Source organism: Streptomyces sp. NPDC050164 (assembly GCF_044459945.1).
In the GTDB taxonomy this organism is placed as follows: Bacteria; Actinomycetota; Actinomycetes; order Streptomycetales; family Streptomycetaceae; genus Streptomyces; species Streptomyces coeruleorubidus_A.
Genome location: NZ_JBITJK010000041.1, coordinates 1 through 86,284, shown reverse-complemented (window position 1 = coordinate 86,284; position 86,284 = coordinate 1). Strand labels below are relative to the sequence as shown.

Annotated in this window: 65 protein-coding genes and 1 pseudogene; 44 read left to right on the top strand and 22 right to left on the bottom strand. The window is 71.2% G+C overall.

Annotated features, from left to right (window positions below; translation table 11 throughout):
• Positions 1–89: 89 nt before the first annotated feature.
• Positions 90–659, bottom strand: coding sequence for an NADAR family protein (locus tag ACIBNA_RS37080; RefSeq protein WP_399169611.1), 570 nt, complete (start codon positions 657–659; stop codon positions 90–92).
• 200 nt (positions 660–859) lie between these two features.
• Here ACIBNA_RS37080 and ACIBNA_RS37075 point away from each other — a divergent pair, with 200 nt between their 5' ends.
• The 7 genes from ACIBNA_RS37075 to ACIBNA_RS37045 all read left to right on the top strand — a co-directional run bounded on the left by ACIBNA_RS37075 (position 860) and on the right by ACIBNA_RS37045 (position 8,629).
• A complete protein-coding gene (locus tag ACIBNA_RS37075; protein ID WP_399169610.1) occupies positions 860–2,395 on the top strand; it encodes a gamma-aminobutyraldehyde dehydrogenase in 1,536 nt (511 codons plus the stop codon).
• 56 nt (positions 2,396–2,451) lie between these two features.
• Positions 2,452–3,699, top strand: a complete 1,248-nt coding sequence (locus tag ACIBNA_RS37070; RefSeq protein WP_399169608.1) for a spermidine/putrescine ABC transporter substrate-binding protein — start codon at positions 2,452–2,454, stop codon at positions 3,697–3,699.
• A 6-nt stretch (positions 3,700–3,705) separates the two neighbouring features.
• On the top strand, positions 3,706–4,851 hold the full coding sequence (locus ACIBNA_RS37065) for an ABC transporter ATP-binding protein (RefSeq protein WP_399169607.1): 1,146 nt from the start codon (positions 3,706–3,708) through the stop codon (positions 4,849–4,851).
• Positions 4,851–5,780 carry an ABC transporter permease gene (locus ACIBNA_RS37060; RefSeq protein WP_399169606.1) on the top strand — a complete coding sequence of 310 codons (930 nt, stop codon included), beginning with the start codon at positions 4,851–4,853 and terminating at the stop codon, positions 5,778–5,780. The genes ACIBNA_RS37065 and ACIBNA_RS37060 overlap by 1 nt, the downstream gene beginning before the upstream one ends.
• Positions 5,781–6,581, top strand: coding sequence for an ABC transporter permease (locus ACIBNA_RS37055; protein ID WP_399169605.1), 801 nt, complete (start codon positions 5,781–5,783; stop codon positions 6,579–6,581).
• Positions 6,582–6,594: 13 nt separating this feature from the next.
• Entirely contained in the window at positions 6,595–8,022 is a 1,428-nt protein-coding gene (locus ACIBNA_RS37050) for an NAD(P)/FAD-dependent oxidoreductase (protein WP_399169604.1), read from the top strand.
• Between the two features lie 151 nt (positions 8,023–8,173).
• A complete protein-coding gene (locus tag ACIBNA_RS37045) occupies positions 8,174–8,629 on the top strand; it encodes a hypothetical protein (RefSeq protein WP_399169603.1) in 456 nt (151 codons plus the stop codon).
• Here the strand turns inward: ACIBNA_RS37045 and ACIBNA_RS37040 are convergent.
• The gene (locus tag ACIBNA_RS37040; protein WP_399169602.1) at positions 8,626–9,300 is read right to left on the bottom strand and encodes a phosphatase PAP2 family protein; all 675 of its coding nucleotides are present in this window, start codon (positions 9,298–9,300) and stop codon (positions 8,626–8,628) included. The two genes, ACIBNA_RS37045 and ACIBNA_RS37040, sit on opposite strands and share 4 nt — an antisense overlap.
• A 64-nt stretch (positions 9,301–9,364) precedes the next feature.
• Between ACIBNA_RS37040 and ACIBNA_RS37035 the strand changes: the two genes are divergently transcribed.
• Positions 9,365–11,092 (top strand): acyltransferase, encoded by a 1,728-nt coding sequence (locus tag ACIBNA_RS37035; protein WP_399169601.1) that lies wholly within the window; start codon positions 9,365–9,367, stop codon positions 11,090–11,092.
• Positions 11,093–11,099: 7 nt separating this feature from the next.
• Here ACIBNA_RS37035 and ACIBNA_RS37030 read toward each other — a convergent pair whose 3' ends face one another.
• Complete coding sequence (locus tag ACIBNA_RS37030) at positions 11,100–11,429, bottom strand: winged helix-turn-helix transcriptional regulator (RefSeq protein ID WP_399169600.1); 330 nt, start codon at positions 11,427–11,429, stop codon at positions 11,100–11,102.
• Between the two features lie 112 nt (positions 11,430–11,541).
• Between ACIBNA_RS37030 and ACIBNA_RS37025 the strand changes: the two genes are divergently transcribed.
• A complete protein-coding gene (locus ACIBNA_RS37025) occupies positions 11,542–12,435 on the top strand; it encodes an NAD(P)-dependent oxidoreductase (protein WP_399169599.1) in 894 nt (297 codons plus the stop codon).
• A gap of 5 nt (positions 12,436–12,440) precedes the next feature.
• On the opposite strand, the pseudogene ACIBNA_RS37020 reads toward ACIBNA_RS37025, so the two are convergent.
• Together ACIBNA_RS37020 and gabT are read right to left on the bottom strand one after the other, a co-directional pair.
• Positions 12,441–12,658: pseudogene (locus ACIBNA_RS37020) on the bottom strand (phosphoesterase); the annotation flags it as partial.
• A gap of 186 nt (positions 12,659–12,844) precedes the next feature.
• Entirely contained in the window at positions 12,845–14,179 is a 1,335-nt protein-coding gene (gene gabT, locus ACIBNA_RS37015; protein WP_399169597.1) for a 4-aminobutyrate--2-oxoglutarate transaminase, read from the bottom strand.
• A 280-nt stretch (positions 14,180–14,459) separates the two neighbouring features.
• On the opposite strand from gabT, the gene ACIBNA_RS37010 reads away from it, so the two are divergent.
• The 3 genes from ACIBNA_RS37010 (at position 14,460) to ACIBNA_RS37000 (ending at position 20,028) form a co-directional block, all read left to right on the top strand.
• Entirely contained in the window at positions 14,460–16,649 is a 2,190-nt protein-coding gene (locus ACIBNA_RS37010) for an ATP-binding protein (protein ID WP_399169596.1), read from the top strand.
• A 125-nt stretch (positions 16,650–16,774) separates the two neighbouring features.
• Positions 16,775–18,448 carry a PucR family transcriptional regulator gene (locus ACIBNA_RS37005; RefSeq protein ID WP_399169595.1) on the top strand — a complete coding sequence of 558 codons (1,674 nt, stop codon included), beginning with the start codon at positions 16,775–16,777 and terminating at the stop codon, positions 18,446–18,448.
• A 134-nt stretch (positions 18,449–18,582) separates the two neighbouring features.
• Positions 18,583–20,028, top strand: coding sequence for an aldehyde dehydrogenase family protein (locus ACIBNA_RS37000; RefSeq protein ID WP_399169594.1), 1,446 nt, complete (start codon positions 18,583–18,585; stop codon positions 20,026–20,028).
• Between the two features lie 98 nt (positions 20,029–20,126).
• Here the strand turns inward: ACIBNA_RS37000 and ACIBNA_RS36995 are convergent, their stop codons facing one another.
• On the bottom strand, positions 20,127–22,964 hold the full coding sequence (locus ACIBNA_RS36995) for a glycoside hydrolase family 3 C-terminal domain-containing protein (protein ID WP_399169593.1): 2,838 nt from the start codon (positions 22,962–22,964) through the stop codon (positions 20,127–20,129).
• Positions 22,965–23,335: 371 nt separating this feature from the next.
• Between ACIBNA_RS36995 and ACIBNA_RS36990 the strand changes: the two genes are divergently transcribed.
• The 7 genes from ACIBNA_RS36990 (at position 23,336) to ACIBNA_RS36960 (ending at position 34,285) form a co-directional block, all read left to right on the top strand.
• On the top strand, positions 23,336–25,021 hold the full coding sequence (locus ACIBNA_RS36990) for an extracellular solute-binding protein (RefSeq protein WP_399169591.1): 1,686 nt from the start codon (positions 23,336–23,338) through the stop codon (positions 25,019–25,021).
• A 26-nt stretch (positions 25,022–25,047) separates the two neighbouring features.
• Positions 25,048–26,082 (top strand): ABC transporter permease, encoded by a 1,035-nt coding sequence (locus ACIBNA_RS36985; protein ID WP_399169590.1) that lies wholly within the window; start codon positions 25,048–25,050, stop codon positions 26,080–26,082.
• A gap of 8 nt (positions 26,083–26,090) precedes the next feature.
• Positions 26,091–27,029, top strand: coding sequence for a carbohydrate ABC transporter permease (locus ACIBNA_RS36980; protein WP_399169613.1), 939 nt, complete (start codon positions 26,091–26,093; stop codon positions 27,027–27,029).
• Positions 27,030–27,160: 131 nt separating this feature from the next.
• Positions 27,161–29,374, top strand: coding sequence for a WD40/YVTN/BNR-like repeat-containing protein (locus ACIBNA_RS36975; RefSeq protein WP_399169589.1), 2,214 nt, complete (start codon positions 27,161–27,163; stop codon positions 29,372–29,374).
• Entirely contained in the window at positions 29,371–31,350 is a 1,980-nt protein-coding gene (locus ACIBNA_RS36970; RefSeq protein WP_399169588.1) for a beta-galactosidase, read from the top strand. The genes ACIBNA_RS36975 and ACIBNA_RS36970 overlap by 4 nt, the downstream gene beginning before the upstream one ends.
• On the top strand, positions 31,347–33,536 hold the full coding sequence (locus ACIBNA_RS36965; RefSeq protein ID WP_399169586.1) for a glycosyl hydrolase family 95 catalytic domain-containing protein: 2,190 nt from the start codon (positions 31,347–31,349) through the stop codon (positions 33,534–33,536). Before ACIBNA_RS36970 ends, ACIBNA_RS36965 begins: the two co-directional genes overlap by 4 nt.
• A gap of 35 nt (positions 33,537–33,571) precedes the next feature.
• Positions 33,572–34,285 (top strand): hypothetical protein, encoded by a 714-nt coding sequence (locus ACIBNA_RS36960; RefSeq protein WP_399169585.1) that lies wholly within the window; start codon positions 33,572–33,574, stop codon positions 34,283–34,285.
• Positions 34,286–34,318: 33 nt separating this feature from the next.
• Here ACIBNA_RS36960 and ACIBNA_RS36955 read toward each other — a convergent pair whose 3' ends face one another.
• The 3 genes from ACIBNA_RS36955 to ACIBNA_RS36945 all read right to left on the bottom strand — a co-directional run bounded on the left by ACIBNA_RS36955 (position 34,319) and on the right by ACIBNA_RS36945 (position 38,779).
• Entirely contained in the window at positions 34,319–35,506 is a 1,188-nt protein-coding gene (locus tag ACIBNA_RS36955) for a sulfotransferase family protein (RefSeq protein WP_399169584.1), read from the bottom strand.
• 109 nt (positions 35,507–35,615) lie between these two features.
• Entirely contained in the window at positions 35,616–37,658 is a 2,043-nt protein-coding gene (locus ACIBNA_RS36950) for a TIM-barrel domain-containing protein (protein WP_399169583.1), read from the bottom strand.
• Positions 37,659–37,765: 107 nt separating this feature from the next.
• Entirely contained in the window at positions 37,766–38,779 is a 1,014-nt protein-coding gene (locus ACIBNA_RS36945) for a LacI family DNA-binding transcriptional regulator (protein WP_399169582.1), read from the bottom strand.
• A gap of 333 nt (positions 38,780–39,112) precedes the next feature.
• On the opposite strand from ACIBNA_RS36945, the gene ACIBNA_RS36940 reads away from it, so the two are divergent.
• The 7 genes from ACIBNA_RS36940 to ACIBNA_RS36910 all read left to right on the top strand — a co-directional run bounded on the left by ACIBNA_RS36940 (position 39,113) and on the right by ACIBNA_RS36910 (position 48,443).
• Positions 39,113–41,053, top strand: coding sequence for an acyl-CoA dehydrogenase family protein (locus tag ACIBNA_RS36940; RefSeq protein WP_399169581.1), 1,941 nt, complete (start codon positions 39,113–39,115; stop codon positions 41,051–41,053).
• A gap of 94 nt (positions 41,054–41,147) precedes the next feature.
• Complete coding sequence (gene dxr / locus ACIBNA_RS36935; RefSeq protein ID WP_399169580.1) at positions 41,148–42,404, top strand: 1-deoxy-D-xylulose-5-phosphate reductoisomerase; 1,257 nt, start codon at positions 41,148–41,150, stop codon at positions 42,402–42,404.
• Positions 42,405–42,412: 8 nt separating this feature from the next.
• Positions 42,413–43,705, top strand: coding sequence for a M50 family metallopeptidase (locus tag ACIBNA_RS36930; RefSeq protein WP_399169612.1), 1,293 nt, complete (start codon positions 42,413–42,415; stop codon positions 43,703–43,705).
• 168 nt (positions 43,706–43,873) lie between these two features.
• A complete protein-coding gene (gene ispG / locus ACIBNA_RS36925; protein ID WP_030853172.1) occupies positions 43,874–45,031 on the top strand; it encodes a flavodoxin-dependent (E)-4-hydroxy-3-methylbut-2-enyl-diphosphate synthase in 1,158 nt (385 codons plus the stop codon).
• 203 nt (positions 45,032–45,234) lie between these two features.
• The gene (locus ACIBNA_RS36920) at positions 45,235–46,083 is read left to right on the top strand and encodes a GNAT family N-acetyltransferase (protein ID WP_399169579.1); all 849 of its coding nucleotides are present in this window, start codon (positions 45,235–45,237) and stop codon (positions 46,081–46,083) included.
• Positions 46,084–46,104: 21 nt separating this feature from the next.
• Positions 46,105–46,635 (top strand): GNAT family N-acetyltransferase, encoded by a 531-nt coding sequence (locus ACIBNA_RS36915; protein ID WP_399169578.1) that lies wholly within the window; start codon positions 46,105–46,107, stop codon positions 46,633–46,635.
• Between the two features lie 107 nt (positions 46,636–46,742).
• Entirely contained in the window at positions 46,743–48,443 is a 1,701-nt protein-coding gene (locus tag ACIBNA_RS36910; protein WP_399169577.1) for a proline--tRNA ligase, read from the top strand.
• Between the two features lie 39 nt (positions 48,444–48,482).
• Here ACIBNA_RS36910 and ACIBNA_RS36905 read toward each other — a convergent pair whose 3' ends face one another.
• Genes ACIBNA_RS36905 through ACIBNA_RS36895 form a run of 3 tightly spaced genes read right to left on the bottom strand, consistent with a single transcriptional unit; the run spans position 48,483 to position 50,422 of the window.
• Positions 48,483–49,382, bottom strand: coding sequence for an aminoglycoside phosphotransferase family protein (locus ACIBNA_RS36905; RefSeq protein WP_399169576.1), 900 nt, complete (start codon positions 49,380–49,382; stop codon positions 48,483–48,485).
• Positions 49,383–49,430: 48 nt separating this feature from the next.
• Positions 49,431–49,895, bottom strand: coding sequence for a ferritin-like domain-containing protein (locus ACIBNA_RS36900; RefSeq protein ID WP_274820152.1), 465 nt, complete (start codon positions 49,893–49,895; stop codon positions 49,431–49,433).
• The gene (locus tag ACIBNA_RS36895; protein ID WP_399169574.1) at positions 49,892–50,422 is read right to left on the bottom strand and encodes a hypothetical protein; all 531 of its coding nucleotides are present in this window, start codon (positions 50,420–50,422) and stop codon (positions 49,892–49,894) included. Before ACIBNA_RS36895 ends, ACIBNA_RS36900 begins: the two co-directional genes overlap by 4 nt.
• Positions 50,423–50,627: 205 nt before the next feature.
• On the opposite strand from ACIBNA_RS36895, the gene rimP reads away from it, so the two are divergent.
• The 9 genes from rimP to ACIBNA_RS36850 all read left to right on the top strand — a co-directional run bounded on the left by rimP (position 50,628) and on the right by ACIBNA_RS36850 (position 62,628).
• Positions 50,628–51,128, top strand: coding sequence for a ribosome maturation factor RimP (rimP, locus tag ACIBNA_RS36890; RefSeq protein ID WP_399169573.1), 501 nt, complete (start codon positions 50,628–50,630; stop codon positions 51,126–51,128).
• Positions 51,129–51,130: 2 nt separating this feature from the next.
• Complete coding sequence (nusA, locus tag ACIBNA_RS36885) at positions 51,131–52,129, top strand: transcription termination factor NusA (protein ID WP_399169572.1); 999 nt, start codon at positions 51,131–51,133, stop codon at positions 52,127–52,129.
• A 102-nt stretch (positions 52,130–52,231) separates the two neighbouring features.
• Positions 52,232–52,528 (top strand): YlxR family protein, encoded by a 297-nt coding sequence (locus tag ACIBNA_RS36880; protein ID WP_399169571.1) that lies wholly within the window; start codon positions 52,232–52,234, stop codon positions 52,526–52,528.
• A gap of 146 nt (positions 52,529–52,674) precedes the next feature.
• Complete coding sequence (gene infB, locus ACIBNA_RS36875; RefSeq protein ID WP_399169570.1) at positions 52,675–55,794, top strand: translation initiation factor IF-2; 3,120 nt, start codon at positions 52,675–52,677, stop codon at positions 55,792–55,794.
• 263 nt (positions 55,795–56,057) lie between these two features.
• Positions 56,058–56,351 (top strand): DUF503 domain-containing protein, encoded by a 294-nt coding sequence (locus ACIBNA_RS36870; RefSeq protein ID WP_399169569.1) that lies wholly within the window; start codon positions 56,058–56,060, stop codon positions 56,349–56,351.
• A 44-nt stretch (positions 56,352–56,395) separates the two neighbouring features.
• Positions 56,396–56,848 (top strand): 30S ribosome-binding factor RbfA, encoded by a 453-nt coding sequence (gene rbfA, locus ACIBNA_RS36865; protein ID WP_274820165.1) that lies wholly within the window; start codon positions 56,396–56,398, stop codon positions 56,846–56,848.
• Positions 56,845–57,750 carry a tRNA pseudouridine(55) synthase TruB gene (gene truB / locus ACIBNA_RS36860; protein ID WP_399169568.1) on the top strand — a complete coding sequence of 302 codons (906 nt, stop codon included), beginning with the start codon at positions 56,845–56,847 and terminating at the stop codon, positions 57,748–57,750. The genes rbfA and truB overlap by 4 nt, the downstream gene beginning before the upstream one ends.
• Before the next feature lie 255 nt (positions 57,751–58,005).
• Positions 58,006–61,506 (top strand): trypsin-like peptidase domain-containing protein, encoded by a 3,501-nt coding sequence (locus tag ACIBNA_RS36855; protein ID WP_399169567.1) that lies wholly within the window; start codon positions 58,006–58,008, stop codon positions 61,504–61,506.
• A gap of 168 nt (positions 61,507–61,674) precedes the next feature.
• On the top strand, positions 61,675–62,628 hold the full coding sequence (locus ACIBNA_RS36850; protein WP_399169566.1) for a bifunctional riboflavin kinase/FAD synthetase: 954 nt from the start codon (positions 61,675–61,677) through the stop codon (positions 62,626–62,628).
• A 210-nt stretch (positions 62,629–62,838) separates the two neighbouring features.
• Here the strand turns inward: ACIBNA_RS36850 and ACIBNA_RS36845 are convergent, their stop codons facing one another.
• Positions 62,839–63,522: a TetR/AcrR family transcriptional regulator gene (locus ACIBNA_RS36845; RefSeq protein ID WP_399169565.1), complete on the bottom strand. Its 684-nt coding sequence runs from the start codon at positions 63,520–63,522 to the stop codon at positions 62,839–62,841.
• A 107-nt stretch (positions 63,523–63,629) separates the two neighbouring features.
• Here ACIBNA_RS36845 and ACIBNA_RS36840 point away from each other — a divergent pair, with 107 nt between their 5' ends.
• Complete coding sequence (locus ACIBNA_RS36840; RefSeq protein ID WP_399169564.1) at positions 63,630–64,340, top strand: NAD(P)-dependent oxidoreductase; 711 nt, start codon at positions 63,630–63,632, stop codon at positions 64,338–64,340.
• Positions 64,341–64,608: 268 nt separating this feature from the next.
• Here the strand turns inward: ACIBNA_RS36840 and ACIBNA_RS36835 are convergent, their stop codons facing one another.
• The 7 genes from ACIBNA_RS36835 to ACIBNA_RS36805 all read right to left on the bottom strand — a co-directional run bounded on the left by ACIBNA_RS36835 (position 64,609) and on the right by ACIBNA_RS36805 (position 75,351).
• Positions 64,609–65,610: an oligopeptide/dipeptide ABC transporter ATP-binding protein gene (locus ACIBNA_RS36835; RefSeq protein WP_399169563.1), complete on the bottom strand. Its 1,002-nt coding sequence runs from the start codon at positions 65,608–65,610 to the stop codon at positions 64,609–64,611.
• Positions 65,607–66,632 carry an ABC transporter ATP-binding protein gene (locus ACIBNA_RS36830; RefSeq protein ID WP_399169562.1) on the bottom strand — a complete coding sequence of 342 codons (1,026 nt, stop codon included), beginning with the start codon at positions 66,630–66,632 and terminating at the stop codon, positions 65,607–65,609. Before ACIBNA_RS36830 ends, ACIBNA_RS36835 begins: the two co-directional genes overlap by 4 nt.
• Entirely contained in the window at positions 66,629–67,540 is a 912-nt protein-coding gene (locus ACIBNA_RS36825) for an ABC transporter permease (protein WP_399169561.1), read from the bottom strand. The genes ACIBNA_RS36830 and ACIBNA_RS36825 overlap by 4 nt, the downstream gene beginning before the upstream one ends.
• Positions 67,537–68,583, bottom strand: a complete 1,047-nt coding sequence (locus tag ACIBNA_RS36820; protein WP_399169560.1) for an ABC transporter permease — start codon at positions 68,581–68,583, stop codon at positions 67,537–67,539. Before ACIBNA_RS36820 ends, ACIBNA_RS36825 begins: the two co-directional genes overlap by 4 nt.
• 19 nt (positions 68,584–68,602) lie before the next feature.
• A complete protein-coding gene (locus ACIBNA_RS36815) occupies positions 68,603–70,456 on the bottom strand; it encodes an ABC transporter substrate-binding protein (RefSeq protein WP_399169559.1) in 1,854 nt (617 codons plus the stop codon).
• 298 nt (positions 70,457–70,754) lie between these two features.
• Positions 70,755–74,654, bottom strand: coding sequence for an SCO5717 family growth-regulating ATPase (locus ACIBNA_RS36810; RefSeq protein WP_399169557.1), 3,900 nt, complete (start codon positions 74,652–74,654; stop codon positions 70,755–70,757).
• Positions 74,655–75,048: 394 nt separating this feature from the next.
• Complete coding sequence (locus ACIBNA_RS36805) at positions 75,049–75,351, bottom strand: DUF397 domain-containing protein (protein WP_274820183.1); 303 nt, start codon at positions 75,349–75,351, stop codon at positions 75,049–75,051.
• Positions 75,352–75,662: 311 nt separating this feature from the next.
• Here ACIBNA_RS36805 and rpsO point away from each other — a divergent pair, with 311 nt between their 5' ends.
• The 5 genes from rpsO (at position 75,663) to ACIBNA_RS36780 (ending at position 81,093) form a co-directional block, all read left to right on the top strand.
• Positions 75,663–75,950, top strand: coding sequence for a 30S ribosomal protein S15 (gene rpsO, locus ACIBNA_RS36800; RefSeq protein WP_010042739.1), 288 nt, complete (start codon positions 75,663–75,665; stop codon positions 75,948–75,950).
• 300 nt (positions 75,951–76,250) lie between these two features.
• Entirely contained in the window at positions 76,251–78,467 is a 2,217-nt protein-coding gene (locus tag ACIBNA_RS36795) for a polyribonucleotide nucleotidyltransferase (RefSeq protein WP_399169556.1), read from the top strand.
• Positions 78,464–79,843, top strand: coding sequence for a M16 family metallopeptidase (locus ACIBNA_RS36790; RefSeq protein ID WP_399169555.1), 1,380 nt, complete (start codon positions 78,464–78,466; stop codon positions 79,841–79,843). Before ACIBNA_RS36795 ends, ACIBNA_RS36790 begins: the two co-directional genes overlap by 4 nt.
• Before the next feature lie 28 nt (positions 79,844–79,871).
• Positions 79,872–80,624, top strand: coding sequence for a 4-hydroxy-tetrahydrodipicolinate reductase (gene dapB, locus ACIBNA_RS36785; RefSeq protein WP_274820191.1), 753 nt, complete (start codon positions 79,872–79,874; stop codon positions 80,622–80,624).
• Between the two features lie 13 nt (positions 80,625–80,637).
• Positions 80,638–81,093, top strand: coding sequence for a hypothetical protein (locus ACIBNA_RS36780; protein WP_274820193.1), 456 nt, complete (start codon positions 80,638–80,640; stop codon positions 81,091–81,093).
• An 83-nt stretch (positions 81,094–81,176) separates the two neighbouring features.
• On the opposite strand, the gene ACIBNA_RS36775 is transcribed toward ACIBNA_RS36780, so the two are convergent.
• Positions 81,177–81,731 (bottom strand): hypothetical protein, encoded by a 555-nt coding sequence (locus tag ACIBNA_RS36775; RefSeq protein WP_399169554.1) that lies wholly within the window; start codon positions 81,729–81,731, stop codon positions 81,177–81,179.
• Positions 81,732–81,843: 112 nt separating this feature from the next.
• The gene (locus ACIBNA_RS36770; protein ID WP_399169553.1) at positions 81,844–82,083 is read right to left on the bottom strand and encodes a hypothetical protein; all 240 of its coding nucleotides are present in this window, start codon (positions 82,081–82,083) and stop codon (positions 81,844–81,846) included.
• A 172-nt stretch (positions 82,084–82,255) separates the two neighbouring features.
• On the opposite strand from ACIBNA_RS36770, the gene thyX reads away from it, so the two are divergent.
• The 3 genes from thyX to ACIBNA_RS36755 all read left to right on the top strand — a co-directional run bounded on the left by thyX (position 82,256) and on the right by ACIBNA_RS36755 (position 85,949).
• Positions 82,256–82,996 (top strand): FAD-dependent thymidylate synthase, encoded by a 741-nt coding sequence (gene thyX / locus ACIBNA_RS36765; protein WP_274820198.1) that lies wholly within the window; start codon positions 82,256–82,258, stop codon positions 82,994–82,996.
• A gap of 211 nt (positions 82,997–83,207) precedes the next feature.
• Positions 83,208–84,107, top strand: a complete 900-nt coding sequence (dapA, locus tag ACIBNA_RS36760; protein ID WP_274820200.1) for a 4-hydroxy-tetrahydrodipicolinate synthase — start codon at positions 83,208–83,210, stop codon at positions 84,105–84,107.
• A 156-nt stretch (positions 84,108–84,263) separates the two neighbouring features.
• Positions 84,264–85,949, top strand: coding sequence for a ribonuclease J (locus ACIBNA_RS36755; RefSeq protein WP_274820202.1), 1,686 nt, complete (start codon positions 84,264–84,266; stop codon positions 85,947–85,949).
• Positions 85,950–86,284: the final 335 nt, after the last annotated feature.

Genomic DNA, 86,284 nt, shown 5'->3' with positions numbered 1-86,284 from the left:
CTGCACACCTACAACCACCACCGCTGCCACACCGCACTCGAAGGTCAACCACCCATCACCCGCGTGAACAACCCTGCGGGTCAATACACCTAGGTCTCGCGCAGCCGCTCCCGCGCCTCCATCAGCGCGAATCCCAGCAGGTTCGCTCCCCGCCACCGCTCCGGATCCGCCGCCGCCTCGTCGTCCGCGGCCAGCCCGATGCCCCACACCCGGTCTTCGGGACTCGCCTCGACCAGCACCCGGTCACCGGTGTTCAGCAGAAACTCCCGCAGCTCCGGATGCGCGCCGAACTTGTGGACGCTGCCCTCCACGACGATCCGGAACCGCTCCCGCTGCCATATCGCCTCGTCGAAACCGCGCACCAGCCGCCCGGCCTTCTTCGCCCCGGCGGGATGTCCGGCGGCAAGCACGGCACGCTCCGCCGCCGCGTCCCCGAACAGCCGGGCCTTGCCCGCCATCATCCAGTGCTCGGCGGTCGCGCACTCCACGCCGTCCACCGTGAAAGGCGCCGGCCACCACTGGCTCAGACAGCTCGCGCCGATGCGGCCGTCCGGCCGCGGCCGGTGCCCCCAGAAGTGCAGATACCTGATCCTCGCGCCGCCCCGGACCGCCCTGATCAGGGCGTCCCGGGAGCCGACCGCCCCCGTGATCTCCTCCATGCCCGCGAGTCTGGCACGCACCACTGACACAGCGTCCTGCCGTTTCCTGGCGGACTCGACACCTGGTCGACAGATTCCGTCGCGTAACCAAAAATCAACAACGGAATCCCTTGTTGCAGTGGCATCCCTCTGTCAGGATCGGCACTCAAATCGAGCCTGAGCCACGCCGGCCCCACCACGGGGACACGGAGGAGAGCGACATGCACAACCCGGGCAACGCCACCCCGGACCGATTCCCGGCCGAGGAGCGCTTCGAGGGGGGCGCGCAGTACATCGCCGGTCGCCTGACCAGGGGCACCTCGGGCCGCACGCACGCGGTCGTCGACCCGGCGTCGGGCGAGGAGGTGCTCCGCTACGAACTGGCCGGCACGGCCGACGTCGACCGCGCCGTCGCCGCCGCCCGCGAGGCCTTCCCGGGCTGGGCGGGAGCCACTCCCGGCGAGCGTTCCGACGCCCTGCACCGGTTCGCCGCGGTCCTGGCCGACCGTGCCGAGGACTTCGCCCGTGCCGAGTCGCTCCAGTGCGGCAAGCCGCTGAAGCTGAGCAGGGAGTTCGACGTCCCGGGGACGATCGACAACACCGCCTTCTTCGCCGGTGCGGCACGGCTTCTCCAGGGCCAGTCCGCCGGTGAGTACTCCGGCGACCACACGTCGTACATCCGGCGCGAGCCCATCGGGGTCGTCGGCTCCATCGCGCCCTGGAACTACCCCCTCCAGATGGCCGCCTGGAAGATCCTTCCGGCGATCGCGGCGGGCAACACCATCGTCCTCAAACCCGCCGAGCTCACCCCGCTGACCTCGCTGCTCTTCGCCCAGGCGGCCACGGACGCCGGGATCCCGGACGGTGTGATCAACATCGTCACCGGCACCGGCAGTAAGGCCGGTGAGCACCTCGTCGGCCACCCCGACGTGGCCATGACCTCCTTCACCGGCTCCACCGCCGTCGGCAGGCGCGTCGCCGAGATCGCCACCGCCACCGTCAAGCGCCTCCACCTGGAGCTCGGCGGCAAGGCCCCGTTCGTGGTCTTCGACGACGCCGACCTGGAGGCCGCCGTCCACGGCGCGGTCGCCGGCGCGCTCATCAACAGCGGGCAGGACTGCACGGCCGCCACGCGCGCATACGTGCAGCGGCCGCTGTACGACGCCTTCGTGGAACGGACGGCGGCGCTCATGGAGACCATCCGGCTCGGCGACCCCTTCGCTCCCGGCACGGACCTCGGCCCGCTCATCTCGCACGTCCAGCGCGACCGGGTCGCCGGTTTCGTCGACCGGGCGCGTGCCTACGCCCGCGTGGTGACCGGCGGTCAAGCACCAGGAGGTCAGCTGGCCAAGGGCGCCTACTACCGGCCCACCCTCATCACCGGCGCCGCCCAGGACAGCGAGGTCGTCCAGTCCGAGATCTTCGGACCCGTCCTGGTCGTGCTGCCGTTCGACACCGACGACGACGGCATCGCGCTCGCCAACGACACTCCGTACGGGCTCGCTGCCTCCGCCTGGAGCCGGGACGTGTACCGGGCGAACCGGGCCACGCGCGAGATCAAGGCGGGCTGTGTGTGGGTCAACGACCACATCCCGATCATCAGCGAGATGCCGCACGGCGGTTACAAGTCCTCCGGCTGCGGCAAGGACATGTCCGCCTACTCGTTCGAGGAGTACACCCAGATCAAGCACGTCATGTTCGACAACACCGCGGTGGCCGCGAAGGACTGGCACCGCACCGTCTTCGGGGACCGATAGTCGTATGCAGGCCGCCTGACCAACGGCCGCCCACCCTCCGAAAGGGCACCACGCGCATGGAGCAGTACGAGCCCGACCGCCTGTCCCCGGCCCAAGTGGCCGCCATGCGGCGCAGTTTCACAAACGGCAGGGCCGCCCTCACCCGGCGGTCGCTGCTGCGCGCCTCCGCGGGCGGGGCGCTCGCGGCCGGCGGTCTCGGGACGCTGAGCGCCTGCGGCATTCCGGCGGCGGGCCGGTCGCAGGGCGGCGTCCCGGCGGAGGACCGCTCGGCCAAGGAGAAGACCGTGAACTTCTCCAACTGGACCGAGTACATGGACGTCGACGACAGCGGCAAGCACCACCGGACGCTGGAGCAGTTCACGAAACGCACCGGCATAAAGGTCAAGTACACCGAGGACATCAACGACAACAACGAGTTCTTCGGCAAGATCAAACCGCAGCTCGCCGCGGGCCAGGACACCGGCCGGGACATCATCGTCCTCACCGACTGGCTGGCCGGCCGCCTGATCCGCCTGGGCTGGGTGCAAAAGCTCGACCCGGCCAACCTGCCGCACGCCTACGCCAACCTGTCCGCCCAGTTCCGCAGCCCCGACTGGGACCCGGGCCGCGCCTACTCCTACGTCTGGCAGGGCATCTCGACCGTCATCGCGTACAACAAGAAGGCCCTCGACGGCGTCGAGGTGAAGTCGATATCCGACCTGCTGGACAACCCCAAGCTCAAGGGGAGGGTCGGCTTCCTGTCGGAGATGCGCGACAGCGTCGGCATGACGCTGCTCGACATGGGCAAGGACCCGGCCGACTTCACCGCCGACGACTACGACGCGGCCATCGCCCGGCTCCAAAGGGCCGTCGACAAGGGCCAGGTCCGCCGCTTCACCGGCAACGACTACACCTCGGACCTGACCAGCGGCGACTTCGCGGCCTGTGTCGCCTGGGCCGGGGACGTCGTCCAGCTCAAGGCGGACAGCCCGGACATCGACTTCCTCATCCCGGACAGCGGCTACATGACGTCGACCGACAACCTGCTCATCCCCAACAAGGCCCGGCACAAGACGAACGCCGAGCGGCTCATCGACTTCTACTACGAGCCGAAGCCGGCCGCCGAACTCGCCGCGTACATCAACTACGTGTGCCCCGTCGAGGGAGTGAAGGCCGAGCTGGCGAAGATCGACGAGGACGCGGCGAACAACCCGCTGATCATCCCCGACAAGGCCATGGCCGCCAAGTCGCACGCCTTCCGCTCGCTGAGCTCGAAGGAAGAGACCGAGTTCGAAGAGAAGTTCGCGAAGCTGACGGGGGCGTGACCCACGATGACGAACAAGACAGACCCCACCGGCGACGTCCGCCTGCAGGGCATATCCAAGACCTACGGCGCCTTCACCGCCGTCCATCCGCTCGACCTGACCGTGCCGCAGGGCTCCTTCTTCGCCCTGCTCGGCGCCTCCGGCTGCGGCAAGACCACCACCCTGCGCATGATCGCCGGCCTGGAAGAACCTTCCTCCGGCACGGTGTCGCTGGGCGGCCAGGACGTGACCGCGCTCCCGCCGTACAAGCGGCCCGTGAACACGGTCTTCCAGTCCTACGCCCTCTTCCCGCACCTCGACATCTTCGAGAACGTCGCCTTCGGCCTGCGCCGGCGCGGCATCAAGTCGGTGAAGAAGCAGGTCGGGGAGATGCTCGACCTGGTCCAGCTCGGCGAGCAGGCCCGTAAGAAGCCGCACCAGCTCTCCGGCGGCCAGCAGCAGCGCGTCGCCGTGGCCCGGGCGCTGATCAACCACCCCAAGGTGCTGCTCCTCGACGAGCCGCTCGGCGCCCTCGACCTCAAGCTGCGCCGCCAGATGCAGCTGGAGCTCAAGCGCATCCAGACCGAGGTCGGCATCACCTTCATCCACGTCACGCACGACCAGGAGGAGGCCATGACCATGGCCGACACGGTCGCCGTGATGAACGCGGGCCGCGTCGAGCAACTCGGCTCACCGGCCGACCTCTACGAGAACCCGCGCACCACCTTCGTCGCCAACTTCCTCGGCACCTCCAACTTCATCGAGGCCGAGGTCGACTCCAAGAGCGGCGAGGAGATCGTGCTGAAGGCGGGCGGCGGCAAGCTCGTCCTGCCCGAGGCCCGGTGCGGAGCGCCCACCACGACCGGCGGCAAGGTGCTGGTCGGCGTCCGCCCGGAGAAGATCTCCCTCACCCACACCGACGACGCCGGCGAGATACCCGAGGGCCGCAACCGCATCACCGGCCGGATAGCCGACTCCAGCTTCATCGGCGTCTCGACGCAGTACGTCGTCGACAGCCCGCTCTGCGCGGGCTTCGAGGTCTACGCCCAGAACATCGACCGCGACCCGCGGCTGGTGCCAGGCGCCGAGGTCGTCCTGCACTGGAACCCGGCCCACACCTTCGGCCTGGACGCAGCCCAGGACGCGGACGCCGGAGTGGAAGAGGCGGCCTGATGTCGACACTCACCGAGGCGCCACCGCCGCTCGCACCCCAAGCCCCCGAGCCGAAACCCCCGAAGCGCAGGGGCCGCTGGACCCCGTACTGGCTGCTGCTCCCCGGCATCCTGTGGCTGCTGGTCTTCTTCGCGCTGCCGATGATCTACCAGGCCTCCACGTCCGTGCAGACGGGCTCCCTGGAGGAGGGCTACAAGGTCACCTGGCACTTCGCCACGTACTGGGACGCGCTGTCCGCGTACTGGCCGCAGTTCGTCCGGTCCGTGCTCTACGCGGGCACCGCGACGATCCTGTGCCTCCTGCTCGGCTACCCGCTCGCGTATCTGATCGCCTTCCGCGCGGGCCGCTGGCGGAACCTGATCATGATCCTGGTGATCGCGCCGTTCTTCACCAGCTTCCTGATCCGCACCCTGGCCTGGAAGACGATCCTCGCGGACGGCGGGCCGCTCGTCGGCGCGCTCGACACGCTGCACGTCCTGGACGTCACCAACTGGCTCGGCTGGACCGCCGGCGACCGGGTCCTCGCCACGCCGCTCGCGGTGGTCTGCGGACTGACGTACAACTTCCTGCCGTTCATGATCCTGCCGCTCTACACCTCGCTGGAGCGCATCGACGGCCGGCTCCACGAGGCCGCGGGCGACCTGTACGCCCGTCCCTGGACGACCTTCCGCAAGGTCACCTTCCCGCTGTCGATGCCGGGTGTCGTCTCCGGCACGCTGCTGACCTTCATCCCGGCGGCCGGTGACTACGTCAACGCCGACCTCCTCGGCTCCACGGACACCCGCATGGTCGGAAACGTCATCCAGACGCAGTTCCTGAGAGTGCTCGACTATCCGACGGCCGCGGCGCTCTCCTTCATCCTCATGGCGGCCATTCTTCTCATGGTCACCCTCTACATCCGCAGGTCCGGGACGGAGGATCTGGTCTAAATGCCCTTCGTCAACTGGCTGAAAAGAAATCTCGTCGTCATCGCGGGACTGCTGACGCTCGCCTATCTCCTGCTGCCGAACATCATCGTGACGGTGTTCTCCTTCAACAAACCGAAGGGGCGCTTCAACTACGAATGGCAGCAGTTCTCCCTGGACGCCTGGAAGGACCCGTGCGGCGTCTCCGATCTGTGCGGCTCGCTGTCGGTCAGCCTCCAGATCGCGTTCTGGGCGACCCTCGGCGCCACGCTCCTCGGCACCCTGATCGCCTTCGCGCTGGTCCGTTACCGGTTCCGCGCCCGCGGCGCCGTGAACTCGCTGATCTTCCTGCCGATGGCGATGCCCGAGGTCGTCATGGCCGCCTCGCTGCTCACCCTGTTCCTCAACATGGGCGCCCAGCTGGGCTTCTGGACGATCCTCATCGCGCACATCATGTTCTGCCTGAGTTTCGTGGTGACGGCCGTCAAGGCGCGCGTGATGTCGATGGACCCAAAACTGGAGGAGGCGGCGCGGGACCTGTACGCGGGCCCGTTCCAGACCTTCGTCCGGGTCACCCTGCCGATCGCGGCGCCGGGAATCGCGGCGGGCGCCATGCTCGCCTTCGCCCTCTCCTTCGACGATTTCATCATCACCAATTTCAACGCCGGCTCGACCGTCACCTTCCCCATGTTCGTCTGGGGCTCGGCGCAGCGCGGAACGCCCGTTCAGATCAATGTCATCGGCACGGCCATGTTCGTCGTCGCCGTCCTGTTCGTCCTGGTTTCCATGGCCGTCGGCAATCGTCGCAACAGACAAAAGGCATAAGGGAGTTGAAATCATGGCCCCGAGCGCCATGAACCAGCGGAACAAGTGGATTCGTTCGCTGTCCGACGCCCAGCCGGTCCCGTACTGGCTGGACGACCCCGGCCGGCCCCGCCCCGAACCCGCCCTCACCTCCTCCGAGACCTGCGATCTGCTGGTCGTAGGCGGCGGCTACAGCGGACTGTGGACGGCGCTGATCGCCAAGGAACGCGACCCGCGGCGGGACGTGGTGCTGGTGGAGGGCCGCGAGGTGGGCTGGGCCGCCTCGGGCCGCAACGGCGGATTCTGCGCCGCCTCCCTCACCCACGGCCTGCCCAACGGCCTCGCCCGCTGGCCCGACGAGATCCACAATCTCCAGGAGCTGGGCGCCCGCAACCTCGACGCGATCGAGGCGGCGGTCGCCCGGCACTCCATCACTTGCGACTTCGAACGCACCGGCGAGATCGACGTCGCCACCGAGCCGTACCAGGCGCGGGAACTGCGCGAGTGGCACGAGGAGACCTCCCGTCGGGGCCTCGCCGAGGGCGTCGAGTACCTGGACGCCGAGGCGGTCCGGGAACAGGTGGACTCACCGACCTTCCAGGCGGGCCTGTGGGACCGCAGGGGCGTGGCGATGCTGCACCCGGCGAAGCTGGCCTGGGGCCTGAAGCGGGCGTGCGTGCAGCTGGGAGTCCGCGTCTACGAGCACACTCCCGCGCTGACGCTGAAGCCGTACGGCGCCGGCATGGCCGTACGCACCCCCTACGGCCGGATCCGCGCCCGCCAGGTCGCCCTCGGCACGAACATCTTCCCGAACCTGGTCAGACGCGTCCGCTCGTACACCGTCCCGGTCTACGACTACGCCCTGATGACCGAGCCGCTCAGCCCCGCTCGGCTGGCCTCCGTCGGCTGGAAGAACCGCCAGGGCCTCGGGGACAGCGCCAACCAGTTCCACTACTTCCGCCTGTCCGCCGACAACCGCATCCTCTGGGGCGGCTACGACGCGGTCTACCCCTACGGCGGCCGCGTCAACGCCGAGTACGACGACCGCCCGGAGACCTACGCCAAGCTCGCCGGACACTTCTTCACCTGCTTCCCGCAACTGGAGGGCGTCCGCTTCACCCACGCCTGGGGCGGCGCGATCGACACCTGCTCCCGCTTCTCGGCGTTCTTCGGCACCGCCCACCAGCAGAAGGTCGCCTACGCGGCGGGCTACACGGGCCTGGGCGTCGGCGCGACGCGCTTCGGCGCCGAGGTGATGCTGGACCTGCTGTCCGGCGAGCGCACGGAACGCACGGAACTGCACATGGTCCGCAAGAAGCCCCTGCCCTTCCCGCCGGAACCCTTCGCCTGGACGGGCATCGCCCTCACCAAGTGGTCCCTGGCCCGCGCGGACGCCCAGGGCGGCCGCCGCAACCTGTGGCTGCGCACGATGGACCGGCTGGGACTTGGCTTCGACAGCTGAAGCGGCGGCGTGTGAGACGGTTCACTCCAACGAGGGGCCCAAACCCGCGTAATGACCGCAAGGAGACCTCCCTCTCCCTCGTGACGCCCTCGTGACGCCCTGCGCGTTCGCGAGATTCGCGAAATTCACGAGTGAGAAGGAGACCATCCTGATGACCGGTGCGAAGACGGCGGTCGAGTGGCTCTTATCCGTCGCGTCCGATCCCGAGGCCTGCCGCTGGGAGTGGGAACGCAACCCGCTCGGGGTCACGCTGCTGCCGGCCGGCAGCGCGTGGGACGTGCTCATCCTGCCCGGCGAACTCGGCTACGCCACGCTCGACGTGCTCAGCCGCGTCCTCGACCAGCCGGGCCCCGTCCTCGTCGACTTCGGCGACGCGCGCATGGGGTTCTTCGTGCCGCCTGGCACGGCGGCCCGCTGGCTCGGCACGGGCATCCGCACGGCGGGCGCCGGCACCTGGATCGTCGTGCCGTACCCGGGCCGTTCCTCACCCGGCGGGGTCCGCTGGCTCGTCCCCCCGGACGGCTCGGGCACACTGACGGACCCGGCCCTGCTGGAACTGGCGATGCACGAGGCGGCGGCGGGGCTGGCAACGGAGAAAGACGGTTAGGACCTACGGGCTGCTCGGGGCGTCGTCGTCCGCCTGAGGAACAGCCACAGCGACGACAGCAGCACCGCGCACAGACACCAGCTGGCCACCACGTCCAGCGGCCAGTGGTAGCCGCGGCGGACCAGGCCGTAGCTCACGCCGAGAACGAGGACGAGGCAGGCGGTGACCAGCGCGCGGCGGGCGACGGGCGTGCTGAACCGGGGGAGCAGGAGCAGGGTCGCGCAGCCGTAGGCGATGGCGGCCGTGGCGGTGTGGCCCGAGGGGTAGAAGCCGGTTGCGGAAGGGACGGCCGGGGTGCCCGGGCGGTCCGTGAGTTCCTTGAGCGGGATGATCAGCGCCGGGACGAGGACCATGAGGAAGGCCGCGGCGCTGACGGGCAGCCACCAGCGGTCCGTACGGCGGGTTCGCAGGGCGACGTATCCGAGGGCGACGGTGAGGACCGGGACCGCGACCTGGACGTTGCCGAGGTCGGAGAGGAATTCGGAGAGACCGTCCGGGTGGACGAGGCCGCGGCTGACGCGCTGGTCCAGGCGGACGAGCGGTCCCTCCGCGAGCACCTGCCAGGTGATCAGGGCGAAGAGGAGCGCCGGGAGGCCGAGCAGGAGGGCCGGGAAGCTCGGGTGCTGCGCGGTGGTGGACTCGTCGAGATCCTGGTTCCCGGAGATCGGCATGGGACGTAGCTTGGCACGGGCGCAGATAACCACTGTCCACCCGTGCGACCCAGTGGAGGATCACGTGAACCAGCCGGAGAGCGACGGCGAGGGCCTTTTCGACCACTGCCCGTGGCTCTTCACCGAGCAGGCCTCGGAGGGACAGCGGGCGGCACAGGAACAGCGGCAGAAGCGGCTGCTCGGGGGAGCGGGGTCGGGGTCGGGGACCGTACGGCTCGGGGAGGGCTGCTTCGTCGCGGGGACGGCCGCGGTGTACCCGGACGTCCTGCACCTGGGCGACCGCTCGTACATCGCGGCCCACGCCTACGTCACCGGCGACATACGCACGGGCGCCGACTGCACGATCAACCCCTTCACGGTGGTGCGGGGCACCGTCACCCTCGGGGACGGGGTGCGCATCGGCGCCCACAGCTCGCTGCTCGCCTTCAACCACGGGACCTCGCCCGACCTGCCGGTCCATCAGCAGCCCGTCACCAGCCGCGGGATCACGATCGGCGACGACGTGTGGATCGGCTCCCACGTGGTCGTCGTGGACGGCGTCACCATCGGCGACCACTGCGTCATCGGCGCCGGCGCGGTCGTCACGAAGGACCTGCCCGCGTGGACGGTGGCGGCCGGCACCCCGGCCCGACGGATCCGCGACCGCCGCGACACACGCGCGACCGCACCGCGCGGCGCGGCACCGCACCCCGCCGAGGAGCGGTCGGCGCTCGTCGGTGAACTGTCCGCGTTCGCCGCCGCCGCCCGCGCCCAGGCCGCCGACCTGCTCGACCGCTGCCGGCAGCCCGGCACCGGCCGGTACGTCGACCGGCCCGGTGCCGAGCCGACCGTGCGGGCGCACTGCGACGCCGTCGAGATCGCCGATCTGCTGCTCGGAAAGGCGCCGCCCCACCTGCCCGCCGCCGAGCACGCGGCACGGCTGCGCGCCCTCCAGGACCCCGTCACCGGACTGGTCCCCGAGTACGGCGCGGCGCCACCGGTCCCGGGCCCGGCCGGGCTGCGGGAGGACGGGGCCTCGCCCTATCACGTGCTGTGCGTGGGCTACGCGCTGGACCTGCTCGGCAGTTCCTTCGCCCACCCGGTCCACACGGTGCGCACCACCACGGCGGACCGACTGGTCCGGCACCTGGCCGAGCTGCCCTGGCGCGACCGTGCCTGGCGCGCCGGGTCGTGGGTGGACTCCTGGGCCACCGCCGCGCACTGGAACCTGCGCCTCGGTGCGGAAGCGGCCGCCCCCGGGGCGCTGGAGGCGCTGTTCGGCTGGCTGCACACCCACGCCGACCCCTGGACGGGCATGTGGGGCTCACCCACCCCCGAGTCCGGGCGCCTCCAGATGGTCAACGGCTACTACCGGCTCACCCGGGGCTCCTTCGCCCAGTTCGGCCTGCCCGTACCGTACGCGGAGCGCGTGATCGACACGGTCCTCGACCACGCGCGCGACCCCCGCCACTTCGCGCCCGGCCGGGAGAACGCCTGCAACGTCCTGGATGTGATCCACCCCTTGTGGCTCTGCGCCCGGCAGACCACCCACCGCGCCGAGGAGGCCCGCTCCTGGGCGGCGAACCAGCTCACCGCCGCCCTGCGCCGCTGGCACCCGGGCCGGGGCTTCCCCTTCGGCCCCAGACCCGACGGCACCGGCCCTGGCCGTGAACCAGGCCTCCAGGGCACGGAGATGTGGCTCGCCATCGTCTGGCTGCTCGCGGATCTCGTCGGCCTCGCTGACGCCCTGGAATACCGCCCGCGGGGGATACACCGCCCCGAACCGGCACTCCCCGCCGAAAGAACAGCATGACTCCGGCTCACGGAATGGCTTCGATCCGCTCCAGGTTTTCCTCGCCCCATTCACCGAGGGGCGCCATCGCCGCATTGAGGGAACGACCGAAATCGGTCAGCGAGTACTCCACCTTCGGCGGCACCTGATGATGCACTTCGCGGTGGACGAGACCGCTGTGTTCCATCTCCCGGAGCTGAAGGATCAGCATCCTTTCGCTGATGCCGGCCACGGCCCGCCTCAACTCCCCGAATCGTAACGGCCCTTCACCGAGCGATAACAGAATCAGTCCCTTCCACTTTCCGCCCATGACGGCGATGGCGGCGTCCAGTCCGCACGTATAGGTGCGTTTCGTCATTCGGCCCTCCCACGAACAAGAATGTCAGTACCCGAGGAAAATGTAGGTACTTGAGGGAATGTACGCGATCGCCCAGCATGGATTCCCGTACGGAGAACAAGGGAGAGAAAACATGACTGGGGACAACCGCACATCGGTCACCGTCATCGGACTGGGCTCGATGGGCCGGGCGCTGGCCGAGGCGTTCGTGGCGGCGGGGCACCCGACGACCGTCTGGAACCGCACCCCGGGCCGGGCCGGGCCGTTGGTGGACCAGGGGGCGCAGCACGCCGCTTCCATCGCGGACGCGGTCACGGCGAGTGGACTGGTCGTCACCTGCCTGACCACCTTCGAGGACACCCGCGCGGCGCTGGAGCCCGCCGCGAGTGCCTTACGGGGACGAACGCTCGTCACCCTGAACAGCGGCTCTCCGGCCGGCGCCCGCGAGACGGCCGCCTGGGCCGCCGCGCACGGCGCCCGCCTGCTCACCGGAGCGGTCAAGAACGTACCGGCGGCGGTGGGAGCGCCGGACACCCTGCTCTATTACAGCGGCGACAAGGCCGTCTTCGACGAACACGAGACGACCCTGAAGGTGCTGGGCGGCGACACCGTCCATCTCGGGGAGCACCCCGATCTCGCCGCGCTGTACGAGATGGCGGTGGGCGCGATGCTGCTGCCCGCGCTCGTCGGCTTCTTCCAGGGTGCCGCCGCCGTCCAGGCACGCGGACTGCGGGTGGACTCGATGGTGCGGTTCGCCGGCAAGTGGCTGGACATGATCAAAGCGCTGCTGCCGGTCTACGCCGCGGAGATCGACAGCGGTGACTACAGCGATGCCGCCAGTTCGGTGAACCTCTTCCTCGCGGCCGCGGCCCATGACGACGACCTGAGCGAGGAGACGAACGTCGACACCACCTGGCTGGCGCCCCTGCATGACCTGGTGCGACGGGCGGCCGAGGCGGGCCACGGCGAACACAGCGTCTCGGCGCTGACCGAGGTGCTCAGGAAGTCGCCACTCGGAGGGGCGTAGATGGAGGTCGGCCGCCCCGGAACAGGGGGGGTGGTTCCGAGGCGGCCGTCCGGACCGGAACGTCGCGCGCCCCGGGGGGTTTGGGGCGGGCGACTGTCCGATCGGTGAGGAGATCCAGAGCTCACGCTCCGGTTGTGTGCGCGAGGGCACGACCAGGTCGAAGCTGGGGAGGCCTCGGCCTGATGTCACCCACAGTCCCCTGTGGGCGGGGTGTATCTCTCATCTGGGTAGAACCTACGACAAGGGTTGGGCGGAGGACAGGCCGCAGGGCCCGCTGTCATCCACCTCGCACACCTTCTTCACACGCTCTGCCGCTCGCCGCCCCGGTAGCGGAACCGGAGCGGCTCACCTGCCCCGATGCCGGCTCAGATGCGCGCGAGCCGGCGCCGGGGCGGATGCGAAGCCGACGTCAGACACGTGCGAAGGCCTGCTCGATGATGTCGAGGCCCTCGTTCAGCAGGTCCTCGCCGATCACCAGCGGGGGCAGGAAGCGGAGCACGTTGCCGTAGGTGCCACAGGTCAGGACCAGCAGCCCCTCGGCGTGGCAGGCCTTGGCAAGTGCGGCGGTCGCCTCCGGGTTCGGCTCCTTGGTGGCGCGGTCCTTGACCAGCTCGATGGCGATCATCGCGCCACGGCCACGGACGTCGCCGATGACGTCGAACTTGTCCTGCATGGCGGAAAGGCGCGCCTTCATCACGGCCTCGATGTTCTTCGCCCTGGCGTTGAGGTCGAGTTCCTTCATGGTCTCGATCGCGCCCAGGGCACCCGCGCAGGCCACCGGGTTGCCGCCGTAGGTGCCGCCCAGACCGCCGGCGTGCGCGGCGTCCATGATCTCGGCACGCCCGGTCACGGCGGCGAGCGGCAGACCACCGGCGATGCCCTTGGCGGTGGTGATCAGATCCGGGACGATGCCCTCGTCCTCACACGCGAACCACTGCCCCGTACGGCAGAAGCCGGACTGGATCTCGTCGGCGACGAAGACGATGCCGTGGTCGGAGGCGAACTTGCGGATCGCCGGCAGGAAGCCCTTGGCCGGCTCGATGAAACCGCCCTCGCCGAGCACCGGCTCGATGATGATGGCGGCGACGTTCTCCGCGCCGACCTGCTTGCTGATCTGGTCGATGGCCTGCGCGGCGGCCTCGGGACCGGCGTTCTCGGGACCGGTCGGCCAGCGGTAGCCGTACGCCACGGGCACGCGGTACACCTCGGGCGCGAACGGCCCGAAGCCGTGCTTGTAGGGCATGTTCTTGGACGTCAGCGCCATGGTCAGGTTGGTCCGCCCGTGGTAGCCGTGGTCGAACACCACGACGGCCTGCCGCTTCGTGTACGATCGCGCGATCTTCACGGCGTTCTCGACGGCCTCGGCGCCGGAGTTGAACAGCGCGCTCTTCTTGGCGTGTTCACCCGGGGTCAGCTCGGCGAGCGCCTCGGCGACCTCGACGTACCCCTCGTACGGCGTGACCATGAAACAGGTGTGGGTGAAGTCGGCGAGCTGCGCGGACGCCCGGCGCACGACGGCCTCGGCCGAGGCACCGACGGAGGTCACGGCGATGCCCGACCCGAAGTCGATCAGCCGGTTCCCGTCGACGTCCTCGATGATCCCGCCACCGGCCCGCGCCGTGAACACGGGCAGCACGGACCCCACACCCTGCGCGACCGCGGCGGTGCGGCGGGCCTGCAACTCCTGCGACTTCGGTCCGGGAATGGCGGTGACGACGCGACGCTCCTGCGGAAGTGCGGTCATGCGGGGCTCCTGGGGTGGTGCGGACGGGGGGTGTACGGAAGGGGTGTACGACGGGGGTGTACGGACACTTCGCTTCTTTTCTCGCAGGCTAGGGCGGGGGGAGGGGGGTGGGCATGCTCCATGTGGGCGTTGTCGGCGGGGCGGCTTGTCCGGGGTGGACATGGCGGTCCCGTGGGGCTGGTGCCCACGCCCCGGCCGTGTAAGCGGTGAACTCCCCAGGGGAGGGGGTTAGATTGGCTCGCTGATGGTGGACGGAGCGGCTGGTCAGGGGGCAAGGGCTATGGACAGCGACGGGACGCAGGAGGCGCGGGGTACGCATGCGAACCCGGTGCCGCGTCCGGCGGGGCCGCCGGAGGTGCCCGCGGTGCCGCCGAACGGCCACAGCGTGCCGCCGAACGGACCCGGTGCGGCGTCGGGCGGATCCGCTGTGCCGCCCCGGCCGGCCCGGGCGCCAGGGGTGCCTCCGATGCCGGACGGGTCCTCGTTCCTGACCTGGCTGCGTACGCCCCGGCCCGAGGCGCTGCCCGGCGTGTGGCGGTTCGGGCACCGGCCGCGGCCGGCGGAGGAGCCGGAGCGGATTCCGACGCGGCAGCTTCTGGCCGGTGCGGTGATCGCGTTCCTGTGCGGTTGGCTGCTGTGCTCGCTGCTGTACAACGGCTATCTCGGCGGCTTCTGGCTCTGGCCGTGGTTCGTGCTGGCGCCGGATTCCTGGGCCCTCGGCAAGGCCGGGGCCGTGGGAGGCGTGGCCTCGTACATCTACGAAGGCCTCGTGTTCTTCGCGATCTTCGCGCTCTTCGGAAGGATCGGGCATTGGCCCGAGCTGTGGCGCCGGTGCGGCCCAGCCGCCTGGCGCCGCAGTACGCCGGGCGACACCCCGCCGCCCGTTCCCGAAGCCGACCCCGCCGAATGGCCCGCCCTGCGCGCCGCAGGAGCCGTCGACGCCGCCGAGCGGCTTGCCGCCGACGCGCGGGCCGGGCTCATCCGGGACGTCGACCACGCCCGGATCGCCCGCGCCTGGCAGGGCGTCCGCAGCGGCCGGCACAGTCTGGCGACCTTCAGCGGTGCCGTCCTCCAGGATGGTGCCGCCGCCTGCCTGCACCCCTCCGGCGCCCGCGACCTGCCCGCCCGGCTGGCCCGGCACGACCTGCTCACCGGGCAGGTACGGCTCGGCACCAGCGCCGACGACCCGCGCAATCCGTACGCCTACCGCGGCACCGGCCTCGCCCTCGGCCCGGAACTGCTCGGCACCTCCCTGCTCGCCGTCGGCCCCGCCGGCTCCGGAAAGACCGGTGCCGTCGTGCGGCCCCTCGCCGAGTCGCTGTGTCTGCATGCTCTCGCCGGGCGGGCCGCCGTCGTCGTGGTCGGGGCGGCGGGGGCCGGGCTCGGGCCGGCCGACGCGTATGACGTCGTCGTGCGGATCGGGAACCAGGAGTCCGAGTACGACCTGGATCTGTACGGAGGGACCGGCGACCCGGACGAGGCCGCGGCCGTGCTCGCCGAGGCGCTGGTGGGGGATCTCGCCGATCCGCATCCGGGGAGTGACAGCCGGCGATCCACCACCGTGCTCGCCCAGTTGCTCGGGCCGTTCCGGGCCGTGCACGGGCGTTTTCCGTCCGTACCGGAGCTGCGGCAGCTGCTGGACGGGGCGCCGGGGCCGCTGGCCGCGCTGCGGCAGGGGCTTCAGGACGCCGGGCAGGAGTCGCTGCTGCGGGAACTGGACGCGCGGGAGCGGCAGATGGGGCAGCCGGGAGATGTCGGCGGGGTGCTCGCGGATCGGGTCGCCCTGCTGGATCGGCCCGCCTTCGCCTCCTTCTTCGACACCTCCGGGGCCACCCGGCCCTTCACCCTCAAGGCCCTCGACCATCCCGTCCGGGTGCGTATCGACCTGCCCGAGCGCGGGCACGCCGACGCCTCCCGGATGCTGGCGCGGCTGGTGCTCGCGCAGTTCTCGGCGAGTGTCTCCGTACGGGAGGACCGGTCGCTTTTCGCCTGTCTGCTGCTCGATGACGCGACCGGGGTGGTGACACCCGAGGCCGTGCGCGGCATCCAGCGGCTGCGGTCCGGCAACGCCGGGGTTGTGCTGACCCTGCGGACGCTGGACGACGTGCCCCGGCCGCTGCGCGGGCCGCTGCTCGGGGCCACCGGCTGCCGGATGGCGCTGTCGGGGCTCACTCCGTGGGACGGGCAGGACTTCGCCGAGGTGTGGGGCAAGGAGTGGACCGAGGCCCGGGACGTCACCGACCGGCAGATCATCGCGGAGACACCCGCAGGCAAGGCCGTGCACATGCTGCGCCGGGTGATCACCGGCAAGGCCCCGACCGCGCGGGCGGTGACCGTGCGGCAGGTCGAGCGGGAACGCTGGTCCGCCTCCGAGCTGGCGCACGGGGTGCCGGCCGGGCACGCGGTGCTGTCGCTGACCGACGTCAAGGGCGAGCACGCGCCACCGCTGCTGGTGGATCTTCGGGGCTGACGTCTTCCGGCCGGTGCGGGTACGCGGGGATCGTACGGTGAGGCAGAATCGTCACAGGTCGTTCATACGTGGCGGCCAAAAGTACACAAAGATCACACACATCCTGACGCAGACCTGAAGGCCTCATGCCCCCGATGCTCGCCTCGCTCGTCCACCACTCCGCGCTGAAACTCTCCGTGCGGGCAGGCGAAGACCGCCTCGACGTGCCGGTCCGCTGGGCGCACGTCAGCGAGCTCGCCGACCCCGTCCCCTACATGGAGGGCGGGGAACTGCTGCTGATCACCGCGCTCAAACTGGACGCCGAGGACCCGGAGGCCATGCGCCGCTACGTACGGCGGCTGGTCGGGGCCGGGGTGGTCGGGCTCGGCTTCGCCGTCGGCGTCAACTACGAGGAGATCCCCAAGGCGCTCGTCGACGCGGCCGAGGAGGAGGGCCTGCCGCTGCTGGAGGTGCCGCGCCGCACGCCCTTTCTCGCCATCAGCAAGGCCGTGTCCGCCGCGATCGCCGCCGACCAGTACCGCGCCGTCACAGCCGGGTTCGCCGCCCAGCGCGAGCTGACCAGGCAGGCCCAGACGGGCGGGCCCGAGGGGCTGCTGGCCGCGCTGGCCTCGCAGGTCGACGGGTGGGCCGCGCTGTACGACGCCTCGGGCGCCGTCGTCGCCACGGCACCGGAGTGGGCCGGGCGGCGGGCCGCGCGGCTCACCGGCGACGTGCAGCGGCTGCGGGAACGGTCCGCGCCCGCCTCCTCGGTGGTCGGCGGACCGGAGAACGAGGACCGGGTCGAACTGCACACCATCGGCACGGGCCGGCGTCCCCGGGCGGCCCTCGCCGTGGGCACGGCCGCCACCCTCGGCACCGCCGAGCGCTACGCCGTCCACTCGGCCATCGCACTGCTGACCCTGACCACCGAACGCTCCCGGTCCCTCCAGGCGGCCGAGCAGCGGATCGGCGTGGCGGTGCTGCGCATGCTGCTGGCCGGTGAGCCGGACCACGCGCGCGCGGTCGCCGGGGACCTGTACGGCGGGCTGCTGGACGCGCCGTTCCGGATGCTGGTCGCGGAGCGGGTGCCGGTGTCGGCCTCCGCCGCGCTGGCCCGCGCCGAGGCCCGGGCGGGCGCCCCGGCCGCCGACCGGGCCTCCGCCGCCGCGCTCGCCGCGGCCGACACGAACGGCGACCCCCTCGCGGCGCTCGCCGACGTCATGGAGTCCGCCGCGGCCCGGGCCGGCGAGGCCGTCCTCGTCGTGCCGGAGGGGGAGCGGCTGGTGATGCTGGCCGCGGACGGCGGTGCCGCCGCGGCGGCCTGCGGGGAGTACGCGGCCGCCCTGGAGTCGGCCCGGGCCGGCGTACGCGAGAAGGTACCGGGCGGCGAGGACGACGAACTGGTCGTGGGCCTGTCGGCGCCGGCCGGGCCCATCGCCGCGTCCGCCGCGTACAAGCAGGCCGAGCAGGCGCTGTCGGTGGCGCGGCGGCGCGGGTGCGTCCTCGTGGAGCACGAGCAGATGGCGGCCGGATCCGTGCTGCCGCTGCTGGCGGACGACGCGGTACGGGCCTTCGCCGACGGGATGCTGCGACCGCTGTACGAGCACGACGCCACGGGCCGCGGCGACCTCGTGGCCTCCCTGCGCGCCTGGCTGTCCCGGCACGGCCAGTGGGACGCGGCGGCGGCCGACCTCGGCGTCCACCGCCACACCCTGCGCTACCGCATGCGCCGGGTCGAGGAGATCCTCGGCCGCTCCCTGGACGACGCCGACGCGCGGATGGAGCTCTGGCTCGCCCTGAAGGCGACCTCCTCGGACTGAAGGACCCTGCGCCAAACCGTAGTGTCCCCGCCCGCCACTGCTACGCCCCGGACAAACGACCTTCGGCCACGCCGCGCCTACCGTGGGACCCGCAGTATCAGGATCACCCCCAACGCCGAAGGGCCGGAACCCATATGACTTCCACCCACGCCTTCTGGCTCGCCGGCCGCCAGGCCACCGGCGAGGACACCTTCGACGTCACCTCCCCGTGGGACGGGCGGCTCGTCGGCAAGGTGAGCGTGCCGACGGACGCGCAGGTCGAGGAGGCCGTGGCCGCCGCGTACGCCGTGCGGGACGAGTTCGCCGCCACCGAGGCCCACGTTCGGGCCGCCGCCCTCGACCACGTCAGCAAGCGCCTCGTCGAGCGCACCGAGGAGATCGCGCAGCTGATCTCGGCCGAGAACGGCAAGCCGCTCAAGTGGGCGCGCGGCGAGGTCGGACGGGCCGTGTCCGTCTTCCGGTTCGCGGCCGAGGAGGCCCGGCGGTTCAACGGCGGCGAGGCCCAGCGGCTCGACACCGACCTCGGCGGCCAGGGCCGGCTCGCCCTCACCCGCCGCTTCCCGAAGGGCGTCGTGCTCGGCATCGCGCCCTTCAACTTCCCGCTCAACCTCTGTGCCCACAAGGTCGCCCCGGCCATCGCCGCCGGCGCGCCGATCATCCTGAAGCCTGCCCCGGCGACCCCGCTGTCCGGGCTGGTCATCGGCGAGCTGCTCGCCGAGACCGAGCTCCCGGCGGGCTCCTGGAGCATCCTGCCGGTCGCCAACGACAAGATGCCCGCCCTGGTGCAGGACGAGCGCCTGCCCGTGATCTCCTTCACCGGCTCCGAGAAGGTCGGCTACGCGATCATGGACTCGGTGCCGCGCAAGCACTGCACCCTGGAGCTGGGCGGCAACGGCGCGGCCGTCGTGCTCGCCGACTGGGCGAGCGAGGAGGACCTGGACCGGGCGGCGAACCGCATCGCCACCTTCTCCAACTACCAGGGCGGCCAGTCCTGCATCTCCGTCCAGCGGGTCATCGCGGACGCCTCCGTGTACGACCGGCTGCTGCCGCGCATCGTCGCCGCCGTCGAGGCCCAGGTCACCGGCGACCCGAGCGACGACGCGACCGACGTCGGGCCGCTGGTCAGCGAGGACGCCGCCAAGCGCGTCGAGGCGTGGGTCCGGGAGGCGGTCGACGCCGGTGCCCGGCTGATCACCGGCGGCAAGCGCGACGGCGCCTCGTACGCGCCGAGCGTGCTGGCCGACGTACCGGCCGATGTCACCCTCTCCTGCGAGGAGGTCTTCGGGCCGGTCCTCACCGTGCAGAAGGTGAACGGCGAGGCCGAGGCCTTCGCCGCCGTCAACGACTCCAAGTACGGCCTCCAGGCGGGCGTCTTCACCCACGACCTCCAGACCGCCTTCCGGGCCCACCGCGCCCTGGAGGTCGGCGGCGTCGTCGTCGGCGACGTGCCGTCCTACCGCGCCGACCAGATGCCGTACGGCGGCGTCAAGCAGTCCGGCGTGGGCCGGGAGGGCGTGCGGTTCGCGATGGAGGACTACACGTACGAGCGCGTGATGGTGCTCACCGGCCTCGCCCTCTAGCTCATGGGAACCATTTTCATATAGGCTGGGCGAAGAGGCCCGGCACCGATGCCTTCCGGTGCCGGGCCCCTTCTTTTACGCCGGCCCGCTCCGGACCCTCAACCGGAGAAGCCGACGTGCGCGAGCCGCAGCGGGCCGCGCAGTCTCAGACGCACGTCGTGCACGCCCGCGGCGGCGACGGACGCGCCGAGCCAGACGTAGTCGTACGGGCTTGATGTGGGCGTCGCGGTCGACAGCAGCGCGAGTGCCGGGCCGCCGTCGAGGGACAGCTCGACCGTGCCCTCACCGGCCACCTCCACCGTCACGCCCAAGACGCCGGAACCGAAGTCGCAGGCGCGGTAGACCAGTTCGCCCGTCGCCCCGTCCGCCGGCGTCACCGCCTCGCCCGACACCTTCGTACGGTCGACGATCTCGATGCCGCTCTGCTCGTCGAAGCCGGCCGCGGCCAGACCGCCCGTGACGACCGCGCGCGGCTGGGCGGGCTCGCCGTCGAGCGTGACGGTCGTACGCAGCCGGACGTCCTCGCTGGAGGCCCCGGCCAGCAGCTCGTACGCGCCCGGCTCCAGACGCCACCGGTCCTGGGCCACGTCCCAGAACTCGAAGGCGGACAACGGCACCTGGAAACCCAGCTCCGCCGTCGCCCCGGGGGCGAGGGTGACGCGTCGGTGGTCCAGCAGCTCGCGGCGCGGACGCGGCACGGACGGGTCGACGGCCCGGGCGTAGAGCTGGGCGACCTCGTCGGCGGTGACGTCACCGGTGTTGGTGACCGTGAAGGAGACGTGCACCGACCCGTCCTCCACCCGGGCCGTCAGGCCGTCGTACCCGAACGACGTGTACGACAGGCCGTGCCCGAAGGGGAACAGGGGCGTGCCCCCGAAGTACAGGTACGTCTGCCGGCTCCCGATCACGTCGTAGTCGAGGAGGCCGGGCAGGTCGGCGTCGTCGGCGTACCAGGTCTGCGGGAGGCGGCCGGCGGGGGAGACGTCGCCGGCCAGCACGCGGGCCAGGGCGGTGCCTGCCGCCTGACCGCCGTGCGCCGTCCACAGCACGGCCGGGAGGTCAGCCGGGTCGATTGCGTACGGGTACGCGGAGACCAGCGCCAGCACGGTCGCGGGGTTCGCCGCCCGAGCGGCCCGCAGCAGCCGCTCCTGCTGCCCGGGCAGGCGCAGGGTCGTACGGTCCTCGGTCTCCCGGCCGTTGATGTGCGGGTCGTTGCCCGCCACCACCACGACCACGTCGGCCTGCGCTGCGGCCCGCGCCACCGCCTCCTCGCCGCGCTCGGTGACGACCAGCTCGAAGACCTCGGGATCTTCGTCGGCAACCTTCAGGCCGTCGGCGGAGACACACACGTGGCGACCCGTTCCCAGGTGCTTCAGGAGGTGCCCGTTCTCGTGCGGTTCCAGGCGGAACGTCTCCTGGACGATCCAGCCTCCGGGCTGGTCGGCGGAGGCGCGGACGCGGCCGTCTTCGGCGACCGAGAGGTAGCGGCCGTCGGGCGCGCGCAGGGTCAGCACGCCCTCGCCCCAGTCGACCAGCGCCAGCTCGGTGCCGGTCGCGTCGGTGGTGAGCGCGGGCAGGTCCGTGCGGCCCGCGAGCAGCGCCGGGTCGAGCGCGCCCTCGGCGCCGCGCACCTCGTCGGCGGCGTCCTCGACCACCGGTACGTGCAGGAAGGCGCCCGCGGAGGTCTTCAGCCGGACCCGGTCCACACCCTCCGCGAACTCCACCCGCTCCGCCCCGAACCGCTCGTACAGGCCCTCCAGCGGAGTCGAGCGGCGGATGAGCGTGCCGCTGTACCAGTCGCGCTTGCACTCGTCGGCGAGCAGCCCGACCACAGCGACCCGGGTGTCCGGGGCGAGCGGCAGCACCCCGTCGTTCTTCAGCAGCACGATCGCCTGCTCGGCGGCCTCCTGCGCGAGGGCGCGGTGCGCCGGGGTGTCGAACTCGCTGGTGGCGTCGTGCGGGTCGTACTCCGGGTCGAACTCACCCAGCCGGAAGCGGACCGAGAGCTGCCGGCGGACGGCCGTGTCGACGTCGGCCTCGGTCAGCAGCCCGCGCTCCAGGGCGCCGCGCAGACGCCCGATCATCTGCGAGGAGTCCGTGCCGTGGTCCGTGAAGCTGTCGACGCCCGCCACGAGGGAGGCCGCGGTGGCCTCCTCGTGCGTGTCGAAGTAGTGCTCGGAGTCGACCAGGTTGCTCGGCGCGCCCGCGTCCGAGCAGACCAGCAGCTCCTCCTCGGTCCAGGCGCGCAGATGCTCGCGCAGGTACGGGGAGACGTGGTTGGGGCGGCCGTTGACCAGGTTGTACGCCGGCATCACCCCGGCCACCGCACCCGCCTCGACGGTCTCGCGGAAGGCACGCAGGTCGTACTCGTGCAGCACACGCGGACGCACCGAGCTCGACGTCGTGGACCGGTCCGTCTCGTTGTTGTGGGCGAGCCAGTGCTTCAGCACGGGCGCCGTGCGCCAGTAGGTCGGGTGGTCGCCGCGCAGGCCGTGCGTGTAGGCGGTGGCGATCGCCGAGGTGAGCTTCGGGTCCTCCGAGTAGCCCTCCTCGTTGCGGCCCCACAGGGGGTGGCGCAGCAGGTTGACCGTCGGCGCCCAGACGTTGAGGCCGACCCGGTCGTCCTTGGCGCGCATCGCGCGGACCTCCTTGGACACCGCGTCGCCGACGCGCCGCACCAGCTCCGGGTTCCAGGTGGCACCCAGGCCGACGGCCTGCGGGAACACCGTCGCCGGGCCCATCCACGCCACGCCGTGCAGGGCCTCCTGGCCGGTGCGGAAGGCGGAGATGCCGAGCCGTTCGACGGCGGGCGCGAACTGGTGCAGGAAGGCGATCTTCTCCGCCGGCGCGAGCCGCGACAGGAGGTCGTCGATCCGCTTCGCGAACGGCAGGCGCGGATCGCGGAACGGCGGACTGGGCGGCGTGTGTGCGGTCACGTGGGTTTCCCTCTGGGATGGAGCGGCAGGGCCCTTTCGAAGCGCTTCGATGCTCATTCGACGTGGGGGCGGGTGTCAAGACACCTCGGCGCAACAACTCGCGGCATTCGGCGGCATTCCAAGCGGCATAGGACTCAGGTCGCGATCGTGCATACCTCGGAGGAATCTTGGAATCGCCCCTTGTGCACCCCTGGGTGTTCACTTAACCTCGCAGCAACATCGAAGCGCTTCGACTGTGAAGTCCGCCACCAGGTGGTGCGCATTCCTCGTCACGCGTCGGAGTATCGCTTCGGCTCAGCCAGTTCCACTCGAGACACCGCAGCCGACGGCCCACCGCCGGGTGTCCTGGTGCGCCATGAAGGGTTGACGCAATGACGCCGAACGCCGCCTCCGCCTCCTCCGGACCGAGCCGGAGAAGTTTCCTCGCCTCCACGGCGGTCGCCACCGCAGCGGTGGCGGGCGGGATGCCGCTGCTCGCCGCCTGTGGCGGGTCGGACAGCGGGGGGCGGGACGGCACCACGGCCGGCAAGAACGCCAAGAAGCTGCTGCCGGCGTACGTCGCCAGCAATGTGGTGACGCCGGACATCCCGTCCAAGAACGGCTCGGCGATGGGCTTCACCAGCAAGCTCGACCTCGCCGACCTCAAGACCTCGGTGCCGAAGAAGCTCGGCAAGGGCAGCTCGATCAAGATCATGTCGCCGTTCTGGGGGACTCCGCCGAAGGGCGGCAACGCCTACTACAAGGCGATGAACGACCTGATCGGCGTCGACATCACCTGGCAGAACCAGGACGGCGTGACCTACGACGAGAAGCTCGGCGCGGTCCTCGCCTCCAGCGACGTGCCGGACGTCGTGGTCATCCCCAGCTGGAACATGGGCGGCAAGATACCCAGCGCCATCATCAGCAAGTTCGTCGATCTCGGGCCGTACCTGTCCGGGGACGCGATCAAGAAGTACCCGAACCTCGCGGCCATCCCGAGTGGCGCCTGGCAGTACTCCATCTTCGGCGGCAAGCTGCGCGGCCTGCCCCAGCCCGCCCCGTCCGTCGTCGGCATCGTGCCCTTCTACCGCAAGGACATCTTCGACAAGGAGGGCTGGGAACTCCCCAAGTCCCCGGACGAGTTCCTCGCCCTCGCCAAGGAGATCACCCGGCCCAAGGCCAAGGTGTGGGCCTGCGACGACATGAAGTGGACCGCCTTCAACATCTTCGGAGTGCTCTCCGGCAGCGAGAAGCCGCTCGGCTGGAACCTGACCGACGGCAAGATGCTCTACCGCGTCGAGACGGAGGAGTACCTCGAGGCGCTGGAGTGGACGCGCAAGCTGTACTCGGCGGGTGTGGTCCACCCCGACGCCAAGGCCGTCAACCAGGGCACCGCGGCTGACCGTTTCACCTCCGGTCAGGTCCTGATGTACAACCAGAACATCTCGGACTGGTGGGGCAAGATGGCCGAGCAGATCGGCCAGAACCCCGACTTCCGTATCTCCGGCATGGACATCTTCGGCGCCGACGGCGGCGACCCCACGCTGTGGGCCGGATCGCCCGCGGGCATCTTCGCCTTCGTCAACAAGAAGGCCTCCAAGGCGGTCATCGAGGACATCCTGGCCGCCGCCAACGTCACCGCCGCCCCGTACGGCACCAAGGAGTACATGCTCACCAACTACGGGGTCGAGGGCACGCACTACACCGTCAAGGACGGGGTGCCCACCAAGAACGACAAGGGCAACCAGGAGGTCATGAACGCCTACGTGATGCTCGCCAGCCCCGCCCCCACCATCGCGCACCCGGACCTCCCGGACATCGCGAAGGAGCAGGTGGAGTGGCAGCAGCGGATGGGCGCCTTCACCAAGAAGTCCACCTTCTGGGGCATGCAGATCACCGAGCCCGCCCGCTACACCAACCTCTCCAACGACTTCGAGCAGCTGGAGGACGACGTCGTCCGCGGCCGCAAGAAGATCAGCGACATGCAGCAGGCCGTCTCCGACTGGAAGAAGCAGGGCGGCGACAAGCTGCGCGACTGGTACCAGAAGCTGCACGACGACAACGGTTCCGCGCAGTGACCCGGGCCTGAGGCAAGGAGAAAGCCGTGTCCCACAGCACGGTGCCTCGCAGCAGGGCCGAGGCGAAGAAGACCGAGGCGGCTCCCCGGGCGGCGGACGCCCCCGGGGAGGGGCCGGAGAAGAAACTCTCCGGCAGGCTGAGCCTCCGGTTGCGGTTCCGCCGCGACCGCACACTGATCCTCATGACCCTGCCGGCCGTCGCGCTGGTCCTGGTCTTCAACTACATACCGATCCTGGGCAACGTCGTCGCTTTCCAGGATTACGATCCGTACGTCAGCGACAACGGCTTCATCGCCATGCTGGAGAGCCCTTGGGTGGGCTTCGAGCAGTTCCAGCGGGTCTTCGCGGACTCGGCGTTCTGGGACGCCGTGCAGAACACGTTCGTGCTGTTCTTCCTCCAGCTGGTGCTGTTCTTCCCGGTCCCCATCCTGCTCGCGCTGCTCATCAACAGCGTGATCAGGCCCCGGATCCGGGCGGTGTCGCAGGCGATCCTCTACCTGCCGCACTTCTTCTCCTGGGTGCTGGTCATCACCGTCTTCCAGCAGATCTTCGGCGGCGCCGGCATCATCGCGCAGACGTTGCGGCAGCGCGGGTACGAGGGCTTCGACCTCATGACCGATCCCGGGATCTTCAAGTTCCTGGTGACGGCGGAGGGCGTCTGGAAGGACGCGGGCTGGGGCATCATCGTCTTCCTCGCCGCGCTCGCCTCCGTGAGCCCCGACCTGTACGAGGCGGCGGCCATGGACGGGGCCGGGCGCTGGCGCCGCATGTGGCACGTCACGCTGCCCGCGCTGCGGCCCGTGATCGCCCTGCTGCTGGTGCTGCGGGTCGGTGACGCGCTCACGGTCGGCTTCGAGCAGATCCTGCTGCAACGCGACGCGGTGGGGCCAGGGGCGGCGGAGGTCCTCGACACCTACGTCTGGTGGAACGGCGTCCGCAACCAGGACTTCGGCTACGCGGCCGCCGCGGGGCTGATCAAGGGCCTGGTGAGCGTGGCCCTCGTCCTCGCCGCGAACAAGGTGGCCCACTTCATGGGCGAGCAGGGGGTGTACAAGAAGTGACCGCCGTCATGGACAAGGCCGCCATCGAGGAGGCGGCGCGTGAACCCCGCTGGTGGGAGGCTCCGCCGAGGCCCGTCTGGGAGGAGGAGCCCAGCAAGGCCGGGGTCGCCGGCAAGGGCATCGTCCTGGTCGGCGCCTGTCTCGCCGTGCTGTTCCCGCTGTGGATCGTCATCGTCACGAGCCTGTCCTCGAAGAAGACCATCACCGAGGCCGGCGGGCTGGTGATGATCCCGAAGGACATCACCTTCATCGCCTACCAGGAGCTGCTGAGCGGCGGGCAGGTGACCCGGGCGGCGATCGTCAGCGTGGGCGTCACGCTGGCCGGCACGCTGTTCTCGATGACGGTGTCGGTTCTCGCGGCGTACGGGCTGTCCCGGAGCGGGTCGCTCGGGCATCGCTGGCTGCTGATGACGTTGCTCGCGACGATGTTCTTCGGGGCCGGGCTCATTCCGACGTATCTGCTGGTGCAGTCGCTGGGGCTGACGGACACGTACCTCGCGCTGATCCTGCCGAGCGCGGTCAGTGTCTTCAACATCCTGGTCCTGCGCGCGTTCTTCATGGGGATCTCCCCGGAGCTGATCGACAGCGCGCGGATCGACGGGGCGGGGGACTGGCGGATCCTGTGGCAGATCGTCCTTCCGCTCTCGCGGGCCGTGGTCGCGGTGATCACGTTGTTCTACGCGGTCGGGTACTGGAGTGCGTGGTTCAACGCGTCGATCTACCTCAGTGACCAGGACATGATGCCGTTGCAGAACGTCATGATTCAGCTGGTGCAGAAGCAGGAGGCGCCGGTGGGGGCGAGCCAGGCGATCAAGACGGGGCAGATTTCCGGGCTGGCTATTCAGATGGCCGTGATGGTGATGGCGTTGCTGCCGGTTGCCGTGATCTCGCCGTTCGTCCAGAAGCATTTCAAGAAGGGCATGCTCACGGGGGCCGTCAAGGGGTGATGCCCCTTGTGTGAGTTCTCGCCGTAGGGCTGTCGGTTGTTTGTCGTGTGCCGCTGCGTTGTGGCTTGTCGCGCGGTTCCCCGCGCCCTTCAAGCCTTTCCCCAACTCTTTTGCAAGAACCGAGGTATGTCATGCGCACGTTCCCCCTCAGCAGACGCGCTGTGCTCGCCGGGACCGCCGCCACGGCCGCGGTCGCTGCCCTTCCGGTCCTCCAGGGGCAGGCGCAGGCCGCCGCCCCCGCCGCAGGCGGTGCCTACCGCTGGCGCAATGTCGTCCAGGGCGGCACCGGATTCGTGACCGGCGTCCTCTTCCACCCCACCGTCCGCGGCCTCGCCTACGCCCGCACCGACATCGGCGGCGCCTACCGCTGGGACGACCGGACCGACCGCTGGATCCCGCTCACCGACCACATCGGCTGGGACGACTGGAACCTCCTCGGCGTCGAGGCCATGGCCGTCGACCCGGCCCACCCGAACCGGCTGTACCTCGCCCTCGGCACCTACGCCCAGTCCTGGGCCGGCAACGGGGCCGTGCTGCGCTCCGAAGACCGGGGGGCCACCTGGAAGCGCACCGACCTCACCGTGAAGCTCGGGGCCAACGAGGACGGGCGCGGCTGCGGGGAGCGGCTGCTCGTCGACCCGCGCGACAGTGACACCCTCTGGCTCGGCACCCGGCACGACGGGCTGCTCAAGTCGACCGACCGGGGCGCCACCTGGAAGGCCGTGAGCTTCCCGGCCGCCCCCAGCGCCACCGGCCAGGGCATCACCCTCCTCGTCGCCGCGGGCCGCACCGTCTACGCCGGCTGGGGCGACTCCGACGGCACCTTGGCGAACCTCTACAGAACCGCCGACGGCACCACCTGGAAGGCCGTCCCCGGGCAGCCCGCCGGCACCGCCGCCAAGGTCCCGGTCCGCGCCGCGTACGACCGGCATACGTGCGAGCTGTACGTGACGTACGCCAACGCCCCCGGCCCCAACGGCCAGTCCGACGGCAGCGTGCACAAGCTGCGCACCACCAGCGGCAAGTGGAGCGAGGTCACGCCGGTGAAGCCGGGCGGCACCACCGCCGACGGGTCCGCCGACAGCTTCGGCTACGGCGGTGTCGCCGTGGACGCCCGTCGCCCCGGCACGCTCGTCGTCTCCACCAACAACCGCTGGGCCGACATCGACACCGTCTTCCGCTCCACGAACGGCGGCCGCACCTGGACGTCCCTGAAGGACAGGGCCGTCTTCGACGTCTCCGAGACCCCCTACCTCAAGTGGGGCGCCGACAAGCCCAAGTTCGGCTGGTGGATCCAGGCCGTCGGCCTCGACCCGTTCGACTCCGAGCACATCGTCTACGGCACCGGCGCGACCCTCTACGGCACCCGTGACCTCAAGAACTGGGCCCCGCAGATCCGCGGCCTGGAGGAGGCGTCCATACGGCAGCTGGTCTCGCCTCCGACCGGCGAGGCGCATCTGATCAGCGGCTCCGGCGACGTCGGCGTCATGTACCACGAGCGGCTCACGGCGTCCCCCTCGCGCGGCATGGCGTCGAACCCGGTGTTCGGTACGACGACCGGACTCGCGCTGGCCGCGGCCAAGCCCTCGTACGTCGTGCGGGCCGGGTGGGGCGACCACGGCAACGGCGCCTACTCGAACGACGGCGGCAAGACCTGGGCGCCCTTCAAGGCGCAGCCCGCCATCGCCAAGGACGCGCCGGGGCCGATCGCCACCAACGCCGACGGCAGCGTGCTGCTGTGGTCCTTCGCGCACTGGGACGGCACCACGTACCCGGCCCACCGCTCGGCGGACAACGGCGCCACCTGGACCGAGGTCACCTCCTACCCGAAGGGCGCCGCCCCGGTCGCGGACCCGGTCGATCCGAAGCGCTTCTACGCCTTCGACACCGCCACCGGCACACTGCACGCCAGCACCGACGGCGGCCTGACCTTCACCGCCCGGGCCACCGGCCTGAACTCGGGCGACACCGAGTTCCGGCTCGTCGCGGCCCCCGGCCGCTCCGGCGACCTGTGGCTGAGCCTGAAGTGGAACGGGCTGTACCGCTCCACCGACGGCGGCGCGACCTTCACCAAGGTCGGCAGCTGCTGGGCGTCGTACACGCTCGGCTTCGGCAAGGCGGCCGAGGGCGCCTCCTACCCGGCGGTCTACATGGTCGGCTCCACCGAGACCATCACCGCCGTCTACCGCTCCGACGACGAGGCGAAGACCTGGACGCGGATCAACGACGACCAGCACCAGTGGGGCTGGATCGGCGCGGCCATCGCCGGTGACCCGCGCGTCTACGGCCGGGTCTACATCGCCACCAACGGGCGCGGAGTGCAGTACGGGGAGCCCGCCTCATGACCGGGAGGAAACAGCCCGGCCTGAGCGATGCCACCCGCGGGCGTCTCCTCTTCGGCGGCGACTACAACCCGGAACAGTGGCCGCAGGAGACCTGGCTCGAGGACGTCCGGCTGATGAAGGACGCCGGCGTCAACTCCGTCACCCTCGGGGTGTTCTCGTGGTCGAAGCTGGAACCGGAGCCCGGGGCACGGGAGTTCGGCTGGCTGGACACGCTGATGGACCTGATGCACGAGGGCGGCATCGGTGTCGTCCTCGCCACCCCCACCTCCTCGCCCCCGCCCTGGATGGGCCGGCTGCACCCCGACACCCTGCCCGTCACCGAGGACGGCCGCACCGAGTGGTGGGGCGGCCGCCAGCACTTCTCGCACTCCAGCGCCACCTACCGGCGCTACGCCGCCGCCATCACCGAGGACCTGGCCGCCCGCTACGGCGGCCACCCGGCCCTGACGATGTGGCACATCAACAACGAGTACTGCACCTTCGACTACGGCGACGAGGCCGCGGCCGCCTTCCGCCGCTGGCTGCGCGAGAAGTACGGCACCCTCGACGCCCTCAACGAGGCCTGGGGCACCGCCTTCTGGAGCCAGGGCTACGACTGCTGGGACGGCATCCTGCCGCCCCGCCTGCCCCACTACATGCGCAACCCCGCCCAGGTCCTGGACTTCAGGCGCTTCACCTCCGACATGCTCCTGGAGTGTTACACCGCCGAGCGGGACATCGTCCGGCGTCACACCCCGCACCTGCCGGTCACCAGCAACTTCATGCCGCTGTGGTTCGGGCAGGACGCGTGGCGCTGGGCCGAGGAGGAGGACGTCGTCTCCGTCGACCTCTACCCGGACCCGCGCGACCCGCTCGGCGCCCAGAACGGCGCCCTCGTCCAGGACATGACCCGCTCCCAGGCACGCGGCCCGTGGATGCTCATGGAGCAGGCGGCCGGGCCGGTCAACTGGCGGGGTGTGAACCACCCCAAGCCGCGCGGACTCAACCGGCTGTGGTCCCTCCAGGCCGTGGCCCGGGGCGCCGACGCCGTCTGCTACTTCCAGTGGCGGCAGTCCCGGCAGGGCGCGGAGAAGTTCCACTCCGGCATGGTCAGCCACGCGGGGGAGGAGGGCCGTACGTACCAGGAGGTCAAGCAGCTCGGCGCGGACCTGGCGAAGATCGCCCCCCAGGTGGCCGGCCGGCACATCACCGCGAACATCGCGGTCCTGCACGACTGGAACGCCTGGTGGGCCGGCGCCCAGGACGGCCGCCTGTCCAGCCAGGTGGACTACCCGGACGTCCTGCGCGCCTGGCACCAGGCCCTCTGGCAGGCGCACCTCACCTGCGACTTCGCCCACCCCGAGCACGACCTGACGCCGTACTCGGTGGTCGTCGTGCCCCAGCTGTACGCGCTCACCGACGCGGCGGTCGACAACCTCCTCGCCTACGCCCGTGGCGGCGGCACCCTCGTCTGCGGCTTCCTGACCGGCGTCGCCGACGAGGACGACCGGGTGCGCCCCGGCGGCATGGACGCCCGGCTGCGGGAGCTGTTCGGCATCCGCACACTGCACGAGTGGTGGCCGCTGGACGCGGACCAGACCGTCGCGTGCGAGGGCTTCCGCGGCACGCTGTGGTCCGAGGAGATCGAGCCCGCCGACCCCGACGACACGACCTGCTACAAGGGCGGCGAACTGGACGGCATGCCGGCCGTACTGCGCAAGGGCCGGGCCTGGTACGTCTCCACGCTCCCGGAGCCGGAGGCCCTGCGCGAGCTGCTGGCCCGGATCGCCGGCGACGCGGGCGTCCGGCCGGTCCTCGACGGCCTCCCCGAGCAGGTCGAGGCCGTCCTGAGGGGCGAGGTGCTGTTCGTGCTCAACCACGGCCGCGAGCCGGTGACCGTCGAGGTGCCCGGCACCCACCACGACCTGCTGACGGGGACGGCCGTCACCGACCGGGTCACCCTCGGCCGCTACGGGGCGGCGGTGCTGCGGCCATGACCGGCTCCGCACCCGTCCACGGCACGTGGGAGCCGCACCCGGCCGCTCGCTGGGAGGACGGCTTCCTGAGCGGCAACGGCCACCACGGCGCCCTCGTGTTCGGTGAGCCGAACGACGAGCGGGTCGTCGTCACGCACCACACCCTGGTGCGGCCCAACGGCAGGGACCCCCGGCCGCCGCAGCTCGCCGCCGGCCTCCCCGCCCTCCAGGACCGCCTCCTGGCGGGCGACACGACCGCGGCCGAGAGCTTCACGGACGGACGGCCGCTCCAGTGGGTGCAGCCCTTCCACCCCGCTTTCCAGGTCCGGCTGCGCCAGGCGTCGGGCGACTGCCCCGTCTACCGGCGCGACGTCGACTTCACCACCGGTGTCGTACGGGCGGCCTGCACCGGCTGGACCAGCCGCGTCTTCGTCTCCCGCGCCGACGACGTGATCGTCCAGCAGGTCACCGGGCCCGGCCTCACCCTCGACATCGACCTGGACCACCGGCTGCCCGGCGCCCCCGCCGGACTGGGCGTCGGCCACGGAGCCGTCCTCACCCCCGAGGGCGCCCTGCTGAGCCTGCGCGCCCGCTACCCGGACAGCGACCTGGCCTGCACCGGCATCACCCTGCTCGCCGTCACGGGCGGCACGACGACCCTCGCGCCCCCCGGCGCGCACGTCGAGGGAGCCCGCTCCGTGCTGCTCCTCACCCGGGTGCACCGCCACACCGGCGAACTGGACGTGGTCGCCGAGGGGCGCGCCCTGCGCGACCTGCTCACCGAGTACGGCGAACTCCTCGACCGCCACACCGCCTCGCACCGCACCGCCTACGAGCGCCTCACCCTCGACCTGGCCGCCGACCCCGCCGAACGGGCCCTGCCGGGCTCGGAATTGCTGAAGCGGCCCCGCAGCGCCGCCCTGCTGGAGCGCCTGTTCGCGGCCGGCCGCTACCACCTGCTGTCCGCGAGCGGCCTCTTCCCGCCCCGCCTGACCGGACTGTGGACCGGCGACTGGAACACGGCCTGGTCGGGTGCGTTCACCAACGACGCCAACCTCAACCTCCAGGCCGCCTCGGCCGCTGCCGCCGCCCTCCCCGAGGTCACGGAGGCCCACGCGAACCTGATCCACCGCCAGTTGCCCGACTGGCGCGACAACGCCCGCGCGATCTTCGGTGCCCGGGGCGTCGTCGCACCCGGTCACACCGACGGCGAGTCCGGCCACTCGTACCACTTCAGCCGCGAATACCCGCTGCACCTGTGGACCGCCGGCGCCGACTGGCTGCTCAAACCGCTCGTCGACCACGACGAGACCCACGGCACCCGCGATCCGCGCACCACCGCCGCGCTCGCCGAAGTCGCCCTGTTCTACGAGGACTTCCTCACCAGGACGGACGAGAACGGCCACCTCGTCGTCGTCCCGTCCTACTCACCCGAGAACAGGCCCGCGAACGCGAGCTGGGGCACCCTCAACGCGGCCATGGACCTCTCCGCGGCCCGCCACGCCCTGCGCACGGCCGCCGCCTACCACCCGGGCCCCGGCGCCGACCGCTGGCAGGCCCTGGCCGACCGGCTCCCACCGCATCGGATCAACGAGGACGGAGCCCTGGCGGAGTGGGCCTGGCCGGGCCTCACGGACTCCTACGACCACCGCCACCTGAGCCACCTCTACGGCGTCTGGCCGCTCGACGAGATCACCCCCTACGACACCCCCGGGCTCGCGGCCGCCGCGCACCGCGCCCTCGAACTGCGCGGCGCCGAGAACGACTCCGCGCACGGCCATCTGCACCACGCGCTCATCGCGGCCCGGCTCAGGGACGGCGACCGCGTCGCCCACGCCCTCGGCCAGGTCCTGGGCGGCGACTTCTTCCACGCCTCCCTGATGAGCGCCCACTACCCGAAGCGGGACGTCTACAACGCCGACGCCGCGCACACCCTGCCCGCCGTGCTGATCGAGATGCTCGTGCAGTCGACCCCGGACCGGCTGGTCCTGCTGCCCGCGCTGCCGGCGGCCTACCCCAGCGGCGCACTGCGCGGTGTGCGCACCCGGTTCGGAGCCGAGATCGACCTCACCTGGTCCCCGGACGGCGCGAGCGCCGTCATCCGGCCGGGCCGCACCCACCGCGTCGAACTGCGGACTTCCTCCGGCACGGAATCCCTCCACCTGGTCGCCGGAGAAGACCACGTCCTCACCCTGAGGGCGTGGTAGTTCCCCCCCATCCCCCCACCCATGGAAGGGACACCATGGCATCACGCACTTTGAGCAGGATCACCAAAGCCCTGCTCGCCCCCGCCCTGGCACTCGGCGCCACCATAGGGCTCGCCTCCGCCCCCGCCTCCGCCGCCGTCTGGAACTCCTGCGACCGGTGGGGCAACACGAGCCTGAACGGCTACACGCTCTACAACAACATCTGGGGCTCCGGCGCCGGCAGCCAGTGCATCTGGGCCAACTCCGGCACCAACTGGGGTGTCTGGGCCAACCACCCCAACACCGGTGGCATCAAGTCGTACCCGAACTCCAAGAAGGTGATCAACAAGTCGATCGACTCGCTGCGCTCCCTCTCCAGCAACTACAACGTCTCCGTCCCGTCGTCCGGCGCGTACAACTCGTCGTACGACGTCTGGGACACGGACTACGACTACGAGATCATGCTCTGGGTGAACTACAACGGAGCCGTCGGCCCGATCGGCACCTCCCAGGGCTCCGTCAGCCTCGGCGGCCACACCTGGAACGTCTACAAGGGCAGCAACGGCAGCAACGAGGTCTTCTCGTTCCTGCGGACGTCCGACTCCAACTCCGGCACCGTCAACATCCTGCCTATCCTGAAGTGGATCAAGGACACCAAGCGCTGGATGGGCAACGAGACCATCGGTGACGTCCAATTCGGCTACGAGGTCACCTCGTCGTCCGGCGGACTCAACTTCACCACGAACAACCTGACCGTCAGCAGCAGCTGACGCCTCCCGGGCCGGGGCCGGCCGCGCCGAGCTTCAGGCGCGGTCGACCTCGGCCCGCAGCGCGTTGTAGTCCGCGAACGCCGACTCGACCTCGGCGCGGGTCAGGCCGTAGCGGGACAGGTCGTAGGTGTGCTTGCGGGTGCCCCGGGGGCGGGCGACGGCCGCGGGGAGACGGGCCGCGTCGGCCTCGGTCCAGGGGGCGCCGACGGCAGCGTAGAGCTTCGGGGCGCCGGTGGCGGGGTCGGAGCCGAGCCAGGAGTACGGGGCGTCCACCAGCTGCTCCGGCGGGATGGCGGCCCGGGCCGCGAGACCGCGCGTCATGGCGCGGCTCAGCAGGCCGAGCCAGGCGGCGCCGATGCCGGCCAGGTCCAGCGGGCGGGTGCTGACGGCCATGCCGTGCTCGATCAGCGAGCAGAACGACGCCACGACGGTGACCGGATCGCGGTGGCACCACACGATGGTGGCGTCGGGGAAGACCGTGCGCAGCGCGTCCAGGTTCTCCAGGTGCATGGGGGACTTCAGCACCCAGCGCCGCCGCGGACGGCCGTACTGGAGCACCTGGTAGACCTGCTTGAGGTATCGGTAGTCGGCGACGAAGTCCCGCTCGCAGTGCCAGGCCCGGTACTCGGGGATACGGGCCTGGGAGAACGGCATCAGGGCGTGCGGGAGCGCGAACGTGCACTCCTCGGGGCCCTCGGCGGCCATCGCGTGGATGTCGCGGAAACGCGGCGCGAAGAGGTTCGCGCCCTGCACCAGCCGGCGCCCGGCCGTGATCGCCTCGCGCCGCTGCCGGGGCGGCAACTCCAGGTCGGGTCCGAGCAGTTCCCACAGCAGCGGGCACCGGTGCTCGTCCGAGATCGACAGCACGGAGTGCGTGACCGTGGTGGCGGTGCGCGGCAGCCCCACGACGAACACCGGCTTCTCGATCGGCTCCCGCTCGATCTCCGGACGCTCGGCGATCAGCCGCCGCACCCGGGCCCGGTTGGCGAGATGCCGCCTGACGTGCGCCTGCGCGGACTGCCAGCCGACCGGGGTGAGGTTCTCCGCCTTCGCCCACCACCCCAGCAGCGACCGGAAGCCGTCGACGAACTCCCGGTCTCCCGGCGCCTCACCGGCCTCCACCACGATGCGGTCGAAGATCCGGTCCGGGTCACGACGGGAGCCGAAGCCCGGCCGCAGCAGCCAATTCGCCAGCGTGAGGGCGAGCGGTGACGTGGACACGCAGGAAAACCTATCCTCTCGAACCCGCTTGTGGTGGACGGAAGTTGGCCGAACAGCGAAAGGGGTGGCCGGAAGACCTCCATCGATCCGGCCACCCCTTCCGACGCGGCTACTCCGCTACGGGCAGCCGCGCCCCGTCCCGCAGGAAGAGCGGGATGCGGTCCAGCGGGGCGTCGACCGTCACCGACCGGCCGCCCTCGTACGTCTCACCCGTCCACGCGTCCGTCCAGGTGGCCCCCGCCGGCAGGTACGCCGTACGGGCGGTGGCGCCGGCGGTGAGCACCGGGGCGACCAGCAGGTCCGGGCCGAGGAGATAGCAGTCGTCGACCGACCAGGTGGCCTGGTCGTCCGGGAACTCCAGGAACAGCGGCCGCATCACCGGCAGGCCATCCTCGTGCGCCTCCCGCATGACGCGCAGGACGTACGGCTTCAGACGCTCGCGCAGCCGCAGGTACTTCTCCAGGACGGCCCCGGCCTCCTCGCCGTAGGACCACACCTCGTTCGGGCCGCCGGTCATCTCCGGGCCCAGTGGCATGCCCGGGTCGCGGAAGCCGTGCAGACGCATCAGCGGGGACAGCGCGCCGAACTGGAACCAGCGGACCATCACCTCCCGGTACGCCGGGTCGTCCGGGTCGCCGCCGTGGAAGCCGCCGATGTCGGTGTTCCACCACGGGATGCCCGACAGCGCGGTGTTGAGGCCGGCCGCGATCTGGCGGCGCAGGGTCGGGAAGTCGGTGCCGATGTCGCCGGACCACAGGGCGGCGCCGTAGCGCTGACTGCCCGCCCAGGCCGAGCGGTTGAGGGTGACGACCTCCTCCTCGCCGGTGGCGACGAGACCCTCGTAGAAGGTACGGGCGTTCTCGGCCGGGTAGATGTTGCCGACCTCCAGGCCCGGGCCCGTCCAGTAGCGCAGGTTCTCCTGGAAGCCCGGCTTCAGTTCCGGCTCGCAGGCGTCCAGCCAGAACGCCGTGATGCCGTACGGGTCGAGGTAGTTCTCCTTCACCTTCGACCACACGAACTCCCGGGCGTCGGGGTTGGTGGCGTCGTAGAAGGCCACCTGGACCGTGGAGGCGACCTCCTTGTCGGGCCAGTCGGCGTGCGCCATCGGGCCGTACTGGGTGCCGATGAAGTAGCCGCGCTGCTCCATGACCGGGTGGTTCTCGCTCAGCGGCGACACCGAGGGCCAGACGCTCACCACCAGCTTGATGCCGAGCTCGTCCAGCTCGCGCACCATCGCCGCCGGGTCCGGCCACTCCTTCGGGTCGAACTTCCACTCGCCGAGGTGGGTCCAGTGGAAGAAGTCGCAGACGATCGCCGAGATGGGCAGACCGCGCCGCTTGTACTCCCGCGCCACCGCCATGAGTTCGTCCTGGGTGCGGTAGCGCAGCTTGCACTGCCAGAAGCCCGCCGCCCACTCGGGCAGCATCGGCGTCCGGCCGGTCACCGCGCTGTAGCGGCGCTGGGCGGCGGCCGGGTCGCCCGCCGTGATCCAGTAGTCGATCTGCCGGGCCGAGTCGGCGACCCACCGCGTGCCGTTGTGCGCGAGCTCCACGCGGCCGATCGCCGGGTTGTTCCACAGCAGCGTGTAGCCGCGGCTGGAGGTCAGCACCGGGATGCCGACCTCGGCGTTGCGCTGGACCAGGTCGAGGACCAGGCCCTTCTGGTCGAGGCGCCCGTGCTGGTGCTGGCCGAGGCCGTACAGCTTCTCGTCGTCGTACGCGGCGAAGCGCTGCTCCAGGCGGTGGTGGCCGTTGCCGACGGCCGTGTAGAGGCGGGAGCCGGGCCACCAGAAGTGGGCGCGGTCCTCGGCGAGCAGCTCGGCGGAGTCCTCCGTGCGCAGGAAGCGGACCAGGCCCTCGGCGTTCACCTCGACGGTGAGCGCGCCGACGGTCAGCTGCCCGCGCCCGTCCTCGATCTTCACCGTGGACGGTGTCGCGGGGGCCTCGTCGAGGAGCGCGCCCGGGAGCCCGTCGAGCACCGGGCCGCCGAGCCGGGCCCGCACCCGGACCGCGTCCGGGCCCCAGGGCTCGATCCGTACGGTCTCCTGGCGGCCGCTCCACTCCAGCGCGCCGCCCCGCTCGCGGAACGTGCCGACGGTGGGGGAGGACTGCGCCAGACTCACCTGGGGCTGGGTTTCAGCAGGCTGATTCACGAGGCGGGCTCCTGTGCTCCTGTGGGAGTGCAGACAGAGGTGTGCGGACGTGCATGGGGTGCCCTGGGAGGAGGGCGGTGGTCAGGGGAACGAGAGAAGGGGTGTGCCTACGGCCGGGCGGGCGCCGGTCCCGTGCTGCCCCGGACCGTCAGCTCGGGCGCGATCAGCACGACGTCGTCGCTGCCGCGCCCCTCGAACTTGGCGACCAGGTGTTCCACGGCGTGCCGGCCCATCTCCTGCGCGGGGATGGCGACCGACGTGAGCCGCACCGAGGCCTGCGTGGCGACCTGGTCGGGGCAGATCGCGACCACCGACATGTCCTCCGGCACGGCCCGGCCCTGCTGCCGCAGCAGCGCGAGCAGGGGCTCGACCGCCGACTCGTTCTGCACGATGATCCCCGTGGTCCCCGGGCGTTCGTCGAGGATCCGGGCGAGCGTCACGGCCATCGCGTCGTACCCGCCGTCGCACGGCCGGTGCAGCAGCCGCACGCCCAGCTCCCGGGACCGGGACCGGAGCCCGTCGAGGGTGCGCTCGGCGAAACCGGTGTGCCGCTCGTAGACGGCCCGGGCCTCGCCGATGACAGCGATGTCCTGGTGCCCCTGCTTCGCCAGGTGCTCCACGCACAGCGCGCCCGTCGCCCGGAAGTCCAGATCGACGCAGGTCAGTCCGGCGGTGTCGGCGGGCAGGCCGATCAGCACGGACGGCTGGTCCGTCGCGCGCAGCAACGGCAGCCGCTCGTCGTCGAGTTCGACATCCATCAGGATCATCCCGTCGGCGAGCCCGCTCCCGGCGACACGGCGCACCGCGTCCGGGCCCTCCTCACCGGTGAGCAGCAGCACGTCGTACCCGTGCGTCCGCGCGGCGGTCGCCACCGCGATGGCGATCTCCATCATCACGGGCACGTACATGTCCGTGCGCAGCGGGACCATCAGCGCGATGATGTTCGATTTGCTGCTGGCCAGGGCACGGGCCCCGGCGTTCGGGTGGTACCCGAGCTCGCGGATGCTCCGCTCGACCCGCTGCCGGGTGGTCGCGGAGATGGACCGCTTGCCGCTGAGGACATAGCTCACCGTGCTCGCCGAGACTCCGGCGTGCTGGGCGACCTCGGCGAGGGTGACCATCCAGCTCTCCAAGCTTTGTGAAGCGCTTCGACAATGCGCGTTGCTGATGTGGGTGGGTGAGGGTGGTTCGACAGTAGCTCCAGCGGGAGTACGTGTCCATAGGTTGTCGAAGCGCTTCGATACCTATTTCTCAGGGGCGAGCCCGACTCCTGGCCGGCACCCCGATGCAACACCGTCGTCAGCCCCCCGACAAGTCCGGGAGCGCTCCGCCTCTTCGGCTGAACGGGCGCGCGAGGACTGGTGGGAGCGTCCGGTTTCGGGTACCAACGATCCAGTAGCGCTGATCGGTAACGTACGGTCCTCAACATCCCTATATGCGGCGAGGTGGCCCTCATGTCCGCTTCCACCACCCCCTCTTCCCGTCCCGCCGTCACCGAGCGGGAGGCCCGTGAGGTGGCGGAGGCCGCCCGGGAGCAGCACTGGCGCAAGCCCAGCTTCGCCAAGGAGCTGTTTCTCGGCCGCTTCCGGCTCGACCTCATCCACCCCCACCCCCTCCCGGCCGACGAGGCGGCCCAGCGCGGCGAGGAGTTCCTCGCCAAGCTCCGCGACTTCGTCGAGACGAAGGTCGACGCGGCCCTCATCGAGCGCGAGGCCCGCATCCCCGACGAGGTGATCGACGGGCTGAAGGAGCTCGGCGCCTTCGGCATGAAGATCGACACCAAGTACGGCGGGCTGGGCCTCACGCAGGTGTACTACAACAAGGCGCTCTCGCTGGCCGGCTCCGCCAGCCCCGCGATCGGCGTGCTGCTCTCCGCGCACCAGTCGATCGGCGTGCCGCAGCCGCTGAAGCTGTTCGGCACGCAGGAGCAGAAGGAGCGCTTCCTGCCGCGCTGCGCGCGCACGGACATCAGCGCCTTCCTGCTCACCGAGCCCGACGTCGGCTCCGACCCGGCCCGCCTCGCCACCAGCGCCGTGCCCGACGGGGACGACTACGTCCTCGACGGCGTGAAGCTGTGGACCACCAACGGCGTCGTCGCGGACCTGCTGGTCGTCATGGCCCGGATCCCGAGGAGCGAGGGCCACAAGGGCGGCATCACGGCCTTCGTCGTGGAGACCAATTCGCCCGGCGTCACCGTCGAGAACCGCAACGCCTTCATGGGCCTGCGGGGCATCGAGAACGGCGTCACCCGCTTCCACCAGGTCCGCGTCCCCGCCGCCAACCGCATCGGCGAGGAGGGCCAGGGCCTGAAGATCGCCCTGACCACGCTCAACACCGGACGGCTCTCCCTGCCCGCCTCCTGCGTCGCGGCAGGCAAGTGGTGCCTGAAGATCGCCCGGGAGTGGTCGGCGGCCCGCGAGCAGTGGGGCAAGCCCGTCGCGCACCACGAGGCGGTCGGCTCCAAGATCTCCTTCATCGCGGCCACCACCTTCGCCCTGGAGGCCGTGACGGACCTGGCCTCGCAGATGGCCGACGAGGACCGCAACGACATCCGCATCGAAGGCGCCCTCGCCAAGCTGTACGCCTCCGAGATGGCCTGGCTGATGGCCGACGAGCTCGTCCAGATCCGCGGCGGGCGCGGCTTCGAGACGGCCGAGTCCCTGCGGGCCCGCGGCGAGCGCGGCGTCCCCGCCGAGCAGGTGCTGCGCGACCTGCGCATCAACCGCATCTTCGAGGGCTCGACGGAGATCATGCATCTCCTCATCGCCCGTGAGGCCGTCGACGCCCACCTCTCTGTCGCCGGCGACCTCATCGACCCCGAGAAGTCCCTCGGCGACAAGGCGAAGGCGGGCGCCAACGCGGGCGCCTTCTACGCCAAGTGGCTCCCGAAGCTGGTCGCGGGCCCGGGCCAGCTCCCCACCTCCTACGGCGAGTTCAAACACGACGTGGACCTCTCCGGGCACCTGCGCTACGTCGAGCGCACCGCCCGCAAGCTCGCCCGCTCCACGTTCTACGCCATGTCCCGCTGGCAGGGCCGGATGGAGTCCAAGCAGGGCTTCCTCGGCCGGATCGTCGACATCGGCGCCGAGCTGTTCGCCATGAGCGCGGCCTGCGTCCGGGCCGAACTACTGCGCAGCCAGGGCGACCACGGCCGCGAGGCCTACCAGCTCGCCGACATCTTCTGCCGCCAGTCCCGGATCCGGATCGAGGAGCTCTTCAACCGCCTGTGGACCAACACCGACGACCTCGATCGCAAGGTCGTCAAGGGCGTCCTGTCGGGCACGTACGAATGGCTGGAGCGCGGCATCGTCGACCCGTCGGGCGAGGGGCCGTGGATCGCGGACGCGACACCGGGACCGTCCCGGAAGGAGAACGTCCACCGTCCGATCCGCTGACCGGCCACCCCAGGGGCGCGAGCCCGCACGGCACGCGCCCCCGCGAGGGGGACGCGCTGTCCTCACACACGATGCTTACGGCAACAATGGAGGAATGAGCGACAGTCCAGCCCCCCTCGCCGACCCGCACCTCGTCTACGACCCGGTGGCGGGCGACGGCCCGAAGGACGTGGTGATCCTCGGTTCCACCGGGTCCATCGGCACGCAGGCCATCGACCTCGTGCTGCGCAACCCCGGCCGGTTCCGGGTCACCGGCCTGTCCGCCAACGGCGGCCGGGTCGCCCTCCTCGCCGAGCAGGCGTACCGGCTGCGGGCGCGCACGGTCGCGGTCGCCCGCGAGGACGTCGTACCGGCCCTGCGCGAGGCGCTCACCGCGCAGTACGGCCCGGGCGAGCAGCTCCCCGAGATCCTCGCCGGTCCGGACGCGGCCACACAGCTGGCCGCGTCCGACTGCCACACCGTCCTGAACGGCATCACCGGCTCCATCGGCCTCGCCCCGACCCTGGCCGCCCTGGAGGCGGGCCGCACCCTCGCGCTCGCCAACAAGGAGTCGCTCATCGTGGGCGGCCCGCTGGTCAAGGCCCTCGCCAAGCCCGGGCAGATCATCCCGGTCGACTCCGAGCACGCCGCCCTCTTCCAGGCCCTGGCCGCCGGCACCAGAGCGGACGTCCGCAAGCTGGTCGTCACCGCCTCCGGCGGCCCCTTCCGCGGCCGTACGAAGGCGGAGCTGGCCCACGTCACCGTCGAGGACGCCCTCGCGCACCCCACCTGGGCCATGGGCCCGGTCATCACGATCAACTCCGCGACCCTCGTCAACAAGGGCCTGGAGGTCATCGAGGCGCACCTCCTCTACGACATTCCCTTCGACCGCATTGAGGTCGTCGTGCATCCCCAGTCGTATGTCCACTCGATGGTTGAGTTCACGGATGGATCGACACTGGCCCAGGCGACCCCGCCCGACATGCGCGGGCCCATCGCCATCGGCATCGGCTGGCCCGAGCGGGTCCCCGACGCGGCGCCCACCTTCGACTGGAGCAAGGCCTCGACCTGGGAGTTCTTCCCGCTCGACAACGAGGCCTTCCCGTCGGTGAACCTCGCCCGGCACGTCGGCGAGCTCGCGGGCACCGCCCCGGCGGTGTTCAATGCGGCCAACGAGGAGTGCGTGGAGGCGTTCCGCCAGGGCGCGCTGCCCTTCAACGGGATCATGGAGACCGTCACCCGGGTCGTCGAGGAGCACGGCACCCCGCGTACGGGAACCTCACTCACCGTGTCGGACGTCCTCGAAGCGGAGACCTGGGCGCGGACCCGGGCCCGGGAACTGGCGGTACAGACGGCGGAGGCCCGTGCATGACGACCCTGATGTTCATCCTCGGCATAGGCCTCTTCGTGGTCGGCCTGCTGTTCTCGATCGCGTGGCACGAGCTGGGGCACCTGTCCACCGCCAAGCTGTTCGGCATCCGCGTGCCGCAGTACATGGTCGGCTTCGGCCCGACGATCTTCTCGCGCAGGAAGGGCGAGACGGAGTACGGGCTCAAGGCCATCCCGTTCGGCGGCTACATCCGCATGATCGGCATGTTCCCGCCCGGCCCCGACGGCCGGCTGGAGGTCCGCTCCACCTCCCCGTGGCGCGGCATGATCGAGGACGCCCGCTCGGCCGCGTACGAGGAGCTCAGGCCGGGCGACGAGAACCGCCTGTTCTACACGCGCGCGCCCTGGAAGCGCGTGATCGTGATGTTCGCGGGCCCCTTCATGAACCTGGTCCTGGCCGTGGCGCTGTTCCTCGCCATCCTGATGGGCTTCGGCATCACCCAGCAGACCACCACGGTCAGCTCGGTCTCCCAGTGCGTCATCGCGCAGAGCGAGAACCGTGACAAGTGCGAGAAGGGCGACCCGGCCGCCCCGGCCGCCGCCGCGGGCCTCAAGGCGGGCGACAAGATCGTCTCCTTCAACGGCGTCAGGACCGACGACTGGAACAAGCTGTCCGACCTGATCCGCGCCAACCCCGGCAAGGAGGTGCCGATCGTCGTCGACCGCAAGGGCCAGGACGTCACCCTGCACGCGAAGATCGCCACCAACCAGGTCGCCAAGAAGGACTCCGCCGGCCAGATCGTCGAGGGCCAGTACGTCCAGGCCGGATTCCTCGGCTTCAGCGCCGCCACCGGCGTGGTCAAACAGGACTTCGGCGAGTCGGTGACCTGGATGGGCGACCGGATCGGCGAGGCCGTCGACTCCCTCGCCGCCCTCCCCAGCAAGATCCCGGCCCTGTGGAACGCGGCCTTCGACGGCGCCCCGCGCGAGGCCGACTCCCCGATGGGCGTGGTCGGCGCGGCCCGCGTCGGCGGCGAGATCTTCACCCTCGACATCCCGCCCACCCAGCAGCTGGCCATGGCCCTGATGCTGGTCGCCGGCTTCAACCTCTCCCTGTTCCTGTTCAACATGCTCCCGCTGCTGCCGCTCGACGGCGGCCACATCGCGGGCGCCCTGTGGGAGTCGCTGCGCCGCAACACCGCCAAGGTCCTGCGCCGGCCGGACCCCGGCCCCTTCGACGTGGCGAAGCTCATGCCCGTCGCCTACGTGGTCGCCGGGATCTTCATCTGCTTCACGATCCTGGTGCTGATCGCCGATGTGGTTAACCCGGTGAGAATCTCCTAGTCATACGGCGTTCGTGGCGGCTCGGCATACTTTGTGCCGGGCCGCCTCTCATCGGGTGGCAAGGCGGGTGGGATGTGCCCGCGCCAGTGCATGTGCCGTAATCTCGAAGCTCGGAGCCCGCTGCTCACGGGACCGGACCTTGATCCACGACTTGGGGTTGCACAGCAGATGACTGCGATTTCTCTCGGCATGCCGTCCGTTCCGACCAAGCTCGCCGAGCGCCGGAAGAGCCGGCAGATCCAGGTCGGATCCGTGGCCGTCGGCGGAGACGCCCCCGTCTCGGTCCAGTCGATGACGACGACGCGTACGTCCGACATCGGCGCCACCTTGCAGCAGATCGCCGAACTCACCGCCTCCGGCTGCCAGATCGTCCGTGTCGCCTGCCCGACCCAGGACGACGCCGACGCCCTCGCGACCATCGCCCGCAAGTCGCAGATCCCGGTCATCGCCGACATCCACTTCCAGCCGAAGTACGTCTTCGCCGCGATCGAGGCGGGCTGCGCGGCGGTCCGCGTCAACCCCGGCAACATCAAGCAGTTCGACGACAAGGTCAAGGAGATCGCCAAGGCGGCCCGGGACCACGGCACCCCGATCCGCATCGGCGTCAACGCGGGCTCCCTCGACAGGCGCCTCCTCCAGAAGTACGGCAAGGCGACCCCCGAGGCCCTGGTCGAGTCCGCCCTGTGGGAGGCGTCCCTCTTCGAGGAGCACGACTTCCGGGACATCAAGATCTCCGTCAAGCACAACGACCCGGTCGTGATGATCGAGGCCTACAAGCAGCTCGCCGCGCAGTGCGACTACCCGCTGCACCTCGGCGTGACGGAGGCGGGCCCGGCCTTCCAGGGCACCATCAAGTCGGCGGTCGCCTTCGGCGCGCTGCTCAGCCAGGGCATCGGCGACACGATCCGTGTCTCGCTGAGCGCGCCCCCGGCCGAGGAAGTGAAGGTCGGCATCCAGATCCTGGAGTCGCTGAACCTCAAGGAGCGCGGCCTGGAGATCGTCTCCTGCCCCTCCTGCGGCCGCGCCCAGGTCGACGTCTACAAGCTGGCCGAAGAGGTCACGGCCGGCCTGACCGGCATGGAGGTCCCCCTGCGCGTCGCCGTCATGGGCTGCGTCGTCAACGGCCCCGGCGAGGCCCGCGAAGCCGACCTCGGCGTCGCCTCCGGCAACGGCAAGGGCCAGATCTTCGTCAAGGGCGAGGTCATCAAGACCGTCCCCGAGTCCAAGATCGTCGAGACCCTCATCGAAGAGGCCATGAAGCTGGCCGAGCAGATGGAAAAGGACGGCGTCACCTCGGGCGAACCGTCGGTGGCGGTAGCGGGCTGAGGTTTCCGGAGCCGCGGGTTGTCCCTGCGCCCTTTGGGGGCGCGGGGCTGTCGTCGATATGCGGCTCCGCCGCGTGGGCGCGACAAGCCACAACGGACCCGCACCCGCCAACAAACCGTTCCTCCCGAGCTCCAAGGCGCCCGGCCCAAGCAGCGCAGCTATAGTGCGGAGACCAGCAGACCCGAGTGTGTGAGGCCCCGCACGTGTTGACGCAGACCACCTCCCGGGTCCTCGAACCGAGCGACCTGGACGCCGCGCTGGCCGTACTCGACCGCGAGCCGGTCACGAACGCCTTCGTGACGTCCCGGGTGCAGATCGCCGGCCTCGACCCGTGGCGGCTCGGCGGAGAGATGTGGGGCTGGTACGAGGACGGCATGCTGACGTCCCTGTGCTACGCGGGCGCCAACCTCGTCCCGATCTGCGCCACTCCGCGCGCCGTCCGCGCCTTCGCCGACCGCGCCCGCCGGGCCGGCCGCCGCTGCTCCTCCATCGTCGGCCCGGCCGGTTCCACCGCCGACCTGTGGCGGCTGCTCGAACCCCAGTGGGGCCCGGCCCGCGACGTGCGCCGCCACCAGCCCCTCATGGTCACCGACCGCCTGCCGGACGGCATAGCCCCGGACCCCTACGTCCGTCGCGTCCGCAAGGACGAGATGGACAAGATCATGCCGGCGTGTGTGGCCATGTTCACCGAGGAGGTCGGCGTCTCCCCGCTGGCCGGCGACGGCGGCCTGCTCTACCAGGCCCGCGTCGCCGAACTCGTCGGCTCCGGCCGCGCCTTCGCCCGCTTCGACGCCGACGGCAAGGTCGTCTTCAAGGCCGAGATCGGCGCCGCCACCGACCGCGCCTGCCAGATCCAGGGCGTGTGGGTCGCCCCCGAATACCGGGGGACCGGCCTGGCGGCCCCCGGCATGGCAGCGGTCCTGCGCTACGCCCTGGCCGACGTCGCCCCGGTCGTCAGCCTCTACGTGAACGACTTCAACACGGCGGCCCGCAGGACGTACCAGCGAGTCGGCTTCCGGGAAGTCGGCGCCTTCATGAGCGTGCTGTTCTGACCCCCCTGTAGGCTCCCCGCCATGGACCTGGTGATCGGCCCCCTCGACCTCTCCGCCCACGTCGACGAGGCCCTGGCCGTCCAAGCCGTAGCCTTCGGCCTCGGCCCCGACGAAGTCGCCGTCCGCCGCCAGATCGTCCTGCGCCACATGACCTACCCGGGCGCCAGGGCCCTGGGAGCCAGCACCGCCGAACGCCTGGTGGGTTTCGTCTACGGCATGCCCAACGACCGCACCCACTGGTGGTCCACGGTCGTGGAGCCGTACCTCAGAGCGAACCACGAGGACCACTGGCTCGACGACGCCTTCGTGATCACCGAACTGCACGTCCACCCCGCCTACCAGAACCGCGGCATCGGACGCTCCCTGATCACCACGATCACCGACGGCGCCGCCGAACCCCGCTCGATCCTCTCCGCGATCGACACCGAGAGCCCCGCCCGCGCGCTCTACCGCTCGCTGGGCTACCGGGACCTCGCCCGCCAGGTCCTCTTCCCGAGCGCCCCGAAGCCGTACGCGGTGATGGGCGCCCCGCTCCCGCTCCTGCGCCGCTAACCGATTTCCACCGTCCGGTACCCCCCGGATAACCTCCTGCCATCACTCTCCCCCACTCTCGGCTTCGCTCGAGCGGGGGGACCCCCATCAGCAGGAGCAGAAAAGCCATGGCGAACGTACCGGTCCAGCGCATGTCCCAGTTGTTGGCGAAGACGTTGCGCGACGATCCGGCGGACGCCGAGGTCCTCAGCCACAAGCTCCTCGTCCGCGCCGGATACGTGCGCCGCACCGCTGCCGGAATCTGGAGCTGGCTGCCGCTCGGCAAGCGGGTCCTGGCCAACGTGGAGCGCATCGTCCGCGAGGAGATGGACGCCATCGGCGCCCAGGAGGTGCTGCTCCCCGCCCTGCTGCCGCGTGAGCCGTACGAGGCGACCGGCCGCTGGGACGAGTACGGCCAGGAGCTCTTCCGCCTGCAGGACCGCAAGGGCGGCGACTACCTCCTCGGCCCCACCCACGAGGAGATCTTCACCCTGCTGGTGAAGGACCAGGCGTCCTCCTACAAGGACCTGCCGGTGATCCTCTACCAGATCCAGAACAAGTTCCGCGACGAGGCCCGCCCCCGCGCCGGCATCCTGCGCGGCCGCGAGTTCCTGATGAAGGACTCCTACTCCTTCGACACCGAGGACGAGGGCCTCGCCCGGTCCTACGCGCTGCACCGCGAGGCCTACGAGAAGATCTTCGCGCGCCTCGGCCTCGACTACCGCATCTGCGCCGCCACCGCCGGCGCGATGGGCGGCTCCAGGTCCGAGGAGTTCCTCGCCCCGGCCGAGGCCGGCGAGGACACCTTCGCCGACTGCCCGAACTGCGACTTCGCCGCCAACACCGAGGCGGTCACGTACGAGTTGAAGCCGGTGGACGCCTCGGACGTCCCGGCCGCCGAGGACATCCCGACCCCGGACACCCTGACCATCGAGACCCTCGCCGCCTTCCTCGGCGTCCCGGCCTCGGCCACGCTGAAGAACCTCCTCGTCAAGGTCGACGGCGAGATCGTCGCCGTCGGCGTCCCCGGCGACCGCGAGGTCGACATGGACAAGGTCGAGGCGCACTTCGCCCCGGCCGTCGTCGAGCTGGTCACCGAGACGGACTTCGCGGCCCGCCCCGAGCTGGTCCGTGGCTACGTCGGACCGCAGGGCCTGGACAAGGTCACCTACCTCGCCGACCCGCGTGTGGCCCCCGGCACGTCCTGGATCACCGGCGCCAACAAGGCCGGCACGCACACGAAGAACGTCGTCGCGGGCCGCGACTTCGAGGTCGACCAGTACGTCGACGTCGTGGTCGTACAGGAGGGCGACCCCTGCCCGAAGTGCGGCACGGGCCTCGTGCTCGACCGGGCCATCGAGATCGGTCACATCTTCCAGCTGGGCCGCAAGTACACCGACGCGCTCAAGCTCGACGTCCTCGGCCAGAACGGCAAGCCGGTCCGCGTCACCATGGGCTCCTACGGCGTCGGCGTCTCCCGCGCGGTCGCGGCCCTGGCCGAGCAGACGGCCGACGACAAGGGTCTGTGCTGGCCCCGGGAGGTCGCCCCGGCCGACGTCCACGTGGTCGCCGCCGGCAAGGCCCTCCAGACCGAACTGGCCCTCGACATCTCCGGGAAGCTGGCCGCCGCCGGTGTCCGCGTCCTGGTCGACGACCGCCCCGGTGTCTCCCCGGGCGTCAAGTTCACGGACTCCGAGCTGATCGGCGTACCGCAGATCCTGGTGGCCGGCCGGCGCGCGGCCGACGGCGTGGTGGAACTGAAGGACCGCCGCACCGGCGAGCGCGAGGAGCTGACGGTCGAGGAGGCCGTCGCCCGGCTCACGGCCTGAGTTCCCGTGCCCTGTGAGCGCTCCGGCCCTCCGGAGCGCTCACAGCCAGCCCGCGAACTCCAGCAACAACTCGGCATCCCGCGGCCGGCCGACCCGCCCCGCCCGCACACCCGACTCCACGGCCCGGAACAACGTCCACCCCCGCAACCGCTCCTGGTCCACATCGAGCGACTCCGCGAGCCGCTTGACCCGCCGACGGGTCGTCGCCGCACCGGAGGGCTGGGCGATCAGGTCCTCCACCCGGTCGCGGACCAGCCGGGCCAGATCGAACGCGCACTCGCCGACCACCGGGTCGGGGCCCACGGCCAGCCACGGCATCCGATCCCCGGAGAGCACCTTGCTCTGCCGGAACGTGCCGTGCAGCAGCCGGTGTTCGGGCGGCGCGGCCAGCAGCTCCTCACGTGCCGCGAGCGCCAGGCCGACCAACGGGGCCACCTCGGGATCGGCCTGCGCCCGGGCCCGCATCGCCTCGGCCTGCCGCCCGGTCCGCTCGGCCACGGTCTCGAAGGGAAAGTCGGCAGGCGGCTCCACCCACAGCCGCCGCAGCGTCCCCGCCGCCTCCAGCAGCGCCTTCGCCTCCGGCAGCGACCGCACCGACACGTCCGGATGCAGCCGCTCCAGCAGCAGTACGCCCGTGGACGTGAAGGGGTCGAGCAGCTGTACGGCCCCCCGCCCGCCCCAGTGCGCGAGCGCGGCCCGCTCCGCCTCCGGGCGAGCCCGGCCCGGCGCCAGCTTCAGCACGGCGGGTGTTCCGTCGGCCGTCCGCACCAGCACGACCAGGCTGCTGCGCCCGCCGGGCACCTGCACCCGCTCCACGGTCAACTCGCGTAGCGCGACGGCCTGCTGCGCCGCCTCGGGCAGCTTCTCCAGCCAGTCGTCACCTTCCGGTGCCGTCTCACCGAGCGCCCTGACCAGACGCTTCGGCGGTTCGAAAGCCATGCGCGAGTCGTTCCCTTCGTGCTGTCCGCGGTGCGTGCCCTGCCCGGGTCACGCCGTCGGCGCCGCCAAGGGCGGGGCCGTGCCGGCCCGCTCGGCGAGCCCAGGGAAGGCTACGCTCTCGCCGCGCCAGCGCACCGCCCGCACCGCCGCCTCCCGCAGCGCCTCGGCGGCCAGGGCCCGCCGGCCGCCGCCCGCCGCGCGCACCAGGTCCGAGTAGACCGCGGCCACCCGGTCCTCCAGCTCGGCGGCGAGCCGCACGGCCGCCGCCGCGTCCGGCACCGGGAACGGCAGGGCGTACCCGGCGGCCGCCGCCACGGGCCTGCCCCCCAGGTCCTTCACCTCGCGCACCAGCGCGTCCCGGCGCGCCCGGTGCGCGTCGTACGCCGTGCGTGCCTCGGCGCGCTGCCCGTCGCCGATCCGCCCGCCGACCACGCCGTAGCCGTACACCGCCGCGTGCTCGGCCGCCAGCGCCGCCTGGAGGGCCCGCAGCTCCCGGTCCTTCGCCTCGCTCACGCGCCACCCTCCGTCAGCAGATACACGTGCGCCGCCCCGGCCGCCGCCACCGAGGCCAGCAGCCGCGCCAGCTCGCCCGGCGCGTCGAGCAGCGCCTTGGCCCGCCGGTCGGCGAGCTCCCGCTCCGCGGCGGCGAGGCCGGCGAGTGCGTCCTTGTCGTCGCCCGGTACGGCGGCGGCCGAGGGGGAGGCGGCAGCGGAAGAGGGAGAAGAGGGAGACGCCTTCCGGCCGGGTCCCGCTCCGAAGGCCTGCGCATGCCCTACGGCCGCCTCCCGCAGCGGCCGCAGCCGCTCGGCGAGCCCCGGGTGGGCGGCGATCACGGCGTCGTACCGCTCCACCAGCCCCTCGCTGTCCCGCGCCGCACGCGCGCGTGCCCGCCGCTCCGCCGCCGACGGGCCGTCCTCCGGATCGCCTCGGTCCTCGCCGCCGGCGGTGCAGCCCGCCAGGACGAGGGCCGCCGGACCGACGGCGAACAGAGTCCTTCTGCGCGGCCCCGAGCGGGCACGCGGCGATGAGGGGAACGGCACGTCAGACGTCCTCGGGGGCTCGTACGAGAAAGAAGCGACTCAAAGGGCTGAACGCCCTTGATCACGGTACCCGGGCCCCCGCCCAGGACCACTCAGCGGCACCGTTCGTCACCGGGTGGACGGCAACACACCCCGCGACCGGATACCCTTTGACCAGACACGCGACCCATCCCACAACAGCACACGCGGCCGAGGAGTCACCCGGATGAGCACCACCCAGAGCGAGAGGCTGCGAGAACTGCTGGAACCGCTCGTCACATCCCAGGGCCTGGATCTCGAAGAGATCGAAGTGGACTCCGTCGGGCGCAAGCGTGTGCTGCGCGTCGTCGTCGACTCGGACACGGGCGCCGACCTGGACCAGATCGCCGATGTGAGCCGCGAGCTCTCGGCGAAGCTCGACGAGACGGACGCGATGGGCAACGGGGAGTACACCCTCGAGGTCGGCACCCCGGGCGCGGAGCGCCTCCTCACGGAACACCGGCACTACGTCCGCGCCACGGACCGGCTGGTGAAGTTCCAGCTGGCCGAGGGCGGCGAGCTGGTCGCCAGGATCATCGAGGTCGACGACGAGGGCGTCGACACCGAGGTGCCCGGAGTCAAGGGCCGCAAGGCCACCGCGCGCAGACTCGCCTTCGACGACATCGTCCGGGCGCGCGTCCAGGTCGAGTTCAGCCGCAAGGACAACAAGAAGGAAGAGGAGGCGTAGCCGTGGACATCGACATGAGTGCCCTGCGGGGCTTGGTTCGGGAGAAGGAGATCTCCTTCGACCTGCTGGTCGAGGCGATCGAATCGGCCCTCCTCATCGCCTACCACCGCACCGAGGGAAGCCGCCGCCACGCGCGCGTGGAGCTCAACAAGCAGACCGGCCATGTGACCGTGTGGGCGAAGGAGGACCCCGACGACCTCGAGGAGGGCCAGGAGCCCCGCGAGTTCGACGACACCCCCACCGGCTTCGGCCGCATCGCCGCCACCACGGCCAAGCAGGTCATCCTGCAGCGCCTGCGCGACGCCGAGGACGACGCGACGCTCGGCGAGTACGCCGGCCGCGAGGGCGACATCGTCACCGGCGTGGTCCAGCAGGGTCGCGACCCGAAGAACGTGCTCGTCGACATCGGCAGGCTCGAGGCCATCCTGCCGGTGCAGGAGCAGGTGCCGGGTGAGACGTACCCGCACGGCATGCGGCTGCGCAGTTACGTCGTCCGGGTGGCCAAGGGCGTCCGCGGCCCGTCCGTGACGCTGTCCCGTACGCACCCCAACCTGGTGAAGAAGCTCTTCGCCCTGGAGGTGCCGGAGATCGCCGACGGATCCGTGGAGATCGCCGCGATCGCCCGTGAGGCCGGTCACCGCACGAAGATCGCCGTACGGTCCACCCGGTCCGGCCTGAACCCCAAGGGCGCCTGCATCGGCCCCATGGGCGGCCGCGTGCGCAACGTGATGGGCGAGCTGAACGGTGAGAAGATCGACATCGTCGACTGGTCGGACGACCCGGCCGAGATGGTCGCGAACGCGCTGTCCCCGGCCCGCGTCTCCAAGGTGGAGATCGTGGACATGGCGACCCGGTCGGCCCGCGTGACCGTGCCCGACTACCAGCTGTCCCTGGCCATCGGCAAGGAAGGGCAGAACGCCCGCCTCGCGGCCCGGCTGACCGGCTGGCGGATCGACATCCGGCCGGACACCGAACCGGCCGCGGACCGGACCGGGGAATAGATCCAAGCCGCGGGTCGTTCAGATCACGACAGGTTCGGGCGCGGCAACTGTTCGAATCCTGCCCCAAAGGGGTGAGGCGCCTACGGGGAGGTAGACTTAACGGTGTCTGGCCGGACGCGCACCCGGGCATGCCCTGAACGCACCTGTGTGGGGTGTCGGGAGCGAGTGGCCAAGGCCGATCTGTTGCGGATCGTGGCGATCGAGGGCGCATGTGTCCCTGATCCACGCGGTACGCTGCCCGGCCGGGGTGCGTATGTGCATCCCACACCGGTCTGTCTTGACCAGGCGGTTCGCCGCCGGGCGTTCACGAGGGCACTGCGCGCCCCGGGAGCGCTCGACACAAAGGCGTTGCGCCGATACGTCGAGCAGACAACAGTTGCCGATCAGGCAACACGGTAAGAACGTGCCGCACGGAACCCCGTGCGGTGTAGGTACCTCGCGAGTCGAAAGCAGGTCGAGATTGCGATGAGCACTCGATGAGTACGCGATGAGTACGCCCATGAACTAGCGACGGTCCGGCTTCACCCGGACCTCAAAGGAGCGAAGTGGCTAAGGTCCGGGTCTACGAACTCGCCAAGGAGTTCGGTGTAGAGAGCAAGGTCGTCATGGCCAAGCTCCAGGAGCTCGGTGAATTCGTCCGTTCGGCGTCTTCGACCATCGAAGCGCCCGTTGTACGCAAGCTGACGGACGCCCTCCAGCAGGGCAACGGAGGCGGCAAGCCCGCCCCCGCCCGCAAGGCTGCCCCGGCGAAGCCGGCAGCCCCCTCTCCGGCGCAGGCTGCCCGTCCGGCCGCCCCGCGCCCGCCGGCCCCCAAGCCGGCAGCCGCCGAGAAGCCCGCGGCTCCGGCCGCACCGGCCACTCCCGGCCCCCGTCCCACCCCGGGCCCGAAGCCCGCGCCGCGGCCCGCCCCGGCGTCCCCGGCTCCGACCACGCCCGAGTTCACGGCACCCCCGTCGGCTCCCGCCGCACCGGCCTCCTCGCAGGGCCAGGGCTCCGGCCCGCGTCCGGGCGCTCCTCGTCCGGCCGGCCAGGCGCCGCGTCCGGGTGCTCCGCGCCCGGGTGGTTCCGGTCAGGGTGGCCAGGGCCGTGGTGACCGTGGCGACCGTCCCGGCGCTTCGCGTCCGGGTGGCGGCGCCCCGCGTTCCGGTGCCCGTCCGGCGGGTCCCCGTCCGGGCAACAACCCGTTCACCTCTGGTGGCTCCACCGGCATGGCGCGCCCGCAGGCGCCCCGTCCGGGCGGTGCCCCGCGTCCGGGCGGCCCCGGTGCCCCCGGCGGCGCCCCGCGTCCGCAGGGTCAGGGCCAGGGCCAGGGCGGTCCCCGTGCCCAGGGTGGGGCGGGCGGTCCTCGTCCGCAGGCTCCGGGCGGCGCGCGTCCCACGCCGGGCGGTATGCCCCGTCCGCAGGGTGGCGGTCCGCGTCCCGGCGGCGGTCCCGGCGGTCCGCGTCCGAACCCCGGAATGATGCCGCAGCGTCCGGCTGCCGGTCCGCGTCCCGGTGGCGGTGGCCCCGGTGGCCGCGGTCCCGGTGGCGGCGGTCGTCCCGGTGGTGGCGGCGGCGGTCGTCCGGGTGGCGGCGGCTTCGCCGGCCGTCCCGGTGGCGGTGGCGGCGGTTTCGCCGGTCGTCCCGGTGGTCCCGGTGGCGGTGGCGGCGGTTTCGCCGGCCGTCCGGGTGGTCCCGGTGGCGGCGGCGGTCGTCCCGGCTTCGGTGGCCGTCCCGGTGGTCCGGGCGGTCGTGGTGGCACGCAGGGCGCCTTCGGTCGTCCCGGTGGTCCCGCGCGTCGTGGCCGCAAGTCGAAGCGGCAGAGGCGCCAGGAGTACGAGGCCATGCAGGCCCCGTCGGTCGGCGGTGTGATGCTGCCTCGCGGCAACGGCGAGACCGTTCGCCTGTCGCGCGGTGCGTCGCTCACCGACTTCGCGGAGAAGATCAACGCCAACCCGGCGTCGCTCGTCGCGGTCATGATGAACCTCGGCGAGATGGTCACGGCCACGCAGTCCGTCTCCGACGAGACGCTCCAGCTCCTCGCCGACGAGATGAACTACACGGTTCAGATCGTCAGCCCCGAGGAGGAGGACCGCGAGCTCCTGGAGTCCTTCGACATCGAGTTCGGCGAGGACGAGGGCGACGAGGAGGACCTGATGGTCCGCCCGCCGGTCGTCACCGTCATGGGTCACGTCGACCACGGTAAGACCCGGCTCCTCGACGCCATCCGCAAGACGAACGTCATCGCGGGCGAGGCCGGCGGCATCACCCAGCACATCGGTGCCTACCAGGTCGCGACCGAGGTCAACGACGAAGAGCGCAAGATCACCTTCATCGACACCCCGGGTCACGAGGCGTTCACCGCCATGCGTGCCCGTGGTGCGAGGTCGACGGACATCGCGATCCTGGTCGTCGCGGCCAACGACGGCGTCATGCCGCAGACGGTCGAGGCGCTCAACCACGCCAAGGCGGCAGAGGTCCCGATCGTCGTCGCGGTCAACAAGATCGACGTCGAGGGCGCCGACCCGACCAAGGTGCGCGGTCAGCTGACCGAGTACGGTCTGGTGGCCGAGGAGTACGGCGGCGACACGATGTTCGTCGACATCTCCGCCAAGCAGGGTCTGCACATCGACTCCCTGCTGGAGGCCGTGGTCCTCACGGCCGACGCCTCGCTCGACCTGCGGGCCAACCCGAACCAGGACGCGCAGGGCATCGCGATCGAGTCCCGTCTCGACCGCGGCCGCGGTGCCGTGTCGACGGTCCTCGTCCAGCGCGGCACGCTGCGGGTCGGCGACACCATGGTGGTCGGCGACGCGTACGGCCGGGTCCGGGCGATGCACGACGACAACGGCAACCTCGTCACCGAGGCGGGCCCGTCGACGCCGGTTCAGGTCCTGGGCCTGACCAACGTCCCGGGTGCGGGCGACAACTTCCTCGTGGTCGACGAGGACCGTACGGCCCGTCAGATCGCGGAGAAGCGTGCCGCTCGCGAGCGCAACGCGGCCTTCGCCAAGCGCACGCGCCGCGTGTCGCTGGAGGACCTGGACAAGGTGCTGAAGGCCGGCGAGGTCCAGCAGCTGAACCTGATCATCAAGGGTGACGCTTCCGGTTCCGTCGAGGCACTCGAGTCCTCCCTGCTCCAGCTGGACGTCGGCGAAGAGGTCGACATCCGCGTCCTGCACCGCGGCGTCGGTGCGGTCACGGAGTCCGACATCGACCTGGCGATGGGCTCGGACGCCATCGTGATCGGCTTCAACGTGCGCGCCGCCGGGCGTGCGCAGCAGATGGCCGAGCGCGAGGGCGTGGACGTCCGCTACTACTCGGTCATCTACCAGGCGATCGAGGAGATCGAGGCGGCCCTCAAGGGCATGCTCAAGCCGGAGTTCGAGGAGGTCGAGCTCGGTACGGCGGAGATCCGCGAGGTCTTCAAGTCGTCCAAGCTGGGCAACATCGCGGGTGTTCTCATCCGCTCCGGCGAGGTCAAGCGGAACACCAAGGCCCGCCTCATCCGCGACGGCAAGGTGGTCGCGGAGAACCTCAACATCGAGGGTCTGCGTCGCTTCAAGGACGACGTCACCGAGATCCGCGAAGGGTTCGAGGGCGGTATCAACCTCGGCAACTTCAACGACATCAAGGTCGACGACGTCATCGCGACGTACGAGATGCGCGAGAAGCCGCGGGTGTGACACCCACGGCGCCCTGACCGGCCGACGCGGCACCGCCGCGTCGGCCGGCTGGCCGTTTGCCTCTCCTGCGGAGCCGCCTCGGCGCCCCGCCGGGGTCTGGGGCGGAGCCCCAGGGGCAGTGCCTCCTGGCCAACCATGTCGGGCGGGTGGGCGGGCAAGGGAAAACCCCGTCGAGCCACCGGCAGGCACGCGGTACCGTTCTTGATGTCCCTGTCCCAACCGCAGGGCCATCGATCCCGTACCGGCGGGTCATCCGGATACACATGTACGTGGGGACGCTGTCCTTCGACCTGCTTCTCGGCGACGTACGGTCGCTGAAGGAGAAGCGCTCCGTCGTCCGCCCCATCGTCGCCGAGCTCCAGCGCAAGTACGCGGTGAGCGCGGCCGAGGTGGATCACATGGACCTCCACCGCAGGGCCGTCATCGCCCTCGCGCTTGTGTCCGGCGACGCGGCGCACGTGAGCGATGTACTCGACCGGTGCGAACGGCTGGTCGCCGCCCGCCCCGAGGTGGAGCTGCTGTCCGTCAGGCGGCGCTTCCACGGCGAAGACGACTGACGAACCGAGAACGACCCAGACAGGAAAGAACGGGAGACGGACCAGTGGCCGACAACGCGCGGGCCAAGAGGCTGGCGGACCTCATCCGGGAAGTGGTGGCCCAGAAGCTGCAACGCGGGATCAAGGACCCGCGGCTCGGCTCTCACGTCACCATCACGGACACGCGGGTCACGGGTGATCTGCGGGAGGCGACCGTCTTCTACACCGTGTACGGGGACGACGAGGAGCGGAACGCGGCCGCAGCCGGTCTGGAGAGCGCCAAGGGCATCCTGCGCTCCGAGGTCGGCCGGGCCGCCGGTGTGAAGTTCACGCCGACCCTGACCTTCGTCATGGACGCCCTCCCGGACACCGCCCGGAACATCGAGGACCTCCTCGACAAGGCGCGCCAGTCCGACGAGAAGGTGCGCGAGGCGTCCGCGGGTGCGAAGTACGCCGGCGACGCCGACCCGTACCGCAAGCCGGACGAGGACGACGAGACGGACGACACCGCCGAATGACCCAGAAGCACACCGCGCCCGACGGCCTCGTCATCGTCGACAAGCCGTCGGGCTTCACTTCGCACGACGTCGTCGCCAAGATGCGCGGCATCGCCAGAACGCGACGCGTCGGGCACGCCGGCACCCTGGACCCGATGGCGACGGGCGTCCTCGTCCTCGGCGTCGAGAAGGCCACGAAACTCCTCGGCCATCTCGCACTGACCGAGAAGGAGTACCTGGGCACGATCCGGCTCGGGCAGAACACCCTCACCGACGACGCCGAGGGGGAGATCACCTCCTCGACGGACGCCTCCGAAGTCACCCGCGACGCCATCGACGCCGGCATCGCCAAGCTGACCGGCGACATCATGCAGGTGCCGTCCAAGGTCAGCGCCATCAAGATCAACGGCGTGAGGTCCTACAAGCGGGCCAGGGAGGGCGAGGAGTTCGACATCCCGGCCCGGCCCGTCACGGTCTCCTCCTTCGGCGTGTACGACGTCCGGGAGGCCGTCGCCGAGAACGGCACGGCCGTACTCGACCTGGTCGTCTCGGTCGTCTGCTCCTCCGGCACGTACATCCGGGCCCTGGCCCGCGACCTGGGCGCCGACCTCGGCGTCGGCGGGCATCTCACCGCCCTGCGGCGCACCCGTGTCGGCCCCTACAAGCTGGACGCGGCCCGCACCCTCGACCAGCTCCAGCAGGAGCTGACCGTGATGCCGGTCGCCGAGGCCGCCGCCGCCGCGTTCCGCCGCTGGGACGTCGACGCCCGGCGCGCCCGGCTGCTCACCAACGGCGTACGGCTGGACATGCCCGAGGAGTACGCGGGCTCCGGCCCCGTCGCCGTCTTCGACCCGGGGGGCCGCTTCCTCGCCCTCGTCGAGGAGCAGCGGGGCAAGGCCAAGAGCCTGGCCGTCTTCGGCTGACAGCACGCCGGGACCGTCCGCCCGTGGAGCGGCGACCACGGGGTACCTCCACTGCCGCCGCTCCACGGTCCCCCCTCGGTTCCCCCACCCCTAGGGTGTATCCAGCCGCCCCACTTCGTTCACCCGTCCGTGCAGGCGCTCGGAGTGAACCGGGGGAGCGGAAGGGGGCGCTTTCGCCGAGCGATCTGTCCCGCTGATCATCTCGCCCCTACCGTCGCACACGAAGGGCACGGGTGTACGGCGGGAGGCTCGACGATGACGTCGCGGAACCGGACCCGGGAGACGGACGGCAGCGCACGAGGCTCCCTGGACCGCCCCGGAACAGCAGAGCAGACGACCGAGGGAACCGACGGCGGGGCATCCGGCCCCGTCCTCGTCCGCGTCCACGACCACGCCGGCCGCCCCCGCGGCACCGGCTTCCTGGCCGACCGGCACGGCACGCTCGTCACCAGCCACGAGGCGGTCGACGGCCTGCCCCGGCTCGTCCTGTACGGGGCGGGGGACCGCCGCCGGGTCGTGTCCGCCGACGCGGTGACCGCGCTGCCCGCGCTCGGCCTGGCCCTCGTACGGACCGAGGGCCTCGGTGTGCCGCCGCTGCCCGTCACCGTGCGGGGCGGGGCCGGGACGGGCGCCTATGTGCGGATCGCCGCCGGCGGCTGGCGCGAGGCCCGGGTGCTGGGCTCCACCGCCGTGACGTACACGGCCGCGCACCGCCTCCACCGCCTCGACGGCGCGCTGGAACTGGCGGTCGGCACGGCAGGGCGGGACGCGCTGCGGCTGGGCGGCGGGGCGGCCGGCGGCCCGGTGCTCGACGCCGCGACCGGCGCCGTCGTCGGTGTCCTCGGCACCGCGCTCAGCTCCGACCACAGCGACGTCGGGTTCGCCGTACCCCTGCATTCCCGGGTCCTCGGCGCGGCGACCCCGCTCGCCGGGCTGCTCGCCGAGAACGCGGCGACGGTCCCCGCGTACGGCGCCGACCTCAACCTGGCCGGAGTGCTGGAGCTGACCGGCACCGCGGTGGGGCTGGACGGCCCGCCCGGCGGCACGGGGCTCCCGGAGCCGGTCGAACGGGCGGCTGTCGTGGCCGAGTTCAGCGCGTTCGAGGCAGGCCCGGCGGCCGTACTCGGCCTGGTCGGGGCGCCCGGCAGCGGTCGTACGACGGAACTCGCGGCGCTCGCCGCGCGCCGGGCCCGCAGCGGGTATCCCACGCTGTGGCTGCGCGGCTGCGAACTGCGGGACGACGACGCCTCGGTAGCCGACGCGGCACGCCGGGCGCTGACCCGGGCCGCCCATGCCGTGGCCGCGTCCCGGTCCCGTTTCCTGCCGACCGACCTGGGCGACACCACGCCCGAGCGCCTCACCCGTCTCGCCGGTGCCCTCGGCCGGCCCCTGCTGCTGCTCCTCGACGGCCCGGAGGAGATGCCCCCGACGCTGGCCCGCCGCCTGGCCGACTGGAGGGAGGGGACGGTGCGGTGGCTGCGGGAGACGGGCGTGCGGCTGGTCGTGGCGTGCCGGGCGGAGTACTGGGAGGGAGCGGGATTCCCGGCGGAGGTCCTGCACCGGCCGGCCGGTGCCGAAGAGTGGCCCGCGTGTGTGCGGCTCGGCGACCTCACCGAGGACGAGGCCCGGCAGGCCCGCCTGCGCCACGGCATCCCCGAGAGCGCCCTCGTCGACACCGACGCCCGGCACCCATTCACCCTGCGACTGCTCGCCGAGATCCGCGACGCCCTCGGTGTCTGCGACGGCCCGGAAAGCGCCGGTGCCCCCGACAGTCCCAACGGCCTGTGCGCCACCGTCGGCCGCGACGACGTCTTCGCGGCCTACCTGGACCTGATGTCCCTGCGCATCGCCCTGCGCCTGGCCGCCGGGAACGGCCTGTGCGGCGCGGCCGTACGCCGACTGGCCGCCAAGGTCGCCGGGCAGGTGCACGAGGCGGCCCGGCGCGGCCTCGGACCGGGGCTGGGCGATCTGGACCGGGAGTCGTTCGAGACGGTGTTCCCGTGGGGGGCCGCACCGGCGCGGCTCGGCGGCGGCACCGGCTGGGCGTCGGCCGTCCTCGCCGAGGGCCTGCTCGTGCCCGCCGGAGCCGGTTACCGCTTCGCCCACGAGGAGCTCGCCGACTGGCTCCAGGGCATGCACCTCGACCTCGACGAGGCCCTGCACGCTCTCGTCCACCGCCGGCAGGACGCGCAGTGCGACCCCGTCCCGCACCACCGCATCGGGCCCGTCGTGCAGGCCCTGCTGTTCCTCGCCCGCCAGCACGGCACCGGCCAACTGGCTGCCAGGCTGGCGGACCTGGTGCACGCCCTGGACGCCGCTCCACGGTCCTGGTGGGCCCCCCGGCTGCTCGCCGGGACCCTGTCGGCCGTACCGGAGGCGACGCCGTACACGGAGGTGCTGCGGCTGCTCGCCGACCGGATCGTGGCCTGGCGGCGACAGGACAGGCCCGTGCCGGAGGAGGTCGGGCCCGCCTTCTGGGCCGGCCTACGGCTGCCGGAGGACGAGCGGTTCGCGCTGCTGAGGCGGCTGGTGCACGCCGACGGCCCGCCGTGCGAGGCCGGTCCCCGGTTCCTGGACACCGTCGCGCGGTTGCTGGCCGCCGACCCCACCGCCGTACAGCCGCTGCTGGCCCGCTGGTTCGACGACGAGCAGCCGCTGCCGGCCACCCCGCACGCGACCGTGGCCACGGCCGCGCAGGCACTGCTGCACACCCACCGGCACGGCGCCCTGGACGACTTGGCGGACGTGCTCGTCGACCGTGCGCACCGCAGGGCCGACGAGCTGCTCGCCGTGCTGGCCGAGGAGGAACCGTCGGCGGTGTGCCGGGCCGTCGACCGGTGGGCGCGCGACGATCGGCCGGCGCGACGCAGTGCCGCGGTGGCGCACGGCCTGCGCGTCGCGCCGCGGGTGAGCGCCGGGGGCGATCGCGCCCTGCTGCGCTACGCGGCTCTCACCCTGCTCGCCCGCCCCGCCGACCGGGCCTTGCACGGCGGCGCCCTCGCCCTCCTCGTCCAGGATCCGCATACCCGGGCCCGGTATCTGCCGCGGGCGCTTGAGCACTTCGCGGCGGGCGACCCGCACCTCCCGCCGGACGCGCCGGCCGCCGCTCTCCTCACCCACCCCGAGCCGGTCCTCGGCGCCTTCGCGGTGCGGCTGGAGCGGCCGGACGCGGAGGAGGCGCTGCGGGCGCTCGCCGGCGCAACCCCGCCCGGCCTGGCCCGGCGGGTCGCCGTGCTGGTGGGGCAGGCGGCACAGCGGCGGCCGGAACTCGCCGGGCACGTGGCCGCGTACGTGGACCAGCGGCTCGACCGGGGCCCTGCCGCCCGAGCCGTGCTCCTGCCGCTGGTCACCGGCCTGCTTCAGGGCGGCCCGGTGCGGCTGCGGTGCGCCCTCGCCGCGGTCCTCATCCCGCCCGGCATCCCCGCCTCCGGCCCGCTGCGCCGCGAACTGCGCGAGGTGCTCCTGGCCCGCGAGCAGGACATCGACGTCCTGGACGCGCTGCTGCACGCCGCCGCCCGGAACGGCGGTGACGACCTGCGCGACCTCGTCTGCCGCATCGGACTGCTCCTGGCGCGCACCCCGGAGGGCGCCGGCCGCTTCGACCGTGCCCTGGTCGACCTCGGCCGGCAGATGCCCGGCTTCGCCGCCCGCGTGGCCCGCTGGCTCGCCGACGCGCCCGAGGAGTGGGCGGCGCTGGTCGGGCCGAGCGCCCACCGGACGATCGAGAACCTGGCGGGCGTACACGTCCCCGCCTGAGGGGATCCCGCGCAGGCCGGAGGGGACCGCGGCGTCGTGCGCCCTGTCACAGCCCCCATGCCGATGCGGGCCGCAGGCACCGGGCATGGCACCCTTAGACCTGCGTACGAGGCAACCAGGACAACCACGGACACGGGTTCGACGAGCTTTCGACAAGGAGCAGGCACAGTGCAGCGCTGGCGTGGCTTGGAGGACATCCCCCAGGACTGGGGGCGCAGCGTCGTCACCATCGGCTCCTACGACGGAGTCCACCGCGGACACCAGCTGATCATCCGGCATGCCGTGAACCGCGCCCGGGAGCTGGGTGTGCCCGCCGTCGTCGTCACCTTCGACCCGCACCCCAGCGAAGTCGTCCGCCCCGGCAGCCACCCGCCGCTGCTCGCCCCGCACCACCGCCGCGCCGAACTCATGGCCGACCTGGGCGTGGACGCGGTGCTCATCCTGCCCTTCACGACCGAGTTCTCGCAGCTGTCCCCGGCCGACTTCGTCGTCAAGGTCCTCGTCGACAAGCTGCACGCCAAGGCCGTCGTCGAGGGCCCCAACTTCCGCTTCGGCCACAAGGCCGACGGCAACGTGGAGTTCCTTGCCGCGCAGGGCAAGACCTACGACTTCGAGGTCGAGGTCGTCGACCTGTACGTGACCGGCGAGGCGGGCGGCGGTGAGCCGTTCTCCTCGACGCTGACCCGTCGTCTGGTCTCCGAGGGCGACGTCGAGGGCGCCGCCGAGATCCTGGGCCGTCCGCACCGGGTGGAGGGCGTGGTCGTCCGGGGCGCCCAGCGCGGCCGCGAACTGGGCTTCCCGACCGCCAACGTCGAGACGCTGCCGCACACCGCCATCCCCGCGGACGGTGTCTACGCCGGCTGGCTGCACGCCCAGGGCGAGGCGATGCCGGCCGCGATCTCCGTCGGCACGAACCCGCAGTTCGAGGGCACCGAGCGCACGGTGGAGGCGTACGCCATCGACCGGGTGGGCCTCGACCTGTACGGCCTCCATGTCGCCGTCGACTTCCTGGCGTTCGTGCGGGGGCAGGCCAGGTTCGACACGCTGGACGCCCTGCTGGAGCAGATGGCCGAGGACGTCAAGCGCTGCCGGGAGCTGGTGGCGGCGGCCGAGTCCGCCTAGGGCCTGTCGTTTGGATCACGTCGCAGACGCGGGGTCTGGCACGCACCTCTGCGGCGTTGTCGTCGGTTGCCGACGCTCCGCGTCGACGCCCTCCTCCGCCTTGCAGAGGTACGCACCAGACCCCGCTCGCCGGCACCGAGCAGAACAGTCGCTTCCCTGCGACCTGATCCAAACGACAGACCCTAGCGTCCCTGGCCGTCCGCGTACTCGCTATGCGCTCGCGGCCTCGTCCGGGTGGAGGGCATCCAGGATGAGGGTGAGGCCGAAGGCGAACTCGTCGGCGTAGTCGTAGCCCGGCTTGAGGACGTGCTCGGTGGCCAGTTCGGTGAGGTGGGGGTAGGTGTCGGCGGGCATGTCGCGCAGGATGGCGCCCGCGACCTCGTCCAGCTCCGCCGCGCCTTTGAACGGCAGGCTCAGCTCCTGGAGCACGAAGCCGTACAGGTAGCTGTCGATCAGCGAGACCGCGTGCGCGGCCATGGGGACGGAGAATCCTCCGGCGCGCAACGTCCCGATGACGGCGTCGTGATGGCGCAGGGTCGCGGGGCCGGGCTGGGAGCGGGAGTCCATGAGACCGACCGCCCAGGGGTGACGCCGCAGGACGGCACGGGCGGAGTCCGCGCGGTGGCGCAGGGCACTCTTCCAGTCCATGTCGCGCGGCGGTAGGTCGATCTCGCCGAACACCGCGTCCACCATGCCGTCGAGGATGTCCTCCCGGCCCGCGACGTGGTGGTAGAGCGACATCGCCTCGACGCCCAGCGGTTCGGCGATGGCCCGCATGGTGAGCGCGGCCGCCCCCTTCTCGTCCGCCACTGCCACCGCCGTGCGGATCACGCGCTCGCGACTGAGCGGAGTGCGCTCCGACCCCCTCCGCCGGCCCTTGTTCCCCTCGCCCATCCAGGCCCTCCTCCTCGCTTCCCTCAGTGCTCCCTTGACCGCCTTACAGCATAAGGCTAGCTTGCCTTACAATATAAGGTTGGCATCCCGGCGAAGGGGGCTGCGCCATGAACACGGATCACGTGAAGAAGGTCTGCATCATCGGGGCTTCGGGGAAGCTCGGGCAGTACATGGTCGGGCACGCGCTGGAGCGCGGCTACGAGGTGGTCGGGGTGTGCCGGGAGCGCAGCGTGCCGAAGCTGGTCGCGTTCGAAGGCCGGATCACCGTCGTCCCCGGGCCCACCGACGACCCGGAGGTGATCCGGCGGGCGGTCGCCGGGTGCGACGGGGTGCTGACGGTTCTGGTGCCGTGGGGTGTGCGGCAGTACGCGTCGGGCACGGCGCAGGCGGTGCTGGACCACGCACGGCCGGGCGCGCGCCTGGTCTTCTCCTGCGGCTGGCACATCACGCGCGACGGCAAGGACAGGTACTCGCGGCTGTTCACCCTGGGGGTCCGGATCGCCGCCGTGCTGGGCAAGCTCGTCCGCGCCGTCGAACTCGACGACCAGGTCGAGGCGTGCCGACGGGTGTTCGCCAGCGGCACCGCGTGGACCGTGGTGCGCGGCAGCTCCCTGGAGGAGGGCGAGAGCCAGGGCCTGCCCGTGTGGAGCCGGCGTGTGGGCGACCCGGTACTGGCCAGCAACCTGACGCGCCGGGTGGACTTCGCGCTGTTCATGGTGGAGGCGCTCACCGACGACACGCTCGTCCAGGAGGCCCCGGCGATCGTCGGCTGCCGAACCCCCAGCGCCCTCGCCCACGCCGGAGGGCCGCGCGTTTAGGGCCTGTCGTTTGGATCAGGTCGCAGACGCGGGGTCTGGCACGCGCATCTGCGGCGTTGTCGTCGGTTGCCGATTCCCCCACGCTCGGCTTCGCTCGCGCGGGCGGTGCCCCCATCGCATCGCCGCCCTCCTCCGCCTTGGCAGCCGCACGCACCAGGCCCCGCTCACCGGCGCTGGCGAGATGCCGTCGATTCCCTGCGACCTGATCCAAACGACAGGCCCTGGCCGGGTTGCACAGGGAGCCGGGACCTCCCGCCCGGCCTCGCCTTCAGCGCGTCGCCCAGTGGCATGCCACCTGGGCCGTGCCGCTGCCGTCGAGGATCTCCGGATCCTCGCTGCGGCACGCGTCCGAGACGCCCGCCCGTTCCGCCTCGCCGCTCGCGAGGACCTGGCAGCGGGCGTGGAAGCGGCAGCCGGACGGCACACGCGACGGGTCCGGGGGCTCGCCGGTCAGGACCACCGGGTCGCCGGGCGCCTCCGGGAGCACCGACAGCAGGGCCTGGGTGTACGGGTGACGGGGCGCGGTCAGGACCTGCTCCACCGCGCCCGTCTCCACGATCCGGCCCAGGTACATCACGGCGACCCGGTCGGCGATGTTCCAGGCCAGCCCCAGGTCGTGCGTGACGACCAGCGCGGACAGGCCCAGCTCGGTGCGCAGCCGCAGCAGCAGGGCGAGGATCTCACCGCGCACGGAGGCGTCGAGGGACGCCACCGGCTCGTCGGCGACGAGGAGTTCGGGTTCCAGGGCGAGCGCGCCCGCGATGACGACCCGCTGACGCTGCCCGCCCGACAGCTCGTGCGGGTAGCGCAGGAAGAAGCGCTCCGGGGGGCGCAGACCTGCGCGGGACAGGGCCTCGGCGACCGCTGTCCGTTCGTCGCCGCCGTAGCCGTGGATGCGCAGGCCCTCGGCGACCGCGTCGTACACCGTGTGCCGCGGGTTGAGCGAGCCGCTCGGGTCCTGGAGGACCAGCTGGACGCGCTTGCGGTACGCCTTGAGGGACCGGCCGGAGTGCTCCAGCGGGCGGCCGTCGAAGGTGACCCGGCCCGAGGTCGGCTCGACCAGGCCCAGCAGACAGCGGGCCAGGGTCGTCTTGCCGCAGCCGGACTCGCCGACCAGCGCGACGATCTCGCCGGGCCGGATGTCGAGGTCGACCCCGTCCACCGCGCGGGCCCGGGGGCCGCCGTGCCGGCCGGGGAAGGTGACGTGCAGGTCCTGGGCGCTCAGCAGCGGTGCCGTGGTGACCTCGGGTGCCGTGGGGGACATGCTCATGGCGTGCTGGGCCTCGCTTCCTCCAGGGCTTCCGGATCCGGCGCCTGACGGGCCTCACGGGGCTCCTTTGCCGGCGGCCCGACCAGGACGCACGCCGCCCGGCGCTCCGGCCCCGCCTCGCGCAGCACCGGGTCCTCCTCGGGGCAGGACTCCAGCGCCACCGGGCAGCGCGGATGGAACGTACAGCCGGACGGCAGCGCCGCCGGGTCGGGCGGGTCACCGGCCAGCCCCTGCGGTGCGAACCGGGAGGCCGGGTCGCCGATGCGCGGGAACGCGGCCGACAAGGCCCTGGCATACGGGTGCCGGGCGTCCTCGTACACCTGCTGGGCCGGGCCCTCCTCGACCACCCGCCCCGCGTACATCACCGCGAGCCGGTCACAGGTGTCGGCGAGGACCGCCAGGTCGTGGCTGATCATGATCAGGCCCAGGTCCTGGTCCGCGACGAGCTGTTCGATGAGCCGGAGGATCTGCGCCTGGATCATCACGTCGAGCGCGGTGGTCGGCTCGTCGGCGATGACCAGCCGCGGATCGCAGGCCAGCGCCATGGCGATCATGACGCGCTGGCGCTGCCCGCCGGACAGCTCGTGCGGATAGGCCTCCGCGCGGGCCGCCGGCAGGCCGACGTGCTCCAGCAGCTCCCCGGTCTTCTTCTTCGCCCCGGCCGGGGTCGCCTTCCGGTGCAGCAGGATCGGCTCGGCGATCTGGTCGCCGATGCGGTGCACGGCGTTCAGGGAGTGCATCGCTCCTTGGAACACCACCGAGGCCCCGGCCCAGCGGACCGCCCGCACCCGGCCCCACTTCATCGTCAGCACGTCCTCGCCGTCGAGCAGGACCTCACCCGTGATGCGGGTCCCGGCGGGCAGCAGCCGCAGCAGGGCCAGCGCCAGCGTGGACTTGCCGCAGCCGGACTCCCCGGCGAGGCCCAGCTTCTGGCCGGCGTCCAGGCGCAGGTCCACCCCGCGCACGGCCGCGGCCCCGCCCGCGTACGTCACCGTCAGGTCCCTGACGTCGAGCAGAGTCACCGCGACACCCCCAGCCTGGGGTTGAGGACGGACTCCACGGCCCGCCCGCAGAGCGTGAACGCCAGCGCCACCACGGCGATGGCGATGCCCGGCGGCACCAGGTACCACCAGTCCCCGGCACTGACCGCGCCCGCCTCCCGCGCGTCCTGGAGCAGCCCGCCCCACGACACGACCGTCGGGTCACCGAGGCCGAGGAAGGCCAGCGTCGCCTCGGCGAGGATGGCGCTGGAGATGATCAGGGTCGTCTGGGCGAGCACCAGCGGCATGACGTTGGGCAGCACGTGCCGGGACATGATGTGCCAGTGCCCGCCGCCGAGCGCCTTCGCCCGCTCGATGTACGGCCGCGTCTGCACGGCGAGGGTCTGCGCGCGCACCAGCCGGGCCGTGGTCGGCCAGGTGGTGACGCCGATGGCGACCACGGTCGTGGTCAGCGAGCGGGACATCACGGTGGCCAGGGCGATCGCCAGCACCAGCGTCGGCATGACCAGGAACCAGTCGGTGATCCGCATCATCACCGTCGCGTACCAGCCCTTGAAGTGGCCCGCCGTGACCCCGATCAGGGTGCCGATCGCCACCGACAGCACGGCCGCGAGCAGCCCGACCAGCAGCGACACCCGAGAACCCCAGATCACCAGGCCCAGGAGGTCACGGCCGAACTGGTCGGTGCCGAGCGGGAACTCGGCGCTCGGCCTCTGCATGGGACGCCCCGGCGCGTCGGTCACACTGCTCACGTCGGAGCCGACGAACAGTGGCGCGAACAGCGCCAGCAGCGCGCACAGGGCGAGCGCGGTCAAGCCGTACAGCCCCGCCCGTTCGGCGCGGTACTGCCGCCAGAAGCGGGCGACGGAGGCCCGGCGCCGCTGCCGGGCGAGGGCGCGCGGGCCCGGGCCCGTCTCGGTCGTCGTCATCGGGCCACCCGGGGGTCAAGCAGCGGATAGACCAGGTCGGCGAGGGTGTTCATCACGATCACCGCGGCGGCGAACACGAAGAACAGCCCCTGCACCAGCGGCAGGTCGGGCACGCTCAGCGCCTGGTAGAACAGCCCGCCGAGGCCCGGCCAGGAGAACACCGTCTCCACCAGGATCACGCCCGCCACCGTCCGGCCGAGGTTGATGAAGATCAGCGTCACGGTCGGCAGCAGCGCGTTCGGCACGGCGTGCCGGCGCCGCACCAGGTCGTCGCGCAGCCCCTTGGCCCGTGCGGTCGTCAGATAGTCGCTGCCCATCTCGTCCAGCAGCGCCGACCGCGTGACCAGCAGCGTCTGCCCGTACTCCACGGCCACCAGCGTCACCACCGGCAGCACCAGATGGTGCGCCACGTCGAGGACGTAGGCGAAGCCCTCCTCGCCGCCCGACTCCATGCCGCCGGTCGGGAACATGCCCGGGAGCGGGCCGATGCCCACCGACAGCACGATGATCAGCAGCAGCCCGAGCCAGAAGGACGGGATGGAGTACAGCGTCAGCGCCAGGCCCGTGTTGATCCGGTCGCCGAGCCCGCCGCGCCGCCACGCCGAGCGGGTGCCGAGGAAGATGCCCAGCGCGGTGTAGAGGACGAAGGCGGTGCCGGTGAGCAGCAGGGTGTTCGGCAGCGCCTCGGTGATCTTGTCGACGACAGGAGCACGGAACTGGTACGACGTCCCGAAGTCGCCGGTGAGCGCCTTGCCGCAGTAGTCCGTGAACTGCCGCCACAGCGGCAGGTCGAGCCCGAACTCCCTGCGATAGGCGGCCAGCTGCTCGGCCGAGACCTGACGGCCGCCCGTCATCGTCTTCACCGGGTCGCCGGGGATCAGCCGGAAGAGGAAGAAGCTGGTGACGAGCACGGCCAGCAGCGATACGGCCGCGCCCGCCACCTTGCCCGCGAGGTACCGCGGGTACGCGGAGCCCTTGCGTGCCCGGGGCCCGGCCGCCGGCTTCCGCTCCTCGACCAGAGCGGGTGTCGCGTCAGCGGTCATGGGTATCCGCTCGCCCGCTCTACTCGCGGTCATCGGCGGTGGAGCGCCGCCGCATCGCCGCGAAGACGCCGAGCCCGGCGAGGACCACGACACCCCCGACGATCCCGAGCACGACCCCCGTCGACGACGCGCTGTCCGACGAGCCACTCGACTGCGCCGGGACCGCCGACCACCAGCTCCAGTAGCCGTCCTGGCCGTAGATGTTCCCCGCCTTCGCCGGCATGGTCGTGATGGACTTGATCTGGTCCGTCCGGTAGGCCTCGACCGCGTTCGGATACGCCATGACGTTCATGTACCCGAGGTCGTACAGCCGCGACTCCATCTGCTTGACGATGTCCGCCCGTTTGGCGGGGTCGTACTCGGCGAGCTGCCGGGCGTGGAGCTCGTCGTACTTCTTGTCGCAGATGAAGTTGTCGGTCGCGCCCGTGTCCTTCGGGGTCGCCGGGAGCGCCCCGCAGGTGTGGATGGACAGCACGAAGTCCGGGTCCGGGTTGACCGACCAGCCGTCGAAGGCCAGGTCGTACTTGCCGGCCAGCCAGGGGTCGGTCACGTTGTCCAGGCAGTTGAGCTGGACACCGAAGCCGAGCTTGCCCCACCACTCCTGGAGGTACTTGCCGACCGCCTTGTCGTTGGGGTCGGTGGCGTGGCACAGGATCCGGTAGCTGATGGGCTTGCCGTCCTTGCCGACGCGCTTGCCGTCGCCGTTCTTCCTGTAACCCGCCTGGTCGAGGATCCGGGCCGCCTCGGCCGGGTCGTACGTCAGCTTCTGGCTGGCGGACGGCTTCCAGAAGTACTGCGAGAAGCGCGGCGGGATGTAGCCCTCGCCCTCGACGGCGTGCCCCTGGAACACCTTGTCGATGATGGCCTTGCGGTCGACGGCCTTGAACAGCGCGTTCCGCACCCGCTGGTCCAGCAGGGACGGATGGCCGTCGCCGAACTTCTCACCGTTCTTCGCCTTCGCGCCCGGGTTGGTGGCGAGGGCGTAGAAACGGCGGCCGGGGGCGTCGTTGACCTCGATGTTCTCCGCGCCCTTCAGGGACGCCGCCTGAGCGGGCGTCAGGGACGGCGAACCGGCGACGAACGACACCTCGCCCTTGCGCAGCGCCGACACCGCCGCGTCCTGGTCCTTGTAGTAGCGGAAGACCAGCTCGTCGAACTTCGGCGCCCCGCGCCAGAAGCTCTTGTTGGCCTTGAGCCGGACGTAGCTGTCCGCCTTGTACCCGGTCAGCACGAACGGTCCGTTGCCCACCACCGGGAAGCTCTTGTCGTTGTTGAACTCGGAGAAGTCCGAGACCTTCTCCCACACGTGCTTCGGCACGATCGGCACATCGAGCGCGGTCATCGTGGCCTGCGGCTTCTTCAGCTCGATGACCAGCTTGGTCGGGCTGGACGCCGTCACCTTCCGGAAGTTGCCGACGTAGCTGCCGTTCGCCGTGGCCGCGCCGGAGTCGGTCATCATCTTGTTGAACGTCCACGCCGCGTCCTCGGCGGTGGCCTGCTTGCCGTCCGACCACTTGGAGTTGGAGCGGATCGTGTACGTCCAGGTCAGCTTGTCCGGCGACGGCTCCCACTTGGTGGCCAGGCCCGGGATGGCGTGGTTGTCCTTGGGGTCGTAGTTCGTCAGGTACTCGTACATGAGCCGGTGAATGCTCGTACTGAGCAGCCGGACCGCCAGGAACGGGCTGAGCGAGTCCACGCTCTGCGCCACCGCGACGGTCAGCACCTTCTTGCCGTCGTCGGCCGCCCGGGCCTGCCGGGGCGCCGGGTCGAGCGGGGTCGCGAGACCGGCTGTGAGGGTGAGCGCGGCCGCTCCGGCCACGGCGACGAGCCTGAGGCCGCGCGGGAGGCTGCGTGTCTGATCTTTCGTGCCCATGTCGGACCTCGCGTCATCGCTCGGACGGGAAGGACGGGTTGATCAGGTGTCAGATGGATGATGAGTGTGTCTATCAGCGGCCATCTCTACGCGTCAACGGCACATTCACCCCATGTGGCCTGCGGAAATAACGAATTGGCGAGCTTTTCGTGCCCATTGGTCGAGACCACTGACGCCCTCCTGGCCAGGGCCTGGCAACGGATTTCACCCCGGAACGCGCCGCGGCCCGCGCCGAGCGGGAACGGCGCGGGCCACGAAGGGGATCGGCCCCTCGAAAGGGGCCGATCGGGTGAGGCGATTACTGCGACGGAGGCGGAGGCGGCGGGGTCTGCCCGTCGGGCTGCGCCGGGTAACCCGGCTGACCGGGCTGCGGGTAGCCGTAACCGGGCTGACCGGGCTGCGGGTAACCGTAGCCCGGCTGCGGGGGCGCCGGGGGCTGGCCGGGCTGGGGGTACGGCTGACCGGGCTGCGCGGCCGGCTGTCCCGGCTGACCGGGCTGCGGGTAGGGCGGCTGGCCCGCGGCCTGCGGGTACGGCTGCTGTCCTGGCTGGGCAGGGGGCTGGCCCGGCTGGGGGTACGGCTGGCCGGGCTGGGCGTACGGCTGCCCGGGCTGCGGTTGCGGCTGTCCGGGCTGCGGCTGCTGAGGGTAGGGGCCCGGCTGCCCGGGGACCTGCTGGCCCGGAACCGGCTGCCCGGGGCCCGGCTGCTGTCCGGGATACGGAGGCTGGGGCTGGCCCGGTACGGGCTGGCCGGGCAGCGGCGGGGCGGCCACCGGCGGCGGGTTGCCGTCGGAGGTCCACAGTCCGTGCGCCTGCTGATGGCGGGTGAAGTCCTCGGCGACCATCGCCGCGAGGTTGAAGTACGCCTCCCGCACCTTCGGCCGCATCATGTCGAGGTCGACCTCGGCACCGGCGGCGAGATGCTCGTCGAACGGCACGACGATGACGCCCCGGCAGCGCGTTTCGAAGTGCGACACGATGTCGTCGACCTTGATCATCTTGCCGGTCTCGCGCACACCGGAGATGACGGTGATGGACCGGGCGACGAGATCGGCGTACCCGTGCGCCGACAGCCAGTCCAGCGTCGTACTCGCGCTGCTCGCACCGTCCACCGACGGCGTCGAGATGATGATGAGCTGGTCGGCGAGGTCCAGCACACCGCGCATGGCGCTGTAGAGCAGACCGGTACCGGAGTCGGTGAGGATGACCGGGTACTGCTTGCCCAGTACGTCGATCGCGCGCCGGTAGTCCTCGTCGTTGAAGGTCGTCGACACGGCAGGGTCGACGTCGTTGGCGATGATCTCCAGCCCGGAGGGCGCCTGGGACGTGAACCGCCGGATGTCCATGTACGAGTTGAGGTGCGGGATCGCCTGGACGAGGTCACGGATGGTGGCCCCGGTCTCGCGCCGCACGCGGCGCCCGAGGGTTCCCGCGTCCGGGTTGGCGTCGATCGCGAGGATCTTGTCCTGCCGCTCGGTGGCGAGCGTGGAGCCGAGCGCGGTGGTCGTGGTCGTCTTGCCGACACCGCCCTTGAGGCTGATCACGGCGATCCGGTAGCAGGAGAGCACGGGCGTGCGGATCAGCTCCAGCTTCCGCTGCCGCTCGGCCTCCTCCTTCTTCCCACCGATCTTGAACCGACCGCCGCCGGCCACCGGGCGGCTGCTCTTCGCCTTCTGCTTCTTGCTGTTGAGCAGCCGGTCGGACGACAACTCCACGGCAGCGGTGTAACCGAGCGGCGCGGCCCCTGGGTTGGTCGGCTGCCGCTGGTCGTGCTGCATGGGCTGCGGCCAGGCGGCCCCGGTCCGCGGGTCAACGGGCTGCGGAGGCTGCCCCTGTCCGTCGGGCTGCGGCTGGGCCTGGGCCTGCGGGGGCACGCCGGGGTGGGGCTGCTGGGCGGCCGGGGCGCCGGGGTGGGGGAATCCGTAGCCGCTCTGGGGGTTGGGTGCGGCCGGGGCGGGCGCGCCGGGGTGCGGGAAGCCGTAGCCGTCCTGCGCGTTGGGCGCGGGGGCGGGCGGGGTGTTGGGCTGTTGCGGCAGGGGTTGTTGTGCGGCCGGGGCCTGGGCGGGGGCGCCGGGGTGCGGGAAGCCGTAGCCGCCTTGCGCGTTGGGTGCGGCGGCTGACGGGGTGTCGGGCCCGGGCTGCGGGAATCCGTAACCGCCCTGCGTGTTCGGGGCAGAAGCGGGCGGGGTGCTGGGCTGCTGGGCCGGCGGCTGCTGGGCGGCCGGGGCCGGGGCGCCGGGGTGGGGGAAGCTGTAGCCGCCCTGGGCATCGGGTGCGGCCGGGGCCGGAGCTCCCGGGTGCGGGAAGCCGTAGGCGCCGGGCTGCGGTACGGGCTGGGCGGGCGGCTGGTTCGGCGGCGTCGGCGGGTTCCAGGCGGCGGGCGCGGGCTGCGGCGCCTGCGGCTGGAACGGCGGCTGCTGAGCCGGCGCCGACGGCTGGGGCGGCACCGGCGGCTGACCCTGCGTGGCCGACGGCTGCGGCTGCGCGGGTGCGTTCGGGTCCGTGGGCTGTGCCTGCGGCTGGGGCTGCTGCTGCGGCTGCGCGGGCCACTGGCTGGCCGGCGCCGGGGCGGCCGGCTGATACGACGGCGGCAGCGGCGGCATGGCCTGCGGGGCCGGGGGAGTCCAGGCGGGCTGGGCGTCGGACGCGCCCGGCACGGCGGCGTCCTGCGGAACGCTGTCCTCGGGAGCGGCGTCGGCAGGCACGGCGTCGGCAGGCTCGGAGCCCACGGGCTGGGCGTCGGCGGGAGGGGCGTCGGCCGGCTCGGGGGCAGCCGGGACCGCGTCCGCAGGCACTGCAGGCACGGCATCGGCCGGGCCCTCATCGGCAGTCACCGCATCCGCGGCCACCGCATCCGCCGGGATCGCGTCCGAGGGCACCGCATCTGCCGGGTCCTCATCCGACGGCACCGCATCCGCAGGCACGGAGTCCTCAGGCTCGGCATCCTGCGGCACGGCCTCGTCCGTCTCCGCCTGCGGAGCCGCGTCCTCGGGAGCTTCATCCTCCGGCGCGGTCACCGAGGGGTCCACGCCCCCGCTGTCGGCATCGTCGGAAGCAGGGCCGTCCGCACCGGACACGTCAGCCGCATCCACGGCCACCGCCGTGTCGGAGGAGACGTCCTCGTCCTCGTCGGCGCCGGTGTCGGCGTCGACGGGAGCCCCCTCGACGTCACCGCCGGACTCCTTGCCCGGCTCGGCCCCGACACTCGGACCGGAAGCGACCGCGCTGTCCTCGTACCTGCTCTCGTCCTGGTCCTCGTCGGGTGCCTCCAGCCGCGCCTCGGCCTCGGCGGCACGCTCCGCGATCTCCCGCTTCAGGGCGACGGCGGAGAACCGCATCGTGTCACCGCTCTCCAGATCACCGTTCCCCGGCTCCGCGTCATCGGAAGCCGGAGTGGCCGGAGCCTGGGGCGTGGCCGAAGCAGCCGGAGGCTCCGCCGGAGCGGCCGGCGCCCACTGCGCCTGATACCCACCGACGGGGATGTTCGGCACAGCCGTAGGCGAGGCCGGATCCGCCGCAGGCGCCTCGCTCCGCTCCTGCGGCTGCGACCTCGATGACTGCGCTCCCTGCGACTGCGACCCCTGCGGCTCGAACCCCACCGGAAGCCTGGGCACGGCAGCCGGCCCTCCGGCAGACGGTCCCCCGGCAGCAGGCGCGGGCGGCGTGAACGGCGTACCCGGCCCGGGCGCGGGAGGCGCGGGAGGTGTGAACGGAGCGCCCGGAGCAGGCGGCGGCGCGGGCGGCGTGAAAGGCGCCCCCGGAGCCGGAGAAGGAGCCGGTGCCGGAGAGGAGCCGGAAGCGTGCCCCTGCCCCTGCCTCGGAATGGACGACGCCCCACCGGAAGGATTGGCATGCGGCGGCGGAGTGAGCCCCGGCAGCGGCGGAACCGGCCCACTCGGCGCCCCGGAACCCTGGGCCCCTGAACCCTGCGCCCCTGAACCCCCCTGCGGACGGGAACCCCCGGGCGCCCCGGAGGCATCGGAGTCCTTGGAGGCACCCGCCCCCTGCCCCGAGCTCGAACTCCCCGAGGCGTTCTGCGTGTACCAGGCCGGCGGCGCGTAGTCGATGGTGAACTCGCCCGTCATCTCTGCCGCGGACTCCGCGTCGGGCTGGTCATCGCCGGGTGTCGCCCAGCCCCCGCGGTTCCCGTCCCGATCGCTGCTCACAGTGTTCCTCCTGGTGTGGTCGAGCACCCTCATGCCGTGCTGGGGCGACCCTTGCTTGTCGTCCGACGTCGTGCGAAGTCGTTCTGAGGCGTAACAGGGGTCGTCCGAGGTCGTCCGAATCCAGGCTCCCCCGCTCTCCCCCTGGGACGCCCACGCCTACTCACGGGTTCTGACGTCGCGCCCTGTCCCAGCCTAATCACCACAAGCCCCACCTCGGCAGGCCCGTCCACCCCCGAGCACCTGTCCGCCGCGTCACAACCCGCCCAGAAGCTGCCCGGAAGTGACGTACACAGCACACGCTTTGGTGAACAAACAGGGCGATTAGCGTGAAGAACCGCGAACCACCTTGCCGCGAAGGTGCCTTGAAACGACGAGGGGCGGCCGATCGCCGGCCGCCCCTCGGCGCGCTCCGCGGAAACCACCGCGACTACTGCCCGGCCTCCGCCTGCAGCCCCCCGTTGTGCGGCCCCGGCTCCAGATCGAACTCCCCGTCCCGCGCTCCCAGCACGAACGCCCGCCACTCCGCCTCGGTGTAGCGCAGCACCGTGTCCGGGTCGAGCGAGGACCGCATCGCCACCGCCCCCTCGGGCAGGTACGCGATCTCGACCCGCTCCTCGTGCTCCTCGGTGCCCGGCGCGCAGTGCCACTCGACACCGGAGATGTCGAGCGCGTAGAGCTCGTCCCGCTCCCGCTCCTTGCGTGCCTTGATCTCCTCAGCCGTCTCCGCCATGCCGTAGCGACCCCTTCCCGACGTACCGGTTCCGAACGTCCGGATCCCGACGTACGAACGACGACGTACGAACGATCCGAACCTGCTCACCCTAGTGGCCCCGCCCGCCCCGTCCGGCAGGTTCGGGGACCAGCGCAAAGACGCCCCCGACCGCCTGGTACCCTGGTCGACGGCCGTTTGTGTACGCACCCCCGGAGCTCCCCGCCCTGGAGGCCGCGCCCAGCGGATCCCCGCCTTCCGAGTCACGGAAGCTCCCCCGAGAAGCAGACCGGGGGCACTCGGTGGCCAGTCACAGACTATGAGGAGTACGCGTGTCGCTCGACGCCGCTACGAAGAAGCAGATCATGTCCGAGTTCGGTACCAAGGAGGGCGACACCGGCTCCCCCGAGGTCCAGGTCGCTCTGCTGTCGCGTCGGATCTCCGACCTGACCGAGCACCTCAAGACCCACAAGCACGACCACCACTCCCGTCGTGGTCTGCTGATCCTGGTCGGTCAGCGCCGCCGGCTGCTGCAGTACCTCGCCAAGAAGGACATCCAGCGCTTCCGTGCGCTGGTCGACCGCCTCGGCATCCGCCGCGGTGCGGCGGGCGCCAAGTAAGACGCCGTGAAGGGAGCGGTTCCCGGCAGAAAGGGGACCGCTCCCTTTGCTGTACGTGCGGAGTGTCACTGCAGCTTTGTAGTGTGGTAGCACAACGCAATACGGACGACACCGCACGACAAGAAGAGGGGAAGCGCGCCTAGCCGCCGCCGGTCCTCGGTAGTGGCCCCCGGGGGAAGCGAGCCCCGGGTGCTTCGATCGAAGACCGGCCCGCACCGCACGGAGCGCTTCTCCGCCACCGTCCCCCTGCCACACGGGCAGCGTGGGACGAAAGACGACAAAGTAACGGAGAAAACGCTAGTGGAGAACGAGACCCACTACGCCGAGGCCGTCATCGACAACGGTCCCTTCGGCACCCGCACCATCCGCTTCGAGACGGGCCGCCTGGCCAAGCAGGCCGCCGGCTCCGCCGTGGCGTACCTGGACGACGACACCATGGTGCTGTCGGCCACCACCGCCTCCAAGAACCCCAAGGACCAGCTCGACTTCTTCCCGCTCACGGTGGACGTCGAGGAGCGGATGTACGCCGCCGGCAAGATCCCCGGCAGCTTCTTCCGCCGTGAGGGCCGGCCCTCCGAGGACGCGATCCTCACCTGCCGCCTGATCGACCGCCCGCTGCGCCCGTCCTTCAAGAAGGGCCTGCGCAACGAGATCCAGGTCGTCGCCACGATCATGGCGCTCAACCCCGACCACCTGTACGACGTCGTCGCGATCAACGCCGCGTCCGCGTCCACGCAGCTGGCCGGTCTGCCCTTCTCCGGCCCGATCGGCGGCGTCCGCGTCGCGCTGATCCGCGGTCAGTGGGTGGCCTTCCCGACGCACACCGAGCTCGAGGACGCCGTCTTCGACATGGTCGTCGCGGGCCGCGTCCTGGAGGACGGCGACGTCGCGATCATGATGGTCGAGGCCGAGGCCACCGAGAAGACCATCAAGCTGGTCGAGGGCGGCGCCGAGGCGCCGACCGAGGAGGTCGTCGCGGCCGGTCTGGACGCCGCGAAGCCCTTCATCAAGGTGCTCTGCAAGGCCCAGTCGGATCTCGCCTCCAAGGCCGCCAAGCCGACCGGCGAGTTCCCGATCTTCCTGGACTACCAGGACGACGTCCTGGAGGCGCTCACCGCCGCCGTCAAGCCCGAGCTCGCACAGGCGCTCACCATCGCCGGCAAGCAGGAGCGCGAGGCGGAGCTCGACCGCGTCAAGCAGCTCGCCGCCGAGAAGCTCCTGCCGGAGTTCGAGGGCCGCGAGAAGGAGATCTCCGCCGCGTACCGCTCGCTGACCAAGACCCTGGTCCGGGAGCGCGTCATCAAGGAGAAGAAGCGCATCGACGGCCGCGGTGTCACCGACATCCGCACCCTGGCCGCCGAGGTCGAGGCCATCCCGCGGGTCCACGGCTCCGCGGTGTTCGAGCGTGGCGAGACCCAGATCCTGGGTGTCACGACGCTGAACATGCTCCGCATGGAGCAGCAGCTGGACACGCTGTCGCCGGTGACCCGCAAGCGCTACATGCACAACTACAACTTCCCGCCGTACTCCACCGGCGAGACCGGCCGCGTCGGCTCCCCGAAGCGCCGCGAGATCGGCCACGGCGCCCTCGCCGAGCGCGCCCTGGTCCCGGTCCTGCCGGCGCGCGAGGAGTTCCCCTACGCGATCCGCCAGGTCTCCGAGGCGCTGAGCTCCAACGGCTCGACGTCCATGGGCTCGGTCTGCGCCTCCACCATGTCGCTGCTGAACGCCGGTGTGCCGCTGAAGGCCCCCGTCGCCGGTATCGCCATGGGCCTGATCTCCCAGGAGATCGAGGGCGAGACGCACTACGTCACCCTCACCGACATCCTCGGTGCGGAGGACGCCTTCGGTGACATGGACTTCAAGGTCGCCGGCACCAAGGAGTTCGTGACCGCCCTCCAGCTCGACACCAAGCTGGACGGCATCCCGGCCTCCGTCCTGGCCGCCGCCCTGAAGCAGGCCCGTGACGCCCGCCTCCACATCCTCGACGTGATGATGGAAGCGATCGACACCCCGGACGAGATGTCCCCGAACGCACCGCGGATCATCACCGTGAAGATCCCGGTCGACAAGATCGGCGAGGTCATCGGCCCCAAGGGCAAGATGATCAACCAGATCCAGGAGGACACGGGCGCCGAGATCACGATCGAGGACGACGGCACGATCTACATCGGTGCCGCCGACGGCCCCTCCGCCGAGGCCGCCCGCGCCACGATCAACGGCATCGCCAACCCGACGATGCCCGAGGTCGGCGAGCGCTACCTCGGTACGGTCGTGAAGACGACCACCTTCGGTGCGTTCGTCTCCCTGCTGCCCGGCAAGGACGGTCTGCTGCACATCTCGCAGATCCGCAAGCTGGCCGGCGGCAAGCGTGTGGAGAACGTCGAGGACGTTCTCGGTGTGGGCGCCAAGGTCCAGGTCGAGATCGCCGAGATCGACTCCCGCGGCAAGCTCTCCCTGATCCCGGTCATCGAGGGCGAAGACAACGATGAGACGAAGGACGACACCGACAAGTGACGTCGAGTAGCTCCCAGGCGACGGCCCGCACCTCCTCCGAGGCGCGGGCCGTCGCCCGTACCCAAACCCTGATCAAGGGCACCAACGGCATCGGCACGGTCCGCAGGACCACCCTCCCCGGCGGCCTGCGCATCGTCACCGAGACCCTGCCATCGGTCCGCTCCGCGACCTTCGGCATCTGGGCGCACGTCGGCTCCCGCGACGAGACCCCGGCCCTGAACGGCGCCACGCACTACCTGGAGCACCTGCTCTTCAAGGGGACGACCCGCAGGTCCGCCCTCGACATCTCCTCCGCGATCGACGCGGTCGGCGGCGAGATGAACGCGTTCACGGCGAAGGAGTACACGTGCTACTACGCGCGCGTGCTCGACACCGACCTGCCCCTCGCCATCGACGTCGTCAGCGACATGCTGACCGGCTCGCTCATCCTCGAAGAGGACGTCGACGTCGAGCGCGGCGCCATCCTCGAAGAGATCGCCATGACCGAGGACGACCCGGGCGACTGCGTGCACGACCTGTTCGCGCACACGATGTTCGGCGACAACCCCCTCGGCCGCCCTGTCCTCGGCACGGTCGACACGGTCAACGCCCTCACCGCCGATCGCATCCGCCGCTTCTACAAGAAGCACTACGATCCGACCCACCTCGTGGTCGCGTGCGCCGGCAACATCGACCACGCCAAGGTCGTACGGCAGGTCCGCGCCGCCTTCGAGAAGGCCGGCGCCTTCAAGGATCTCGCCGCCGAGCCCGTCTCCCCGCGCAGCGGCCGGCGCGCCCTGCGTACCGCCGGCCGGGTCGAGCTGATCGACCGCAAGACCGAGCAGGCCCATGTCGTGCTCGGCATGCCGGGCCTGTCCCGCACGGACGAGCGCCGCTGGGCCCTGGGCGTGCTGAACACCGCGCTCGGCGGCGGCATGTCGTCCCGCCTCTTCCAGGAGGTCCGCGAGAAGCGCGGCCTGGCCTACAGCGTGTACTCGTACACCTCGGGCTTCGCCGACTGCGGCCTGTTCGGCGTGTACGCCGGGTGCAGGCCGTCGCAGGTGCACGACGTGCTGAAGATCTGCCGCGACGAACTCGACCAGGTCGCCGAGCACGGCCTCTCGGACGACGAGATAGGGCGCGCGATCGGCCAGCTCCAGGGCTCCACGGTCCTCGGCCTGGAGGACACCGGCGCGCTGATGAACCGTATCGGCAAGAGCGAGCTGTGCTGGGGCGAGCAGATGTCCGTCGACGACATGCTGTCGCGGATAACCTCGGTCACCCCGGACGACGTCCGCTCGGTCGCCCGCGAGATCCTGGGACGGCGGCCCTCCCTGTCGGTCATCGGCCCGCTGAAGGACAAACAGGCGGCCCGCCTGCACGACGCCGTCGCCTGACAACCTCCTGGTTAAGGAAGCACAAGAGATGAGCAAGCTGCGCGTGGCGGTCCTCGGCGCCAAGGGCCGGATCGGCTCGGAAGCGGTACGAGCCGTCGAAGCCGCCGAGGACATGGAACTGGTCGCCGCGCTGAGCCGCGGCGACAAGCTGGAGACGCTGGCCGAGACCGGCGCCCAGGTCGCGGTCGAGCTGACCACGCCCGACTCGGTCATGGCCAACCTCGACTACTGCGTACGCCACGGCATCCACGCGGTCGTCGGCACCACCGGCTGGACCGACGAGCGCCTCGCGCAGCTGAAGGGCTGGCTGGAGCAGTCCCCGGAGACCGGCGTGCTCATCGCGCCCAACTTCTCCATCGGGGCTGTCCTGACCATGAAGTTCGCGCAGATCGCCGCCCCGTACTTCGAGTCCGTCGAGGTCGTCGAGCTGCACCACCCGAACAAGGTGGACGCCCCCTCCGGCACCGCCACGCGCACCGCCCAGCTCATCGCCGAGGCCCGCCGCAACGCCGGCTCCGCCCCGGCCCCGGACGCCACGGCCACCGCCCTGGACGGTGCCCGCGGCGCCGACGTCGACGGAGTGCCGGTCCACGCCGTCCGGCTGCGCGGCCTGCTCGCCCACCAGGAGGTCCTGCTCGGCGCCGAGGGCGAGACCCTCACGGTCCGGCACGACTCGCTCCACCACAGCAGCTTCATGCCGGGCATCCTGCTCGGCGCCCGCCGGGTGGGGAGTGTCCCGGGCCTGACCTTCGGCCTGGAACACTTCCTGGACCTGAGCTGAGCCCCTGACCGTCATGCGCGCGAAGCTCACCTACGCCCTCACGGCCGCCGTCCTGGTCGTCTATTTCCTCCTGGTCGGCAGCCGCGGCGTCCTGCTCATCGAGACCGGCACGCCCCTCACCGTCACCTTCGGCGTCGCGGTGCTGATCCTGCCGGTCATCGGCCTGTGGTTCCTGTGGAAGAACACCCAGTTCGTCCGCAGGGCCAACGCCCTCGCCGCCGAACTCGACGCCGAGGGCGGCCTGCCCGTCGACGAACTGAGGCGCACCCCCAGCGGGCGGATCGACCGGGACTCGGCCGACGAGGTCTTCGCCAAGCGCAAGGCGGAGACGGAGGCCGCCCCCGACGACTGGCGCACCTGGTTCCGCCTCGCCGTCGCCTACCACGACGCCCGCGACACCCCGCGCGCCCGCAAGGCGATGCAACGCGCGATCGCCCTGCACGACGGCAAGCAGCCCGAGACGGCCTGAACCGCACTCCGGTCATGCCGGAGGGGCCGGACCGCGAACGGTCCGGCCCCTCCGGCATGAGAATCCGGGATTCCCGAGGGACGTCAGTGCGGGCGGTACTCGTCCGCCCACGCCTCCACGGAGTCCGCCGCCCGGTCGAAGGCCTCCACCCGGCCCAGGAAGTCCGCGTTGTGCGTGGTCAGCAGCGCCGGCCCACCGTCGGGCGACTGCCCCTGCCGGACGAGCAGCAGCGCCTGCCCCTGCACCGCCCGGGGCAGCCCCAGCCAGCGCACCGGCTGCTGCACCGTGCGCACGGCGGCGACCTGCTCCCAGGACGCCGTACGTGTCGTGAGGAACCCCACGTGCCGCAGCCCGCGCGCGCTCACCCACACGCCCATGCGCAGCAGCCGCAGCGCCCCGGCGATGACGAGCAGAGCGAGCCCGAAGACCACACCGGCCGAGGCCGGTTCGGCCGTCGCCGCGATGATGACCGCCGCGAACAGCACGAACGAGGCGAGCAGCAGCGCCAGCGCCGCCGCCCCAACCCGCCAGGGTCCGGGCCGGTACGGCCGCCGCCAGCGGTCACGGTCGTCGTACGGCAGCGGAACGTCGTCCGTCGCCTCGAAAACGCGGTCGGCCGTCAGGAAGGGCAGGGGCACGGCTGGTCCTCACTCGATCCATGCGTGGGCTGTGCCCGGTGAGGCTACCGATCTGTGTCCCCGGTCACCACTGGCGGGGGGCCGGATGGAGTCACCGCCGGACTGCGGCGGTTCAGTTCTTCTGCGACGCCTGTGACTGCTGGGGCTGTGAGCCGGGGTGGTCGACCGACAGCGCGGGCGTCCCGACGATCAGGGATCCCACGAGCCCCGCCACGATGGTCAGACCCAGCAGCCAGCGCCCGGCCATCTGGCCGACGGATGGCCGCTCAGGCGGTGGGGGAGTGACATTACTGCGGAACCTGTCGGCCTCGGCGACGAAGGCGAACGGTACGGGTTCACGCCGACCGAACATCAGGGGTGCTTCTCCCTTCAGGGGTGGATCATTCTCATCCGTAGAGACGAGCGAACTCCCTCAGAGGTGCCCTGTTTCACCGACTTCATTGCGGCACGCCACCGATCGCGCGATTTTCGTCGGGCCGTAGAGTGGCGTCGCCACACGACGAGATGGGAAGGCCCTGCCAACCGTGACCGACACCCCCGCCGACGACCTCAAGCCCAGCTACCGCAGCGATGTGACCGTCGAGCTGGTCAAGCACACCGCGTCCGACGCGGACGTCCTGTTCGCCGCCCGCGTCTCGACCCTCGGCGAGCAGTCCCTGGACGAGCTGAACAAGGATCCCGAGCGCTCCAAGGGCCTGATCAACTACCTGATGCGGGACCGGCACGGCAGCCCCTTCGAGCACAACTCGATGACCTTCTTCATCAGCGCCCCGATCTTCGTCTTCCGCGAGTTCATGCGGCACCGCGTCGGCTGGTCGTACAACGAGGAAAGCGGCCGCTACCGGGAGCTCCAGCCGGTCTTCTACGTCCCCGACGAGTCCCGCAAGCTCGTCCAGGAGGGCCGCCCCGGCAAGTACGTCTTCGTCGAGGGCACCCAGGCCCAGCAGGAGCTGGTCGGCCGCGTGATGGAGGACTCCTACCGGCAGGCCTACGAGGCCTACCGGGAGATGCTCGCCGCCGGTGTCGCCCGCGAGGTCGCCCGCGCGGTCCTCCCGGTCGGCCTGTACTCCTCGATGTACGCCACCTGCAACGCCCGCTCGCTGATGCACTTCCTCGGTCTGCGCACCCAGCACGAGCTGGCCAAGGTCCCGTCCTTCCCGCAGCGCGAGATCGAGATGGTCGGCGAGAAGATGGAGGCCGAGTGGGCCAGGCTCATGCCGCTCACCTACGCCGCCTTCAACGCGAACGGACGCGTGGCGCCGTAACGCGCCCCCGTTCCCCGGTCAGGTACAGATGTACGGTTCAGTCGCACGAAGTGTCCGTATTGCAGCATTTCGAGAAGTTCATCTAGCCTGATCAAACGGGTCCGGCACTGCTTGAACCCCCGAGCAGGCAGTGCCGGGCTCCATCTTTGTCACGACTTGTCGCCTCCCCCTAGGGCAGACCCGGTCCTGAGCAACGAGTAGCGTGTAACCCATGGCTCCGACCTCGACTCCGCAGACCCCCTTCGGGCGGGTCCTCACCGCCATGGTCACGCCCTTCAAGGCGGACGGCGCACTCGACCTCGACGGCGCGCAGCGGCTCGCCACCCACCTGGTGGACGCAGGCAACGACGGCCTGGTCATCAACGGCACCACGGGCGAGTCGCCGACCACCAGCGATGCGGAGAAAGCGGATCTCGTACGGGCGGTCCTTCAGGCCGTCGGCGACCGCGCCCACGTCGTGGCCGGAGTCGGCACCAACAACACCCACCACAGCATCGAACTCGCCCGCGCGGCGGAGCGCACCGGCGCACACGGCCTGCTCCTCGTGACCCCGTACTACAACAAACCCCCGCAAGAGGGCCTCTACCGGCACTTCACGGCCGTCGCCGACGCCACCGAGCTGCCGGTCATGCTCTACGACATCCCCGGCCGCAGCGGCGTCCCGATCAACACGGAGACGCTCGTCCGCCTCGCCGAGCACCCCCGGATCGTCGCCAACAAGGACGCCAAGGGCGACCTGGGCCGGGCGAGCTGGGCCATCGCCCGCTCCGGCCTCGCCTGGTACTCGGGCGACGACATGCTGAACCTGCCCCTGCTCTCCGTCGGCGCGGTCGGCTTCGTCTCGGTCGTCGGCCACGTGGTCACCCCCGAGCTGTGCGCCCTGGTCGAGGCGTACACCTCGGGCGACGTCCAGAAGGCCACCGAGATCCACCAGAAGCTGCTCTCGGTCTACACGGGCATGTTCCGCACCCAGGGCGTGATGACGACCAAGGCGGCGCTCGCCCTGAAGGGTCTGCCCGGCGGGCCCCTGCGCGCCCCCATGGTCGAGTGCGCGCCCGAGGAGATCGAGCAACTCAAGATCGATCTTGCCGCCGGCGGGGTACAGCTCTGACACCAGACTTCGCGCGGACCCCCCGCGCACCTGCTTCACAACTGAATAAGCGGGCCACCGGTGCCCGCACCACTCCATACGACAACTGCTTCTGCACGAACGTCATGCGCGCCACGTGCCCAACCGGTACGTGGCGCGCGTGGTGAGGAGAGTCTTTTGAGTCATCCGCATCCCGAACTCAGCCCGCCCCCGCCGCTTCCCGAAGGCGGCCTGCGGGTCACCCCGCTCGGCGGTCTCGGCGAAATCGGCCGGAACATGACGGTCTTCGAGTACGGCGGTCGCCTGCTGATCGTCGACTGCGGAGTGCTCTTCCCCGAGGAGGAGCAGCCCGGAATCGACCTGATCCTGCCGGACTTCTCGTCCATCAGGGACCGCCTCGACGACATCGAGGGCATCGTCCTCACGCACGGCCACGAGGACCACATCGGTGGCGTCCCCTACCTCTTGCGCGAGAAGCCGGACATCCCGCTGATCGGCTCCAAGCTGACCCTCGCCCTCATCGAGGCCAAGCTCCAGGAGCACCGCATCCGCCCGTACACCCTCGAGGTGGCGGAAGGGCACCGCGAGCGCATCGGCCCCTTCGACTGCGAGTTCGTCGCGGTCAACCACTCCATCCCCGACGCGCTGGCCGTCGCCATCCGCACCCCCGCGGGCATGGTGGTCCACACCGGCGACTTCAAGATGGACCAGCTCCCGCTGGACAGCCGCCTCACGGACCTCCACGCATTCGCACGCCTGAGCGAGGAAGGCATCGACCTCCTGCTCTCGGACTCGACGAACGCCGAGGTCCCGGGCTTCGTCCCGCCCGAGCGGGAGATCTCCAACGTCCTGCGACAGGTCTTCGCCGGCGCCCGCAAGCGCATCATCGTCGCGAGCTTCGCCAGCCACGTCCACCGCATCCAGCAGATCCTGGACGCGGCGCACGAGTACGGGCGCCGCGTCGCCTTCGTCGGGCGCTCGATGGTCCGCAACATGGGCATCGCGCGCGACCTGGGCTACCTGAAAGTCCCCCCGGGCCTGGTCGTGGACGTCAAGACGCTCGACGACCTCCCGGACAGCGAGGTGGTCCTCGTCTGCACGGGCTCCCAGGGCGAACCCATGGCGGCGCTGTCGAGGATGGCCAACAGGGACCACCAGATCCGCATCGTCCAGGGCGACACGGTGATCCTGGCGTCGTCCCTGATCCCCGGCAACGAGAACGCGGTCTACCGCGTGATCAACGGCCTGACCCGCTGGGGCGCCAACGTGGTCCACAAGGGCAACGCCAAGGTCCACGTCTCCGGCCACGCGTCCGCGGGCGAACTGCTGTACTTCTACAACATCTGCCGCCCGAAGAACCTGATGCCGGTGCACGGCGAATGGCGCCACCTGCGCGCCAACGCCGAGCTGGGCGCCCTGACCGGCGTCCCCCACGACCGCATCGTCATCGCCGAGGACGGCGTCGCCGTCGACCTCGTCGAGGGCAAGGCCAAGATCTCGGGCAAGGTCCAGGCGGGTTACGTCTACGTCGACGGCCTCTCGGTCGGCGACGTGGGAGAGCCGGCCCTCAAGGACCGCAAGATCCTCGGCGACGAGGGCATCATCTCGGTCTTCGTGGTCATGGACTCGTCCACCGGGAAGATCACCGGCGGTCCGCACATCCAGGCCCGCGGCTCCGGCATCGAGGACTCCGCCTTCGGAGACGTGATCCCCAGGGTCACGGAGGTACTCGAGCGCTCCGCCCAGGACGGAGTGGTCGAACCCCACCAGCTCCAGCAGCTCATTCGCCGCACGCTGGGCAAGTGGGTCTCGGACACCTACCGGCGCCGGCCGATGATCCTGCCTGTGGTCGTGGAGGTCTGACGGTCCGTCGGGTCTGAGCAGGCGCCAACTGGGAGCGGGGCTCCTCGATTTGCATCGAGGAGCCCCGCTCCAGTAGGTTTACAACTCCTTCCGAAGGGGCACCCGGCCAACTCCAGCGCCGGGAACCATGCTCCGGTGAGGGAGGGAAATCCGACTCAGAAACCTCTGATAAAGTCGGAACCGCCGGAAAGGGAAACGCGGAAGCGGGAACCTGGAAAGCACCGAGGAAATCGGATCGAGAAGATCTGATAGAGTCGGAAACGCAAGACCGAAGGGAAGCGCCCGGAGGAAAGCCCGAGAGGGTGAGTACAAAGGAAGCGACCGTTCCTTGAGAA

Bases quoted from the DNA above. Each gene is read 5' to 3' on its own strand.
- ACIBNA_RS37080 (WP_399169611.1), bottom strand. From the start codon at position 659: ATGGAGGAGATCACGGGGGCGGTCGGCTCCCGGGACGCCCTGATCAGG.
- ACIBNA_RS37075 (WP_399169610.1), top strand. From the start codon at position 860: ATGCACAACCCGGGCAACGCCACCCCGGACCGATTCCCGGCCGAGGAG.
- ACIBNA_RS37070 (WP_399169608.1), top strand. From the start codon at position 2,452: ATGGAGCAGTACGAGCCCGACCGCCTGTCCCCGGCCCAAGTGGCCGCC.
- ACIBNA_RS37065 (WP_399169607.1), top strand. From the start codon at position 3,706: ATGACGAACAAGACAGACCCCACCGGCGACGTCCGCCTGCAGGGCATA.
- ACIBNA_RS37060 (WP_399169606.1), top strand. From the start codon at position 4,851: ATGTCGACACTCACCGAGGCGCCACCGCCGCTCGCACCCCAAGCCCCC.
- ACIBNA_RS37055 (WP_399169605.1), top strand. From the start codon at position 5,781: ATGCCCTTCGTCAACTGGCTGAAAAGAAATCTCGTCGTCATCGCGGGA.
- ACIBNA_RS37050 (WP_399169604.1), top strand. From the start codon at position 6,595: ATGGCCCCGAGCGCCATGAACCAGCGGAACAAGTGGATTCGTTCGCTG.
- ACIBNA_RS37045 (WP_399169603.1), top strand. From the start codon at position 8,174: ATGACCGGTGCGAAGACGGCGGTCGAGTGGCTCTTATCCGTCGCGTCC.
- ACIBNA_RS37040 (WP_399169602.1), bottom strand. From the start codon at position 9,300: ATGCCGATCTCCGGGAACCAGGATCTCGACGAGTCCACCACCGCGCAG.
- ACIBNA_RS37030 (WP_399169600.1), bottom strand. From the start codon at position 11,429: ATGACGAAACGCACCTATACGTGCGGACTGGACGCCGCCATCGCCGTC.
- ACIBNA_RS37025 (WP_399169599.1), top strand. From the start codon at position 11,542: ATGACTGGGGACAACCGCACATCGGTCACCGTCATCGGACTGGGCTCG.
- gabT (WP_399169597.1), bottom strand. From the start codon at position 14,179: ATGACCGCACTTCCGCAGGAGCGTCGCGTCGTCACCGCCATTCCCGGA.
- ACIBNA_RS37010 (WP_399169596.1), top strand. From the start codon at position 14,460: ATGGACAGCGACGGGACGCAGGAGGCGCGGGGTACGCATGCGAACCCG.
- ACIBNA_RS37005 (WP_399169595.1), top strand. From the start codon at position 16,775: ATGCCCCCGATGCTCGCCTCGCTCGTCCACCACTCCGCGCTGAAACTC.
- ACIBNA_RS37000 (WP_399169594.1), top strand. From the start codon at position 18,583: ATGACTTCCACCCACGCCTTCTGGCTCGCCGGCCGCCAGGCCACCGGC.
- ACIBNA_RS36990 (WP_399169591.1), top strand. From the start codon at position 23,336: ATGACGCCGAACGCCGCCTCCGCCTCCTCCGGACCGAGCCGGAGAAGT.
- ACIBNA_RS36980 (WP_399169613.1), top strand. From the start codon at position 26,091: ATGGACAAGGCCGCCATCGAGGAGGCGGCGCGTGAACCCCGCTGGTGG.
- ACIBNA_RS36975 (WP_399169589.1), top strand. From the start codon at position 27,161: ATGCGCACGTTCCCCCTCAGCAGACGCGCTGTGCTCGCCGGGACCGCC.
- ACIBNA_RS36970 (WP_399169588.1), top strand. From the start codon at position 29,371: ATGACCGGGAGGAAACAGCCCGGCCTGAGCGATGCCACCCGCGGGCGT.
- ACIBNA_RS36965 (WP_399169586.1), top strand. From the start codon at position 31,347: ATGACCGGCTCCGCACCCGTCCACGGCACGTGGGAGCCGCACCCGGCC.
- ACIBNA_RS36960 (WP_399169585.1), top strand. From the start codon at position 33,572: ATGGCATCACGCACTTTGAGCAGGATCACCAAAGCCCTGCTCGCCCCC.
- ACIBNA_RS36945 (WP_399169582.1), bottom strand. From the start codon at position 38,779: ATGGTCACCCTCGCCGAGGTCGCCCAGCACGCCGGAGTCTCGGCGAGC.
- ACIBNA_RS36940 (WP_399169581.1), top strand. From the start codon at position 39,113: ATGTCCGCTTCCACCACCCCCTCTTCCCGTCCCGCCGTCACCGAGCGG.
- dxr (WP_399169580.1), top strand. From the start codon at position 41,148: ATGAGCGACAGTCCAGCCCCCCTCGCCGACCCGCACCTCGTCTACGAC.
- ACIBNA_RS36930 (WP_399169612.1), top strand. From the start codon at position 42,413: ATGTTCATCCTCGGCATAGGCCTCTTCGTGGTCGGCCTGCTGTTCTCG.
- ispG (WP_030853172.1), top strand. From the start codon at position 43,874: ATGACTGCGATTTCTCTCGGCATGCCGTCCGTTCCGACCAAGCTCGCC.
- ACIBNA_RS36915 (WP_399169578.1), top strand. From the start codon at position 46,105: ATGGACCTGGTGATCGGCCCCCTCGACCTCTCCGCCCACGTCGACGAG.
- ACIBNA_RS36910 (WP_399169577.1), top strand. From the start codon at position 46,743: ATGGCGAACGTACCGGTCCAGCGCATGTCCCAGTTGTTGGCGAAGACG.
- ACIBNA_RS36905 (WP_399169576.1), bottom strand. From the start codon at position 49,382: ATGGCTTTCGAACCGCCGAAGCGTCTGGTCAGGGCGCTCGGTGAGACG.
- rimP (WP_399169573.1), top strand. From the start codon at position 50,628: ATGAGCACCACCCAGAGCGAGAGGCTGCGAGAACTGCTGGAACCGCTC.
- ACIBNA_RS36870 (WP_399169569.1), top strand. From the start codon at position 56,058: ATGTACGTGGGGACGCTGTCCTTCGACCTGCTTCTCGGCGACGTACGG.
- truB (WP_399169568.1), top strand. From the start codon at position 56,845: ATGACCCAGAAGCACACCGCGCCCGACGGCCTCGTCATCGTCGACAAG.
- ACIBNA_RS36855 (WP_399169567.1), top strand. From the start codon at position 58,006: ATGACGTCGCGGAACCGGACCCGGGAGACGGACGGCAGCGCACGAGGC.
- ACIBNA_RS36845 (WP_399169565.1), bottom strand. From the start codon at position 63,522: ATGGGCGAGGGGAACAAGGGCCGGCGGAGGGGGTCGGAGCGCACTCCG.
- ACIBNA_RS36840 (WP_399169564.1), top strand. From the start codon at position 63,630: ATGAACACGGATCACGTGAAGAAGGTCTGCATCATCGGGGCTTCGGGG.
- ACIBNA_RS36835 (WP_399169563.1), bottom strand. From the start codon at position 65,610: ATGAGCATGTCCCCCACGGCACCCGAGGTCACCACGGCACCGCTGCTG.
- ACIBNA_RS36825 (WP_399169561.1), bottom strand. From the start codon at position 67,540: ATGACGACGACCGAGACGGGCCCGGGCCCGCGCGCCCTCGCCCGGCAG.
- ACIBNA_RS36820 (WP_399169560.1), bottom strand. From the start codon at position 68,583: ATGACCGCTGACGCGACACCCGCTCTGGTCGAGGAGCGGAAGCCGGCG.
- ACIBNA_RS36815 (WP_399169559.1), bottom strand. From the start codon at position 70,456: ATGGGCACGAAAGATCAGACACGCAGCCTCCCGCGCGGCCTCAGGCTC.
- ACIBNA_RS36810 (WP_399169557.1), bottom strand. From the start codon at position 74,654: ATGAGGGTGCTCGACCACACCAGGAGGAACACTGTGAGCAGCGATCGG.
- ACIBNA_RS36805 (WP_274820183.1), bottom strand. From the start codon at position 75,351: ATGGCGGAGACGGCTGAGGAGATCAAGGCACGCAAGGAGCGGGAGCGG.
- dapB (WP_274820191.1), top strand. From the start codon at position 79,872: ATGAGCAAGCTGCGCGTGGCGGTCCTCGGCGCCAAGGGCCGGATCGGC.
- ACIBNA_RS36780 (WP_274820193.1), top strand. From the start codon at position 80,638: ATGCGCGCGAAGCTCACCTACGCCCTCACGGCCGCCGTCCTGGTCGTC.
- ACIBNA_RS36770 (WP_399169553.1), bottom strand. From the start codon at position 82,083: ATGTTCGGTCGGCGTGAACCCGTACCGTTCGCCTTCGTCGCCGAGGCC.
- dapA (WP_274820200.1), top strand. From the start codon at position 83,208: ATGGCTCCGACCTCGACTCCGCAGACCCCCTTCGGGCGGGTCCTCACC.